The organism is Actinomadura rudentiformis (assembly GCF_008923185.1).
GTDB classification, from domain to species: domain Bacteria; phylum Actinomycetota; class Actinomycetes; order Streptosporangiales; family Streptosporangiaceae; genus Spirillospora; species Spirillospora rudentiformis.
Map to the genome: position 1 here is coordinate 288358 of NZ_WBMT01000007.1, position 112875 is coordinate 401232.

Annotated in this window: 108 protein-coding genes and 1 pseudogene (2 of these 109 cut by a window edge); 49 read left to right on the forward strand and 60 right to left on the reverse strand. The window is 69.6% G+C overall.

Annotated elements, in window-relative coordinates:
* The 4 genes in view from F8566_RS16970 to hcaB are tightly spaced (at most 26 nt apart) and all read left to right on the forward strand, a layout consistent with a single transcriptional unit that may run on beyond the window.
* Window positions 1-326 carry the end of a Rieske 2Fe-2S domain-containing protein gene (locus tag F8566_RS16970; protein WP_151561203.1) on the forward strand. It extends 1036 nt beyond the left edge of the window, so 326 of the gene's 1362 nt are visible here — the last part of the coding sequence; its start codon lies beyond the left edge, outside the window; its stop codon occupies window positions 324-326.
* Window positions 323-871 (forward strand): 3-phenylpropionate/cinnamic acid dioxygenase subunit beta, encoded by a 549-nt coding sequence (locus F8566_RS16975; RefSeq protein ID WP_151561204.1) that lies wholly within the window; start codon window positions 323-325, stop codon window positions 869-871. The genes F8566_RS16970 and F8566_RS16975 overlap by 4 nt, the downstream gene beginning before the upstream one ends.
* A 26-nt stretch (window positions 872-897) precedes the next feature.
* Window positions 898-1089 (forward strand): hypothetical protein, encoded by a 192-nt coding sequence (locus F8566_RS16980; protein WP_151561205.1) that lies wholly within the window; start codon window positions 898-900, stop codon window positions 1087-1089.
* Window positions 1089-1868 carry a 3-(cis-5,6-dihydroxycyclohexa-1,3-dien-1-yl)propanoate dehydrogenase gene (gene hcaB, locus F8566_RS16985; RefSeq protein WP_225993256.1) on the forward strand — a complete coding sequence of 260 codons (780 nt, stop codon included), beginning with the start codon at window positions 1089-1091 and terminating at the stop codon, window positions 1866-1868. Before F8566_RS16980 ends, hcaB begins: the two co-directional genes overlap by 1 nt.
* Window positions 1869-1879: 11 nt before the next feature.
* Here the strand turns inward: hcaB and F8566_RS16990 are convergent, their stop codons facing one another.
* On the reverse strand, window positions 1880-2686 hold the full coding sequence (locus F8566_RS16990) for an IclR family transcriptional regulator (protein WP_192809705.1): 807 nt from the start codon (window positions 2684-2686) through the stop codon (window positions 1880-1882).
* A 117-nt stretch (window positions 2687-2803) separates the two neighbouring features.
* Between F8566_RS16990 and F8566_RS16995 the strand changes: the two genes are divergently transcribed.
* Window positions 2804-4327: an MFS transporter gene (locus F8566_RS16995; protein WP_151561208.1), complete on the forward strand. Its 1524-nt coding sequence runs from the start codon at window positions 2804-2806 to the stop codon at window positions 4325-4327.
* 278 nt (window positions 4328-4605) lie between these two features.
* On the opposite strand, the gene F8566_RS17000 is transcribed toward F8566_RS16995, so the two are convergent.
* Complete coding sequence (locus F8566_RS17000; protein WP_151561209.1) at window positions 4606-4986, reverse strand: hypothetical protein; 381 nt, start codon at window positions 4984-4986, stop codon at window positions 4606-4608.
* Window positions 4983-5186 (reverse strand): hypothetical protein, encoded by a 204-nt coding sequence (locus F8566_RS17005; RefSeq protein WP_151561210.1) that lies wholly within the window; start codon window positions 5184-5186, stop codon window positions 4983-4985. Before F8566_RS17005 ends, F8566_RS17000 begins: the two co-directional genes overlap by 4 nt.
* Window positions 5187-5302: 116 nt before the next feature.
* Between F8566_RS17005 and F8566_RS17010 the strand changes: the two genes are divergently transcribed.
* Window positions 5303-6190 carry a helix-turn-helix domain-containing protein gene (locus tag F8566_RS17010; RefSeq protein WP_151561211.1) on the forward strand — a complete coding sequence of 296 codons (888 nt, stop codon included), beginning with the start codon at window positions 5303-5305 and terminating at the stop codon, window positions 6188-6190.
* Entirely contained in the window at window positions 6187-6393 is a 207-nt protein-coding gene (locus F8566_RS17015) for a DUF397 domain-containing protein (protein WP_318836416.1), read from the forward strand. Before F8566_RS17010 ends, F8566_RS17015 begins: the two co-directional genes overlap by 4 nt.
* A gap of 192 nt (window positions 6394-6585) precedes the next feature.
* Here F8566_RS17015 and F8566_RS17020 read toward each other — a convergent pair whose 3' ends face one another.
* A complete protein-coding gene (locus F8566_RS17020; protein ID WP_151561212.1) occupies window positions 6586-7152 on the reverse strand; it encodes a TetR/AcrR family transcriptional regulator in 567 nt (188 codons plus the stop codon).
* A 140-nt stretch (window positions 7153-7292) separates the two neighbouring features.
* Here F8566_RS17020 and F8566_RS17025 point away from each other — a divergent pair, with 140 nt between their 5' ends.
* A complete protein-coding gene (locus tag F8566_RS17025) occupies window positions 7293-8870 on the forward strand; it encodes a carboxylesterase/lipase family protein (RefSeq protein ID WP_151561213.1) in 1578 nt (525 codons plus the stop codon).
* A gap of 57 nt (window positions 8871-8927) precedes the next feature.
* On the opposite strand, the gene F8566_RS17030 is transcribed toward F8566_RS17025, so the two are convergent.
* Window positions 8928-10142 (reverse strand): acetyl-CoA C-acetyltransferase, encoded by a 1215-nt coding sequence (locus F8566_RS17030; RefSeq protein ID WP_151561214.1) that lies wholly within the window; start codon window positions 10140-10142, stop codon window positions 8928-8930.
* A gap of 160 nt (window positions 10143-10302) precedes the next feature.
* On the opposite strand from F8566_RS17030, the gene F8566_RS17035 reads away from it, so the two are divergent.
* Both F8566_RS17035 and F8566_RS17040 read left to right on the forward strand, forming a co-directional pair.
* Complete coding sequence (locus F8566_RS17035) at window positions 10303-11859, forward strand: 3-hydroxyacyl-CoA dehydrogenase (protein WP_225993257.1); 1557 nt, start codon at window positions 10303-10305, stop codon at window positions 11857-11859.
* An 11-nt stretch (window positions 11860-11870) separates the two neighbouring features.
* Window positions 11871-13037, forward strand: coding sequence for an acyl-CoA dehydrogenase family protein (locus tag F8566_RS17040; protein WP_151561215.1), 1167 nt, complete (start codon window positions 11871-11873; stop codon window positions 13035-13037).
* Between the two features lie 67 nt (window positions 13038-13104).
* Here F8566_RS17040 and F8566_RS17045 read toward each other — a convergent pair whose 3' ends face one another.
* The 3 genes from F8566_RS17045 to F8566_RS17055 all read right to left on the reverse strand — a co-directional run bounded on the left by F8566_RS17045 (window position 13105) and on the right by F8566_RS17055 (window position 16363).
* Window positions 13105-14163, reverse strand: coding sequence for a CU044_5270 family protein (locus F8566_RS17045; protein WP_151561216.1), 1059 nt, complete (start codon window positions 14161-14163; stop codon window positions 13105-13107).
* A 2-nt stretch (window positions 14164-14165) separates the two neighbouring features.
* Complete coding sequence (locus F8566_RS17050; RefSeq protein WP_151561217.1) at window positions 14166-14717, reverse strand: RNA polymerase sigma factor; 552 nt, start codon at window positions 14715-14717, stop codon at window positions 14166-14168.
* A gap of 122 nt (window positions 14718-14839) precedes the next feature.
* A complete protein-coding gene (locus F8566_RS17055) occupies window positions 14840-16363 on the reverse strand; it encodes an MFS transporter (RefSeq protein WP_151561218.1) in 1524 nt (507 codons plus the stop codon).
* Window positions 16364-16471: 108 nt separating this feature from the next.
* On the opposite strand from F8566_RS17055, the gene F8566_RS17060 reads away from it, so the two are divergent.
* Window positions 16472-17197, forward strand: coding sequence for a TetR/AcrR family transcriptional regulator (locus F8566_RS17060; protein WP_192809706.1), 726 nt, complete (start codon window positions 16472-16474; stop codon window positions 17195-17197).
* Between the two features lie 132 nt (window positions 17198-17329).
* On the opposite strand, the gene F8566_RS17065 is transcribed toward F8566_RS17060, so the two are convergent.
* From F8566_RS17065 to F8566_RS17095, 7 genes are all read right to left on the reverse strand, one after another.
* Window positions 17330-18619 (reverse strand): CU044_5270 family protein, encoded by a 1290-nt coding sequence (locus tag F8566_RS17065; RefSeq protein WP_151561220.1) that lies wholly within the window; start codon window positions 18617-18619, stop codon window positions 17330-17332.
* Window positions 18612-19205, reverse strand: coding sequence for an RNA polymerase sigma factor (locus F8566_RS17070; protein ID WP_151561221.1), 594 nt, complete (start codon window positions 19203-19205; stop codon window positions 18612-18614). Before F8566_RS17070 ends, F8566_RS17065 begins: the two co-directional genes overlap by 8 nt.
* A 69-nt stretch (window positions 19206-19274) precedes the next feature.
* Window positions 19275-20384, reverse strand: coding sequence for a hypothetical protein (locus F8566_RS17075; protein ID WP_151561222.1), 1110 nt, complete (start codon window positions 20382-20384; stop codon window positions 19275-19277).
* A complete protein-coding gene (locus F8566_RS17080; RefSeq protein WP_151561223.1) occupies window positions 20381-20992 on the reverse strand; it encodes an RNA polymerase sigma factor in 612 nt (203 codons plus the stop codon). The genes F8566_RS17075 and F8566_RS17080 overlap by 4 nt, the downstream gene beginning before the upstream one ends.
* An 84-nt stretch (window positions 20993-21076) precedes the next feature.
* Complete coding sequence (locus F8566_RS17085) at window positions 21077-22039, reverse strand: CU044_5270 family protein (RefSeq protein ID WP_151561224.1); 963 nt, start codon at window positions 22037-22039, stop codon at window positions 21077-21079.
* A complete protein-coding gene (locus F8566_RS17090) occupies window positions 22036-22644 on the reverse strand; it encodes an RNA polymerase sigma factor (protein ID WP_151561225.1) in 609 nt (202 codons plus the stop codon). Before F8566_RS17090 ends, F8566_RS17085 begins: the two co-directional genes overlap by 4 nt.
* A 174-nt stretch (window positions 22645-22818) precedes the next feature.
* Window positions 22819-26175: a S8 family serine peptidase gene (locus F8566_RS17095; protein ID WP_151561226.1), complete on the reverse strand. Its 3357-nt coding sequence runs from the start codon at window positions 26173-26175 to the stop codon at window positions 22819-22821.
* Between the two features lie 355 nt (window positions 26176-26530).
* On the opposite strand from F8566_RS17095, the gene dnaK reads away from it, so the two are divergent.
* From dnaK to F8566_RS17125, 6 genes are all read left to right on the forward strand, one after another.
* Complete coding sequence (gene dnaK / locus F8566_RS17100) at window positions 26531-28396, forward strand: molecular chaperone DnaK (protein ID WP_151561227.1); 1866 nt, start codon at window positions 26531-26533, stop codon at window positions 28394-28396.
* On the forward strand, window positions 28393-29028 hold the full coding sequence (grpE, locus tag F8566_RS17105; protein WP_151561228.1) for a nucleotide exchange factor GrpE: 636 nt from the start codon (window positions 28393-28395) through the stop codon (window positions 29026-29028). The genes dnaK and grpE overlap by 4 nt, the downstream gene beginning before the upstream one ends.
* A gap of 183 nt (window positions 29029-29211) precedes the next feature.
* Entirely contained in the window at window positions 29212-30384 is a 1173-nt protein-coding gene (dnaJ, locus tag F8566_RS17110; RefSeq protein ID WP_151561229.1) for a molecular chaperone DnaJ, read from the forward strand.
* A gap of 2 nt (window positions 30385-30386) precedes the next feature.
* Window positions 30387-30833, forward strand: a complete 447-nt coding sequence (locus F8566_RS17115; RefSeq protein ID WP_151561230.1) for a heat shock protein transcriptional repressor HspR — start codon at window positions 30387-30389, stop codon at window positions 30831-30833.
* Window positions 30834-30882: 49 nt separating this feature from the next.
* Entirely contained in the window at window positions 30883-33486 is a 2604-nt protein-coding gene (gene clpB / locus F8566_RS17120) for an ATP-dependent chaperone ClpB (RefSeq protein WP_151561231.1), read from the forward strand.
* 345 nt (window positions 33487-33831) lie between these two features.
* Window positions 33832-34023: a hypothetical protein gene (locus F8566_RS17125; protein ID WP_151561232.1), complete on the forward strand. Its 192-nt coding sequence runs from the start codon at window positions 33832-33834 to the stop codon at window positions 34021-34023.
* A gap of 101 nt (window positions 34024-34124) precedes the next feature.
* Here F8566_RS17125 and F8566_RS17130 read toward each other — a convergent pair whose 3' ends face one another.
* Together F8566_RS17130 and F8566_RS17135 are read right to left on the reverse strand one after the other, a co-directional pair.
* Window positions 34125-34307: a hypothetical protein gene (locus F8566_RS17130; protein WP_151561233.1), complete on the reverse strand. Its 183-nt coding sequence runs from the start codon at window positions 34305-34307 to the stop codon at window positions 34125-34127.
* A 141-nt stretch (window positions 34308-34448) separates the two neighbouring features.
* Window positions 34449-35453 (reverse strand): right-handed parallel beta-helix repeat-containing protein, encoded by a 1005-nt coding sequence (locus F8566_RS17135; protein WP_192809707.1) that lies wholly within the window; start codon window positions 35451-35453, stop codon window positions 34449-34451.
* Between the two features lie 174 nt (window positions 35454-35627).
* On the opposite strand from F8566_RS17135, the gene F8566_RS49860 reads away from it, so the two are divergent.
* From F8566_RS49860 to F8566_RS17150, 4 genes are all read left to right on the forward strand, one after another.
* Entirely contained in the window at window positions 35628-35795 is a 168-nt protein-coding gene (locus tag F8566_RS49860; RefSeq protein ID WP_192809708.1) for a hypothetical protein, read from the forward strand.
* Window positions 35796-35923: 128 nt separating this feature from the next.
* Window positions 35924-36124 carry a DUF397 domain-containing protein gene (locus tag F8566_RS17140; RefSeq protein ID WP_151561235.1) on the forward strand — a complete coding sequence of 67 codons (201 nt, stop codon included), beginning with the start codon at window positions 35924-35926 and terminating at the stop codon, window positions 36122-36124.
* 106 nt (window positions 36125-36230) lie between these two features.
* Entirely contained in the window at window positions 36231-37037 is an 807-nt protein-coding gene (locus F8566_RS17145) for an SDR family NAD(P)-dependent oxidoreductase (protein ID WP_151561236.1), read from the forward strand.
* A gap of 186 nt (window positions 37038-37223) precedes the next feature.
* The gene (locus F8566_RS17150) at window positions 37224-37868 is read left to right on the forward strand and encodes a hypothetical protein (protein ID WP_151561237.1); all 645 of its coding nucleotides are present in this window, start codon (window positions 37224-37226) and stop codon (window positions 37866-37868) included.
* On the opposite strand, the gene F8566_RS49865 is transcribed toward F8566_RS17150, so the two are convergent.
* Both F8566_RS49865 and F8566_RS17155 read right to left on the reverse strand, forming a co-directional pair.
* On the reverse strand, window positions 37863-39875 hold the full coding sequence (locus F8566_RS49865; RefSeq protein ID WP_192809721.1) for an ATP-binding protein: 2013 nt from the start codon (window positions 39873-39875) through the stop codon (window positions 37863-37865). The two genes, F8566_RS17150 and F8566_RS49865, sit on opposite strands and share 6 nt — an antisense overlap.
* A 1140-nt stretch (window positions 39876-41015) precedes the next feature.
* Window positions 41016-41684: pseudogene (locus tag F8566_RS17155) on the reverse strand (AfsR/SARP family transcriptional regulator); the annotation flags it as partial.
* A gap of 96 nt (window positions 41685-41780) precedes the next feature.
* Here F8566_RS17155 and F8566_RS17160 point away from each other — a divergent pair.
* Both F8566_RS17160 and F8566_RS17165 read left to right on the forward strand, forming a co-directional pair.
* On the forward strand, window positions 41781-42782 hold the full coding sequence (locus F8566_RS17160; protein WP_151561238.1) for an NADP-dependent oxidoreductase: 1002 nt from the start codon (window positions 41781-41783) through the stop codon (window positions 42780-42782).
* Window positions 42783-42794: 12 nt separating this feature from the next.
* Window positions 42795-43370 carry an NAD(P)H oxidoreductase gene (locus F8566_RS17165; protein ID WP_151561239.1) on the forward strand — a complete coding sequence of 192 codons (576 nt, stop codon included), beginning with the start codon at window positions 42795-42797 and terminating at the stop codon, window positions 43368-43370.
* A 41-nt stretch (window positions 43371-43411) separates the two neighbouring features.
* On the opposite strand, the gene F8566_RS17170 is transcribed toward F8566_RS17165, so the two are convergent.
* Window positions 43412-43798, reverse strand: coding sequence for a nuclear transport factor 2 family protein (locus F8566_RS17170; RefSeq protein WP_225993258.1), 387 nt, complete (start codon window positions 43796-43798; stop codon window positions 43412-43414).
* Window positions 43799-43883: 85 nt separating this feature from the next.
* On the opposite strand from F8566_RS17170, the gene F8566_RS17175 reads away from it, so the two are divergent.
* Both F8566_RS17175 and F8566_RS17180 read left to right on the forward strand, forming a co-directional pair.
* Entirely contained in the window at window positions 43884-44957 is a 1074-nt protein-coding gene (locus F8566_RS17175) for an RNA ligase (ATP) (protein WP_151561240.1), read from the forward strand.
* Between the two features lie 10 nt (window positions 44958-44967).
* Window positions 44968-46347, forward strand: coding sequence for a hypothetical protein (locus F8566_RS17180; RefSeq protein ID WP_151561241.1), 1380 nt, complete (start codon window positions 44968-44970; stop codon window positions 46345-46347).
* Here F8566_RS17180 and F8566_RS49870 read toward each other — a convergent pair.
* The 4 genes from F8566_RS49870 to F8566_RS17195 all read right to left on the reverse strand — a co-directional run bounded on the left by F8566_RS49870 (window position 46340) and on the right by F8566_RS17195 (window position 48121).
* Entirely contained in the window at window positions 46340-46480 is a 141-nt protein-coding gene (locus tag F8566_RS49870; protein ID WP_192809709.1) for a hypothetical protein, read from the reverse strand. The genes F8566_RS17180 and F8566_RS49870 overlap by 8 nt on opposite strands.
* Before the next feature lie 161 nt (window positions 46481-46641).
* A complete protein-coding gene (locus F8566_RS17185; protein ID WP_151561242.1) occupies window positions 46642-46878 on the reverse strand; it encodes a hypothetical protein in 237 nt (78 codons plus the stop codon).
* Between the two features lie 37 nt (window positions 46879-46915).
* A complete protein-coding gene (locus tag F8566_RS17190) occupies window positions 46916-47770 on the reverse strand; it encodes a hypothetical protein (protein WP_225993274.1) in 855 nt (284 codons plus the stop codon).
* A gap of 63 nt (window positions 47771-47833) precedes the next feature.
* A complete protein-coding gene (locus tag F8566_RS17195; protein ID WP_151561243.1) occupies window positions 47834-48121 on the reverse strand; it encodes an ATP-binding protein in 288 nt (95 codons plus the stop codon).
* A gap of 59 nt (window positions 48122-48180) precedes the next feature.
* On the opposite strand from F8566_RS17195, the gene F8566_RS17200 reads away from it, so the two are divergent.
* Both F8566_RS17200 and F8566_RS17205 read left to right on the forward strand, forming a co-directional pair.
* Window positions 48181-49062, forward strand: a complete 882-nt coding sequence (locus F8566_RS17200) for a helix-turn-helix domain-containing protein (protein WP_151561244.1) — start codon at window positions 48181-48183, stop codon at window positions 49060-49062.
* Window positions 49053-49241, forward strand: a complete 189-nt coding sequence (locus tag F8566_RS17205) for a DUF397 domain-containing protein (RefSeq protein WP_151561245.1) — start codon at window positions 49053-49055, stop codon at window positions 49239-49241. Before F8566_RS17200 ends, F8566_RS17205 begins: the two co-directional genes overlap by 10 nt.
* Here F8566_RS17205 and F8566_RS17210 read toward each other — a convergent pair.
* Genes F8566_RS17210 through F8566_RS17225 form a run of 4 tightly spaced genes read right to left on the reverse strand, consistent with a single transcriptional unit; the run spans window position 49238 to window position 51135 of the window.
* Window positions 49238-49735: a hypothetical protein gene (locus F8566_RS17210; RefSeq protein ID WP_151561246.1), complete on the reverse strand. Its 498-nt coding sequence runs from the start codon at window positions 49733-49735 to the stop codon at window positions 49238-49240. The two genes, F8566_RS17205 and F8566_RS17210, sit on opposite strands and share 4 nt — an antisense overlap.
* A 17-nt stretch (window positions 49736-49752) precedes the next feature.
* Window positions 49753-50322, reverse strand: coding sequence for a hypothetical protein (locus tag F8566_RS17215; protein WP_151561247.1), 570 nt, complete (start codon window positions 50320-50322; stop codon window positions 49753-49755).
* Window positions 50315-50809, reverse strand: a complete 495-nt coding sequence (locus F8566_RS17220) for a WXG100-like domain-containing protein (protein WP_151561248.1) — start codon at window positions 50807-50809, stop codon at window positions 50315-50317. Before F8566_RS17220 ends, F8566_RS17215 begins: the two co-directional genes overlap by 8 nt.
* The gene (locus F8566_RS17225) at window positions 50809-51135 is read right to left on the reverse strand and encodes a WXG100 family type VII secretion target (protein ID WP_151561249.1); all 327 of its coding nucleotides are present in this window, start codon (window positions 51133-51135) and stop codon (window positions 50809-50811) included. Before F8566_RS17225 ends, F8566_RS17220 begins: the two co-directional genes overlap by 1 nt.
* A 119-nt stretch (window positions 51136-51254) precedes the next feature.
* On the opposite strand from F8566_RS17225, the gene F8566_RS17230 reads away from it, so the two are divergent.
* The 6 genes from F8566_RS17230 (at window position 51255) to F8566_RS17255 (ending at window position 57578) form a co-directional block, all read left to right on the forward strand.
* On the forward strand, window positions 51255-54407 hold the full coding sequence (locus F8566_RS17230; RefSeq protein WP_151561250.1) for a DUF4132 domain-containing protein: 3153 nt from the start codon (window positions 51255-51257) through the stop codon (window positions 54405-54407).
* A gap of 158 nt (window positions 54408-54565) precedes the next feature.
* Complete coding sequence (locus F8566_RS17235; protein WP_151561251.1) at window positions 54566-55258, forward strand: NUDIX hydrolase; 693 nt, start codon at window positions 54566-54568, stop codon at window positions 55256-55258.
* A 71-nt stretch (window positions 55259-55329) separates the two neighbouring features.
* Window positions 55330-55797 (forward strand): hypothetical protein, encoded by a 468-nt coding sequence (locus tag F8566_RS17240; RefSeq protein ID WP_151561252.1) that lies wholly within the window; start codon window positions 55330-55332, stop codon window positions 55795-55797.
* 79 nt (window positions 55798-55876) lie between these two features.
* Window positions 55877-56152 (forward strand): DUF6401 family natural product biosynthesis protein, encoded by a 276-nt coding sequence (locus tag F8566_RS17245; RefSeq protein ID WP_151561253.1) that lies wholly within the window; start codon window positions 55877-55879, stop codon window positions 56150-56152.
* Between the two features lie 76 nt (window positions 56153-56228).
* Complete coding sequence (hisC, locus tag F8566_RS17250) at window positions 56229-57308, forward strand: histidinol-phosphate transaminase (RefSeq protein WP_151561254.1); 1080 nt, start codon at window positions 56229-56231, stop codon at window positions 57306-57308.
* 15 nt (window positions 57309-57323) lie between these two features.
* Window positions 57324-57578: a thioredoxin family protein gene (locus tag F8566_RS17255; RefSeq protein WP_318836418.1), complete on the forward strand. Its 255-nt coding sequence runs from the start codon at window positions 57324-57326 to the stop codon at window positions 57576-57578.
* A gap of 229 nt (window positions 57579-57807) precedes the next feature.
* Here F8566_RS17255 and F8566_RS17260 read toward each other — a convergent pair whose 3' ends face one another.
* The 3 genes from F8566_RS17260 to murA form a co-directional block, all read right to left on the reverse strand.
* Window positions 57808-58473, reverse strand: a complete 666-nt coding sequence (locus F8566_RS17260; RefSeq protein ID WP_151561256.1) for a hypothetical protein — start codon at window positions 58471-58473, stop codon at window positions 57808-57810.
* Window positions 58474-58585: 112 nt separating this feature from the next.
* Window positions 58586-59833 carry a transcriptional regulator gene (locus F8566_RS17265; protein WP_404800314.1) on the reverse strand — a complete coding sequence of 416 codons (1248 nt, stop codon included), beginning with the start codon at window positions 59831-59833 and terminating at the stop codon, window positions 58586-58588.
* A gap of 792 nt (window positions 59834-60625) precedes the next feature.
* A complete protein-coding gene (gene murA, locus F8566_RS17270) occupies window positions 60626-61912 on the reverse strand; it encodes a UDP-N-acetylglucosamine 1-carboxyvinyltransferase (protein ID WP_151561351.1) in 1287 nt (428 codons plus the stop codon).
* Window positions 61913-62340: 428 nt separating this feature from the next.
* Between murA and F8566_RS17275 the strand changes: the two genes are divergently transcribed.
* The gene (locus tag F8566_RS17275; protein ID WP_151561257.1) at window positions 62341-63399 is read left to right on the forward strand and encodes a suppressor of fused domain protein; all 1059 of its coding nucleotides are present in this window, start codon (window positions 62341-62343) and stop codon (window positions 63397-63399) included.
* A 52-nt stretch (window positions 63400-63451) separates the two neighbouring features.
* Here F8566_RS17275 and F8566_RS17280 read toward each other — a convergent pair whose 3' ends face one another.
* The 6 genes from F8566_RS17280 to purD form a co-directional block, all read right to left on the reverse strand.
* Window positions 63452-64318 carry a phosphoribosylaminoimidazolesuccinocarboxamide synthase gene (locus tag F8566_RS17280; protein WP_151561258.1) on the reverse strand — a complete coding sequence of 289 codons (867 nt, stop codon included), beginning with the start codon at window positions 64316-64318 and terminating at the stop codon, window positions 63452-63454.
* A 7-nt stretch (window positions 64319-64325) separates the two neighbouring features.
* The gene (locus F8566_RS17285; protein ID WP_151561259.1) at window positions 64326-65120 is read right to left on the reverse strand and encodes an MOSC domain-containing protein; all 795 of its coding nucleotides are present in this window, start codon (window positions 65118-65120) and stop codon (window positions 64326-64328) included.
* Between the two features lie 24 nt (window positions 65121-65144).
* Entirely contained in the window at window positions 65145-66455 is a 1311-nt protein-coding gene (gene purB / locus F8566_RS17290) for an adenylosuccinate lyase (RefSeq protein WP_151561260.1), read from the reverse strand.
* 22 nt (window positions 66456-66477) lie between these two features.
* Window positions 66478-67641, reverse strand: a complete 1164-nt coding sequence (locus F8566_RS17295; RefSeq protein ID WP_151561261.1) for a low temperature requirement protein A — start codon at window positions 67639-67641, stop codon at window positions 66478-66480.
* 73 nt (window positions 67642-67714) lie between these two features.
* Window positions 67715-68767, reverse strand: a complete 1053-nt coding sequence (locus tag F8566_RS17300; protein ID WP_151561262.1) for a hypothetical protein — start codon at window positions 68765-68767, stop codon at window positions 67715-67717.
* Between the two features lie 241 nt (window positions 68768-69008).
* Entirely contained in the window at window positions 69009-70253 is a 1245-nt protein-coding gene (gene purD, locus F8566_RS17305) for a phosphoribosylamine--glycine ligase (protein ID WP_151561263.1), read from the reverse strand.
* Between the two features lie 355 nt (window positions 70254-70608).
* On the opposite strand from purD, the gene F8566_RS17310 reads away from it, so the two are divergent.
* Window positions 70609-71775, forward strand: coding sequence for a magnesium and cobalt transport protein CorA (locus F8566_RS17310; RefSeq protein WP_151561264.1), 1167 nt, complete (start codon window positions 70609-70611; stop codon window positions 71773-71775).
* A 57-nt stretch (window positions 71776-71832) separates the two neighbouring features.
* On the opposite strand, the gene F8566_RS17315 is transcribed toward F8566_RS17310, so the two are convergent.
* From F8566_RS17315 to F8566_RS17330, 4 genes are all read right to left on the reverse strand, one after another.
* Window positions 71833-72747 carry a glycerophosphodiester phosphodiesterase family protein gene (locus F8566_RS17315; RefSeq protein WP_151561352.1) on the reverse strand — a complete coding sequence of 305 codons (915 nt, stop codon included), beginning with the start codon at window positions 72745-72747 and terminating at the stop codon, window positions 71833-71835.
* Between the two features lie 75 nt (window positions 72748-72822).
* Window positions 72823-74106: an adenylosuccinate synthase gene (locus F8566_RS17320; RefSeq protein WP_151561265.1), complete on the reverse strand. Its 1284-nt coding sequence runs from the start codon at window positions 74104-74106 to the stop codon at window positions 72823-72825.
* 142 nt (window positions 74107-74248) lie between these two features.
* Complete coding sequence (locus F8566_RS17325; RefSeq protein ID WP_151561266.1) at window positions 74249-74668, reverse strand: DUF3151 domain-containing protein; 420 nt, start codon at window positions 74666-74668, stop codon at window positions 74249-74251.
* Window positions 74669-74693: 25 nt separating this feature from the next.
* Window positions 74694-75236 (reverse strand): GNAT family N-acetyltransferase, encoded by a 543-nt coding sequence (locus tag F8566_RS17330; RefSeq protein WP_225993259.1) that lies wholly within the window; start codon window positions 75234-75236, stop codon window positions 74694-74696.
* 110 nt (window positions 75237-75346) lie between these two features.
* Between F8566_RS17330 and F8566_RS17335 the strand changes: the two genes are divergently transcribed.
* Entirely contained in the window at window positions 75347-75826 is a 480-nt protein-coding gene (locus F8566_RS17335) for a winged helix-turn-helix transcriptional regulator (protein ID WP_151561268.1), read from the forward strand.
* 112 nt (window positions 75827-75938) lie between these two features.
* On the opposite strand, the gene fbaA is transcribed toward F8566_RS17335, so the two are convergent.
* Window positions 75939-76961, reverse strand: a complete 1023-nt coding sequence (fbaA, locus tag F8566_RS17340) for a class II fructose-bisphosphate aldolase (protein ID WP_151561269.1) — start codon at window positions 76959-76961, stop codon at window positions 75939-75941.
* A 300-nt stretch (window positions 76962-77261) separates the two neighbouring features.
* On the opposite strand from fbaA, the gene F8566_RS17345 reads away from it, so the two are divergent.
* Together F8566_RS17345 and F8566_RS17350 are read left to right on the forward strand one after the other, a co-directional pair.
* Window positions 77262-77990, forward strand: a complete 729-nt coding sequence (locus F8566_RS17345; protein ID WP_151561270.1) for a DedA family protein — start codon at window positions 77262-77264, stop codon at window positions 77988-77990.
* Between the two features lie 96 nt (window positions 77991-78086).
* Window positions 78087-78470 (forward strand): RodZ domain-containing protein, encoded by a 384-nt coding sequence (locus tag F8566_RS17350; protein WP_225993260.1) that lies wholly within the window; start codon window positions 78087-78089, stop codon window positions 78468-78470.
* A gap of 132 nt (window positions 78471-78602) precedes the next feature.
* On the opposite strand, the gene pyrE is transcribed toward F8566_RS17350, so the two are convergent.
* Complete coding sequence (pyrE, locus tag F8566_RS17355) at window positions 78603-79139, reverse strand: orotate phosphoribosyltransferase (RefSeq protein WP_151561272.1); 537 nt, start codon at window positions 79137-79139, stop codon at window positions 78603-78605.
* Window positions 79140-79230: 91 nt separating this feature from the next.
* Here pyrE and F8566_RS17360 point away from each other — a divergent pair, with 91 nt between their 5' ends.
* Window positions 79231-79749: a hypothetical protein gene (locus F8566_RS17360; RefSeq protein WP_151561273.1), complete on the forward strand. Its 519-nt coding sequence runs from the start codon at window positions 79231-79233 to the stop codon at window positions 79747-79749.
* 17 nt (window positions 79750-79766) lie between these two features.
* On the opposite strand, the gene F8566_RS17365 is transcribed toward F8566_RS17360, so the two are convergent.
* From F8566_RS17365 to F8566_RS17380, 4 genes are all read right to left on the reverse strand, one after another.
* Window positions 79767-80408, reverse strand: a complete 642-nt coding sequence (locus F8566_RS17365; RefSeq protein ID WP_225993261.1) for a tetratricopeptide repeat protein — start codon at window positions 80406-80408, stop codon at window positions 79767-79769.
* A gap of 75 nt (window positions 80409-80483) precedes the next feature.
* Window positions 80484-82085: an NYN domain-containing protein gene (locus F8566_RS17370; protein WP_151561274.1), complete on the reverse strand. Its 1602-nt coding sequence runs from the start codon at window positions 82083-82085 to the stop codon at window positions 80484-80486.
* 412 nt (window positions 82086-82497) lie between these two features.
* Entirely contained in the window at window positions 82498-84936 is a 2439-nt protein-coding gene (locus F8566_RS17375) for a sigma-70 family RNA polymerase sigma factor (RefSeq protein ID WP_151561275.1), read from the reverse strand.
* Between the two features lie 377 nt (window positions 84937-85313).
* Window positions 85314-86939, reverse strand: a complete 1626-nt coding sequence (locus F8566_RS17380; RefSeq protein WP_151561276.1) for an alkaline phosphatase D family protein — start codon at window positions 86937-86939, stop codon at window positions 85314-85316.
* A gap of 183 nt (window positions 86940-87122) precedes the next feature.
* Between F8566_RS17380 and F8566_RS17385 the strand changes: the two genes are divergently transcribed.
* Window positions 87123-87860: a TetR/AcrR family transcriptional regulator gene (locus F8566_RS17385; protein ID WP_225993262.1), complete on the forward strand. Its 738-nt coding sequence runs from the start codon at window positions 87123-87125 to the stop codon at window positions 87858-87860.
* Between the two features lie 83 nt (window positions 87861-87943).
* Here the strand turns inward: F8566_RS17385 and F8566_RS17390 are convergent, their stop codons facing one another.
* From F8566_RS17390 to F8566_RS17405, 4 genes are all read right to left on the reverse strand, one after another.
* Window positions 87944-89305 carry a flotillin family protein gene (locus F8566_RS17390; protein ID WP_151561278.1) on the reverse strand — a complete coding sequence of 454 codons (1362 nt, stop codon included), beginning with the start codon at window positions 89303-89305 and terminating at the stop codon, window positions 87944-87946.
* Between the two features lie 153 nt (window positions 89306-89458).
* Complete coding sequence (locus F8566_RS17395) at window positions 89459-89662, reverse strand: hypothetical protein (protein WP_151561279.1); 204 nt, start codon at window positions 89660-89662, stop codon at window positions 89459-89461.
* Between the two features lie 175 nt (window positions 89663-89837).
* Window positions 89838-90548, reverse strand: a complete 711-nt coding sequence (locus tag F8566_RS17400) for a hypothetical protein (RefSeq protein ID WP_151561280.1) — start codon at window positions 90546-90548, stop codon at window positions 89838-89840.
* A gap of 105 nt (window positions 90549-90653) precedes the next feature.
* A complete protein-coding gene (locus F8566_RS17405) occupies window positions 90654-91340 on the reverse strand; it encodes a lysophospholipid acyltransferase family protein (RefSeq protein ID WP_151561281.1) in 687 nt (228 codons plus the stop codon).
* A 404-nt stretch (window positions 91341-91744) separates the two neighbouring features.
* On the opposite strand from F8566_RS17405, the gene F8566_RS17410 reads away from it, so the two are divergent.
* The gene (locus F8566_RS17410) at window positions 91745-92098 is read left to right on the forward strand and encodes an STAS domain-containing protein (RefSeq protein WP_151561282.1); all 354 of its coding nucleotides are present in this window, start codon (window positions 91745-91747) and stop codon (window positions 92096-92098) included.
* Between the two features lie 128 nt (window positions 92099-92226).
* Here F8566_RS17410 and F8566_RS17415 read toward each other — a convergent pair whose 3' ends face one another.
* The 6 genes from F8566_RS17415 to F8566_RS17440 all read right to left on the reverse strand — a co-directional run bounded on the left by F8566_RS17415 (window position 92227) and on the right by F8566_RS17440 (window position 100567).
* Entirely contained in the window at window positions 92227-93051 is an 825-nt protein-coding gene (locus F8566_RS17415) for a glutamate ABC transporter substrate-binding protein (protein WP_151561283.1), read from the reverse strand.
* 19 nt (window positions 93052-93070) lie between these two features.
* Window positions 93071-94651, reverse strand: a complete 1581-nt coding sequence (locus F8566_RS17420) for a hypothetical protein (RefSeq protein ID WP_225993263.1) — start codon at window positions 94649-94651, stop codon at window positions 93071-93073.
* Window positions 94652-94664: 13 nt separating this feature from the next.
* Window positions 94665-95072 (reverse strand): FHA domain-containing protein, encoded by a 408-nt coding sequence (locus tag F8566_RS51235; protein ID WP_225993264.1) that lies wholly within the window; start codon window positions 95070-95072, stop codon window positions 94665-94667.
* 554 nt (window positions 95073-95626) lie between these two features.
* Window positions 95627-96967, reverse strand: a complete 1341-nt coding sequence (locus F8566_RS17430) for a VWA domain-containing protein (RefSeq protein ID WP_151561285.1) — start codon at window positions 96965-96967, stop codon at window positions 95627-95629.
* The gene (locus F8566_RS17435) at window positions 96964-98130 is read right to left on the reverse strand and encodes a PP2C family protein-serine/threonine phosphatase (RefSeq protein ID WP_404800311.1); all 1167 of its coding nucleotides are present in this window, start codon (window positions 98128-98130) and stop codon (window positions 96964-96966) included. Before F8566_RS17435 ends, F8566_RS17430 begins: the two co-directional genes overlap by 4 nt.
* A gap of 256 nt (window positions 98131-98386) precedes the next feature.
* Entirely contained in the window at window positions 98387-100567 is a 2181-nt protein-coding gene (locus tag F8566_RS17440; protein ID WP_404800312.1) for a serine/threonine-protein kinase, read from the reverse strand.
* Between F8566_RS17440 and F8566_RS52955 the strand changes: the two genes are divergently transcribed.
* Entirely contained in the window at window positions 100566-100940 is a 375-nt protein-coding gene (locus tag F8566_RS52955) for a hypothetical protein (protein WP_404800313.1), read from the forward strand. The genes F8566_RS17440 and F8566_RS52955 overlap by 2 nt on opposite strands.
* On the opposite strand, the gene F8566_RS17445 is transcribed toward F8566_RS52955, so the two are convergent.
* Window positions 100906-102114, reverse strand: a complete 1209-nt coding sequence (locus F8566_RS17445; protein ID WP_225993265.1) for a hypothetical protein — start codon at window positions 102112-102114, stop codon at window positions 100906-100908. The genes F8566_RS52955 and F8566_RS17445 overlap by 35 nt on opposite strands.
* A 644-nt stretch (window positions 102115-102758) precedes the next feature.
* Here F8566_RS17445 and F8566_RS17450 point away from each other — a divergent pair.
* The 5 genes from F8566_RS17450 (at window position 102759) to F8566_RS17465 (ending at window position 109059) form a co-directional block, all read left to right on the forward strand.
* Window positions 102759-104183, forward strand: a complete 1425-nt coding sequence (locus tag F8566_RS17450; protein ID WP_151561289.1) for a hemolysin family protein — start codon at window positions 102759-102761, stop codon at window positions 104181-104183.
* Window positions 104171-105178 (forward strand): hemolysin family protein, encoded by a 1008-nt coding sequence (locus tag F8566_RS17455; protein WP_151561290.1) that lies wholly within the window; start codon window positions 104171-104173, stop codon window positions 105176-105178. Before F8566_RS17450 ends, F8566_RS17455 begins: the two co-directional genes overlap by 13 nt.
* 74 nt (window positions 105179-105252) lie before the next feature.
* Window positions 105253-105486, forward strand: a complete 234-nt coding sequence (locus F8566_RS51240; protein ID WP_225993279.1) for a cation transporter — start codon at window positions 105253-105255, stop codon at window positions 105484-105486.
* Window positions 105486-105881, forward strand: a complete 396-nt coding sequence (locus tag F8566_RS51245; RefSeq protein ID WP_264159331.1) for a cation diffusion facilitator family transporter — start codon at window positions 105486-105488, stop codon at window positions 105879-105881. Before F8566_RS51240 ends, F8566_RS51245 begins: the two co-directional genes overlap by 1 nt.
* Before the next feature lie 1252 nt (window positions 105882-107133).
* Complete coding sequence (locus F8566_RS17465) at window positions 107134-109059, forward strand: coiled-coil domain-containing protein (RefSeq protein WP_151561291.1); 1926 nt, start codon at window positions 107134-107136, stop codon at window positions 109057-109059.
* A 542-nt stretch (window positions 109060-109601) separates the two neighbouring features.
* Here F8566_RS17465 and F8566_RS17470 read toward each other — a convergent pair.
* On the reverse strand, window positions 109602-109973 hold the full coding sequence (locus F8566_RS17470; protein WP_225993266.1) for a phage holin family protein: 372 nt from the start codon (window positions 109971-109973) through the stop codon (window positions 109602-109604).
* A gap of 100 nt (window positions 109974-110073) precedes the next feature.
* Window positions 110074-110565: a hypothetical protein gene (locus tag F8566_RS17475; RefSeq protein ID WP_192809711.1), complete on the reverse strand. Its 492-nt coding sequence runs from the start codon at window positions 110563-110565 to the stop codon at window positions 110074-110076.
* A gap of 213 nt (window positions 110566-110778) precedes the next feature.
* Here F8566_RS17475 and F8566_RS17480 point away from each other — a divergent pair, with 213 nt between their 5' ends.
* Together F8566_RS17480 and recQ are read left to right on the forward strand one after the other, a co-directional pair.
* Complete coding sequence (locus F8566_RS17480; RefSeq protein WP_151561293.1) at window positions 110779-111456, forward strand: HAD family hydrolase; 678 nt, start codon at window positions 110779-110781, stop codon at window positions 111454-111456.
* A gap of 90 nt (window positions 111457-111546) precedes the next feature.
* Window positions 111547-112875, forward strand: the 5' portion of a protein-coding gene (gene recQ, locus F8566_RS17485) for a DNA helicase RecQ (protein ID WP_264159330.1). The gene runs 666 nt beyond the window's last position; only the first 1329 of its 1995 coding nucleotides appear in the window; the start codon lies at window positions 111547-111549; its stop codon lies off the right edge, out of view.

Consider the following 112875-nt stretch of genomic DNA (forward strand, 5'->3'; position numbering starts at 1 on the left):
AGCCGTTCAAGCGCGACTCCTACAAGGCGTACGTGATGTGCTTCGGCAGCTCGGGCATGTTCGAACAGGACGACGTCGAGAACTGGGTGTCGATCACCGACGTCGCGGCGGGCACCATGGCGCGGCGGCTCAATCTCAACAGCCGGATGGGGTTGACGTCCGCCGGCAAACCGCTCAAGCCGCCGCTCGCGGGCTTCTCCGGCCCCGGCACCGCCTACCAGGGCTTCGGCGAGTTCAACCAGCGGCACTGGTTGTCCATGTGGGGCGACCATCTGCTCAGGCCGCCACCCGTGCACACCTCGGCCGACATGGGGGCCGCGCGATGACCGGCACCACTGAGACGAATACGGCGAACGTGAACGTGCCGCTTCGCTACACCGACCCCGACCATCAGGACGCACACCAGTTCCTCGTCGAGGAGGCGGCGACGCTCGACCGCCAGGACTTCGCTGGCTGGCTGCGCCTGCTGGCCGAGGACATCCGGTACGTGATGCCCGTCAGGGTCACCACCGCTCGCGGCGCGGGCTTCGACTCGCTCGCCGACATGGGCCACTTCGACGAGGACATGTACGCCCTGCGCAAGCGCGTCGAACGGTTCGGCACCCAGCACGCGTGGACGGAGGATCCGCCATCGCGCACCCGGCGCCTGGTCACCAACGTCCGCACGTTCCGCACGGGTCACGGCGAGCTCCGCGTCGAGTCGTACCTCCTGCTCTTCCGCAGCCGCGGCGACACCCGCGACCACGACCTGCTGTCAGCCGGCCGGGCCGACATCCTCCGTCCGGCACCGGACGGCCACCGGCTCGCCCGCCGCGAGATCACCGTCGACGAGTCCGTCCTCCGCACCCAGAACCTGGCCCTGTTCCTATGAACAGGTCTTCTCTGGGCAGAGTTCCCGTGAACGAGCCCATCGTGATCGCCAACGAGTTCGCCGAAGTCCTCGTCGAGAAGGTCGAGACCCGCAACGGCACACGGCTCCGCATCCGTGCGCCGCGCGCGGACCGGGAGATCCTGCTCTGCCCGCTGGAGCTGGAGGCACTCGCCGGGCAGGACCACGATCTCTTTTCCCGGCTCCTGGCCGCCGGCTGATGGGCTGGCTCAACGGCAAACGCGCACTGGTGGTCGGTGCGGGCTCGGGCATCGGCCGCGCCGTCCTCGACGCCTTCGCCGCCGAAGGCGCCCGCACCGCCGCGCTGGAGGTCGACCCGGCCAAGTGCGAACGGCTCGCCTACGAGCTGCCCGACTGCCTGGTCAACCACGGCGACGCCACCAGCCTGCCCCAGACCAGGACGGCGGTCGCGGCGGTGCGCGAGGCGTTCGGCGGGCTGGACGTCCTGGTCAACTGCGTTGGGATCTTCGACTTCTACCGAGGCCTGAACGAGCTGGAGGACGCGACGCTGGACGACGCGTTCGACGAGACGTTCCGCGTCAACGTCAAGAGCCACCTGGTGTCGGTTAAGGCCGCGCTGCCCGACCTGCGGCGATCGCAGGGCTCGGTGGTGCTCACCGTGTCGACGTCGGGCTTCCATCCGGGGCGCGGCGGCGTCCTCTACGTGGCCTCGAAGTTCGCCGTGCGCGGTTGTGTCGTCTCGCTCGCCCATGAACTGGCGCCCGACATACGGGTGAACGGTGTGGCTCCGGGCGGAACGCTCGGCACCGAGCTCACCGGACCCCGCAGTCTCGGCCTCGACGAGCAGCGGCTCGGCGACGCACCCGGGCGCGAAGAGGACCTCAAGAGCCGCACGCCGCTCGCCGTCGCGCTGACCGGCGCGGACCACGCGGGGAGCTACGTGTTCCTCGCCTCCGACCGGGCCCGCGGCATCACCGGGACGATCGTGCACTCCGACGGCGGCGTCGGCGTCCGCTGAACGGGCCGGAATCAGGCGGCGGAACCGAAGCCCACCAGGTGCGCCAGCCGCTCGGCCCCCTCGCCCAGATGTGCGGCCAGGTCCCCGGCGCGTTCCCCGGACAGCCGGGCGACGGGCGCCGAGATCGCCAGCGCGGCGACCGGCCTGCCGTTCGGCCCGAGCACCGCGACCGCCACGGACGCGACACCGTCCTCGCTCTCTTCGTGGTTGACCGCGTGGCCCCGCTCGCGCACCCGGGCCAGCTCGGCCATCAGCTCCGCCGGATCGGTGATGGAGCGCCCGGTCTCCCTGGGCAGCGGCCGCCCGGCCGGGAAGAGCGCGGCGACCTCGGCCTCAGGCAGGGCCGCCAGGATCGCCTTTCCGGACGCCGTGCAGTTGGCCGCGAGCGTGCTGCCGGTACGTGCGGCCACCCGCAGGGATCTGGTGCTCTCCACCGCGTCCAGGTAGCGGACCATCGGCCCTTCGAGTTCGACCAGGTGGACCGTCTCTCCTGCCCAGGCCGCGAGATCTTCCAGCAGCGGCCGGGCGTGCAGCCGGATGTCCATGTTGCGGACGGCCGAGAGCCCGATCTCCACGAGCATGGGCCCCGCCACGTACACCCGTGAGTCCGGCTCCTGCCGTACGAAGCCGTGGTAGGCCAGCATCGCCAGCAGGCGATGCGCGGTCGAGTGCGCAACGCCGAGGAACTCCCGCGCCTCCGACAACCGCACCTTCTCGTTCTCTCTGAACAGCGTCAGCAGCCGTAGGGCGTTGTCGACCGACGCGATCGGGTACGCGGGCCGCGGGCCACCGTCTTTCCGAAGGCCGTCTTTCTGCACACCAGAACAATAGAGCGCCCGTCGTGCGAACGATGTACGCACTTGCGAACCACTATCCTCATGCGTACAGTGTTCGCAACACGGGAACGACGTTCCCACTAAGTGAGGGGTGTTCAAATGAAGGCAGTGGACGGTCGCCACCCACGGCGCTGGTGGATCCTTGTCGTGCTGTGCCTGAGCACGCTGGTGCTGGTGGTCGACAACATGGTCCTGACCGTGGCGATCCCGCCGCTGGCCGAGGACATCGGCGCGACCGCGCAGGACGCCCAGTGGATCCTGGAGTCCTACATCCTGGTCTTCGCCGGACTCCTGCTCACCTCGGGCAGCCTGTCCGACCGCTTCGGCCGCCGCCGGATAATGATCATCGGTCTGGCGCTCTTCGGAGTCGCCTCACTGGCCGCCACCTTCGCGACCAGTCCCGAACAGCTGATCGCGGCCCGGTTCGCCATGGGCATCGGCGGCGCGCTGATCATGCCCAGCACCCTGTCGATCCTGATCACCGTCTTCGACGACGAGGAGCGCCGCAAGGCCATGGCCGTCTGGTCCGCCGTCGCGATGCTCGGCCTGGTCGGCGGCCCCATCCTCGGCGGCGCTCTCATCTCCGCCTTCTGGTGGGGCGCGGTCTTCCTGATCAACGTCCCGATCGCCGCCGCCGCCATCGTCGCCGCCCTCGTCCTCATGCCCGAGTCCAAGGGCCCCTGGCAAAAGCCCGACCCCCTCGGCACCGTCCTCTCTGTGGTCGGCATGACGTCCCTGGTCTGGGCCATCATCGAATACCCCAAGCACGGCTTCACCTCGCCCGTCACCCTCGCCGCGTTCGGCATCGCCGTGGCCTCTCTCACCGCGTTCGTGATCTGGGAGATGCGTACCGACGCGCCGATGGTCCCGCTCACGCTGTTCCGTGACCGCAACTTCTCCGGTGGCAGCCTCTCGCTGACCCTGGTCCAGATCGGCAACGGCGGCCTGCTGCTCGTCCTGACCCAGTACCTGCAGTTCGTCCTCGGCTTCTCGGCCACCAAGGCCGGGCTCGCGTTCATCCCGATGGCCGTCTCGTCGCTGTTCTTCAACGGCCTGGGCGCCGCCCTCGGCAACAAGATCGGCAACCGGGTGCCCGCCGCGGTCGGCATGCTCGGCGTCGCCGCCGGCTTCGGGATGCTGGCCACGCTGTCCGCCGACGACGGCTTCGCCAAGGTCGCCATCGCGCTGCTGGTCTTCGGCGCCGGCGCCGGGCTCGCCCAGCCCGCGATCGTCGCCGCCCTGATGGGCGCCGTTCCCGCCGAGCAGGCCGGCGTCGGCTCCGCCCTCAACGACACCATCCAGCAGGCCGGTGCCGCCCTCGGCATCGCGGTCCTCGGCAGCGTGGTGGCGAGCGCCTACACCGGCTCCATGCCGGACGACGCTCCGGAGGGTGCCCGCCACAACATCAGCGAGGCCCTCGCCCTCGGTGACAGCGGGCTGGCCGGCACTGCCCGCGAGGCCTTCACCACCGCGATGTCCAGCGCCTTCACCATCAGCGCCGCCGGCGTAGTCGCCGCAGCGGTCCTGGCCTTCCTGGTGATGCGCGACAAGAAGAAGACCACCCCGGATGAGACGGCCCCGGCCCCGGCCGAGGAGAAGATCGCCCCGGCCCTGAGCCACTGACCGCCCGCTCCTCCTCCGCAAAACCGCCCCGCCGATCCGATCGGCGGGGCGGTTCCGCGTTCCTCGGACAGGCCCTCCGCCTCACCCGTGACCACACGCGCCATGCCGCTGCGCCCCTGCCCCTGGCCACCCGGGTCACCATGCGGGCGGGCAAGGACGTTGAGCACCCGCACCGACAAGCCCAGGCACTCAACAGGGCAGTCCGCGCGAACCCGGTCATGCCCGCCGCGTCCCGCTCCAGGTCCTCCCGGAGCTGCTCGACCGGCATCCACCGGCCGTCACCTCGACCAGATTCGGGGGAACGGTGCTACCTCACGCGGGATGGGCGCGGCCTTCACCCATGGCTTGAGCAGATGCGCCACCTCACCGGCCGCGTACTCCGGCTCCCGGCACGGCCCGACCCACAAGCCCGCGCTCGTCACGAAGCCCCACTTCGACCACCCCTGGATGACGGTCACGGTCTCACCGACGCACGGCACCTCCGCCAGGAACACTCGAAGCCTCGGTGGGTTCTCCTCGTACTTCCGTACGGTGGTCCAGCCGTCGCCATGCAGAGCGCGGGCAAGCTTGGTCAGATTCCGGCGCGCCCGCCACCGCGCCCCCCACGAGATCGGCGGCGGCACAGCGACCGGAATACGTCGCACCTCCCGCGCCGTCATCGGCCGACCTTCCCCAGCTCGGCGCGCAGCTTCTCCGGAGAGTCTGCGTCGAGCGCGTCGACCTCGCTCACCCGATCGGGTGGCAACGGTCCACGCATCGCCCACCAACGGCGCCGATCGCTGAGCAGGAACCGCCACCCCGGGAAGTCGGCGCGGAGCTGGGCAAGGGCTTGAAGCTCGGTGTGGGAATGCTTGGTCATGACGGAGGAAACCTTCGCGGTTGATGTGACTACCGGAACCGTGTGACCAGGCTCGCCCGATGGAGCTACGCTCCGCTACATAGCAACAACACGCAGGCGCCACCTCGCCCGGCGGGATGCCCTACCAGGATTCGGGCGAGGCCTACTACGGGACACCCTCCATGCCCAACGAGCACGACGGCGGCGGCCTTGCCCGCGACCCACTGATCGAGTTGTTCGCACGCCTGCTCCGTGGTTACCGAGACCACCGCAAGCTCTCGCGGCCGAAACTCGCCGAAGCGTTGGGATGCTCCCCGCAATGGATTGAGAAGCTGGAGAGCGGCGGCCAGAAGCCATCCCTCGACACTGCCCGCGATCTCGACACCTACTACGGGCTGTACGAGGTGTTCCAGGCCATCGCAGAAGCTGTCGAGGACCTCGGAAAGCGCCCACGCACAGACCTACCGCTCGGCTTCGATGTTTTCCAGGTCCTTGAGGCGCAGGCGAACGCGGTCCGGTCATTCTGCGCACAGGTTGTTCCGGGACTGCTGCAAACCGAGGACTACGCACGAGCCCTCATGGGCGCCGGTCAGGTCCGCGCCAAGCTGGAGGATCGTGTAAGGGCCCGGTTGGCCCGACAGAGCATCCTTGCCCGTGACAACCCTCCCCGCATGAGTGTCATTCTGGACGAGTCGGTACTCCGCCGCCCTGTCGGCGGCCCTAAGGTGATGCACGACCAGCTCATCTACTTGCTGGACGTCGCCACTCACGCCGTCAACGTCCAACTTCGCGTCCTGCCGTTCGAGCGGATCAGTTGGGCGAGCACCGATGGATCATTCACCGTCCTCAGCTTCGCGGACGGGCCAGATGTTGCCTACTTCGAAGGCACGGGCGTAGGAGTGGTCCTCCAGGCCCCGGACGAGGTTGCCGACGCGGGGCTACGCTTCGATCTAGTCCTTGGGGAGGCGCTGACACGCGCCGAGTCCATCGACGTGATCACGACAGCTTTGGAGGGCTACACGTGAACCCGGAAATGCCCACCGCCCGGTGGCGCAAGAGCAGCTACAGCGGCGGCCAGGGCGGCGAGTGCGTCGAGGTCGCCAACGTCGCCGCCGTGATCGCTGTGCGGGACTCCAAGGACCCGGCCGGCCCCAAGGTCACGCTCACCGCCTCCGGCTGGTGCGACCTCGCCCGCCGAATCAAGAGCGGCGAGCACGACCTGATCTGACGCAGCGCCCCGACCAGCCCGGCCTGTCTAACCAGGTCAGGCGCTTTCGCCAGCGATCCGGGGATGCGTTCGAAGCCGGTCCCGACCCGGAGGGCATCCCAGAACGCCTGGCGCCGCGAATCTGGCCCAGTCGATGATGAGGGCGGCGGGCCGCCATAGCTCAGCCCGCGCGCGGGTGAGCTGCCGGTGGAGCTACTCCGGGGGCAGATAAGCGCTCAGGGCGCGCAGGCCAGCCAGGATCTCCTCGGCGGTCGGGGCGGACTCGGGGTCGGTGAGGTGCTGCATCATCACACCGCTGACCAGGGCGAGCTGCACCGATCCGAGTGAACGGACGGTCTCTTCGAGCAGTTCCTCCTCCGCCTCACCCGTGACCACACGCGCCATGCCGCTGCGCCCCTGCCCCTGACCCGCGGCCATCTGCGCGCGCAACTCCGGATCCCGTTGCGCCCGCAGCACGGTCTCGAGATTGGCGATCCAGAAAGTCCGGTTGGTCGAGAACGACGCGACCAAGCGCCGCCAGAGAGCGGCGAAGGCCGCCGCGTCCCCGGCCTCCTCGTGCTCGCCGATGAACGCGTCGCCGCCGTCGAGCGCCTGGAAGAGCGCCTCGTTCAACAGCGCCTCCTTCGATCCGAAGTGGTAGCCGATGGCGGCCATGCTCACGCCCGCCGCCGAGGCGAGGTCGCGCACGGTCGTGCGCTCGTAGCCCTTCTCGAACAAGCACTGCTTGGCGGCCTCAAGCAGCTTCTCCCGGTTGCCCATGGCACGACACTACCAACGATCTGGAACGACCGTCTTACGCGGTCGCCTTGTACGTACGTCTTGCGCATTTGCCCAAATCCGGGCTACGGTCCTCCCACTGACAGAGCAAGCCCGGTTGGGAGCAGGAATTGAGTACGAAGATGAGCAAGAAGGCGCGTTGTGCCACCGCAGCCACCGTCGCGGTCGCTGCGACCCTCGGCGGCACGGTCGCGGCGGGTTCCGCCACCGCGGCACCGGCCGACCCCACGCGGGTCACGACCGTTGAGGGCCCGGTGCGGGGCGCGATCTCCGGAGACGTCCGTACGTTCCAGGGCATCCCGTACGCTTCGCCACCGGTCGATGACCTGCGGTGGAAGTCACCGCGCCCGGTCACGCCATGGTCGGCCCCCTTGGACGCGCGGCAGCCGCGCAGCGCCTGTCCGCAACCCTCCGACCAGCCGATCGCCGTGCCCGGGACGAACGGCGAGGACTGCCTGTACCTGAACGTGACGACCCCGGCGAAGGCCGCGAAACGCCTGCCGGTGATCGTGTGGATCCACGGCGGCAGCTTCGTCTACGGCGACGGGGCGACCTACAAGGCCGCCAAGCTGGCGACCAGGGGCAAGGCGGTCGTCGTGACCATCAACTACCGGCTGGGCGCCTTCGGTTTCCTCTCCCACCCGGGCCTGCGCGCACCGGCCAACCTGGGGCTCCAGGACCAGCAGGCGGCGCTCAGGTGGGTGCGGCGCAACGCGGCCGCGTTCGGCGGCGACGCCCGCAATGTGACGATCATGGGCCAGTCGGGCGGCGGGTACAGCGTCTGCGCTCAGCTCGCGTCACCCGGCGCTCGCGGCCTGTTCGCCAAGGCGATCGTCCAGAGCGCGGGATGCGCCGGGAAGGACGGCTCGATGTCGGTGAAGCAGGCGCATGACAACGGCATCGCCACCGCCAAGGCCCTCCGCTGCGATGACGTGGCCGGCGCCGACGCGTGCCTGCGGCGCGCGAAGACGGGCGACCTGGTCAAGGCCACCGCCGCAGGTCACGAGGGCTACCGTCCGGTTGTCGACGGCACGGTCCTGCCACTGGCCCCGGCGCGTGCCCTCGCCACCGGCAGGTTCCACCGGGTGCCGGTGCTGCACGGCTCCACGCACGACGAGATGAGCGGACTGGTCGGTGCCGAGGAGGCGATGACCGGCAAGCCGCTCACTGCCGAGGGCTACGCCGCGAAGGTCGAAAAGGCGTTCGGTGCCGACGCGGCGGCGGTGCTCTCCGAATACCCCGCCGGGAGCCACGGCTCGCCTGGTGCCACGCTCGCGGCAGTGCTCACCGACTCCGAGTGGTCGACCGCCGCCCTCGACACCCAGCGCGCGCTGGCCCGCCACGTGCCGGTGTACGCGTACGACTTCGCCGACGCCGACGCCCCGTACTTCAAGGGCTTCCCCAGGCCGAAGAGCTTCTCCCTCGGCACCGGGCACATGATCGACCTCGCGTACCTCTTCGAGAACGACCTGTTCGAGCCGCTCAACGAGCGCCAAGCCGGGCTCTCGGACACGGTGATCTCCTACTGGAGCCGCTTCGCGCACACCGGGCGGCCCGGCGGGCACGGTACGCCGGCGTGGCAGCGGTTCACGCCGCGCGACGCCTACGTCCAGAAGCTCGCCTCCGGGAAGGACGGCATCGGCCGCACCGACTTCGCCGCCGACCACCACTACACGTTCTGGAAGTCACTCCAGCGATGACAGGGTGACACCCTCGCCGGGCGCGTGGGCTCCTGCCGAACGGCTCCGGCCTAACGGTCAGGAGCCCACGCGCTCGAAGACTGCTGCCAGGCCTTGGCCGCCGCCGATGCACATGGTCTCCAGGCCGTAGCGGGCGCCGCGCCGGTCCATCTCCCGGGTGAGGGTGGCCAGGATCCGGCCGCCGGTCGCGCCGACGGGATGGCCGAGCGAGATGCCGGAGCCGTTGACGTTGGTGCGGTCCCAGTCGGCGTCCTTGAAGCCCCACTCGCGGGTGACGGCGAGCACCTGGGCGGCGAACGCCTCGTTCAGCTCGATCAGGTCGATGTCGGCCAGCGTCAGCCCGGCCGCCTCCAGTGCCTTGGCCGTTGCGGGCACCGGCCCGATGCCCATGGTCCGCGGCGGCACCCCGGCCTGTGCCCACGACACCAGCCGGACGAGAGGGCGCAGGCCCAGCTCGGCGGCCCGTTCCGGTGTCGTCACGACGGCCACCGCGGCGGCGTCGTTCTGTCCGCTGGCGTTGCCCGCTGTGACCGTCGCCTCGGCGTCGGCCTTGCCCATCACCGGCTTCAGCTTGGCCAGACTCTCCACAGTCGTTCCGGGACGCGGGTGCTCGTCGGTGTCCACGACGGTCTCACCCTTGCGGGAGCGGACGGTCACCGGCACGATCTCGTCTGCGAAGCGGCCCTCCTTCTGTGCCGCCACAGCCCGCTCGTGTGACCGTACGGCCAGCTCGTCCTGCTCCAGCCGCCCGATGCCGTACTCGCGGCGGAGGTTCTCGGCGGTCTCCAGCATCCCGCCAGGCACCGGATGGTTGACCCCGCCCGCAGTCACCCGGCCGCGGGCCAGGGCGTCGTGCAGTTCGAGCCCGGCGCCGCGAATGCCCCAGCGCGCCTCGGTCGTGTAGAACGGCGCGGTGCTCATGCTCTCGGTGCCTCCGGCGAGGACGAGCTCGCTGACGCCGGTCTGCACCTGCATGGCCGCGTTCAGCACGGCCTGGAGGCCCGAGCCGCAGCGCCGGTCGACCTGGCTGCCGCCCACCTCGACCGGAAGCCCGGCGTCGAGCGCCGCCACGCGGCCGATCGCGGGCGCGTCGGAGTTCGGGTTGCACTGGCCGAGGATCACCTCGTCGACCGCGTCGCCGGGCAAGTCGGTGCGCGCGAGCACCGCCCTGATCACTGCGGAGGCCAGCTCGACCGGGGGCACGTCCTTGAACACCCCGCCGAAGCGGCCGATCGGGGTGCGCACCGGCTCGCAGATCACCACTTCGCGCATCGTTCGCTCCTCACGCCCTGATGTTTCCTCGCAGGCTACGGTCCCGGACGGCCCGCACTCCCACGGCCCTTCCACTGAGTGGTTGAGTGGCGGGGGCCGGTGACATGGGTCTCGTCGCGGTCTGAATATATTTCTAGAATGAATTTCTAGGATGAAGGGGATGGACATGGAGCAGTGGGCGCGGCAGGTGTCGGCGATCCGGGTCATCGGCACCGGGGTGATGGGGCGCGGCATCGCCCAGCTCGCGGCGGCGGCCGGGATCACCGTGGAACTCTCCGACGCCCGCGCCGAAGCCGTGGACGAGGCGATCTCCTACATCGGCGGGATGTACGACAAGCTCGTCGCCAAGGGGCGTATGAACGAGACCGACGCGGCGGCCGCCAAGACCCGACTGCGTCCTCTCGGCGATCCCCTCGCGCCCGCCGCCGACTGCGATCTGGTGATCGAGGCCGTCCGCGAGGACCTGGAGACCAAGCGGGAGCTCTTCGCCGCCCTGGAGAAGGTCGTCGGCGAGCGGACCGTCCTCGCCACCAACACCAGCTCACTCTTGGTCACCGCGATCGCCACCGCGCTGTCCGACCCGTCCCGCCTGGCCGGACTGCACTTCTTCAACCCGGTCCCGCTGATGCGCCTGGTCGAGGTCATCGCCGGCGCCCGCACGGCCGCCTGGATCCCCGAGGCCCTGACCGACCTCGTGCGGCGGATGGGACACGAGCCCGTGCGCGCTCCCGACACTCCCGGCTTCCTCGTCAACCACGCCGGTCGCGGCCTGCCCACTGAGGCGCTGCAACTGCTCTCCGAGGGCATCGCCGAGCCCGTGGACATCGACCGCATCGCCCGCGACGTCCTGGGCCTCAAGATGGGCCCGTTCGAGCTCATGGACCTGACCGGGCTGGACGTCTCCCATCCCGTCCTGGAGACCGTCTGGTCCGGCTTCCACAACGAGCCGCGTCTCCGCCCGTCCCACATCACCCGCACCCGGATGCAGGCCGGGCTCCTCGGCCGCAAGACCGGCGAAGGCTTCTACACGTACGTGGACGGCGCCAGGCAGGAGCCGCCCGAGCCCACCCCGCCGTCCGCCGAGCCCCGTCCGATCTGGGTGGACGTCGAAACCGACGCAGAGGTGCGCGACCAGCTCAACGCCCTGCTGCTGGCGACCGACGTCACGGTCGAACTCGGCCAGGAGCCGTCCGACGAGGCGATCGTCCTGACCACCCCGTACGGTTCGAGCGTCACGGCGCATGGGGATACCTGGGGCCTGCCGCTGGAACGCACCTTCGGCGTCGACCCGCTGGGCGGCTTCACGTCCCGCCTCACACTCGCCGTCCACCCCGGCGCGGACCCCGCCGCAGGTCGCTCCGCCCTCGCCGCCCTGGCCTCGACCGGACGCCCGGTCACTGTGGTCCGGGACGCTCCCGGCTCGGTGGCCCAGCGGCTTCTCGCCTCGATCGTGAACGTCGCGTGCGGCATCGCCGAGCAGCGCCTGGCCGATCCGCGCGACATCGACACCGCCGTACGGCTCGGGCTCGGATATCCGCGCGGCCCGCTGGAGTGGGGCGACCACGTGGGCCCGGAGATCGTCCAGAGCATTCTGATCGGGCTCCAGGAGGAGACCCACGACCCGCGTTACCGGCCGAGCCAGTGGCTGCTCGAACGCACGGCGGCGGGAGTGCCGCTGACCTCCGTCGGCACGACCCCGGCCGACCTTTACCGCTAAGGACGTACGACATGGACTTGGAACTCAACGAGACCCAGGCCGCCTTCCGGAAGATGGCGGCGGAGTTCGTGGACGCGGAGATCGTGCCGAACGTGCGGGAGTGGGACCGGCGGGAGGAGGTTGACCTCGGGATCGTGCGGCGCCTGGGCGAGCTCGGCTTCCTCGCCCTGGGGATCCCGGAGGAGTACGGCGGCGTCGAGTGCGACATGGTCGGCTACACGACGGTGATCGAGGAGCTCGGACGGGGCGACTCGTCGGTGCGCGGCATCGTGTCGGTGTCTCTCGGGCTGGTGGCCAAGTCGATCGCCACGCACGGCACCGAGGAGCAGAGGCGGGAGTGGTTGCCGCAGCTCACCAGTGGCGAGGCGCTCGGCTGCTTCGCGCTGACCGAGCCGGGCACGGGCTCGGACGCCGGGTCGCTGATCAGCCGGGCACGGCAGGACGGCGCAGACTGGGTGTTGAACGGGCAGAAGATGTTCATCACCAACGGCACGTGGGCGAAGGTCGCGCTGGTGTTCGCCCGGACGAGCGACGACGGCGGTCGCGGGGTCACGGCCTTCCTCGTCCCCACTGACCTGCCCGGCTTCACCGCCAACACCATCCACGGCAAGCTCGGCCTGCGCGGCCAGGCCACCGCCGAGCTCGTCCTCGAAGACGTCCGTGTGCCGGACTCGGCGCGGCTGGGCGAGGTCGGCAAGGGCCTCGGCATCGCGCTCGGCGCGCTCACCAAGGGCCGCATCTCGGTCGCTGCGGGAGCGACCGGCCTCGCGCAGGGCGCGTTGAACGCGGCGGTGAAGTACGCGGGTGAACGTGAGCAGTTCGGCCGCCCGATCGCCGCGTTCCAGCTCGTCCAGGAGTTGCTCGCCGACTCGGCGGTGGAGGTCGAGGCCGCGCGGCTGCTCACCTGGCGGGCCGCGGCGATGGCCGACCGCGGCGCCGGACGCCAGGAACTGGCCACCGCCGCCTCGATGGCGAAGTACCACGCCAGCGAGACGGCGGTGAAGGTGTCCAACAACGCGCTCCAGGTCTTCGGCGGCTACGGCTACACCGACGAGACCCCGGTCGGGAAGTACGTGCGCGACGCCCGCGTGCTCACCCTCTACGAGGGCACCAGCCAGATGCAGAAGCTCATCATCGGCCGGGCGCTGACGGGCATCGACGCACTCGTCCCCCGCTAGGACGCGCTCTTAGGCATGTCCCTCGGCATGCCCTCGACCTGGCCCTAGGCATGCCCTTGGGTGTGCCCTAGCCGACCTTGCCGAGCGGGTAGTTCGGGACCGTGTTCGTCCAGCCGTACGAGAGGGTTACGTGGTAGCCGACGACCTTCGCGGGCTTGCGCACGTACTCGTAGGCGAGCACGCGGCCGGTGGCCGGGTCGATCACCAGCCATTCCTCGTTCCAGGTGGCCTCGCCGACCGGCCGGGCGATCGCGGTGCCCTTACGGCCGAGCGGGTCGGTGACCGTGCCGACCACACGGAGCCCGGGATCGGCCGCCAGCAGCCGGTAGGCGGCGCCGAGCACCTTCGGCGACGCGGGTGTGGTGCTGAGATTCTCCACGTTGCGGAACAGCCACTCCGCCTCGTCGATGCCGCTGCCCTCAACCTTCTTCATATGCTCGAAGAGCTTCCGCAGCGACGCCTTGAGTCCTTCCGGAGTCTCAGGCAGCTTCCGCACGTCCGGTGCCTTGACGGACCCTCCCCAGTCGTCCATCTGGAACGTGCCCCCGCCCGGCACCTTGACCTTCGTCCAGCCGGTCGGCCCCTTGTCGGTGGTCCGCTCGGGCCGCGGCTTGCCGTCGCCCTCCAGGACCTTCGGCCCGCCGTCGGCCGCCGGGCCGAGGTAGCGGCTGCCCAGACTGCGCTGGGCCACCCACGCCTCGCGGCCGGGACCGGCGTCCCACGAACCCAGCTCGGTGGTCTGGTCGTACTCGCTCTTCCCTGTGGTCATGGTGACGCGCTCCCGCGTCAGCGTGTGCCAGTACTTCCCGCTGGCGGGTGGCGCGGCCTGCTCCATCTTGGTCGCCGCCGCGAGCAGCACCGTCTTGGCCGACATGGGGACCGCCGAACGGGACGCATCGGGTGCGCGCGGCGTCGTGCCGGAGGAGACCCCGACCGCGACGGCGGTCACCGCGGCGACCGCGCCCGCCGCCAGCACCGGGACCGCGAACGTCCAGCGCGGCTTGGAGAACCGAGGAACCCGCCTCGGTGACCGCACTTCCCGTTCCAGTCGTGCACGCCCCTCCGCCACCGAACGCTCCGAAGGCCGCTCGTCGAGCAGCGTGCCGATCATCCGCATTTCGTCCATGGCTACAGACCTTCCAGCTCGAGGGTGGCGCGCAGCTTGCGGCGCGCCCGGTTGAGACGGGACCCGACGGTGCCGTACGGGATGCCCAGCGCGTCCGCGACCTCCTGATGGCCGAGTTCGCTCAACGCCACCAGCAGCACGACGTCGCGCTCCTTCGCTGACAGTGCGGCGAGGGCACGGGCCAGCTGCGGCTGGAGACCCTCCGCCGTGACCCACGTGACGACCCGTTCTTCATGGCTGTCAGCAGTGGCGGGACCGGCTCCCGCCTTGGCCAGGGCCTGGTAGCGGCGGGTCTCCGCGCGGCGGTGCTGGGATACGAGCTTCGTCGCGATGCCGAAGAGCCAGGGCCGCAGCGCGCCCTGCTCCGCGTCGAACCGCGCGCGCCGCCGGAAGGCGACGAGGAAGGTCTCGGCGGCGACGTCGTCGGCCGTGTGCGGGCCGAGACGGCCCGCGACATAGCGGTAGATGGCCGTGTAGTGACGGTCGTAGATGGCGGTGAAGCGCTCGGGTTCGCGCAATGAGGCCGTGATGAGCCGCGCGTCGTCGGCGTCCATCACGTGATGCGCCGTCTCGCCATCCGACGGGGGTCTGTCGGATGGCGGTCCGTCGGATGGCGGCGCATCCATCGTGTTGGTCATGGGGGAACCCTCCGGGATCATGTGTCCGGCTGTCACCCCTACTCCGTCGCCGCAGCCGATCTCTTTCGCTCTGAAGGGCCGTGAATTTTCGCGGGATCGTCACGGCGGGCACGGAAGAGGACCAGGGACAGGAGCGCGGCGGCGAGCGTCAACGCGGCGGCGGAGAAGGCTCCGACCGACAAGCCGTGCACGAACGCGTCGCGGGCGGCGTCCGCGAGGGCGGAGTCGCCGAGACCGAGCGCCTCGCCCAGCGAGTGGCGTGCTGCGGCGGGCGCGTCACCGGGCAGTTCGCGGGCGTACGCGGCGGAGATGACGCTGCCGAGCACCGCGACGCCGAGCGCGTTGCCGATCTCCTGTCCCGAGTCGTTCACCGCCGAGCCGACGCCCGCCTCCTCGCGCGGGAGGGCAGCCATGAGCGTGCTGTACGCGGGCGGGGAGCCCATGCCCGCGCCGAGCCCGAGCACCGTGAGGCCGGCCACGATCGCGGCGTAGCCGTCGCCCGGCGCGACCAGGCCGACGAGCCCGAAGCCGATCGCGATCGCGAAGAAGCCCGAGGTGAGGACGGTCCGGCTGCCGAGTCTGGCGTCCAGGCTCGCGCCGAGTCCGTTGCCGGCTCCGGCGGCGATCGCGACCGGCAGCAGGGCGAGCCCGGCCTTGAGCGGCCCGTAGCCGAGGACGAGCTGGAGGAACTGCGTGAGCGCGAAGAGCGTGCCGGCGATCGAGAACGAGAAGACCGCGATCATCAGCGCGGCGCCGCTGAACTCGCGGCGCCGCAGCAGCCGCAGGTCCAGCATCGGCTCGGGATTGCGGGCCTGCCACGCGACGAAGCCGCCGAGCGCCAGCACGGCGACGACCAGGCCGCCCGCCGTCCGGGTGCCGGTCCAGCCGTGTTCCGGGCCGGAGATGACCGCCCAGACGAGCGCGGACATGCCGAGCGTCGACAGCAGCGCGCCGAGCACGTCCGGGCGCCGGCGCGGCCCGCGCGACTCCGGCACCAGGACCAGGAGCCCGATCACGGCCACCACGGCGACGGGCACGTTGACCAGGAAGACCGAGCCCCACCAGAAGCGCTCCAGCAGGAGGCCGCCCAGCGTGGGCCCGGCCGCGACACCGACCATCGAGGTGGCGCCCCAGATCCCGAACGCCTTGGCGCGCTCGTCCGGCGCGAACACCTGGGCCATGATCGACAGCGTTCCCGGCATCAGGAACGCGCCGCCGACGCCCATCAGCGCCCGCATCGCGACGAGCATGCCCGGCCCGCCGGCGAACGCGGCGAGCAGCGAGCCGCCGCCGAACAGGGCGAACCCGATGAGCATCGCCCGCCGCCGGCCGAAGCGGTCGCCGAGGCTCCCGGCGGTGAGCAGCAGGCCCGCGAAGACCAGCGAGTAGGCGTCGATCACCCACTGCACGTCCGAGGTCGTCGCGGGCAGGTCGGCGAGCAGGGACGGGATCGCCACGTTCAGGATCGTGTTGTCCACCACGACCACGAACAGGCTGAGGCACAGCACGCCGAGGATCTGCCAGCGGCGGGGATGCGGGGTGAACGTCTCGGGAGGGGACATCGGCCACTTCTCTCGTACGGTGTTCGAGTTGACTCGCACACTGTACGAGAGAACTCGCACACCGTTCAAGTCCCGGTACACTGTACGAGACCCAGGAGAGGACGGCGCATGGCGAAACGACCGACGTCGGTCTGGACACGTCCGCAGAAGGCACGGCGGGAGCAGCCCACGCTCAGCCGCGACCAGATCGTGGCGGCGACGCTCGAACTCCTCGACGCCGAGGGCCTCGGCGGGCTGAGCATGCGCCGCCTCGGCACGCGGTTGAACGCCGGGGCCACCTCGGTCTACTGGCATGTGACGAACAAGGACGAGCTGCTGGAGCTCGCACTCGACCACGTCATGGCGGAGGTCCGCACGCCCGACCCCGCCGCGCACGGCTGGCGGGCCGCCGTCATCGGATACGCGCGCAGCCTGCGCACGATGATTCACCGGCACCCGTGGACAGTGCCGTTGTTCGGCAGCCGTCCCATGCTCGGCCCGAACGCCGCGCGCGCGATGGACGGACTCCTCGGCGCCTGCGGCCAGGCCGGATTCAGCGCGTACGACCTGGAGTACGCGCAGGCGGTCGTCAACGACTACGTCATCGGCGCGGCGGGCAGCGAGGCGAGCTGGCGCGCCAACCAGGAGGAGTTCAGTACCGAGGACTGGATGGCCTCCATGGGCCCCTACCTCGAAGTGACCGGCGAGCGGCACCCGCGCCTGACCGCCCACCTCCGGGAGGTGTGGGCCAAGGAAAGCGGTGAGGTCATGGACGGCCGGTTCACCTTCGGGCTCGGCTGCCTCCTGGACGGCCTCGAAGCCCGAGCGCAGGACCGCGCCCCCGGAGTCCGTTGACTCCGGGGCCGTTGGCCTGGCGCCGTTGGCCTGGCGCCGTCAGCCCGGGCCGTCGGTCTGGCGCCGTCAGCCCGGGACCGTCGACCTGGGACCGTCGACCTGGGACCGTTGGGCTGGGTCAGAAGGGCTGGGTCAGAAGGGCTGGTCTCCCGGTGGCTTGGGCCGGGTGTCAGTCCACCCGTCGTCCCTGGTGATCCAGTAGTTGATCAGGAACCCGGGCCGTTGCGTGCGGTATTTGCCGCCGGGCTCGGTCAGCACCGTCTGCTCCGAGAGCAGCTCACCGGTCTGGAGATCGAAGATGAGCTCGTCGCGAGAGCCGAAGTCGCCCTTCTCCTCCTCGGGCTCGTTCGTGATCACCGGGTCGGGGAGGCCGGGGGACGGGCGCGGCGGCAGGTCTGCGGTGACCGCGACCCCACGCCGCCCGAGCGGATCGGTCGTCTCACCGACCACGCGCACGCCGGGCTGCTGGACCAGCGCCCGGAGCAACCCTGCCCGCACCTTCGGTGAGATCGGCACGTTCTGCAGGATGGCGGCCACCCGGCCGAGCTTCGCGGCCGGGGTCATCGGCTCAAGGTCCCTCTTCAGCTTTCTGAGCACTTCCGCTCTTTTGGGCCCCACCAGAAGATCGGCTTGGAGGAACAGGGCGGTCAGCTTGGCCGGATCCGCCGAGAGGGCGAGCACCTCCTCGGTGGTGAACCTCGTGCCGGCCCCTTGGAGGAAGAACGACCCGCCGCCGCGCGGATCCGGGTCGTCGATCTTCCACAGCGAGGCCTTCCGCATGTAGGTCTGGAAATGGTCGTTGGACCAGACCCGGAACTTCCCCGGTGACCCCGCGCGCCGCCAGGCCGCCTCGTCCGCCGGCGTCAGCGGCCTGGCAGGCAGCCGGCGCCCGTAGAACGCCGTGCCGTCACCGGCCCTGGCGCCCGACCACTGGAAGAACTCGTCGTGCGCGCCCACGATCGCATAAGGGCCGGTCGGCACACGGATGATGTACGACTGCCCGGTGATCTGGTCGCTGTACCAGTACCTTCCCCTGGTGTCGGGCAGCCGTTCCGACCGTTCCGCCACCGCGAGCAGAAGGTCCCGTGCGGCTTTCGGGCCCGGACCGGCCGCCGGGCGCCGGTCCGGCTCGGCAGGCGCGCCGCCCAGGAGCACGATGCCGGTGACCGCCGCCGCTGCCGCCGCGACCATGCCGACCCCCGCCTGCGCACGCCACCCGAACCGGCGGCGCCGACCCGGCACCGGTGCGGCCGCCGGGCCCACGGTGATCACCTGTACGTCGTCCGCGGCATCGCCTGCGGGTCCGGCGAAGTCGAGGCGGCCCGATCCACCGCCCAGAAGCGCGCGAGCCCGTGCGATCTCGTCCGGTGTGGGCGGCGCCGGCTGTCCGTACGCCTCGCGGACGATCCGCGTCTCATCCATGGTCGTCCTCCAGATCGAGCATCGGGTTGGTCCCGCCCAGCGCCTCGCGCACCTTCTTCCTGGCCCTGCTCAGCCGGGACCCGACCGTCCCGTACGGGATGTCCAGCGCCGCCGCGACCTCCTCGTGGCTGAGCTCGGCGAGCGCGACCAGCAGCAGCACGTCACGGTCACCCTGCGACAACCTGGCGATCGCGTCGGCCAGTGCGCCGCGCAGGCCCTCCGCGCTCACCTGATCGTCGACGCGCTCGGCATGCCCCTCGGCGCGGTCGGCCGCGGTGCCGAGCCGCGCCCGCGCACGGAGGCCGCGTACCTCGCTGCGCTGGTGTTTGCCGATGAGGTTGGTGGCGATCCCGTACAGCCACGTCCGGACGCCCGCCCGCGCCTCGTCGTAGCGGTGGCGCTTGTTGAACGCCTCCAGGAACGTCTGCGAGGCGACGTCATACGCCGCGTCCCGGCCGAGGCGCTTCGCCGCATACCCGTGGATTTCCCGGAAGTACGTGTCGAAGACCTCGCCGAACCCTTCGGGGTCGTGCAGGGACGCCGCCGCGCGTGGCGGCGCGGCGGCGAGGGATTTCCCTGTCGTCATCTGATGCCTTTCCGTGGCACGGGTGGCGGTCACAGCACGTATCACCCGATGCCCGGAATCACTTTCACATCAGTGGTGCGGGCTCTCGTTCGTCCAGCCCGCCTCCAGCACCGCGTGGCGCTCGACCACCGCGCCGGGCTGCACGCCGGGGAAGCGGCCTCCCTTGGTGACGACCACATACTGCTTGCCCAGCACCTGGTACGTCTTCGGATCGATGATGAGCTGAACATCGAAGACGCCGCCCGCGCCGCCGATGGTCGTGCCGCGCCCGACCAGCGCGACCCCGGTTCGGCCGCGCATGTCCCGCACGCCGTCGACCATCGTGATCCCCGGCTGCCCGGCCAGCAGCCGGAACACCGCCGCGCGCACCTTGGGCGAGGCAGCCTCCGTCAGCACGTCATAGCTGCCGAGCAGCCTGTTCGCCGGGTCGATCCGCAACGGCCGGTCGCCCAGCCGCGCCTGCTTCTGCTTTTCCGGGAAGAGCAGTCGCTCCAGTCCGCCGGGCGCGGACGCGAGCTTCTCGCGCTCCATCCACGGCTCGACATCGCACTTGCACAGCCGCTTGCGTTCGGCGCCGGTCGTCCGGAAGGTCTCCCATTCGCCCGGCCCAGAAATCGCCAGCGTGATCGTGCGCGGATCGTCGGCCGTCCTCACGCGGAACTTCCGCGGCGACCCCGCCTTGCGCCACGCCGCCTGGTCGGCGCCGGTCGCCGGGCCGATGCCCAGCGGGCGGTGGTACGCGACGTACGCGTCAGAGATGGAACGCGGAGCCCACTCGTCGCTCTCCGATTTACGGGCGACGACATAGCCGCCGGGCGCCGCGTACACGACCGGCTCAGCGACCGTTCGCGTCCGGTAATAGCGACCCACCTGCTCCCGTTCTGCTTTGGCTGCGGCAGCGAGCAGAATGTTGTTGCCGCCCACCTTGTTTTCCGTGGCCCCGGGCTGTTCTGGCCTAGGCGGCTCCGACCCGCCTCCACCCAACGTCGCCACGGCCAGCGTGACCGCCGCGGCGGCGGCCGTGAGCCCGGCGAGCCCGGCCTGCAACCGCCACGGCCGCCGCTCGCTCCGGCCATCCTCGGCCATGCGTCTGCGGGCGGCCGCCACGACCTGCGCGCTGGGCGCGGGCGGATCGTCGAACAGCGCCCGTACTTCGGTGAGCTCGTTCAGATCGGTCATCGGGTCCTCTCCTCGTCGCGCAGTGGATTGGTCCCGCCAAGTGCCTCGCGCAATTTCCTTCGAGCCCTGTTAAACCGCGAGCACACCGTGCCGAAGGGGACGCCCAGCGCCTGGGCGACCTCCTCGTACGACAACTCGGCCAGCACCACCAGCAGCAGTACGTCGCGCTGCTTGGCGGGCAGGCCCGCGACCGCATCGGCCAGCGGGCCCCTGACCTGTTGTTGTGCGCTCACCCGCGCGGCGACCCGGTCCTCGTGGCCGGTCGCGCCACCGTCGATCGGCAGGCGCGCGAGGGCACGGTACTTCCGCGTCTCGTCGCGCCGGTGCCGGCCGATCAGGTTGGTGGCGATGCCGTACAGCCAGGGCCGGGCGTCGCCGCGGGTCAGGTCGTAGGTCCGGCGTTTGCGGAACGCGGCGTGGAACGTCTCGGCGGCGATGTCGTCGGCGACATGCACGTCGAGGCGGCGCGCCACGTACCGGTGGATCTCCGTGAAGTAGGCGTCGAAGATCGCGCCGAACCGCTCGGGCTCATGCCAGGACCGTTCGATGACCGACGCGTCGTCCACTCCCTCGGGTGAGGGAATGGCGACATCGGGGGGAGCGGTCATGCGTGGCTCCTTCAAGATGAGGCCTCATCCATCGGCGTGGACAGATTTCACCTCTTCTCATCCGATGTCCGCTCCCCACTTCCATCAGGGGGCTTTAGGGATGCTGGGCCGCTCGTTCGTCCAGACGGCCTCCAGGAAGGTCGACCTGTGGAGCTTGCGGGCCTTCGGGAGGACGATGTACTCGGCAAGGAGCATCCCTGCGTTGGGGTCAACCAGGACCCGTCGGCCGCCCTTGTCGAACTGCAACTCCCTCCCCATCCGTCCCTCGCTGTCCCGGACATTGCCGCCGCTCTTGATGCCCGGTCGCGCCGCCAGAGCGCGGAATGCGGCGGCACGGGCCTTGGGCAGCGCGGGCACCTGGGCGAGCAACCCGAGGAGAAAATGGTCCACGAATGACTCACGGTCTCGTTCACCGGCCAGCGGGAAATGCTTCTTGGCAGCCCCTCGTGCCCAGGCGACGACGCCGCTGGGATCGCCGGGGATCCCACGGATCTCCTGGAGAGAGAAGGACTGATCCACGATCGAGAAGGGACGCGGCGACGGGCGCGAAGGCTTCCCCAAACCCGCATTGCCCTTGTACGGGCCCTCCAAGTGACGGCCGCCGCCTTGGTACCGGCCGTCCTTGCCGTACCAGTGGACGTTCAGCTGCCGCATCGTCCCGGTGCCCTTCGTCCAGCTCTCCTGGATGGTGGTCACACGCCAGTACGCACCGTCGGTCAACGGCTTTCGCTCAGCCGCGGCTGCGGCCGCCAGCAGGATCTGCTGCGTCGACATCGTGTCCAGCGCGAGCGCTTGCGGAGTCGAGGCCGAGCGCGTCGGGGTGGGCCCTGGGGTTTCACCGCCCGTCACTGTGACCGCGGTCGCCGCGACAGCCGCCGCCGTGGCCACAGCCGCTAGGGCGAGCGGAATCGTCCAGCGCACTCGCCGGGACGTCTGGCGGCGGCCGGAGATCTCATCGTTCAGGCAAGTGAGAGCGTGGGCGGAGACCTGGGGGGTCGGCGGCGGCGGTTCCTGGAGCAGGTCGCGGACCATCTTCATCTCGTTCATGCGGGCGACTCCTCGGTGGTGAGCGTGGGGTTGACCCCGCCCAGCGCCTCACGAAGTTTTCTCCGAGCCCGGTTCAGCCGCGAGGCCACCGTTCCGTTCTTGAGATCCAGCGCCTGCGCGACCTCGTCGTAACTGAGATCGGCGAGCGCCACCAGCAGCAGCACGTCCCGGTCGCCGGAGGGCAGCCGCGCCAGTGCCCTGGCGAGTTCCTTTCCGACTTCGCCGGCGCTCACCTGGGCGGCGACACGGTCCTCGTGACCGGGGGCGACATGCTCGGCCGGCGTCCTGGCGAGCGCCCGGAAGAAGCGCCGCTCTGACCGCCGGTGCACGGACACCAGGTTGGTGGCGATCCCGTAGAGCCACGGCCGGACGGCGCCCTTGGCGGGATCGAAGCGATCCCGCCTGCGGAACGCCGCGAGGAACGTCTCGGCGGCGAGGTCGTCGGCGGCATCGGTACCGAGCCGCCGCGCGACATATCGATGGATCTCGTCGAAGTACCGGTGGAAGATCTCGGCGAACACCTCGGGCTCATGCCACGACTTCTCGATCACAGCCGCGTCGCCGTCCGGGGCTCTGGCGGCATGCGAGGCGTGGCTCTCGTTCATGTGGGTCCTTCTGTGGGGGGCCGGTCGCCCTGTTCTCATCCGGAACCCTGGCCGTCCTTCACACTGGATCTCTTCCTACACCCGGACAGCACTCGGCCGCGGCTCCCGGGAGGTGTGGGAGGGAGCCGCGGCCGAGGTTTCCGGGTGGGTCAGCGATGGTGGGTCATCGGTGGGTCAGCGGACGTTGTAGGTCCTGATGATCTGCTGGTCGATGGTGCTGCCGCCCGCGTCACCGGCGGCGACGCGGAGCGAGACCGACTGGCCCTTGACCGGAGCCGGGAGCGGTGCCGAGAAACGGCCGCCGCCGAGTGCCTTGACGCCAACGGGCGTCCAGGTCTTGCCGTCGTCGATCGACGTCCAGAACTTCAGGCCGGTGATCTTGGCAGTGCCACTGCCCTTGACGCGTGCGACCGTGAAGACGGCGGGCTTGCCCACCGGCTGGTTGCGCAAGTCGAGGCCGAGGTCGTAGTCCACGGTCAGCAGCGGCAGCCGCTCGGTACCGGTCCCGGCCGGAGCCTTCGAACGGAATGTCCAGTCGGTCGAGGTCCGGGTGGAGACGGGCAGCGCGGCCGAGCTGTCATTCTCGTAGCGGAGCCGGTAGGTCGCGGGCGCCGTCGGGACCGTGAAGCGGGCACCCCGCGCCTCCACCTCGCGGATCTTGCTGTCACCCGCATAGAGGGTCATCTTCCGCTTGGTGGGATCCGGCTCCTGCGGGAGGTCGCAGTCGAATCCGTCGGGGCGGGTCTGCAGGTCGACCAGGACGACGGTCATGACGCCGCGCGACCGGACCGACGCGGGCGGCTCGCAGCCGCTCACCCTCACGGTGGTCGCGGAGTTGGGGCCCGGCCGCATCGGCTGACGGCCCCAGGTCTTGGTGACACGGCTGCCGGGCTTGAGCGGGGAGAACGGCTCCTGGTCGACCCAGCCGTCCAGGAGCCCAGGGGACGCTTCGTCGTTCCACAGGAGCCCACGTCCGGCGGACACGTAGTCGGTGCGAGTGGTGCCCGTGGGAACGTCGCCCTCGCCCTCCTGGAGCAGGACGCCCTCGGGCGTCATGCCATAGCGCTTCTGCCAGTCCGGCCTGGTCGTGCCTCCGTCGAGGGTGGCGAAACGCTGGTCGACACGGGCGAGCCGCGCCTGGACGGCGGGAGTGACGACGAACGTCGGGTCGGCGGGGATCCGGTCGCCCATCGGCTCCAGGAGGTCCCAAACGGTGCCCGGTGCCGTGAGCCGGAACGCGCTGTACGCCTTGAAGGTGCCCTTCGTGACCGCCTCCGTCGGCTGTGCGTACACCTTCTCCGCAGAGCTGAGCGAGTAGACGGAGTCACCCCACAGGCCCTGCCCGTTGCCACGGACGTAGTGCGCGGCGGCCATGGTGGTCTCGGTCGCCTTGCCGGGGACCGTGGCCTTGACCTCCTTGGATCCGGCACCGTCGAGGGTGACGGTGACGTCGCGGTCCACCATGACCTCGGGGTCGCCGACGAGCGCGGCCCTCTGCTTGCCGTCGGTGCTGTCGAAAACCGCGCCCATGACGCTGTAACGGCCGCTCGGCACCCGGAGCTTCGCGGTGCCGTCCGCGTCGGTCTCGGTGACGCTGACGTACTGCGCCACGTCTTCCACGTTGAGAACACCGGTGTAGGCGGAGAACGCGCCCTCCGGGGTGTCCGGCAACGCGGTCGCCTTGACGGTCAGAGTGTGGCTGGGCGGCTCGACGTAGAACGTGACGAGCGTGTGAGGTCCCCCCTTGGCGTCGACCTCCGCCGCGTACAGGCCCGGCTTGTCCTTGAGCTTGGCGACATCGATCTGCAGGGTCGCCGTGGCAGTGCCCTTGGCGGGGACGTCGACCTTGGTCTCCGACAGCGTCGCGGCGCCCTTGACGACACCGTCATTGCGGCGGACGAGCCGCACGGAGAGCGGCAGGCTCGCGGCTTCGCGTCCGGTCCAGCTGACCTTGGAGGTCAACGTTCCGGTCTGCGGGTACGCGGCGGTGCCCAGGTGGACCACGCCCGTCGACGACACCGCGGGTGCGGTGACGGCGGTCCCGGCGTCCAGGCGGCCGGTGCCGCGTTCGAACGCGTCGCCGCCCTTCGCCGGATCGGCCGCGCCGGTCAGCGCCGCCTTGATCTGCCCCGCCTTCCAGTCTGGATGCCGCTGGGCGACAAGGGCTGCGGCACCCGCGACGTGCGGCGTGGCCATGGAGGTGCCAGAGGCGGCGATGTAGCGCTCGTCGACCGGCTCGCCCATCGTCGTGCCCGCCGCGCGCGCGGCGACGATGTCCACGCCCGGTGCGACGATCTCGGGCTTGGCCGCGTACCGGCCTGGGCGCGGTCCCCGCGAGGAGAACTCCGCGAGGGCGTCCTCGCCGTCGACGGCGCCCACGGTCAGCGCCGAGCCGGCAGCGGCCGGAGTCGAGATGTCGGCCAAGCCGCCGGTGTTGCCGGCGGCCACCACGAACAACGAGCCGTGCTCGGCGGTCAGCTTGTCCACGGCCTGCGACACCGGATCGGTGCCGTCGGAGGGCTCGAAGCCGCCCAGGCTCATGTTGACGACCTTGGCGCGCGGGGCGGCCCACTCGGCCCCGGCGATGACGTCGGACAGTTCGCCCTCGCCCTCGTCGTTCAGGACCTTGCCGATCAGGAGGGACGCGTCCGGTGCGACGCCCGTGCGCTCGCCGCCCGCCGCCTTTCCGGTGCCCGCGACCGTGGCGGCGACGTGGGTGCCGTGCCCGTCGCGGTCCGCCACGTCCTCGGCCGTGCTGAAGTTCTTGGTCTCGGCGATGCGCCCGGCCAGGTCCGGGTGCGTGGCGTCGACTCCGGTGTCGAGCACGGCGACGGCGATCCCACGCCCGGTGAATCCCGCTTTCCAGGCGGCCGGCGCCCCGACCTGGGTGAGGTTCCGGTCCAGCTTGGCCGCGCGGATGGTCGGCGAGACGGCCCGCGAGACGGCCGGTGAGGACGAGGTTTTGACCTTCTGGTCCAGCCAGATGTGCCGGATGCCGCTCGACCGGCTTGTCAGGGCCGGGCCCAGCCGCACCCCCTGTCCCTTCGGCTGGCGCACGGCGACCGCCCCGATGCTGGACAGCTCGCGTTCCCGACGGGCACCGAGGGTGCGCACACCCGCGTTCCCCGCCACGATCAGCGGCAGCTCCTTGCTCCGCGCGTCGTCGTACCCCTGCCGGATCAACGTGGTCACGTCGAACAGGCGGGGGTCGAGCACCTTGCCCACCTGCGACGCGACGTCCACTGGCGTCACGACCACGTGCCCGTTCGGACGGTACGAGGTGTGGAACAGCTTGTTGGCCCGTCCCTTGCCCGGCTTCGCCGACACCGTGGGCAGGCGTCCCTTGACGGTGCTGACCTTCACCACGTCACCCGTCACCAGGGTGACCGTCCATGATTTGCCGGCGGGCAGCACGCCCTTCCCGGCCGCAGCGGTCACCGCGGCCTGCGCGGTCGCCATGGGCAGGACCGCCAGGCCACCGCCGGCCAGCGCCGCGCAGAGCGCCACCCGCCCCGCAGTTCGTCGTCTCACCAGACCTCCTCATGATGATCGTCCTGAGGTGATCACCCGAAGCGCCGATCCACTTTCCCGGGCGCCCGGCCTCCTTCCTGAGGGCGAGACGCCTGGGCCGGGGCTCCTCCGGGGTGAGGAAAACGGCCCTGAGAAGGCTGTGGGCGGGAACGGGAATGCCCGGCTCACTCGTCCTGTTAGAGAGAACAGCAGCAAAGTTGAGTCGGGTCGACTCAAGTCATTTGACAAGTCGATCCGTACCGGGCAACCTTGCGAACTGGAGACTCAGCCGGCCGCCCTCCGGGGGCGACGGCGGCCGGGTCACATACCGACGAAACACACCGACGAAGCAGCATCACGACGGAGGACGAGAGACATGGCACGTGCGGTCGGCATCGACCTCGGGACGACCAACTCGGTCGTCGCGATCCTTGAGGGTGGCGAGCCCACCGTCATCGCCAACGCGGAGGGGTCGCGGACCACGCCGTCCGTCGTCGCCTTCGCCAAGAACGGCGAGGTCCTGGTGGGCGAGGTGGCCAAGCGCCAGGCCGTGACCAACGTTGACCGCACCATCCGGTCGGTCAAGCGCGAGATGGGCATGGACTGGAAGACCACCATCGACGGCAAGGACTTCACGCCGCAGCAGATCAGCGCGTTCGTGCTGCAGAAGCTGAAGCGGGACGCCGAGGCCTACCTGGGTGAGACCGTCACCGACGCGGTCGTCACCGTCCCGGCCTACTTCTCCGACCACCAGCGCCAGGCCACCAAGGAGGCCGGCCAGATCGCGGGCCTCAACGTCCTGCGCATCATCAACGAGCCGACGTCCGCGGCGCTGGCCTACCACCTGGAGAAGGAGAACGAGGCCACGATCCTCGTCTTCGACCTCGGTGGCGGCACCTTCGACGTCTCCCTCCTCGAAGTGGGCGACGGCGTGGTCGAGGTCAAGGCGACCAGCGGCGACAACCACCTCGGTGGCGACGACTGGGACCAGAAGGTCGTCGACTGGCTGGTCGAGAAGTTCAAGAACGCCAACGGCGTCGACCTCTCCAAGGACAAGATGGCGCTCCAGCGGCTGCGCGAGGCCGCGGAGAAGGCCAAGATCGAGCTGTCCAGCTCGACCGAGACCCAGATCAACCTGCCCTACATCACGGCGTCGTCAGAGGGCCCGCTGCACCTGGACGAGAAGCTCACCCGCGCCGAGTTCCAGCGGCTCACCACCGACCTGCTCGATCGCACCAAGGCACCGTTCCACAACGTGCTCAAGGACGCCGGCATCACCGTCGACGGGATCGACCAGGTCGTCCTGGTCGGCGGTTCGACCCGCATGCCCGCCGTCTCCGAGCTCGTCAAGGAGCTGACCGGCGGCAAGGAGCCCAACAAGGGCGTCAACCCCGACGAGGTCGTGGCCATCGGCGCCAGCCTCCAGGCGGGCGTGCTCAAGGGCGAGGTCAAGGACGTCCTTCTGCTGGACGTGACCCCGCTGTCGCTGGGCATCGAGACCAAGGGCGGCATCTTCACCAAGATCATCGAGCGGAACACCACGATCCCGACCAAGCGGTCGGAGACGTTCACCACCGCCGATGACAACCAGCCGTCCGTGGAGATCCAGGTCTTCCAGGGCGAGCGCGAGATCGCCGCGTACAACAAGAAGCTCGGCACCTTCCAGCTCACCGGTCTGCCGCCGGCGCCGCGCGGCGTGCCGCAGATCGAGGTCACCTTCGACATCGACGCCAACGGCATCGTCAACGTCAGCGCGAAGGACCAGGGCACCGGCCGCGAGCAGTCGATGGTCATCACGGGTGGCTCGGCGCTGCCCAAGGACGACATCGAGAAGATGATGCGCGAGGCCGAGGAGTACGCCGAGGAGGACCGCAAGCGCAAGGAGGAGGCCGAGGTCCGCAACCAGGCCGACACCCTCGCCTACTCGACCGAGAAGTTCCTGCGGGAGAACGACGAGAAGGTCCCCGAGGAGCTCAAGAAGGAGGTCGGCGACGCGGTCGCCGAGGTCAAGAAGAACCTCGAGGGCACCGACGTCGACGCGATCCGTACCAGCGCCGAGAAGCTGGCCCAGGTGAGCCAGAAGATGGGCGCCGCGATGTACGCGCAGAACCCCGAGGGCGCCGCGGCCGCCGGTGACGCCGGCCCGACCGCGGGCGACCAGGGCGGCGCGCAGGCGCAGGACGACGAGGTCGTCGACGCCGAGATCGTGGACGACGACAAGCCGAAGGACGGTGCCGCGTGACCAACCCTCCCACCGAGGGCGAGGAGCGCGAAGGTCCGGTGATCCGCGACAAGCGGCGCATCGATCCCCAGACCGGCCAGGTCCGGGAGCCGGCGGAACGGCCGGCCCCCGGATCTCCGGGGGGTGGGAGCGCCGCGGCCTCAGCGGGCACCACGACCAGCGAGGAGACAGAGGCCCTCAAGACGCAACTCGACGAGCGCACCCTGGACCTCAAGCGGCTCAAGGCGGAATACGACAACTACCGCAAGCGGGTCGAGCGGGACCGGGTGGCCGTTCGCGAACAGGCCCTCGCCAACGTGCTCAACGAGCTCCTTCCGGTGCTCGACGACATCGGCCGGGCCCGTGACCACGACGAGCTCACCGGCGGCTTCAAGTCGGTGGGCGAGGCGCTGGAGGCGGTGACCGGCAAGCTCGGATTGGAACGCTTCGGCGAGAAGGGCGAGCCCTTCGACCCGGTGGTGCACGAGGCGCTCATGCACGCGTACTCGGCCGACGTGACCGAGACGAGCGTGGTGGACGTGCTCCAGCCCGGTTACCGCATCGGCGAGCGGGTACTGCGACCCGCCCGCGTCGCGGTGGCCGAGCCCGACCCTGACGCTGGCGACGCCGAGAGCGGCGGCGAAGGCGAGTGACCCCGGGTCCGGGTGGTCCCGTTCCTTCCTCCGGGGAACGGGACCACCCGGGCCAGGATCGAGCCGGACGCAGTAATCGAGCCAGACGCAGCAGACGGCTCGACGCGGTAAACGACGAAGACGCTGTAGACGAGAAGACGCTGTAGACGAAGACGCAGTGGCACTAGCAGAAAGCGGGGCGCCGTGAGCACCAAGGACTACCTGGAGAAGGACTACTACAAGGTCCTGGGTGTCTCGAAGTCCGCCTCGCAGGACGAGATCAAGAAGTCCTACCGCAAGCTGGCGCGCAAGTACCACCCGGACGCCAACAAGGGCGACGCCGAGTCCGAGGAGAAGTTCAAGGAGGTCTCCGAGGCCTACGACGTCCTCTCCGACGAGAAGCGCCGCAAGGAGTACGACTCCATGCGGGCCATGCCCGGTGGCTTCCGCGGCCAGCAGGGCGGGGGCTTCGGTTTCGACCTGGGCGACCTCTTCGGGCAGACCGGGACCTCCGGCGGCGCGAGCGGCGCCGGCGAGCGCATCGGGGACATCTTCGGCGGCCTGTTCAACCGCGGCGGCGGGGCCGGGAGCCGTACGGCCGGCACGCGGCGCGCACGGCGGGGTTCGGACGTCGAGACCGACGTGACGCTGTCGTTCGGCCGCTCGATGAACGGCGTGACCGTCCCGATCAAGCTGACCAGCGAGGCCGCCTGCCCGACCTGCCGCGGCACCGGCGCCAAGGCCGGGACCGTGCCGCGGGTGTGCCCCTCCTGTGAGGGCACCGGGCACGAGACGCGCAACCTGGGCAACTTCGGCTTCCAGGAGCCGTGCAGGGAGTGCCGCGGCCGCGGGCTCGTCGTCGACGACCCGTGCACCACGTGCCACGGCAGCGGCCGCGCGACCGGCACCCGGACGATCCAGGCCCGCATCCCGGCGGGCGTCGCCGACGGGCAGAAGATCCGCCTGAAGGGCAAGGGCGCACCCGGCGAGAACGGCGGCCCGGCCGGCGACCTCTACGTGAACATCAAGGTCCTGCCGCACAAGGCGTTCGGCCGCAGCGGCGACAACCTGACCCTGACGGTCCCGGTGACGTTCCCCGAGGCCGCGCTGGGCGCCGAGATCAAGGTGCCCACGTTCCAGGGCCAGCCGGTGACGTTGCGCCTGCCGGAGGGCACGCCCAACGGCCGCACGCTCCGCGTGAAGGGCCGCGGCGCCCCCCGCCGCGACGGCACCAAGGGTGACCTGCTCGTCACGATCGACGTGCAGGTGCCGCAGAAGCTCGACGACACGACCCGCGAGGCGCTGGAGCGGCTGCGCGCCGCCGGTGACGGCGACGATCTGCGCAGCGAGCTGCTCCAGCAGGCCCGAGAGGAGTGATCATGGACCCGTTCGGCGACGACACCCCGGTCTATGTGATCTCGGTGGCGGCGCAGCTGTCCGGCCTCCATCCGCAGACGCTACGGACCTACGACCGGCTCGGCCTGGTCTCTCCCGGCCGCACCGCGGGTCGCGGCCGCCGCTACTCGATGCGCGACATCGTGCAGTTGCGGGAGATCCAGCGGCTCTCCCAGGAGGAGGGCATCAACCTCTCCGGCATCAAGCACATCCTCGAGCTGCAGCGCGACAACATCCATCTCCGCGAGGAGCTGGCCAAGGCGCACGCGGCGCTCGAGGACCTCGCCAACGAGCTCGAGTCGACCCGGGCCGTGGCGGCGCGGCTGGCGCAGCAGCGCCGGCGCGGCGACGTCGCCGAGTCTCCGGGCACCGACCTCGTGCCGATCCGCCACACGGGCGTCGTGATCTGGCACGAACGCCACTCCGACTGACGGCGCCACTCTGACTGACCATCACAGATCACGGGGCGAACGAAGAAACATGGACAACAAGCTGACATTGAAGAGCCGCGAAGCGCTGACGGTGGCGCTCCGCCAGGCCGCGGGCGAGGGCAACCCGCAGGTCGAGCCCCTGCATCTGCTCGCGGCTCTGCTGACCGTTCCGGAGGGCACCACGGTGCCGCTGCTGAAGACCGTCGGCGCCGACCCACAGGCGGTGCGCCGCCGGGCGGAGGAGCAGCTCGCCCAGCTGCCCAAGGCCTCCGGCTCCACCGTTCCCGAGCCACGGCTCTCCGGCCAGCTCCAGCGGGTCATCAACACCGCGCAGCACCGCGCCGAGGAGCTGGAGGACGAGTACGTCTCGACCGAGCATCTTCTGGTCGGCCTGGCCGCCGACGGAGGCCCGGCGGCCGTGCTGCTCAAGGAGTTCGGCGCGACCCCGCAGGCGCTCCTCGACGCGTTCAAGGACGTGCGCGGCAGCGCCAAGGTGACGAGCGAGAGCCCGGAGGACACCTACAAGGCGCTGGAGAAGTACGGCGTCGACCTGACCTCGGCGGCCCGCGACGGCAAGCTCGACCCGGTCATCGGCCGTGACACCGAGATCCGCCGCGTCGTTCAGGTGCTGTCCCGCCGGACGAAGAACAACCCAGTCCTCATCGGCGAGCCCGGCGTCGGCAAGACCGCCGTCGTGGAGGGCCTCGCCCAGCGCATCGTCGCCGGCGACGTGCCCGAGTCGCTGCGCAACAAGCGGCTGGTCGCACTCGACCTCGGCGCGATGGTCGCGGGCGCCAAGTACCGCGGCGAGTTCGAGGAACGCCTCAAGGCCGTGCTCACCGAGATCAAGGAGAGCGACGGCCAGGTCGTCACGTTCATCGACGAGCTGCACACGGTCGTCGGCGCGGGCGCGGCCGAGGGCGCGATGGACGCGGGCAACATGCTCAAGCCGATGCTGGCCCGCGGCGAGCTGCGCATGATCGGTGCGACCACGCTCGACGAGTACCGCGAGCGGATCGAGAAGGACCCGGCGCTGGAGCGCCGCTTCCAGCAGGTCTTCGTGGGCGAGCCGTCGGTCGAGGACACGATCGCGATCCTGCGCGGGCTCAAGGGCCGGTACGAGGCGCACCACAAGGTGCAGATCTCCGACGCCGCGCTCGTCGCCGCGGCGACCCTCTCCGACCGCTACATCACCGCGCGGTTCCTGCCGGACAAGGCGATCGACCTCGTGGACGAGTCGGCGTCCCGGCTCCGCATGGAGATCGACTCGCGGCCGGTGGAGATCGACGAGCTGCAGCGCGCCGTCGACCGGCTCAGGATGGAGGAGCTGACGCTCGCCAAGGAGACCGACGAGGCGTCCAAGCAGCGCCTTGACCGGCTCCGCAAGGACCTCGCCGACCGCCAGGAGCAGCTCAACGCGCTCAACGCCCGGTGGGAGCACGAGAAGGCCGGGCTCAACCGGGTCGGTGAGATCAAGGAGCGCATCGACCAGCTGCGCGGCGAGGCCGAGCGCGCCCAGCGCGACGGCGACCTGGAGACCTCCGCGCGCCTGTCGTACGGGGAGATCCCGGCGCTGGAGAAGCAGCTGGCCGAGGCGTCCGAGCAGGCCGAGACCGACAAGGCCGACGCGATGGTCAAGGAGGAGGTCGGCCCCGACGACATCGCCGACGTGGTCGCCTCCTGGACCGGCATCCCGGCGGGACGCCTGCTGGAGGGCGAGACCGCCAAGCTGCTCCGCATGGAGGACGAGCTCGGCAAGCGCCTCATCGGGCAGCGCGCCGCGGTGAAGACGGTCTCGGACGCGGTGCGCCGCGCCCGCGCGGGCATCTCCGACCCGGACCGCCCCACCGGCTCGTTCCTCTTCCTCGGCCCGACCGGCGTCGGCAAGACCGAGCTGGCCAAGGCCCTGGCGGAGTTCCTGTTCGACGACGAACGGGCCATCACGCGCATCGACATGAGCGAGTACTCCGAGAAGCACTCGGTGGCCCGCCTCGTCGGCGCCCCTCCCGGCTATGTCGGCTACGAGGAGGGCGGCCAGCTCACCGAGGCCGTCCGGCGGCGCCCCTACTCGGCCGTCCTGCTGGACGAGGTGGAGAAGGCGCATCCCGAGGTCTTCGACATCCTGCTCCAGGTGCTGGACGACGGGCGGCTCACCGACGGGCAGGGCCGCACGGTCGACTTCCGCAACACGATCCTGATCCTGACGTCCAACATCGGGTCTCAGTTCCTGGTGGACCCGACGCTGGAGAACGGGGCCAAGCGTGACGCCGTCATGAACGCGGTGCGCAGCTCGTTCAAGCCGGAGTTCCTCAACCGGCTCGACGACGTGATCCTGTTCGACGCGCTGACGACCGACGAGCTGACCCGGATCGTGGATCTGCAGGTCGATCGCCTGGCCGCGCGCCTGGCCGACCGGCAGCTCGAACTGGAGGTCACCGACGCGGCCCGCGAGTGGCTGGCGCTGACCGGCTACGACCCGCTGTACGGGGCGCGCCCGCTGCGCCGTCTCGTGCAGACCGCGATCGGCGACGAGCTCGCCCGGGAGATGCTGGCGGGCGAGGTGCGCGATGGTGACCGGGTGGTCGTGGATCTCGACGAGGCCGCCGACACCCTCACCGTCAACCCTGCCAAGGGCCTGTCCCTGGCCAAGTGAATAAACCGAAAGGCCGCCGCTCCTGTGCTGAGGGTGGCGGCCTTTGCCTGCCCGCAAACTGTTCAAAATGGGGGTTGACGGGTGGGCGACTCCTTTATACAGTCTCCCGCATGGAGTCCTGATTCTCACGGTTGAGCCCAGTCGCCGCCCTCGTGCGGCCCGCTCCCCACGCATCGCTCCCGGCATGTCAGCCCTGGTTCCCTACGTTCGCAGCAGGCACATTCACGTGTCCGCAGCCGACGTGACCTCGTCCTGAACGCTCCGGCGAGCATTCCTCATTCATTTACCGGTCCGCCATGACCGCTTTTTGGCGACCGTTCACAAGTGTGCTCGGAGGTTTGTCTTATGCGTACCCAAAATCAGGATCTCGCCAATATCCTTGCCGCCAAGAACCTGAGCGACAACGGCAAGAAGAAAAGCAAGAAGAAGCAGCAGCGCAACCTCGACCCCAAGACCGCCGCGGCCTTCGCGCGTGGCGGAGCGGGACGCCGGAACGCCCGGCAACTGCCCACGCGGCAGCTCAACCGGGGTCGCTGAGACGACGAACGGGCCCTGGTTCCCAGGAACCAGGGCCCGCTCACGCCCTGCGCATACCCAAGGCGCAACGCCCCGCGCACAGTCGAGACGCGTCGGCTCCTTTACGGCGTCGTGTGCTGTTCGCCGCCCGGGGCGGCGATCCCCTCGAACGGGCTCGCCGGGTGCGGGACGACCGATGCGACCGCGCCCAGCCCGATCAGGAGCGCGGCCACGGCCAGGCGCCGGCGCAGCCTGCCCTGGCCACCCGCCGCTGTCCTGACGGCTTGCACGTCGTGTCGGTTCATCGCCCGTCCCTTCGAAGATCGTCCTGCATCGAAACTACGGAACGGGCACGGACCTCACTATGCGTTCAGCTCCCCAACTCAAGGTAGGGCTAGCCCCACCATGACCTAGGTACGCGTACTCAGGCGCCGACACCCCAGATCTCAACGAGGGGCAGGCCCGTCCTTCACCGAACCGCTGCAACCCGAGGCTGACTTGACGTGCGGGATCGTCTTGGACGAGCCCCCAGGGCGCTTGTAGCCCGAGCGGCCACTGTTGCGGTAGGCGTAGTTGTGCTTGGCGCATCGGCGGTCGCGGGAGAACCACCAGTACGTGACCATCCCGTTCGAGCCCGCGTTCCGGAAGCTGTTTCCCGAGGCGTACACGTAGCTGCTGCCATCGCTCATGCGGATCGGGTCGCCCGAGATCGTGTGGAACGTGTTGTCCTTGACGATGTTGTACGCCCTCTTGCTGCCGGAGCTGCCCACGGCGAAGTAGACGCCGTGCATGTTGCCGTACTTGTCGATGATCTCCCATTGGCCGTCCGGCCGACGCTTCCTGTAGCGCTGCGAGTTCTCCAGCCGCAGGAACGTGTTGCCTGTGACCTTCGCCGACCGGACGTTCTTGAGGTGGACCGCGCCGTAGCCGTTCCTGCCACGGTTCTTCTTCCGCTTGGTGCCGAGGTCGCTGAACGTGGTCTTCTTGACCACGATGCCGCTGAGCGCTCCGCTGCCGCTGGCGAGCACGCCGCCATGCGTGTAGTTCTTGATCTTGCAGCCCTCGACGCTGGACTTCGAGGTCCGCAAGGTGATCGCATAGCCCGAGGCGCCCTTGCCGTCCAGGGTCGCGTTCTTGCACTTCACCGCGAGGCTGGTGGCGGGCAGTTCAGCGCCCGGGTCGATCGAGCCTGAGTAGACGCCCGGGGCGAGCACCATCGTCGCCTTGGACGCCCCCGCGCCCCTCGCTTTCAGCACCCGCACCGCGTCGGCGAGCGTCCGGACGGCGCGGTCCGCGGCGAGACCGGCGCCCGCGGCCGAGGCGGTCGCGGCGCCGGACGGGTTCACGTACACCGTGATCTCGGTCCGCGCGGACGCGGCGGAGGGTACGCCGAGAACGGTGCCGATGGCTGTCGCGCAAGCGAGTGAGGCGGTGACGAGTGTGCGCATCATGCTCCTCTGCAGGAGATTGATCATCTGGGCGGTCCACATTGTTCACCACCGACCGGATCGCGGGGGTGTATCTGGCTACACCCCGGTTTCGGGAGCCTGCTCGCTCGTTCCGCCGATCCACGTTCAGCAGAGTGGACCACGTTCCCGACAGACCCCGACCCACGGAGGAACCCCGTGAAAGCCCTGCTCTGGATCGTGCTCGTCGCCGGCCTCGCCACCAACGCCTTCTTCAGCCTCACCGACGACGGAGCGCTCAAGATCGCGGTGAACGTCACGACGGGTCTGCTCGCGCTATCCGCGATCGCGGGCCTGGTGATGCTCCGCAAGCGAAGCCGCTTGTAGCCGGAGCCCGCCGAGCCCGGAAAAACTCCGGTCCGATCGCCCTGCCCCCGGCATGTCTCTCGCCAGAAAGGCATGTAACGTACTGCGTACATTTGTTCATGGCGCGAGTGACAAACGGTGAGGAATTAATGGACCTGACCGGCGCTGTCTGGCGTAAGAGCAGCTACAGCGGCCCCAACGGCGGTAACTGCGTGGAAGTAGCCCGGCTCCACGGTCTGGTGGCGTTCCGGGACTCCAAGAACGGCCCTGACGGGCCGGTTCTCACTCTCGCCGACGAAGAGTGGCGCACACTGCTGCGGGCCATTCACCGCTCCCGGAAGATTCTCTGATTGAAACTGCAACCACTCTGGATCCAGTGGGGTTCGGCTAATTGAGAGCTCATTAAGAGCTCTCTCCCGTCCACGGGGACGGGACCGTACCTCGCAAGGTGGGAATATGGACCTGCAGCTTTCCGGTCGTGTCGCAATCGTCACCGGTGCGTCCAAGGGGATGGGTCTGGCCATCACCCGCACCCTTCTGGAGGAGGGCGCCCGCGTCGTCGCCGCCTCCCGCAAGAGCAGCCCCGAACTCGACGCGCTGGCCGGGCCTGGCCTGGTCCACGTCGCGGTGGACCTCATGGACCCGGACGCGCCGGGCCGGTTGGTCGAACGGGCGGTGGAGGAGTTCGGCGGGCTGGACATCCTGGTCAACAACGCGGGCGGCCCGCCGCCCGGGGTGTCCCTGCCGCGTTTCGGCTTCCTGACGCCGAATGACGACGACTGGCGGCAGATGTTCGAGTTCAACCTCTTCGCCGTCGTACGCGCGGTCCGCGCCGCCATCCCGGCGATGCTGGAGCGCGGCGGAGGCTCGATCGTGAACATCTCCTCGACCTCCGCCCGGCAACCCGGCACGATGAACTACGACTACACCGCCGCCAAAGCGGGTCTGAACACCCTCACCAAGGGACTGTCCCAGGAGTTCGGCCCGCAGGGCATCCGGGTCAACACGGTCTCCCCCGGCCCGGTGCGCACGGCGTGGTGGACCGAGGAGGGCGGCGCGGCCGACATCCTGGCGGGTGCCACCGGCGCCGACCGCGACGCCGTGATGGACACGATCGCGCCCGAGATGATGAACCTCACCACGGGCCGGCTCGTGGACCCGCAGGAGACCGCCGACGTGGTCGCGCTGCTCGCGTCGCCCCGTTCGGCCAGCACGACCGGTGCGGACCTCGTCGTGGACGGCGGATTCCTCAAGGAGCTCTGACGACCTCTTTGCGTGGGTGAACGATGTCTCTTGCCGAGCAGACGGACACAATCGAGCCTGTAACTCGGGAAGAGCCTGCCACTGGCCCGGAGGGCCGGCGTCCTGGTCGCCAGGGCGCACGCCCCCGGGCCGGGGCAGGGCAAACCGCCTTCCGGCCTGGGCCGTCCCGCCCCTAGGGTGTGCGGCGTGCCGAAAAGCAGACTCGCTCCCGAGGCGGTCAAGGTCGAGATCGAGCCCATCCGGCGCGCACGGCGCCGGGAGCTCAGCCGCCGCGCATGGTCGCGGCTGGGCCGGACGGAACTGATCGTCGCGAGCCCCCTCATCCTGCTCGTGGTCCTCGTGGCGATCGCGCTGACGGTCTACCCGCCGCTGTACGCGCTGTACGGCACGGGCGTGCCAGGCTTGGTGAACGAGGCCGGCGACAAGGGTCCGGCGCCGATGGATGAACGCATCGAAGCCTGGGCAATCTGGATCCCCTGGATGGCGATCCTCGGCTTCATCGTCTGGCGGCAGGTCCGTGCCCGCCTGAGCACGCCGTACCTGGCCGTGGATCCCCGCGGAGTGTGGCCTGTCTTCGGCGGGCGCATCGAGAAAGGACTGGAGTGGCCGCAGATCGCGGCGGTCCTCATCGAGGACGCGAAGGTCGAGCTGTTCCCAGTCGACGCCATCAAGGATTCGGGCCAGCCGACCGTCCTGGACTTTTTCGTGGTCAACGCTCCACCGCCCGCGCCAAGACTGCGCGGAAAGCGCTACGTCATCGAGCTACCCGAGGGTGAGCCGGGAGCTCTCCGAGAGGCCGTCAAACGGTTCGGTCCCGGCAAGCTGCTATAGGCCGTCGCTGACGCCCCGTTCGAACTCAGCTCTGTAGGCCTCGTCCCCCAAGGCCTCACGCACCACCCTGGAAATGCGGTCCACATCTCCTCGTTCGGCCTCGGGCAGGGGAGCGCCGACCGACTCGCGGAGAGCGGTCGCCGCCCCCAGCAACCGGGCCGCCATACCTGGCTCTCCGGCAAGCGAACGCGCCCCGGCAAGGCCTTCGAGGGCGAGCGCGACCGCACGCGGGTCGCCGATCTTGCGGGCGGACGCAAGCCCGTCCAGGTGGAAGGCGAGAGCGGCCTCGGCATCACCACGCTGCTCCGCTGCGAAGCCGAGCTCGGCCAGTACGAGCGCCAGCCCGGGCTCCCCGGCCACACCACGGATCCAGCTGATCCACTTACCCAGGTGCGCCTCGACCTGGTCGAACTTGCCCTGCCGCCGCGCGCTCAGCGCGAGGCCGACCTCGGCGAAGTGTTCGGCCACCTTGTTGGACTGCCCCGCGGCCAGCCGCATCGCCCGTCCATGAAGCTCATCAGCCGCAGCGAAGTCGCCACTGAGCAGCGCGATCCGGCCCAGCCCCGAGAGGCGGAACGAGGCGTCGGTCCAGAGTTCGAGCTCCTCGGCCATGCGCAAGCCCTCACGGTGCAACCCGGCGGCGCGCTCGTAGTCACCCGCGATCTCCGCCAGCTCGGCAAGGGTATTGGTCGCCTTCAACCGGCCCCAAGCATCACCGACCTCACGGAAACCCGCCTCGCTCTCCGCAGCGTCAAGGCGCGCCTGCACAAGATCCCCGCGCGCCCTCCCGACGGTGGCCCGCACGCTCAAGGCCGCCGCCACTCCCCAGCGGTCATCCAGCTCCCGGAACTCCTCAAGCGCCACGCCGACCAGCTCGCTCGTACGGTCGAGATCGTTGAAACCGCGCTGCGCGAACCCCATGAACCATCGGGCCCGAGCACGCAGCACCGGATCGTCGATCTGCTCGTACGCCACCTCGCCCCGTTCAGCACCGTCACTGCCCAGCAGCGCGAGGCCCGCCTGCCAGACCAGAGCCTGTGCCCGCGCCGACCCCGACCCGCCGTCGAGCCCGACCGCCCACTCCAGAGACCGCTGCGCCTCGGTCCACCTGCCGCGCAGGTACCAGTACCAGGCCAGCGCGTTGACCAGCCGCAACGCACTCTCCGCGGTCGTCGCGCCCTCGAACGCGGCGCGCAGCTCGGCGGTCTCCCGGTCGAGCCGTTCGAGCCACTCCCGCTGGCCGGGACCGCGCAACTCGGCACGCTCAGCCAGCTCGGTGTAGAACGCGAGATGCCTGCGCCTGGTCTCCTCGTACTCCCCCGCCTCCCGCAGCCGCTCGACGCAGTACGCCTTGACCGATTCGAGCAGCCGATAACGCGGGCCGTCGGCCACAAGGACGAGCGACCGGTCCACCAGCCGCGGCAGCACATCGAGGACGTCCTCGCCGGTCACCTGCTCCGCCGACGCCAGCGTGAAACTGCCCGCATGAACCGCCAGCCGCCGCAGGACGGCCCGGTCCGGCCCGGTCAGCAGCTCCCAGCTCCAGTCGATCATCGCGCGCAACGTCTGCTGGCGCGGCGGGGCACCACGCCGCCCGGACGTCAGCACGCGGAAGCGATCGTCCAGCCGCCCGGCCAGCTCCTGGACACCCAGCGCCCGCACGCGGGTGGCCGCCAGCTCCAAGGCCAGCGGGATCCCGTCCAGCCGCCGGCAGATCGCCGCCACGACCTCCGCGTTGTCCGGCGTCAGCTCGAATCCGGGCGCGACCGCTGTCGCCCTGGCCACGAAGAGCCGTACAGCGCTGGACTCCGCGAGCGGCGGCACGTTCCACAACGTCTCCCCGTCCACCCCGAGCGGCTCCTGGCTCGTGGCCAGAATGTGCAGCTCAGGCGCCGCCCTAAGGAGCGATTCAGCCAAAGCCGCAACTGCCTCGACCACGTGCTCGCAGTTGTCGAGCACCAACAACAACCTGCGGCCACGCAGAGCGCTCTCCAACTGACCGCTCAAGTCCCCAGCCTCGTCATCGCGGATCCCAAGCGCCGTCGCGACAACATCGGCCGGAGTAGTACCGGACGCAGGCTCAAGCCCGGCGAATTCAACGAGCCAAACCCCATCGGAGAACGCATCGAACGCCGCCCTGGCCGCCTCCAAAGCAAGCCGGGTCTTCCCAACACCTCCTGGCCCAGTAAGCGTGACCAACCGCGCTCCGTCCACCAACCCCCGCACCTGCCGCAGCGCATCCTCCCGCCCGACAAGATCAGTCAATGAGGCAGGCAGGTTCCCCCGCACAAACCCGCCCACCCCAGAAGCAGCGGCGCCACCCAAACGTGAACCGCCGCCTGAATCAGACCCGCGCCCCGAGCCGAACGCGCCGTCCGAACGCGGAGCACCATCCGACCCGAACGCGCCACCCAAGCCCGACACGCCTTCATTGCCGAACAAGCCACCTTCGCGCGAAGCACTACTTGAACCAGAAGCGCCGCCCGAACCGGATGAGCCGCCGGAACCAGAACCGCCATCCGAACGCGAAGCGCCGCCGGAACCAGCGGCGCCGCCGAATCCGGACCCACCGCCGGAACCATGAGCACCACCGGCGGGGGAAGCATCGCCAGAACCGAAAGCGCCACCTACATGCGAAGCACCACCAGAGCCAGAACCGCCACCCGAGCGCGAAGCGCCACCTGAGCCAGAGGGGTCGCCAGGACCGAACGTGCCACCCGAACCGGATGAGCCGCCGGAACCATAGCCGCCAGCTGAATGCGAAGCGCCACCTGAGCCAGAGCCGGAGCCGCCACCCGAGTCAGACACGCCGCTGGAGCCATTTTCGCCGCCGAAACCACCAGATCCGCCGCCTGAACCGGAGCCACCACCTGAACCGGGCGCGTCACCCCGTTCAGACACGCCACCAGAGGCGTGGGGATCGCCGGAACCGCTGGGCCTGCCACCTCGACCAGTCGGGGCGCCCGAAGAAGCGGCACTCCCGGAATCGGACGCGGGGTCAGGGTGGGAAGCCTCGACCCAGCCAGACGCGCCGCCTAGGCGAGGCGCGCGGATCGAGTGAAATGAGGTGAGGGCGGGGTCCTGGCGGAGGATCGCGTCGTGGAGGGCGGCGAGCTCGGGGCTTGGATCCAGGCCTAGCTCGTCGGCCAGCCGTTCGCGCAGGTCGGCGTAGCTCGCGAGCGCTTCGTTCTGCCGCCCGGCCTGGTAGAGAGCCCGCAGATGCACGGCGCGCAGACGTTCGCGGAGTGGATGCCGGGCCACCAGGTCGCCCAGCTCGCCGAGCAGCAGGATGTGCTCGCCCAGCTCCAGCCGTACGTCGGCGTGCTCCTCCAGGACGGCGAGCCGTTCCTCCTCCAGACGTGTCGCTGAGGACCGCGCGAACTCCTCATCGGCGAAGTCCGCGTACGCCGGGCCCCGCCACAACGCCAAGGCGTCGGCCAGCAGGCCCGCCCTGGTGCGGAGATCGTCCGTCGCGCCCGCCTGCTCGATGAGCGCGTGGAAGCGGCCTGCATCCACAGCCTGTGGATCCACGGCCAGCAGATAGCCGGGGGCCTGCGAGACCAGCAGTTCCCGTGCACCCGGCTCGGCCGCCTCCAGAGCACGCCGCAACTGCGACACCCGGGTTTGGAGCGTGTTGATCGGATTGCGCGGCAGCCGATCCACCCACAGGTCGTCGATCAACCGGTCGACCGACGCCGGCCTCCCCTCGTGGGCCAGGAGGTCCGCGAGCAGCGCGCGGACCTTCAGCTCGGGGAGGCGAACGGGCCGCCCGTCGTCGGTCCAGGCGGCGAGCGGACCGAGCACCCCGAATCGCATGAACGCAGGTTAACCGCGACCTACAGCGGACCTACAGGGGACCCGAAGCGCGCATCGGCACAGTGAGGACATCGAACACCCCTCCGAAAGGCACTGATGATGATTTCCCGTGAGATCCGCCTTGCGTCCCGTCCCACCGGCGAGCCCGTTCCGGCCAACTTCGAGCTCACCGAGGTCGAAGTCCCACAGCCGGGCGAGGGCCAGATCCTGGTCCGCAACACCTGGATGTCCGTGGATCCCTACATGCGGGGCCGCATGGACGAGGCCGAGTCGTACATCCCGCCGTTCCAGATCGGCGCGCCCCTGGAGGGCAGTGCCATCGGCGAGGTGGTCGCCTCTGGTGACGCGGGCATTCCGGTCGGCGCGACGGTGTCGCATTTCCTCGGCTGGCGCGAGTACGCCCTGGTGAACGCCGCGGAGGCCGTCGTCATCGACACCGGCGTCGCTCGCCCGCAGGACTACCTGGGGGCGCTCGGGACGACCGGGTTGACCGCCTACCTCGCCGTCACCCAGATCGCTCCGGTGAAAGAAGGCGATGTGGTCTTCGTCTCCGGCGCGGCGGGCGCGGTCGGCAGCGTCGCCGGGCAGCTCGCCCGCAAGTTCGGCGCGGCCAAGGTGATCGGCTCGGCGGGCGGCCCCGAGAAGGGCAAGAAGCTGGTCGAGGACTTCGGCTTCGACGCCGCGATCGACTACCGGACCGGCGATCTCCCCGGCCAGCTGGCCGAACACGCACCCGAAGGCATCGACGTCTATGTGGACAACGTCGGCGGCGACCACCTCGAAGCCGCCATCGAGGCGTTCAAGGTCCACGGTCACGCCGCGCTGGTCGGCATGATCAGCGGTTACAACGCCACCGACCCCGTCCCTGGCCCCCGCAACATCTACAGCGCCGTCACCAAGCGCCTGACCCTGCGCGGAGTCCTGGTCAGCGATCACTTCGACCGTTTCCCCGAATACATCGGGCAGGCGGCGGGCTGGCTCGCCGACGGCACGCTGCACACCGAGGAGACCGTGGTCGAGGGGCTGGAGAACGCCCCTGACGCGTTCTTCGGGGTGCTGCGCGGCGCCAACACCGGCAAGATGCTCGTCCGGCTCTGAAGGAGGAGCCCCATGAAGAACGCTCTGCTGGTCGCCGCCCACCCCCGCCGCGACTCCCTCACCGCCCAGATCACCGAACAGACTCGGGACCGGCTGGTCGCGAGCGGCCACACCGTCGATCTGCTCGACCTCCACGCCGAGGGCTTCGACCCGCGGATGACACTGGAGGACGAGCCCGACTGGACCGACCGCGACAAGGTCTACTCCGCCGAGGTCCGCGAGCACATGCGGCGAATCGACGCGGCCGACGTCATCGTGGTGGTCTTCCCGGTCTGGTGGTACGGGCTCCCGGCCATCCTCAAGGGCTGGATCGACCGGGTCTGGAACTACGGCTTCGCCTATGGCCGCAGCAAGGCGCGCCTAGCCGAGAAGCGCATGTTGTGGCTCGGCTTGGCCGGTGAGTCCGAGGAGTCGTACGCCGAACACGGATTGAACGACCTACTGGCTCGCCAACTCCAGGTCGGAATTTCCAACTACTGCGGCATCAAAGACGTCTCGGTGCGTTTCGTCTACGGAACCATCCCCGACGGCAGCACCCCTACCAATCCCCTGACCACCGCCGACATCACCTTTGCCGAGTTCATCTGAAACATCCTGGCGGCGCCCCGCAAGGGGCGCCGCCACACATATCAACTGAAGAAAAGCGTGCCCGAAGGCTCCTGATGGCCCTCAACCACATGCCAGTAGTCACGCACCTCAGCCACAAGGCCATCCGGCGCAAACCGCACGAACGCACACCCCGCCAAGGTGATCGGCCCCTCAGCCAGCACCCGGAACTCCACCACGGCCCGGTCACCATCCACGATCGGCGTCCCGAACCGCACGTCCGACGCGGGCTCCTCCGCGAAGCTCCCCCGCAGATACTCGATCAACGCAGCCCGCCCCACATGCGGCGGCCGGAACGGCATGGACCGATGAACGCAGTCCTCCGCGTACAGCTCGGCGATCGCGTCCACGTCAGACCGAGCCCACGCCGCCTCCCAAACCCTCGCAAACCGTTCCGCAGCCTCACGCATGTCCACCCCGCCAGAAATCACGTTGCCCAAGCCCCCACGGCGTTGGGACTCTGAACAGAGATCATGTTCACGAGGAAGGCCTGCGATGTCCACGCTGCGGGTCACCGCCGAGCGGCTGACCATCCATCCCCACGACAACGCCGACGCGCTGGAACTGGCCCAGGTCGGCCTCTACCGCGCCGTCGTCGCCAAGGGGCAGTACAAGACGGGCGACTGGGCGCTCTACATCCCTGAGGGCTCCCTTCTCCCGGACGCGCTGATCGAGGAGCTGGGGCTCACCGGCAAGCTCGCGGGATCCGCGAAGAACCGCGTCAAGGCCGTGCGCCTGCGCGGTGAGCTCTCGCAGGGCATCGTCTGCCGCCCTTCCCTCGTGAACGGAACCGACCTTGCCGCCGCCCACGCCGAGGATCGTGACTTCGCCACCGACCTGGGTGTCACGAAATGGGTGCCGCCCATCCCCGTGCACATGGCCGGCGAAATGGTCGCCGCCCCTGACCTCGTGCCGTGGATCGACATCGAGGACGTCAAGCGCTACCCCGCCCTGTTCGAGCCGGGCGAACCCGTCGTCGCCACAGAGAAGATCCACGGCACTGCCTGCGCGTTCACCCTCACCCCCACCGACGCCTACGTCTCGTCCAAGGGCTTCAGCGCCAAGCGCCTGGCGATCAAGCACAACCCGTCCAACCTCTACTGGCGGGCGGTCGAGACCCATGGCGTCCCCGAAGCCGCGGCCCGCATCGCGGACCGCCTGAACGTGGAGCGTGTCGCCGTCTTCGGTGAGGTCTTCGGCCAGGGCGTGCAGGACCTGGCGTACGGAGCGAACGGAAAGGGCGAGCGCCCCGGCTACGCGGTCTTCGACGTCGCCGTCTCCACTGACAGCGGCATCCGCTGGCTCAACCCATCCGAGCTCACCGAGATCCTCACCACCGTCGGCCTCCCATCCGTTCCCGTCCTCTACAGCGGCCCGTACGACACCGACACACTCATGGCCCTCGCCAACGGCCGTGAGACCGTCTCGGGCAAGGACGCGCACCTGCGTGAAGGCCTGGTCGTACGAACGGCGACCGATCGCTACAGCCCGATCACGGGCGGCCGGGCGATCGGCAAGTTCGTGTCGCCCGCATACCTCACCCGCAAGGGCGGCACCGAGTACGAGTGAAGGGCAAGCAGTGGTAGCCGGTTTCCACAGCTTCTTCTGGAAGAACTGCGACCTGGACAAGGAGCTGAATCAGGCCGCCGCAGGTATCGCGCTCGACCACTTCCAGTACTCCGGCGCGTTGACCCGCTTCGGCGGCGAGAGCGTGGTCGAACGGTATGGAGCGGAGGTGCGTTCTGTCGCACGCGCCCTTCTCCGGCAGCCGCCCATGCCGAACGGCGCCAACCACGCAAGCACCCTCAACGCGCTGATGAACATCGCCGAGCCGGAGGACGCCGGCCTGATAGCGGACGCACTGGTGGCCTCCACGAACGTCAACGTGCGCGACGCCGCGTGCACGGCGGCCGGCACCGCACTCGCCAGAAGCGACGTGCCAAGCCCTCGACTACTAGCGACACTGGCCACGCTGGCGTTCGACGAGGCTCTCAACATGGAGGATCGGACCAAGGCTCTCTCCAGCGTGGCCGACGCGGACTGCCCCGAAGCGATCCGCCTCTTGATCCAAGCGACCGAGTCTCCCGCACTGGAAATGCAGGTCACAGCCGCAGTGGGGCTCAGCGTGAATGGCCGTCTATCAGCGCACCGGGAGCTGCTCGAACGCCTCGTCGCGACCTGGCCCGAGGACGCTGGCTATCAGGCAACGATGCTCCGCGAAGAGCTCGCCGGTTTCCACAGCACTCATTGGCACGGCCAGGAGCTGGACGACCCTGAGCTGCGCCTGGCCCACCGGGAGTTGATGTTCCCGTCCAGCCTGGATGCCTACCGCCGCGCGTTCCGTGCCCTTCTCGACAGCGACCACCCCATGGCCGTCGGCGTAGCCCTCGACCACCTGGAAAGCTACGAAGGCCTTCGGAAGGTCCTCGACGACGTCGAGGAGTACCTGCCCGAGGCCTTGGCCCGTGCCCGCGACCTGCTCCGGCGATCCACCTCGGTCTCCGCTCACCTGAGCGCTCTCAACCTCATCGGCGCCGACGGCGAAGCCCAGGACGCCGACCTGATCGCAGGCCTACTAGCCGAGACGCCATCCGAAGACGTCCGCCACAAAGCTCTCTGGGTCGCCGACGGCATCCTCCGCCGCCACCCGAATACCCGACTCATCAACATCGTCAGCCGCCTAGCATCTGATCAACGCCACTCCGGAACGGCACTCCGCGTGCTCAGCGGAGCCCTCGGGCCTGAGGCGAACGCAGCCATCGTCCAAGCACTGCACAACGACGACTTCACCGTCCAATTGAATGCAGCCTGGCAACTGTCACACCCCGACCACATCGACGACCACCGCACCCTCCTCGCCGAAGTCATCGACTCCTGGCCACCAGATATGACCGGCCGCTCAGGTTTCCTCGCCAAGCAGATCCGCAAACGCCTACAGGAACCACGCCCAGTCAACTGAAGAGCTCAGCGGTAGCGCGGACCCTGAGCGCCCGCTTGAGCCACTCCTGAAGCTGGTCGATGTCGCAACACGAGGTGATGCGCTCGCGCTCCGCAGCGCTCACCTCCAGGCCACGGGCTTTGAGAACGGTCAACCAGGCTCGTCGCTCACCTCCAGGCCACGGGCATCCAAGACGGCGAACAAACTCCGCCGCATGCCCTCCGCGAGCTGTTCTTTGCCGAACGGACTGCTGACGATCAAGGGCGAGCGCTTCAAGGTCTCCTCCGGAAGGTGTTTGACCGGCGTCGCGCCCAGTCAGCAGAAAAGGTCGGCGGTCTCGACGGTCGTTTTCGCCTGTTCGATCCACTTTCGAAGTTGATCGACGTCACGGCACGAGGTAATACGTTCGCGCTCCGCGGCACTCACCTGCAGGCCGCGGATGTCCAGCAGGGCCAAGAGGGCTTCCGCGGCCACCTCGCAGCCTTCCTCTATGCCACGGCCGTAGTGTTCCTTGGCGAACGGGGTGCTGACGATCCAGGGCGAGCGTTCCATGGTGTGCTCCACAGCGCATTGCAACCGTCGTGGCCGTTCAGGTGAAGACGTCGGCGGTGGCTTCGACCGTGGCCGCCCGCCTCACCCACTCCTGAAGCTGCTCGACGTCAGAGCATGAAGTGATGCGCTCGCGCTCCGCGGCGCTCACCTCCAGGCCACGGGCATTGAGAACGGTCAACAAGGCTCGTCGCTCGCCCTTCACCTCACCTTCCTCAACGCCACGGCCGTAGTGTTCCTTGGCGAACGGGGTGCTGACGATCCAGGGCGAGGACTTCATGATCTCCTCCAGGAGGCGTTTGACCTGCGGCGTAGCCATGTCGTGAGCGTGTTCGTAGTATCGCTCAGCGTGTTTATTGTTCTCCAGCCCTTTGGCGAACGCCTTGACGACCTTTTCGTCAGGGTCGTGCACCGCGATTCCCAGGGTGGCGAGCTCGGGATGTGCCGCCACCTCGCTGGGGTCGGTGAACACTGGGATCTGTGCAGGGCCGAGGACGAGTGGGTGGCATACGTAGCCAGGCAGCTTGGTGTGGATCGGTTCCGCGTAGCGGGTGGCCACGCCCGCCTTGGGGCAGATCACCAGAAGGCTGACTGGGCGCTGCAGCTTCAACCAGAGAGCCGCCGCGTATCGAGGCAACTGATCCCGTTTGCGCGCATCCCAGACCTGCTGGAACTCAACGATGATCGCATGCATCGGGTCCTGCGGTGGGCCGAGCGCGACGACCTTGTCGGCCTGAAGGTCGGACGAGGGGCGGGTATTGAACGTTCGATCCATCAGACGCGCCGGGACACCGAGCGGTAGCTCAACACCTAGGAGGTCGGTGAGAATCTCGGCAGCGAAGGCGGGGCGGTCGTCAAACAACGTCCCCAGCCCATCATGTCGATTGGAGGGCATGTCGCGCAAAGTTAGCATGCGAATACATATAGTGGCGGATTTATTGATCGGTCTGCGAAGCGACTAGCTCGAACCACACGACTTTGCCTGCACCCTCGGCCAGGTGGACGCCGTGGTCGTGCGCGACCATGAGCAGGCCCCATCCGGACTCCCGGAGCTCGCCCACCGTGCGTGCGGTAGATCGCGGCTCGGATCGTGCACCTCCGCCAGCAGGCGTTCTCCGTCCCGGATGAGCGACAGCCCGAGCTCTGTCGCTGGACGTTTGCGGCCGACGTGGACGACACCGTTGGTCACGAGTTCGGACGTCAGCAGCTCGGCGTTGTCCATCGCCGCCGCGTCCGCGTCGTACACGCCGGACTCCCTCTGGATGACTTCCGAGGCTTCCCAGCCTGAACGCGAACGATTACGGTGTGTGCACGGATCATCACAAGACCAACAACCTTGAAGATCACCGCGCGCTCTTGAAGGTCGTTGAACTCCACCCCCGGGAGAAGCCAATGACCGACCCGTACAGCCCGAAGGCCATCTGGGGACGCGAACTCCGCCACTACCGCGAAAGCGCCGGCTACACGCAGTCCCAGCTCGCCGCTCTGATCAACTTCGCCCCCTCGCTCATCAGCGGCATCGAGAACGGTCACGTCCCGGCCGTACCCGAGTTCGCCGAAGCCTGCGACGAGGTCCTCAACACCGGCGGCGCGCTGACGCGCGGCCTCGATTACCGCAAGTCCAAAACGGAGCGCTACCCGCCCTGGTTCGGCGAGTGGCCCATCATCGAGACCAAGTCGACCATGCTGCGCAACTTCGAGCTTGCTGTGATACCCGGGCTCCTGCAAACCCCGGCGTACGCGAGCGCGTTGCTCAATGGAGATGAAGAAGCGGTGGCCGGACGCCTCGAACGCCAGCAGGTTCTCTCACGCGAAGAGCCGCCCCCACCGAAGCTGCGGTGTGTCGTCGATGAGGGCGCCTTGCACCGCCCTGTCGGAGACGCGAAAGTCATGCAGGAACAACTGCTCCACATCACCGAAAGGGCGGTGACATCCGCTCTCATCAGCGTCCAGGTGCTCCCATACGGCGTCCACACTGGACTCCCCGGATCTTTCTGGATCGCCTCTCTTCGAGGCGGTAAGGGGGAGGTAGCGTACGTGGAGACGGCCCTTCGCGGCCTGATCACCCGAACCTTCGAAGACCTCGAACACCTCACAGACGTCTGGGAATCCATCCGGACTGATTCCCTCCCAGAGCGTGACTCCCTTGATCTGATACGAAGGACGGCGGAAGAGAGATGGACCTGACCGACGCTATCTGGCGCAAGAGCAGCCGTAGCAGCTCGAACGGCGGCGCATGCGTCGAGGCGGCACCGTTGCCCGGGGTTGTTGCTGTGCGTGACTCGAAGGACCCCGATGGACCGGCGCTCGCGTTCAGCCATGATGCCTGGCGCGCGTTCACCGGTCGCCTGAAGAGCGACGGCTAGATCAGGCCGAGTCGCTGAAGCGTCTCCTTGTCCCAGGGGAGGATCGACGTGTCGGTGAAGAGGGCCTGATAGACGCGGACTGTGCCCGGGTCGGCGTTGAAGAGGTTGAGGTTTACCGGCTGCTCCATCTCCTCTCGGGTCAGAAGCTTGAGACCCGCGCTGGAGAGCTTGTTGATGAGCCAGCGTTCCTCTTCGAGCAGACCCGGGACCGTCGCGGTGAGGACGGTGTCCCATGACCTGCCGAGGCGGGCGAACGCCGCGTACGGGCCGACGAGGGAGATAGTGAGAACCCAGCGCCGGCCCTCGCGCTCCAGGCCGTACATGAAGCCGTGGTCGTCGTCCGGGTCGGTGTCGTCCTCGACCTGGAAGACCTGGCCGACCTCTTCCATGAGCGGCGCATACGGGCGCGCTTCCAGACCCGACGCGATGAATCCGAAGTGCGGCTCCGAGAGGGAGCCGTAGGCGCTCTCGATGCGTCGCAGGATCTCATCCACTGTGCGGTGTCCTCTTTCTACTTCGGATGCCCGTGGATCATGCCTTCGTTGTTCATGTGGACCTTGACCTTGTGCTGCGGTTGGCCCTGTGGACTGTAGCCCGTGACATGGCCCGGCCCGTAGTCGTAAACGCGCACTTCAGGTCGCCTGGAGTCGGGAGTCCCCTTGTACCACGCCTCGAACGTGTGGGCGTTCGCGAAACTCTCGTCGCCGTTCCACGTCGAGGTGGGCTTGCCCTGTTTCCGCCGGTTGTCGTACTGCGGCGTGCCCTTGATGTGCCCCTTTTGCTGCTGATCGTTGATGCCCCTCGGGTGTTCGTGGGGCGCGCCCCGGGCTCCTGGAGGTGTCCTGGGCCGGGCGCCGCCTCCCGGGGCGCCCTTGCCCGGTTTGAACATGCCCATGCGCAGCGGCCTTGCGATCGGGCTACGCCCGCCCTTCTTTCCGCCGCCGCCTCCTCCGCCTCGGCGGCGCCTAGCGGCCTGCTGGGCCAGGGTGGTCGTGATGGGGAGGGTGTTATGAACGGCACCGGGCAGGAGAAGGGCGGCGGCCAGGAACGCGGCGGGAATTCGCCGTTTGAGGTCAGTCATTGAGCAACGCCTCGATGGCCTGGTCGATCAGCAGGTCGATGACGGCGCCGGCGATCATCTTGAAGATCGGGATCTCGGCGAGGGAGGCGCCGAAGGTGACCGGGGCGGTGGCTATGGCCTGGGCTATCTGGATCGCCAGCATGATCAGCTGGACGATCACCTGGATCTTCAAAGCCAGCACGACGATCGCGGCCACCATCAGCCCGGCCGCGACCATCAGGCAGCCGTTCGCGGCGCCGGCGAGGTTCTGGGTCGCCGACTCCTCACCGGTCCATTCGGTGCGGAAGGCGTCGAAGTCCGTGCCCTTGTTGTCGGTCCAGATCCGCTGCGCCACGGCATCGGCCTCGGCCACCCCCGACTGGAGCGTCGAGCCGAGCCCCATCCACGCGTTGCCGAGCTCGAACAGCTTGGTCTCGTCCGCCTCGGGCCAGGTGTAACCGAGCATCCCGAGAAGGCCGATCAGCTCGCCCGGCAGCTGCATCCCCATCAGAGGAGCTCGTTGATCTTGTTGACGTACAGCTTGTTCGTGTCTTCCATCTGCACGTAGTTGTCGGCGACCACCCCGAGCGTCTCCGCATGGCCGGTGATCTCGTCGAGGTTCGTGGTGAAGCACTCCATGGCGCCCTCGAACACCGCCGCGTGCGCCGTGCCGATGATCATCCCGATGTCGTCCGCCCCCCAGCAGTCCCCGAGCCCGGTCACCTCGCCCTGGAACGACTGCACGGCCTGCGACAACCGGTCGGCGACCGCGCGGAGTTCCGAGGCGGACGAACGCACATGGTCGGGCGAGACCTCAAAGCCGTTCCCTGTCACCGGCAACCTCCACGTCGAGTCGTGTGCCACGGGCGCCCACAGGCCTCAGACGCCGCCCGGACTCCCAAGGTTCAAACGAGAGCGGGGACTGTCGGACACGCGCTTTACGGTGTGGGGGCATGGACGAGGACACCTTGGTCATCCCGCTGGCGTGGCGGCGGCGGTTGCATCCACGGCGCGGCGGGACGCCGGTGGCGGTCACGCTTGACGCCGGGGCCGGGGCGACGTTGCGGTCCAGGATCGAAGATCAGGCCGACGAGATCGAGGAGTTGCTCGGGAACGCGCAGAGCGACCCCGGGCTCGTGGCGGCGGCCCGGCGTTATCTGGCCGGGGAGGACGATCCGCTCGGGGCGGCGGTGGTCGGGCAGATCGTGTTCCGGCGGGCGGACTGGCGGGACGACCCGTACCCCTCGCTGGTGGACGCCTGGTGCGCGGAGCGCGGTGCCGCCTTCGCCGCGGCGGCGGTCACAGGTATCAGCAAGTCCGAGCCCACCTGGCGCTGGATCGAGATGGGGAAGGTCAGCGAGGCGTGGGTGCGCCTCAGGGACCCCGAAGAGGAGTACGGCCATTGGTGGTCGACGCGGAGCGCCATCCGCCGGATCAGAGCCGTTCTCGCCGTCGCGGATGACGCTGAATACGAACGAGCCGTCGCGCGCCTGGCGGAGTGCCGCGACAACTTCCTCCTGCGCATGGTCACCGCCTACATCGTCCCGACTCGGCAGGACTGGGTGAACGAGTCGCTGGCAGAGCTCGGTGTTCTCCGGCACATGTACGACTGGATGTTGTGGTGTTCCGTTGAGTCCGCTGAGCAACTGCCGCCGCTGGGGCCGCTCAGGGGGGCGGCCACGCAGCCCGACCTGCTGACCACGGCCGTCGAGGGCGTCGGCGCCGCCATGGCGCCGATGCTTGCCCATGCCTACGACACCGCCCACAGGGCCGACGGGAGAAAGCACTCCGTTGAGCTTCTCGCGATCCTCCCCAGCGACGAGGCCTTCCAGGCTCTGATCGATCGCGCCGACAAAGACCGTGTGCGGCCGGCCCTGGTCGCAGCGATGAAACGATTCCCCAAGCGGGCGGCACGTCTACTTGCGGCCGCCGCAGCGGGACAGGGCAAGGCCGCCGCGATCGCCGCCGATCTGGTGGCCCCGGAGGCTGTTTCAACGGGAGTCCCTGAGGCGTCGATGGCCGACCTCCCCAGGGTTCTCGCTGATCCACCCTGGAAGCGGGAGCGCCCCGCCCGCGAGCTGGTCGTGATCAAGGATCTGGCCGTGCCGCACTGCGATGCCGTCACATGGATGCCCGAGGAACGCGAGGCGTGGTCGTCGTCGGACACCCCCGCGGAGTACTGGGCCGGACAGATCGCCGAATTCGAGGCGGGCAAGCTGTCGGACTGGGAGGCGACCATCCTGCTCGCCGACGGACCCGAGGCATCGGTACGGCCGCTGTTCAAAGGCTGGAAGCCACAGAACCTCCCCGCCGTGGAATGGCGCGCCAGGCAGCTGGGGGCCCGTTACGAGCTGGATGCCGTGCCACTTCTGATCGACATCGCCGCCCGCAACCCCGGCGGCAACGGCGAGGCTCTGTTGCCGTTCCTGACCATGGAGATCGCCGCCCTGATGGCGGACTGGGCCCTCCGGCTGAAGTCCGCGCGGCACGTCGCGTTCAGCTGGTTCAAACGCCATCGGATCGCTGCCGCGATGGCGCTGATGCCGGCCGCGCTCGGTCCGGCCGGGCGGCAACGGCAGGCCGCGGAGGCCGCTCTCCTCCACATCGCCGGCCGTGAAGGCGACGAGGCGATCGTGGAGGCCGCCCGCGTCCACGGTGAACGAGCCGCAGCCGCCATCGCGGACCTCATGACGACCGATCCCGTCCCGCTCCGCGTGCCGAAGGTCAGCGAGTGGGCCGATCCGGAGCGCCTCCCGCAGGTGCTGCTCAAGGGCCGTGACCGTGCCCTCCCTGCGGCGGCTGCGCGCCATCTGTTGACCATGCTGGCGCTGTCCGCGCCGGACGCACCGTACGCGGGCATCACCGAGGTCCGTGCGGCCTGCGATCCGGGGTCGCTGGCGGCGTTCTCCTGGGCGATCTTCGAACGGTGGCAGCTGGACGGCGCCCCCGCCAAGGACGGCTGGGCCCTCGGGCAGCTCGGCCTGATCGGCGGGGACGAGGCCGCCCGGCGGCTCACCCCGTTGATCAAGGTGTGGCCCGGGCAGAGCCGCCACAAGAACGCTTCGGCCGGTCTCGACGTGCTCGCCGCGATCGGCTCCGACATCGCGCTGACGCACCTGCACGGCATCGCCCAGAAGCTGAAGTTCAAGGGCCTCAAGCGCCAGGCCCAGGAGAAGATCGACCAGATCGCCGCCGATCGCGGTCTCACTCAGGAGGAGCTCGCCGATCGCCTCGTGCCGGATCTCGGCCTCGGCCCGGACGGCAGCCTCGTGCTGGACTACGGGCCGCGCCGCTTCACGGTGGGCTTCGACGAGCAGCTCAAGCCGTACGTTCGCGACGAGGGAGGCAAGCCTCGCCAGACGCTGCCCAAGCCCGGCGCGAAGGACGACCCCGAGCTGGCGCCCGCCGCGTACAAACGGTTCACGGCGCTCAAGAAGGACGTCCGCGCGGTCGCGACCAGCCAGATCCAGCGGCTGGAGACCGCCATGATCGAACGCAGGGAATGGTCCCTTCCGGACTTCCAGCGTCTCCTGGTGGCCCATCCCCTCCTCCGCCACATCGCCCGCCGCCTGGTCTGGCTGGCCGGCGACGGCACCTCCTTCCGGGTCGCCGAGGACGGCACGTTCGCCGACTCCGCCGACGACACCTGCACGCTTCCGTCCACCGCCTCGGTCCGCATCGCCCATCCCCTCGACCTGTCCGGTTCCCTGGCCACCTGGTCGGAGGTGTTCGCCGACTACGAGATCGCCCAGCCGTTCCCGCAGCTCGGCCGTCCCGTCCATGCCCTCACGCCCGCCGAACGCGAGACCGGCCGCCTTGAGCGCTTCGAGAACGTCCCTGTCCCGTTGGGGCGGCTCCTGGCGCTGGAACGGCGAGGTTGGGAGCACGAAATCCCAGCCGACGCGGGCATCGTCGGCAGCATGTCGCGCCACCTGCCCGGCGGGGCCGAAGTGCAGATCGGCTTCGACACCGCGGTCGCCATCGGCCACCGCGACCCCACTCAGGAGGTCACCATCGCCGTCTCGGTCTCCGGCGACCTCGATCCGATCGTCGCCTCCGAACTCCTCGCCGATCTCACCGCGGTGACGGGTCGTCCAGATGCCTGACGCCACGCCGATCGAACGGCCGTCGGGCCCCCTCCAGAAGCCTGCCCGCCTCATCGACCTCGCCACGGCCGCGTGATCTCCCAAGCCTTGACGGCCCTTGCCGGCGGGCGTGTTCATGCGGAGTGTCGGGCCCATCGGCAGGCGGTAACGTTCATGCCATGCCCGTGCCCCGGCTCGCCGTCGTCGTCGACCTCGTCGTCCTCACCGTGCGGGAGCAGCGGCTCTGCGCGCTGATGTGGCGGCGTGACCGGGCGCCTTACGACGGCTGCTGGTCGCTGCCGGGCGGGTTCATCCAGCTGGAGGAGGACCTTCCGGTCGCCGCGGCCCGGTTGATGGCCGAACGGGCCGGGCTGGCGGACGTACGGATCCATCTGGAGCAGCTCGCCACGTACGGCTATCCGGACCGCGACCCCCGGCAGCGCGTGGTGAGCGTCGCCTACCTGGGCCTAGCGCCCGATCTGCCCGCGTCCAGCCGGGCGCAGGTGCTGTGGTCGGCCGTCGACGAGCTGATCAGCCGCGATCGGGCCGCGTTCGATCATCGCCGGATCCTGTGCGACGGGGTCGAACGGGCGCGGGCCAAGCTGGAGTACACCTCGCTGGCCGCCGCGTTCTGCCCGCCGGAGTTCACCGTGGCGGAGCTCCGCAGGGTGTACGAGATCGTCTGGGGTACACCGCTGGACCCGCGGAACTTCCACCGCAAGGTCACGGGCGCCGAGGGTTTCCTGGTTCCCACAGGGCGCACGACCACCCGTGACGGGGGCCGTCCCGCGCGCCTCTACACGCGGGGGCACGCGGAGCAACTGCGCCCGCCCATGCTCCGTCCCTCGCCCCACGCTGTCTCGACGTTCTGAGGGCCTTAACAATCTCTCGCTGTTACGGTGATCACCGTCTCGTCCCTTCCCCGCGCGAGTGAAGTGATCCCATGCGCAAGGCGCCCCTTGGCGTGCCCGCGTCCCTGCTGGCAGCCCTGCTCGTCCTTCCAGCTGCCCCAGCCCAGGCAGCGCAGGCCTCCGTCGGCGTGCGGCTGGAGCCGCAGCTCGATCTCCGGCACAACGCGCCCGCCCGGCGCCACGCCACGTTCATCAAGGGCTTCGACGCGACGCCGGAGCCGGTGAGGAGGGGCCGCAAGATCACCCTGCGGGGCTGGCTGGCCTACCAGAAGCCGGGTGACCCCCTCCTGTCGCCCGTGGCCAAGCGGACGGTGAAGATCTACTTCCGTGCCGCGAAGACCGGGAAGTGGACGTACGCGGGTAGCGACGTGACCGACAAGAAGGGCTTCTTCAGCCTGAAGGCCACCGCCAAGCGGGACGGGTACTGGAGAGCCTCCTTCGCCGGTGACCGGCGTTTCCTGCGCTCGTTCGGCAGGGACGACCACGTCGACGTCCGCTGAACTGGAACATTAAAGAAATGGCCCCGGCGGACCCGGCAGTCCAGGGGCGTTGCTAGTTTTTTGTCCCATGGATGGCGATATGTCCGAGGAGCTGACCCTTCTCGTGCGCGACATCGGGGACGCCGGAGTGGCCGAAATGGCCGGTGCGCCAGGGCTCGCGGCGGCGGTCGACCAGCATGTGGCCGCCGTCCGCGATCACATCGGTGCGCGGCGGCCACCGCAGGACGCGCTGATGGACTACCTCCACGGCTTCGCGGAGGACGCGTTCCGGCGGGGCTGGTGGCCGGGCAGCACGCGCGACTGGGAGTTCGTGCGCATCGTCGCCGTCTGCTGGATGATGCGCGAGAACGCGTGAGGCATACCGCCTTCACCGCGACCCCGCGCGATCCGTAGGCTTGGCGCATTCCACCCTGTACGACTGGAGGACAACGGTGTCCGAGGCAACCACTCCGCGCTTCCGCTCCGTCCTCGACCGGTTCGTGGCCTACAAGCCCGGCAAGGTCGTGGTGTCGCCGGAGGGCCGCTCCTACAAGCTGTCGTCGAACGAGTCGCCGATCGGCCCGCTGCCCTCGGTCGTGCAGGCGATCAGCGAGGCGGCCCTGACGGTCAACCGCTACCCCGACAACAACTGCACCCTCCTGATCGAGGCCATCAGCACGAAGTTCGGGGTCCCGAGCGATCACATCGCGGTGGGCTGCGGGTCGGTCGGGGTCACCCAGATGTTGCTGGAGGCGGTGGCCGAGCCCGGCGCCGAGGTGATCTACGCCTGGCGCTCGTTCGAGGCGTACCCCCTGCTGGTCTCCCTGTCGGGCGCCACGTCGGTCCAGGTGCCGCTGCGCGACGAGACCCACGACCTGGACGCGATCGCCGCCGCCATCACCGTGAACACCCGGTTGATCTTCATCTGCAACCCCAACAACCCGACCGGCACGATCGTCCGCCGCGCCGAGCTGGAGGCGTTCCTCGACCGCGTCCCGGCCGACTGCCTGGTGGTGCTGGACGAGGCCTACCGCGAGTACGTGCGGGACAAGGACGTGCCCGACGGCCTGGAGCTGTACGGAGACCGCCCCAACCTGGCGATCCTGCGGACCTTCTCCAAGGCCTACGGGCTGGCCGGGCTCCGGATCGGCTTCATGGTCGCGCACCCGGTGGTCGCCGAGGCCGTCCGCAAGACCTACCTCCCGTTCAGCGTGAACGCCGTGGTCCAGGCCGCGGCCATCGCCTCCCTGGCCGCCACCGACGAGCTCCTGACGCGGGTCGAGGACACCGTCAAGGAGCGTGAGCGCGTCCGCGACGCTCTGCTGGCCGACGGCTGGTCCGTCCCGCCGACCGAGGCCAACTTCGTGTGGCTCCGCCTGAACGAGCGGACCATGGAGTTCTCCGCGGCCTGCGACGCCCAGGGCATCAGCGTCCGCCCGTTCGCCGGCGAGGGCGCCCGCGTCTCGATCGGCACCCCCGAGGAGAACGACGCCTTCCTGGCCGTCACCAAGTCCCTCCCCTACCGCAACTGATCCACCGCCAGCGATCTGGTCGACTTCTGGGCGGAGTGGTGCCCGCCCTGCCGGATGATCGCACCGATCCTTGAGGAGATCGAGACCGAATACCGCGGCCGCCTGACGATCGCCAAGCTCAACGGCGACAACCACCCCGGCATCGCCCAGCGATACGGCGTAATGGGCTTCCCCACCCTCAACCTGTACCGCGACGGCCAGGTCGCCCTGCAGATCGTCGGCGCCAGGTCCAAGCGCCACCTGCTCGCCGACCTGGCCCCACACCTCTAGCGCCACACCTCAAGCGCCACACTTCTAGCGACGGAGCGGCTCGAGCGCCGTCATGTAGTCGACGAGGCGCACCCCGATCTCGGATCGGCCGTGCCACCACATCGGTCGGTGCCACCGGTCTGCCGGTAGCCGCGGCATCCGCCGGTGCCGCCGCATCCACCGGTGCCACAGGGTCTGCGGGTAGCTGCCGCATCTGCTGGTTGCCAAGGGATCTGCCGGTGCTAGATGGTCATCCGGTGCTCACCGGGTCGGGTGCGACTGGCGGGTCACTGCTGGTCGGGGGATCGGGTGGGTCGGTCGCCGGGGGTGGGGTGGTCACGCCTGGGTTCGGGGGCGTCGTCGTGGGAGGGTCCGTTGTGGGCGGGGGCGTGGTCGGGGGTTTGGTGGTGCTCGGCGGCGTGGTGGCCGGGCTACGGGTTGTGGATGGCCGCCTGGTCTTGGGGACGGTCTGGACGCGGCCCGGTGTGGTGACGCCCGGCGTAGCCGTACCGGAGGTCCCGGGTGCCACAGGCGACCCGGAGTCGGGCGCGGTGCCGCCGACCTGGGTCTTGCGGCGATTCTTCGGCTCGGCACTCGCGGCGGGCGCGGGGGTCGGGGACAGCTGGAGCAAGGCGGGGAGGCCGTTGGGGAGGGGCTGGTAGCCGACCATCGCGGAGACGGCCACGCCGGAGCCGAGGACCACCACCGCGACTCCCGCGGCGGCGGTGATGCGCGCGCGTTCAGTCTTGAGCCCGCCCTTGGGGTGCCAGGCGGAGATCATGCCCTTGTCCCTCAGGCCTGCCCGAGGGACGTCCAGCTGTTCGTGCCGCGCGTACGCGTCGAACAATGAGTGCGCCCGTTCCGCGATCGCGTCGCCCTTGATCGGTTTCGGGCTCTTCGACCGGCCGCACTTCATCGCGCGGCCGCCGGCTCACAAGTCTCCATGCTTGTCCGACGCGGCACCGAGCGGCCGGGTTTGCCCCGGCCGCTCGATACCTCGCGGAATCTCAGGCCCGCTGCGCAAAGCCTCAGGTGCTGGCCTTGGGCCCCAGCTTTTCGACGATGAGACGGTAGAGCTGGCGTGGCCGGCCGGGCTGCGGCGTGCGGTTGGGCGGGAGGGGCCAGGCGAGGCCCTCCTCGACCAGTGTGCGCAGCAGGCGCCGGGCGGTGCGGGGGGTGACGCCGAGCATCTTTCCAGCGTTCTCCGCGTCCACGATGAGCGGCTGATCCTGGTCGCCCAGCTTGTCGGCCAGGCGGGCAAGGATCTCCAGCCCCTTCGGCTTGGCCTGGGGTTGCGCGCGGGGCGGCGTCCGCGGCGCGGGCACCAGGGCCCGCCCATCGCGGTCGAGAGCGAAGCCCTGGGCGCGCTGCGAGCTCTGCGAGCGGGCCAGCGCGGCCCGGGCGTGGGTCTCGGCCTCGTGCGCCGTCCGGCCCATGCCGATGCCGACCTCGATCGCCAGGCCGAGCTCTTCCCGCACCCGCTCCACGAAGGGCGGCGTGCGGAAACCCTCGGTGGACGCGGTGACCGACCCGCGCGTGGCGATGACCAGGTAGCTGTGGTCGTCCAGCGGCCACACCGACGCGTTCATCCGGTGCGCCTCCTGGAGGAGCACGCGATGCAGCGCCAGTTTGAGCTCGTCCCGCCAGTAACGCGGCGTGACCCGGCGTGGTGTCTCGCGGAGCGTGGGCACGTCGACCAGGACGGTGACGAGCTGCGACTCCTCAAGGCGATGGTGTGCACCCAGGAGCGCGGCGGTCTGCAGCGAGCTGCGGATCGCGGCGCCGGTCGGCCGTACCCGGATGGTGGGCACGCCGGCCATCTCCATGCGTTCGGCGGTGGCGTGGACGCAGGTCATCGCGACCGTCGTCGCCCCGCGCCGCCACAGCCGCTCGTGGAACGCGGCCAGGGTGCCGGGCCCCGCCGCCTCCTCACGCAGATGGACCTGGTCGGTGGCCAGATTGATCTCGGCGTACGCCTCCTCGACCTCGGCTCGGCCGAGCACGTCGATGCTCACCCGGGCCGGATCGAAGCGGTCGTCGAGGGAGGCGCGCAGCAGCGCGCCCTGTAGTGCCGCCCCGTTCAGGGGCACGTAGGTGGCGGGCATCGTGAGCACGCCCGCCTTACGCGCGAAGTCGTACGGCACCGGGCTCGCGAACAGGCACACGTCCACGCCCGAGCCCAGTCGTACGACCTTGTCGGCCGCTTCCTGTTCGTCGCGATATGCGGCGGCCACGAGCCGGCTCGGCACCGGCGTCGGGCCATGGCCCATGAGCATGACCCGTTCCACCAGGTCATGCGGACCCACGACGCCGATCGTCAGGTCGGGGGTCACCGACCCCGTCCTCGCTGCCGTCATCGGCGCCCGCTCGCTTCCCGGTCTGGCCCGCTCACTTCCCGGTCTGCCCTGTGTCGGGGGTCCGGCCCCGGCCATGCGTTCGCGCACGCTCCGCCCAACGGTTGACTCATGGCTTGTCGCCCCTGCCTTCTGACCCAGCACCGCAGTTCCCGTGCGATTCGCCTTCCCGCAGCCCCCGCCCAACCACCCTTTCGTTGGACGAGCTTCGCTCGGCGCCTTCCTATTGGACAGATCGGGTCAGGGCGACGATGTGTGACGCCCAGACGCGAAATCGAATCAAGAGTGCGGCGAAAAAGTAACCTACGCGACCCCTTGGTCAGTAATTTGTCACCATTCGGTCAGTCTTGATTCTGCATCTTCGGTCGTCCGAAGATGAAAAACAAGACCCGAAAACACCGCAGGGGTCCCCCCATGGCGCTGATGCGCACTGAAGAGACCCCTGCGGCGTCCGTTTGGTTTACATGCGGCCCGAAAATCGACCGTCCTGATAGCTCCTGCACGGCAGATGACCGTATCGGCTACGGGTCGAACGTTTGTCCATGATTCGGACTCGCTGTCCGGATAAAGATTGACCGTTTACGGTCAAGTCCGTCACCCGGCCCGTCACCCGATCGGTCAGCTGCTCGTCAAGCAGGTGAGTCAGCCCGCGCGGCCGGCCGTTACGGCAGTCGGTTCGCCGGCCGGTTCGCCGGCCTTTCGCCGGTCGCTGCGTCAGTCGGTTTCGCGGACGATGTCGGCGCCCAGTTGCGAGAGCCGTTCCGCCGTGTGGGCGTGACCGCGGTCGAGGTAGTAGGCCGAGGTGATGGTGGTCTCGCCCTCGGCGGCCAGGCCCGCCAGCACCAGCGCGCTGCCGCAGCGGAGGTCGTGCGCCTCCACCTCCGCGCCGCGCAGCACGTTGGGGCCGTTCACCTTGGCGCGATTGCCGTTGACCTCGATGTCCGCGCCCATCTTGGTGAGCTCCTCGGCCAGCTTGAAGCGGCCGTCGAAGATGCGCTCGTAGATGTAGGACGGGCCGTCGGCCAAGCAGGACAGCGCCATGATCGGCGACTGCAGGTCGGTGGCGAAGCCGGGGTACTCGTCGGTGATGACGTTGATCGGCCGCAGCGGCCGCTCGCGGCGCACCTGCAGGACCGCGCCCTGCTGGTGGAACTCCACACCCATCTGCTCCAGCTTGTCCGCCGCGACGCCGAGATGCTCCAGGGACGCGCCGACCAGGCTGAGCTCGCCACCGGTGATGGCGGCGGCCATGACGAACACACCCGCGTCGATCCGGTCCGGCATCACGGTGTGCTCGATCCCGTTGAGCTCGTCGACGCCCTCAACGGTGATGAAGCCGGTGCCGCCACCGCTGATCCGCGCGCCCATGCGCTGCAGGATCTCGATGTTGTCCAGCACCTCGGGCTCCAGGGCCGCGTTCTTGATCAGCGTGGTGCCGTGCGCCAGCGCGGCGGCCATGATGAGGTTCTCGGTGCCGGTGTGCGAGGGCGTGTCACAGTAAAGCGTGCCGCCGCGCAGCTCGCCGGCCTTGATGTGGATGATGCCGTCGCCGTTGTCGGCGATCTGCTCGGTGACCGTGGCACCCATCCGCTTGAAGCCGTTGTAATGGAAGTCCAGATTGCGGCTGCCCAGATTGCAGCCGCCGACGCCCTCGATCACGGCCTCGCCCAGCCGGTGAAGCAGCGCCGGCACGAAAAGGAACGAGCCCCGGAACCGGGAGGCGATGTCCGCCGGCAGCACCGGGCTGCTGAGCGTCGACGCGTCGATCACGAGTGTGCGCTCCGCCTCGTGCAGCTCCGCCTTGGCCCCGATCGCCTGGGCCAGCTCGACCGCGCGGCGGACGTCCTCGATGATCGGGACGTTGCGCAGGACCGTCCGCCCCTTGGCCGCCATCAGCGAGGCGCCGATCATCGGCAGGACCGCGTTCTTCGCGCCCTGGATGAAGACCGTGCCCTGCAGAGGCCGGCCCCCGCGCACGCGGTAACGAACGTCGTGGCCCATGCTCATGCCGCCTAACTCCTTTAACTGCGGAAAGTGTGTTACCGGTTCAAATGGGACTGCCGACCCGTCCGTTCACTTACGGAACAACGGGGTCACAAGGGCCAGGCACGCCGAACGGTGTCCCTCCATATGAAACGCGCCCCCCAGTAAACCACCGCGCTGGGAGTGAGGTGTCCGCCCAGCACGGTACGTAGCGGCGGTGTAGTCCCTCTTCCCGCCACGTTCACTTGGACTGCGGCCAAGCCCGGAAAGTTCGCGTTCTGCCGCGTCCGGCGTCCAGAACCCGCCGCAGCCGTCGTGCACTCTCGGTCTGTTGTGTCCGAACGCAAGCCGTGTGGCCAGCCTAGACCGCATCACCCCGCCACAAGGTAGGGCTCGTCTCTCATTTACGCCTTATGTCGTTACAGGTGCCTCTAGGGTGATCGTCCATGGGGATCGACGAGACGGACGAGTCGCCTGGCTGGGCGGCGATCGACGCGGCGCTGGCGCGCGTCTACGGCGACGCCGAACCGCACCACTGGGGCACCATCCTCAAGTGGTCACTCGGAGGGCCGGACCCGCTCGACGGGATCAGCGTCTACCCGCGTGACGAGCCCGTCCCGCACTGGCACTACGTCTCGTACGGCATGACCGAGCTGTACGACAAGCACTCCGAGAATCCCGACGAGTCCGGCTGGGGGTTCGAGTTCACCTTCCGGCTCGCCCGGCAGCCGGGCGAGACCACACCGCCGGTGTGGGCCGCGAACCTCCTGCAGAACCTGGGCCGGTACGTCTTCAACAGCGGCAACTGGTTCGAGTCCGGGCATCACATGGACGTCAACGGCCCGATCGCCTCCGACCGCGACGACTCGGCGATCCGCGCGATCGCGTTCATCCTGGATCCCGAGCTCGGCGAGATCGGCACGCCGCACGGGAGCATGCAGTTCCTCCAGATCGTCGGGCTCGCCACCGAGGAGTACGAGGCCGCCCGCCAGTGGCGGACCGAGTCGCTCCTGGAGGTGCTCGCGCCACGGATCCCGCTCTACGTCACCGACATCGATCGTGGCTCGCTGCTCGATGACCCGGAGCTGGCCGCGACCGTCGCTGCGGGGATCGAACGCGACGGTTCGAGCGCCGGCCTGCTGTACGTGACGACGGCCCACTGGGAGTCCGGCTCCGGCGTGACCACTCTCCGCGTGGGGGCACTGCAGGCCACGTCGATCGCCCAGGCTCTGCGCGGCCGCCTGCCCCATGGCAACGAGCTGATCCTCAAGTCCGAGGACAGCATGCTGCGGTTCGCCCCGGGCGACACGTTCACCGTGGCGGAGGCCGAGCCGGGCGTTCTCCACATCGACATACCGCTCGCGACCCTCAATGACTTCACCGCGGCCCTGCGCCCCCAGGCGGGCAGCACGCCGGTCGCCACCCTGCCCGGCCTGGTCGTGGAGGTCGTCCCCACCGCGATGCGCGACGAGTACGGCAACGAGACCGGCGAAGTGATCGGCTGAGCCCTCGTCCCGCAGGCGCTCCTGCCGGGTGCGGGGCGCGCTCTTGCTCGGGTCAGGTGAACGTGCGGCCGGTCAGGCGTTCGTAGGCTTCCACGTACTTGGCGCGGGTACGGTCGACGATCTCCTCGGGCAGTGGCGGCGGCGCCTCGCCCGAGGCGCGGTCCCAGCCCGACTCCGGCGAGGTGAGCCAGTCGCGGACGAACTGCTTGTCGTACGAGGTCTGGACACGGCCGGGTTCCCACTGGTCGGCGGGCCAGAACCGCGACGAGTCCGGGGTGAGCACCTCGTCGGCCAGCACCAGCTCGCCGCCGGCCCGGCGGCCGAGCTCGATCTTGGTGTCGGCGACGATGATCCCGCGGTCCCTGGCCAGCCCGGCGCCCCGCCGGTAGACGGCCAGCGTGACGTCGCGGAGCCGCGCCGCCTGCTCGGGGCCTTCCTGCACTTCGACCTCCGCGTACGTCATCGGCTCGTCGTGCTCGCCGACGTCGGCCTTGGTGCTGGGCGTGAAGATCGGCTCAGGCAGCGCGGAGCCGTCCTGGAGCCCGGCGGGCAGCCCGACCCCGGACACCGAGCCGTGCTCGCGGTACTCCTTGAGCCCGCCGCCGGTCAGATGGCCGCGCGCGACGCACTCGACCTTGACCATGTCCAGCCGTTCCACGACGATCGCCCGCCCCGCCCAGCCGGCCGGCGCGCCTGGTGGCAGGTCGGTGGAGATCACGTGGTTGGGCAGCAGGTCGGCGAGCTGCTCGAACCACCAGAGCGACAGTTGCGTGAGGATCCTGCCCTTGTCCGGGATGGGCGAGTCGAGCACGTAGTCGTACGCCGAGATCGTGTCGCGCGCGACCATCAGCAGGTCGCCCCCGGGCAGCCCGTACAGGTCCCGGACCTTGCCGCTGTGCAGATGCGTGAGCCCGTCCATCAGCCGGTCAGGCCCTTTCCAGGACTTCCACAGGATCGCCGACGGCGAGCGGTCCGGTCGTCCTGGGCACCCCGTTCATGCCGAAGCGGATGCCGCGGTCGATGGTGCGGTACCTCGCCAGCGTCCGCAGCGGTTCGCGGCCGCGTTCGCCGCTCTCCTGGTCGGTGGTGGTGATCACGCATCGGGCGCAGGCCTTGACGAGCTCGATCTCCGTCGCGCCGATCCGCAGCCGCCGGACGGTGTCCTCGCCGAACGCGCCGAGCCCCGACACGACGAGGTTGGGCCGGAACCGGTTCATCGGCAGCGGGACGTCCAGCCGCCCGTTCAGATCGGCGAGCGACTCCGCCGAGATCAGCAGCAGGGGATAGCCGTCCGCGAAGGCGACCTCACCGCCGCCCCTGCTCGTGGCACGGTGGCCGGTGAAGCGGACGAGACGCACCTCGGTGTCCAGCAGCGCGCCGAACCAGTCCGCCGCCTCGTCGCCCTGGTCGACGCCCTGGCACTGCTGCCGGTGCACGGTCACGTCCAGCACCGGACCGTCATCCACAGGCTTGTGGAAAAGCGGCGTGAACGCGAGCGCCGGGTCGGCGACCTCCACGGCCAGCTCCACGCCGTCGTACGACGGGCGCAGCAGCGCCATCCGCGCGTGATCGCGCTGCGACAGGAACCGGCCCTCCGGCGTCGTCAGCATGAACTCGCGGTCGTACGGCAGGCCCTTGGGCGTCAGCTCGGCGGTGCTGAGGCGCGTACCGCCGCCGCTTTTGAGGGGATAGACGTTCAGCTCGGTGAGTACCGCGCCCAAAAAGATCTCCTGTCGGATCGTGACTCAGACGAGCGCCGAGAGTCGGTCGAACATCGAGCCGAGCCGTTCGACGAAGCGCTCCGGGCGGCACACCGCGTCGAGCCGCGCCTCGTCCAGCGCCAGCCCTGCCTCCGCCGCGTGCTTGCGGAGTGTCTCGCGGAACGGCACACCGGTCTGCCAGGTGTCCATCGCGGCCTTCTGCACGAGCGGGTACGCCTCGTCGTCGCGCGACATCCCGGCCTCGACCAGCTCCAGCAGCACCGTCGAGGTGTAGATCAGGCCGCCGGTCGACTCCAGGTTGGCCTTCATCCGGTCGGTGTCCACGACGAGGCCGGACATCAGCCGGTTGGTGAGGTTGAGCATGTAGTCGAGCGCGATCGAGGCGTCCGGCAGCGCGATCCGCTCGGTGGACGAGTGCGAGATGTCGCGCTCGTGCCACAGCGGGATGCCCTCCATGACCGGGACGATCTGCGCGCGGACGATACGGGCCATCCCGGCCAGCCGCTCGGAGATGATCGGGTTCTTCTTGTGCGGCATCGCCGACGAACCCTTCTGGCCCTTGCCGAAGGGCTCCCAGAGCTCGCGGACCTCGGTGCGCTGGCCGTGCCGCACCTCCAGCGCGATGGCCTCCAGGACCGTCGCCATGATCGCCAGGCTGGACACCCATTCGCTGATGCCGTCGCGGATGACCACCTGGGTCGACACGTCGGCGGACCTGAGCCCCAGCCTGCGCGCGACGTGCCGTTCGACCTCGGGATCGATGTTGGAGTACGTGCCGACGGCGCCGGAGATGGCCATGACACCGACCGCCTCGCGGGCCTGGCGGAGCCGGTCGCGGGACCGTGCCATCGCGAACGCGAAGTCGGCGACCCGGTGCCCCCAGACGTCGGGCTCGCCGTGGATGCCGTGCGTACGGCCGACGCGGAGGGTGGCGCGATGCTCCAGCGCGTGGTCACGGAGCGTGGCGACCAGCGCGTCGGCCTTGCCCAGGAGGATGTCGGTCGCCTCGACCAGCTGCAGCGCCAGCGCGGTGTCGAGCAGGTCGGACGAGGTCATGCCGAAGTGCACGTAGCGCGCGGCCTCGCGCGGCTCGGTGTTGTCCGCCCAGGCCGAGAGGAACGCGATCACGTCGTGCTGGGTGACCGCCTCGATCTCGTGCACCGCCTCGGGGGTGGGCGGCGGGGCCTTGCGGACCGGCTCCACCACCTCCGCCGGGATCGTGCCGGCCTCGGCGTGGGCCTCGACCACCAGGGTCTCGACCTGGCACCAAAGCTCGTACTTGTGCGCGTCACTCCAGACGCGTCCCATTTCCGGAAGGGTGTACCGCTCAATCACAACCCGATTGTTCCAGGTGGTCCTAGGTGCTCTCACCAGCGGGTGTCGCCACAGTCGTACGAGTGCGGTGCGTACGCGTGCGGTATTCGAGCAACAGCGCCACCGCGATGACCACGATCAAGGCTGCGAGCTCGGCGGCGGCCACCCAGAGTCCGAGGGGGGCGGCCGCCAGGGAGACGATGGCGGCGGCCAGACGGATACGGGACGGACCGATACGGACGATCCTGCGATAGAGGACGTCGCCCGCGAGGTAGAGCGCGACGCCGCCTGCCAGGGCGACGGCGGGGCCGACGGTAAGGCCCTCCCAGGCATGGCCGACGGCCTTCTTCAGGCCCGCAGCCATCACGATCACTCCGACGATGACGGGAATGTGCGCGTAGAAGTAGCCGAACATCGTCATCTGGGCGCGGCTCGGATCGTCCGCCGCCGCCAGGGACTCCTCCGCTCGCTCATCGTCGTTCACGAAGTACGTCCACCAGATCGCGGCCGCCAGGGCGAGCCCGAGCAGCGCCGCCACGACCAGGTCGGCGTCCAGCTTGACGCCCTCGGCGCCGATGCCGATCGCGATGATCGACTCTCCCAGTGTGACGATGACCAGCAGGCCGTGCCGTTCCACGATGTGCGCGGCCTGAATGATGAAGCGGCCGCCCGGCGCGACGATGTAGGGCTGCACGATGGGCACGATCAGCGCGATCGTCCACAACACGTACACCGCGACACCGTCGAGCAGCCCCGCGACGATGATCAGCACGGCCGCGAGCAGGTTGGCCGGCAGCACGCGCAGGATGTTGGGGTTGCCCTGGGCGAAGAGCGCGACGTGGGCGAGGACGAGCACCAGATAGCCGAGCCCCCACACGACCCCGCCGTCCTTGAACGCGGTCGGGGTGGCCAGGGCGACCATGAAGAAGCCGCCCATGCCCGTCAGGATCAGCAACCTGCGCCGGGCGGAGGACGGGGCCAGCATGTTCGTCAGCCAGGCGTAGCCGCTGTACATCCACCACAGGACGCCGAACATGAGGACCACCTGGAACAGCCCGAGCAGGCTCAGCTCCTTGACGAGCACGCCGGTGAGCTGCGTGACCGCGAAGACGAAGACCAGGTCGAAGAAGAGCTCGAGCGTGGTGACGCGGTAGATCTCCTCTCCCGGAGAAGCGGGGGGAGGGGTCGGCGAAACAGATGACGACATGGCGGCCTCGGACTGCAGGGGGTACGGAAGACCCAGTTGTAATCAAGTAATCATACGCCCGGGCCAGGGCCGTTCAGGCGGTGGCCGGAGCCGCGGGTGAGGCCGACTTCAGCAGATCGTCGGCCCGCTGGTCCAGCGGGCCGGTGAGCAGCTGCTGCCCGTACCCGAGGAGCAGCGCCCCGAAGAGCAGCGTTGGCTGCGAGTTGATTTCAGATGGCCCCGGCAGAAGGCCGGAGCCGAGCGCGACAAGACCGAAGACCGCGATGGCCGGACCGATCGCCACCTTGAGCAGCACGAGCGGGACCGCCAGGGAGTACCGGGTGGGCAGCTCCTGATGGATGCGGAGTGCGCGGGCGGCGGAGAGCGCGGCGCCGATCAGGCCGAGCAGCGCCACCTGGGGCGCGTCGCCGCCGGTGGCCGAACGGTGCAGGCCGGTCGGGCACATGAGGCCGTCGCCTCCCGGGAAGCAGAGCGGCACGGCCTGAGGCCAGTGCACGCCTGCCGCCACGAATCCGCCCACCAGCACAGTGAGGATGAGGAACGTCCCTAGGAGGACGTTGCGGAAGCGACGCACCCGGCCGTTCGCCATGGCCTGCAGAAGGTAGGCGCCTTGCAGCGCGACCCCCAGCAGGTGCCTGTCGCTCTCGGCCACGTCTGATGGCCTGAGGTCGTGTGCGGTGCCGAACCGCCGCTCCACGGCCACCCGGCGGGGATCCTCCGGTGGCAGGTAGGCCCGTACGAGCGCCAGCACCTCCGGGACACGCCCGCACACCTGCTCCGGGGGCTGGATCGCCAGCAGCTGCGTCGAACCGGTGTTGATGTTGAACCAGGCACCGTCGACGGCCCGGCCCGACAGCCAGTCGCGCAGCCGCCGCCGGTTGGCCGCGTAGTAACGGGCGAGGACGACCTGGCGCAGGATCGCGTCATGGCTCACCGCGATGCTCACTGCGGTCTCGTCGGCTTCCCGCGCCCGGGCCACCCCCGTGCCACCGGAATCCCGGGCCGCCCCCGTACCGCCCGGATCCCGGGACGGACGCGCACGACCGGCAGGGCTGAAGCCCAGCGTCCCGGACCGGGCGACCGAACGCTTGGCGTCGGTGAGCACCTCGATGGCGCGCGCCTCCACATATGTCCGCCAAGCCCCAGAGGCTCCGAACCTGCGGTACGCCCACCTCCTCGGCGCCCGCAATGTCCGTCGAAAGAGCCGCCGCTTACGCACCATCGCCGCCCCCGTTGCTGATAGTCGTCATTCGACTATCAGCAGCGAGCGCCACATGCGCCATCGGACGGCCCGAACTATGGCGCCGCAGTGAGTCCTCTACCCCCAGCCGTGCCGAGGGCGGTAACCGCTGGGATGCCTGGAAATGCTAGTGAGATGCCTGGAGGGCGATGTCGGTGCGGTGGTGGGAGCCACGGAGCCTGATCTTGGCCGTCGCCTCGTAGGCGGCGATGCGGGCCGCGGCGACATCCGGTCCCGTGCCCACCACGTTCAGCACACGGCCTCCGGCGGCGACCAGATTGCCCTCGACGTCGCGCTGGGTCCCCGCGTGCAGCACGTACGCGCCGGGCACCTGGGCGGCCTCCTCCAACCCCGTGATCACATCGCCCTTGACCGGCGAGGCCGGGTAGTTCTCGGCGGCGATCACGACCGTCACGGCCGCACCCGGGTGCCAGGAGAGGCGGGCGTCGGGGGAAAGGCCGCCGATGGCGCACGCCTGGAGCAGGCCGCCCAGCGGGGTCGCCAGGCGGTCCAGAACGACCTGGGTCTCCGGGTCGCCGAAGCGCGCGTTGAACTCGACCACCCGCAGGCCCTTGGACGTCAGCGCGAGCCCCGCGTACAGCACGCCCACGTACGGCGTCTCGCGGCGGCGCAGTTCGTCGACCGTCGGCTGGACGACGGTGGCCATCACCTCGTCCACCAGGCCTTCGGGGATCCAGGGCAGCGGCGTGTAGGCGCCCATGCCGCCGGTGTTGGGCCCGGCGTCGTTGTCATAGGCCCGCTTGAAGTCCTGGGCGGGCATCAGCGGCACCGCTTCCTGACCATCGCAGAGCGCGAAGAGCGATACCTCGGGGCCGTCCAGATAGTCCTCGATCACGACCCGTTCGCACGCGGCGGCGTGGTCGAGCGCGGCAGACCGGTCATCGGTGACGACGACACCCTTGCCTGCGGCGAGACCGTCGTCCTTCACCACGTACGGCGGGCCGAACTCGTCGAGCGCCTCGGCGGCCTCATCGGCGTCCTCACAGACCCGGGCGGCGGCGGTCGGCACCTTGGCCGAAGCCATGACCTCCTTGGCGAACGCCTTGGAGCCCTCGATGCGGGCCGCCTCCTTGTCCGGGCCGAAGCACGGGATCCCGGCCGCGCGCAGCGCGTCAGCGACCCCGGCGACCAGGGGCGCCTCTGGGCCGATCACCACGAGCCCGGCACGCAGCCGTCCGGCGAGCTCGACCACCGCCGTCGGATGGGTCGGGTCGAGCGTATGGTTGTCCGCGATCTCCGCCGTGCCGGGGTTTCCGGGCGCGCAGTGAAGCGCGGTGACGGACGGGTCGCGATGCAGGGCGCGGGCGATCGCATGCTCGCGGCCGCCGGATCCAAGGACGAGTACTCGCACGTCGGAGCAGCCTAGTCGGCCGGACGCCGGGACGGTGGCCCGGGCGGGCTTTCGGCGCGCATCGGTGTGATCGGGGCCACCGGCGCGGCTGTCAACGTGAGCGATGTCCACAACGTCAAATATGTCGACTGATAAGCTCGTCAAGGTTGTGGCCTGATGCCCAGGTGTGAAGGGAGGTGGTCGGGATGAGTCCTGGTGATCCTTGCAGTACTGCGGAGCCCCCTCACAGTCCGAGCCGGACTGTCCACCTGACCGCCTCTACTCGGCGTCCGGCCATCGCCTTCGCGCGCTCCCCCCGCTGACAGCGTGGGTTGAGCGCGCAATGCGCGTGTGGCCGGAGGTATAGGAGCACCTCATGGCCATGACTCGAGTCCGCCCTGGCCGGGCGACCAAGTCGCTGTTCAAGACGCGCGGGCGTCCCGCCTCCATGACCGCGGCCGTCGCCCAGCGAGATTCGGCCGTCATCGACTGGGCCGCCTACATCGATGGCCATCGCGTGTCCACCGACACCATCGAGGACGCCGTACGCCTGATCCGCGACGGCCGGCTCAAGCACGCCGACACCGCCGGCCACCGCGGCCTGGCGGCGGAGCTCTCGGGGCGCCGGGGCCCGGCGACCGGGGCGGAGGAGAGCGCCGGCTTCGTGTGGGTCGGCCTGCACGAGCCGTCCGAGACCGAGCTCACCGAGCTGGCGGAGGTCTTCGGGCTGCACGAGCTCGCCGTCGAGGACGCCATCAATGCCCATCAGCGCCCCAAGCTGGAACGCTATGACGACGTGAACTTCCTCGTCATGAAGACGGTCGGCTACGTGCGGCGCGGACCGGACGGCGCCGAGGTCGTCGAGACCGGCGAAGTGATGATCTTCTGTGGCCCCGATTTCGTGGTGACGGTGCGGCACGGCACGCACTGCGCGCTCGGCTGCGTCCGCAACGACCTCGAACAGGACCCGGCGAGGCTCAGCCTGGGCCCGAGCGCGGTGCTGCACGCCGTCGCCGACCGCGTGGTGGACGGCTACGTGAACGTCGCGGACGCCGTGCAGGAGGACATCGACGAGGTAGAGGAGGCCGTGTTCTCCCCCGAGCGCACCGACGAATCGCGTCGGATCTACCAGCTCAAGCGCGAGGTGATCCAGCTCAAGCGGGCGGTCGGGCCGCTGTCGGGGCCGCTGCGCAACCTCACCAACCGCCGGTTCGTCCCGAACGAGATCAAGGAATACCTGCGCGACGTCGAGGACCACCTGACCCGCGTCCGCGAGCAGGTCGAGTCCTATGACGAGCTCCTCAACCCGATCCTGCAGGCGCACATGACCCAGGTGACGGTGGCCGACAACCAGGACATGCGCAAGATCTCCGCCTGGGGCGCGCTCTTCATGGTGCCCACCGCGATCGCCGGGATCTACGGCATGAACTTCGACTTCATGCCCGAGACCCAGTGGGAGTTCGGCTACCCGCTGATCCTCGGCGTCATCGCGACCGCCTGCCTGGCGCTCTACCGGGGTTTCCGCCGCAACGGCTGGCTCTAGGGCAACGGGGCTGGCTCTAGGGCAACGGCTGGCTCTAGGGCTCAGTGGAGGATGGGCTCAGTGGAGGATGGGCTCGGTGATCGGTTGGGGCAACGGGAGCCCGTGTCCCTGGAGCACGGTGCGCAGACGGTCGGGGTAGTCGGTGACGATCGCGTCCACCCCGTACGAGACGAAGCGCGACATGTCGGCGGGCTCGTTCACCGTCCACACCACGACCGGCAATGCCAGCGAGTGCGCAGCGATGACCAGCTCGGGCGTGGTGATCGAACGTTCGGGTGACAGGACCGTCGCGCCGGTGTCCAGAGCGGCGCGCGCCGGGTCGTCCGGGGGCTGCCCCGCGAGCCAGGGCGTGCCGAGGCCGAGCGTCTTGGCCTCGATCAGGGCCACCCGGCCCGCGTCCGGCGCGTACCGCCGCGCCTCGGCGAGCACCCGCCAGTCGAACGCGAGCAGCCGGCTGCGGCCGAGCAGGTCGAACGCGCCCAGCACCTCCGCGACCGCCGCGGCGAAGAACGCCACGTCGGAATCGGGCCAGTCCGGGTCCGTCTTGAGCTCGACCGCGAGCCCGACGTCCGGCACGCGCGACATCAGCGCACACACCTCGGCCAGTGTCGGCAGCGGCGTCGAGTCCAGCGGCAGCTGGGTGAGCACGAACGGATCGTCGTCGGCGACGGGCCGCCGCACCCCGGCGTCCAGGGTCTTGATCTGGTCCAGTGTCAGGTCGCGGATCGCCTTGCCCACGTACGGGTACAGGGGATCGCCGGGCTGGACGGGGCCGGTGTCGGCGACATTGACCGGGGACAGCACCTGGTCGTGGTTGAGAACGACCACGCCGTCCGCCGTCAGGCCCACGTCCAGCTCGACCGCGTCGACGCCGATCTCCATCGCGTGCACGAACCCGGGGAGGGTGTTCTCCGGCCGCAACCCCCGTGCTCCACGATGACCGTGCAGCTCGACCGGCCCCCCGTGCGACATCACGGCAGGAGGCTACAGGGAGTCACCGATCTCCCGGTGGACGATCGGTGAGAACCAGCTGAACGTTGGTGATCGTCAGACGAGGGGACGCAGCTGAAGGGTCTGGTCGCGGCCCGGCCCGACGCCGATGGCCGAGATCCGCGACCCGGACATCTCCTCCAGCGCGCGGACGTAGGCCTGCGCGTTCTTGGGGAGGTCGTCGAACGTCTTGGCGGCGGTGATGTCCTCCTGCCAGCCTTCCAGGTACTCCAGGACGGGCTTGGCGTGGTGGAACTCGGTCTGGGAGGCGGGCATCTCGTCGTGCCGGACGCCGTCGATCTCGTACGCGACGCAGACCGGCACCCGCTCCAGCCCGGACAGGACGTCGAGCTTGGTGAGGAAGTAGTCGGTGATGCCGTTGACCCGGGTGGCATAGCGGGCGATCACCGCGTCGAACCAGCCGCAGCGGCGGTCACGGCCGGTGGTCACGCCGTACTCCCCGCCGGTCTTGCGCAGGAACTCGCCCCACTCGTCGAGGAGCTCGGTGGGGAACGGTCCAGAGCCGACACGGGTGGTGTACGCCTTGAGGATCCCGATGACCCGGGTGATCTTCGTCGGGCCCAGTCCGGAGCCGGCGCACGCCCCGCCCGCCGTGGGGCTCGACGACGTCACGAACGGGTACGTGCCGTGGTCGATGTCGAGGAGCGTGCCCTGAGCGCCCTCCAGCAGCACGACCTTGTCTTCGTCCAGCGCCTTGTTGAGGACGAGCGTCGTGTCGGCCACGAACGGCTTGAGGCGCTCGCCGTACTCCAGGTATTCCTGCACGATCGGCCCGGTGTCGATCCGGCGCCGGTTGTAGACCTTCGTGAGGACCTGGTTCTTCTCGCGCAGGGAGAGGTCGAGCTTCTGGGTGAGGATGTTGGGGTCGAACAGGTCCTGGACCCGGATCCCCATCCGGTTGATCTTGTCGGCGTACGCCGGGCCGATGCCGCGGCCGGTGGTGCCGATCCGCGCCTTGCCCAGATAGCGCTCGGTGACCTTGTCGAGGGCCCGGTGGTGGGGCATGATCAGGTGCGCGTTCGCCGAGATCAGCAGGCGTTCGCAACTGATGCCGCGCTCCTTGAGCCCGTCGATCTCCTGCAGCAGCACGGCCGGGTCGATGACGACCCCGTTGCCGATCACAGGGACGACGTCGTCGGAGAGCACGCCGGACGGCAGCAGGTGGAGCGCGTAGCTCTTGTCGCCGATGACCACGGTGTGGCCGGCGTTGTTGCCCCCCTGGTAGCGGACGACGTAGTCGACATCTCCGCCGAGCAGGTCCGTCGCCTTGCCCTTGCCTTCATCTCCCCATTGGGCTCCGACAAGAACGATGGCCGGCATGCCACTTTTCCTTCCCACGACGAAGGCCCCTGATCGCAAGTGCGAAGGGGCCTCTTGCGATCAAATCGTACCCATAGCCGGGGACCGAAGAAACCGCACGCCGTAATCACACACACATAGGTGACAAGTGAGCCCTTTGGGGTCAGCCTTCGAGGAACTCCGCGGCGGTGGCGCTGCTGTCGCGCAGGAACGTCTTGCAGCGTTCGGCCTCAGCGTCCTCGCCGATGGCTGCCGCGGCCCGTCCCAGCGCGTGCAGGGCGCGCAGGAAGCCCCGGTTGGGCTCGTGCTCCCAGGGAATCGGGCCCTGTCCCTTCCAGCCTGCCCGCCGCAGCATGTCGAGCCCGCGGTGGTAACCGGTGCGCGCGAACGCGTAGGAGTCGATGACGCCGCCCCGGGCGAACGCGCGGTCGGCCAGTTCGGCCCACACGCCCGGGTAGTCCGGATGGCGGGCCGCCACCTCGAACGGGTCGACGCCCTTGTCCAGGGCCTCGCGGGCCTCGGCGTTGTCCGGGAGTTCGGTCGGAGGCGGGCCGCCGAGCAGGTTCTGGGTCATGCCGGTCATCGTAAGTGTGCAGCCCCGGTACGCATCAACCCGGGATCGCTTGAGCCAGCGGGAGTGGCAGCCGGTAATGCACGGATCCGCCGTCTCTGGTGGGCTTGATGGCAGGCCAGCCGGTACGGATGGCGGACATGGCCGTCCGGTTGGCGAGCACCACGTCGGCGTCGAACTCGCTGATGCCGCGCCGTTCGGCGAGTTGGGCCAGGAAGCGGACCATCCGGCCGGCCAGGCCGTGCCCCTGCCAGGGGTCGGTGATCAAAACAGCGATCTCGGCCCGCCAGGGCTCCCTGCGGTCGCGCACGTACTCGGCGACGCCGAGCATCCGGCCGTCCAGCAGCGCCACCATGGCCTCGCGGTCCCAGTGGTCGAGCTGCTGCAGCGCACGCACGTACGCCTCGGGGATCTGTGGCGTTCCCGAGAAGAACCGGGTGTAAAGGCTCTCCGAGGACAGGCGTTCCGACATCTGCCGCAGCGCTTCGGCGTCGCCGATCCCGTACGGGCGGATGCGCACGTCGTGGACGGTCGCCGGCACATCAACGCAAGCGACGCTGCTCACATCGAGTTGCTTCATGAAACCCATTGGACCGTAGATGGTTTTGTGAAGCAACCCAGTAGTGAATCCTGGGCCCGCCCCAAGGTTCATCTTGGGTTGTGTGACACAACTCAGGTACTGTCGAGGACGTGTTGCCCCGCACGTACGAATCCCAGAACTGCTCGATCGCCCGGGCTCTGGAGATCATCGGCGACCGCTGGACGATGCTGGTGATCCGCAGCGCCTTCGAGGGCGTCCGCCGCTTCGACGACTACCAGGACGGGCTCGGCATCGCCCGCAACGTCCTGACCGACCGGCTCACCCGGCTCTGCGACGAGGGCCTGATGCGCCGTGTTCGCTACCAGGAGCGCCCTGAGCGGTACGAGTACCGCCTCACCCGCAAGGGCGTCGAGCTCTGGCCGACCATGATGACCCTGATGTTCTGGGGCGACCGCCACTACGCCCCCGAGGGCCCGCCCCTGGTGATCGCCCACCGCGGCTGTGACGGCGCCCTCACCGACCACCTGACGTGCGACTCGTGCGGCGCCCAACTGGGCCCGCGAGACGTGGAGCCGCGCCCAGGCCCCGGGGCACAAGCGGAGCCCCCGCGAGCCCAAGCCATCACGTAACACGCTCAGGCGCCACCAGAAGCCCGCAGAGCCGTCGTCTGGGCCGGGGGCGGGGCGGGCACGCGGCCGCCGGCTGGGAGCGGCGGCCGCGCCAAAGGTGCCCGCTGTGGGGCTACTTGAGCTTCTTGCCTGCGGAGAGCAGGTTTTCGCAGGCGGTGACGACGCGGGCGGCCATCGCCTCCTCGGCGGCCTTGCCGTAGGAGCGAGGGTCGTACTTCTTCTTGTTGCCGACCTCGCCGTCCACCTTGAGGACGCCGTCGTAGTTGCTGAACATGTGCGCGGCGATCGGGCGGGTGAAGGCGTACTGGGTGTCGGTGTCGATGTTCATCTTGACGACGCCGTACGAGAGGGCCTCGCGGATCTCCTCCAGCGTGGAGCCGGAGCCGCCGTGGAAGACCAGGTCGAACGGCTTGGTCTTGTTGTACTTGGCGCCGACCGCGTCCTGGAGCTCCTTGAGGACCTCGGGGCGGAGCTTGACCGCGCCCGGCTTGTAGACGCCGTGCACGTTGCCGAAGGTCGCCGCCAGGATGTAGCGGCCCTTCTCGCCTAGGCCGACGGCCTCGACGGTGGCCAGGGCGTCGTCGGTGGTGGTGTACAGCTTCTCGTTGATCTCGTTGGCGACGCCGTCCTCCTCGCCGCCGACGACGCCGATCTCCATCTCCATGATCACGCGGGCCTTGGCGCACTCCTCGATCAGCTCCGCGGCGATCTGGAGGTTCTCCTCCAGCGGCACCGCCGAGCCGTCCCACATGTGCGACTGGAACAGCGGCTGCTCGCCGCGGGCGACGCGTTCTTGCGAAATCTTTACGAGCGGTCGCATGAACCCGTCCAGCTTGTCCTTCGGGCAGTGGTCGGTGTGCAGCGCGATGTTGACCGGGTAGCGCTCGGCCACCACACGGGCGAACTCGGCCAGCGCGACCGACCCCACGACCATGTCCTTGACGGGGGCACCGGACAGGTACTCGGCGCCGCCGGTCGACACCTGGATGATCCCGTCGCTTTCCGCCTCGGCGAACCCGCGCAGCGCCGCGTTCAGCGTCTGGCTCGACGTCACATTGATGGCGGGATAGGCGAAACCGTCCTGCTTGGCACGGTCGAGCATCTCCGCGTAGACCTCAGGGGTCGCGATGGGCATTTGATCAGCGTCCTTTCGTACGCGTGGTGCCGCCGGGCATCCGGCCGGGCGGTGTGCTCCCGGATGGCTGCCCGCCGGACATGCTTTCGGACCAGGTCAGGGCTCCAAGGAGCGCAAGGGCCAGGTATGGGATGTCGCCCAGGCCAGTATCTCGAATTTTTCCGAGCGGGCCAGCCGCGGGGCGGAGTCCAGCGCGTCCACCTGGTGTGGATCCGCTGAAGAGTGACGGACGGGCCCAGAGGAGTTCCCGGGGAGTCACTTCTCACGGAAACCTGACGCGCGGACGGGTACGCTCGCGGTGTGGATCTCGCGCTCATTTTTCTCAATATCACCGAGTGGCTGCACCCGACAGCCTGGCTGAAGCTGTTCGGCACCTTCGCAACGATCGGCGTCATCGCGATCATCTTTGCGGAGACCGGACTGCTGTTCGGATGCATCCTGCCCGGGGACTCACTGCTGTTCACGGCGGGGATCCTCACCGCGGTCAGCACGGTCAACGGTCAGGAATTCCAGCCACTGTCGCTGCCCTGGCTGCTGATCGGCGGCCCGATCGCCGCGATCGCCGGCGCGCAGCTCGGCCACTGGCTCGGCGAAAAGTACGGCCGAAAACTCTTCGACCGCCCCGACTCCAAGATCTTCCGTCAGGAGTGGGTGGAGAAGGCGGAGTACTACTTCAACCGCTTCGGCCCGGCCAAGGCCGTCGTCCTGGCCCGCTTCATCCCGATCGTGCGGACGTTCCTCAACCCGCTCGCCGGGATGCTCGGCATGGACCGCCGCAAGTTCTTCCTCTGGAACGTCATCGGCGCGATCGTGTGGACCGACTCGCTCTTCCTGCTGGGGCACTTCCTCGGCGCCAAGGTCCCCGACATCGAGCGCTACATCCTCCCTGGCGTGGCCATCATCCTCGTTCTGTCGGTCATCCCAATCGTCCGGGAGGTCCTGAAGGGCAGGAGCGGTCAAGGCAACGGTCCGAATAAGAATGACTCTGAAGAGTCACGTCCGTCGCTCAGCGGTGACAGTTATCGCTAACCTCCCCATGTGGGACGTCATCGGTCGGACCCTAGGGGTCTCGCGCGCATATTGATCGCGGCCATTGCCGTGGTGCTCGCCTTAGCGCTACTCATCGTGGGCGGCATCTCGTTGGTCAACGCGCTGACGTCCGACTCCAAGCAGCCCGGACCTACCGGAACCGCCAGCGAGAGCACCGGCGGCACCCGGACCGGCAGCGCTCCGTCGAGCCGGCCCCCGAGGTCGGCGACCGCGAGCGCAGGGCCCTCCGTGGTGATCCGTGTGACCGGGTCGCCGACGACCGTGACGGTCACGGTCGCCGGGACGGGCCAGGTGCTGCACACCGGCCTGCTCGACACCGGCGAGGCGCGGCAGTACGACCAGTCGCCGCTGAACGTGGTCGCCGCAGACGCCGGGTCGGTGGAGGTCACGATCTACGGGCAGCTGCAGCCGCGCGGGCAGGTCGGCCAGCGAGGCGAGTGGACCGTGCCGGAACGCTGAGGCAGGCATGAACAAGGGGGCGCCGCCTGGCTTGGGCCAGGCTGGTGCCGCCTGGCCTGATTGCGGCTTGGGCTGGGCGGCGCCACCTGGCCTGGTCGCGGCTCGGTCCGGCTCGGTCCGGCTCGGAGTGGCTCAGTTGAGGCCCAGGTCGGGGACGCTGTAGGGGTGCCGGTATTCCAGCCCCTCGGCGGCGATGCGTTCGGCGGCGCCGCGTTCCAGGATGGTGGCCACGGCGACGACTTCGGCGCCGGCCGCGCGGAGGGCTTCCACGGCGGTGAGCACGGAGCCGCCCGTCGTGGAGGTGTCCTCGACGGCGAGCACGCGGCGTCCGGCCACGTCCGGGCCCTCGATCCGGCGCTGCAGCCCGTGCTGCTTGTCGGCCTTGCGGACCACGAACGCGTCCAGCTTGCGGCCGCGCGCGGCGGCCGCGTGCAACATCGCGGTCGCCACCGGGTCTGCGCCGAGCGTGAGCCCGCCGACGGCGTCGTAGTCGAGGTCGGCCGTCTCGTCCAGCATCACCCGTCCGACCAGCGGCGCGACCGCGCCGTCCAAAGTCACGCGGCGCAGGTCGACGTACCAGGACGCCCGCTTGCCCGACGACAGCACGAAGTCGCCGTGCACGACGGCCTTCTCTTGGATCTCTCTCAGCAGGTCATCACGATCGCTCACATTCAGAACCCTATTCCCGTGCCCGTCTACGGCGTCCCCCGCGGCCCCGGTACGGTGACTGGGCGGATCCGACTGGCAGGAAGGCATTGACGTGACGCCCGGCACGCTCGTCCTGCTGCACGCGCCGTCCAGCTCGGCCACGGCATGGGGAGACCTCCCCGAGATGCTCCGCTCGTACGGGATGGACGTGGTCACGCCGGACGTCGCCGAGAGCGGCACGCGGTACGTGGCGCGGGCGTCCCTGATCATCGCCGCGACGGCCCCGGCATCGCCTCTGGTCCTCGTCGCGTACGGCGCGGCGGGCCCGCTCCTGCCCGCAGTGGCCCTGGCCCAGCGGGCCGCTCACCGCAAGGTCGGCGGATATGTCTTCATCGACGCGGAGCTGCCTCGGCCGCGGCGCGAACATGACCATGACCATGGAGATCCGCCCGCTCCGGTGCCGTCGGACTGGCCCGACGCCCCATGTGGCTATCTGCGTACGAACGGCGCACAGCCGGACGAGCACCATGAGGCCATGCGTGAGGCGACGCTCCGGGGGTGGCCGGTGGTCGAGCAGCGGCCGCCGACGGCGGTGGCCCAGTCCCTCAGCGAGCTGATCGCCACGCTCTAGGCCGTCGTGGGCATGCCCTAGGCGTTCTTGAGGAGATCGTCCAGAAGGGCGTCGTAGTCGTCCTCAGCGCGGCCCAGGTCTATACGGGCGCGGTAACGGAGCCGAAGGAGAGCCTCCAGGCTGTCTTCGGCCAAGGCCACGTCATCAGGGCCAGGTGTGAAGGAGCCAGGGGCGTCGTCGGGGGCCTCACCGGCGACGATGCCGGTGCCGACGGCGCGGTCGCGGAGGGCGAGCACCACGTCCGCACCGGTGGTGGCCCATTCGTGGGCCCCGGTGGTGTCACCCTGGGCATAGAGGACCTCCGCCACCGCCCGGTAGACCTCCGGGTCGCGGGGCGCGTCGGCGCGGATCTCCTCGACCAGCCGGCGGGCCTCGTCGGCCTTGCCCAGCTCGAAGAGCGCGTCGGCGAGGTACGCGCGGGGATCGCCATAGGTCTCGCCGCCGTCCTCGATGGCCTGGCGGTACAGCGTCGCCGCCTGGTCATGATCGCCCGCATGCTGCCACTGCTCACCGGCACGCAGCAGCACATTGGCACGTGACACCCCTCCGGACACCGACTCGGCGAGCTCGGAGAGCCGCCGGGCGGCCGAAATGTGATCGCCCGTGCGCAGGGTGTCGAACTCCAGATCGTCGAGATCGTCTTCCGTCACATGCGTCACGCTTCAACGCTACCCGCCGCTCGGCGGCCGAAGCGGGTGAATCACGGATGATCGTGAATTACCTACGCGTACGCGCTACCGGCGCGACCGTTCGAGGGCGTCCCAGAACCCGCGGCGCAGGGCATGCCGGACTTCGTCGTGGAGGAGAAAATCGATCGGCAGCGAGGAACCTTGGAGCAGGCGTGCCTCCAGGTCGGAGGGCATGCGCGGCTTGCGGGCCAGGACCGCCTCCAGCCAGAGCGCGGGGGCGTCCCGGGCGACGGACTCGCCGAAGTCCTCCCCCTCCTGGTGGGCCGCCTTGACCGCGTCCGACAGCGACGGCGCCGCCTGCTGCTGAACGGGCAGCGGCGAGATCTGCTGGGGCCCGGTGTAGGGGCCGTGCGGCTGGCTGGGCGGTGTGGAGGACGGGGAGCCGTACTGCGGACCCGTGCTCGGAATCTGGCCCGCACCCGGCGCCGAGGGTGACTGCGTCGGCGTCGGCGCGGCATGCATGGAACTCGGCGACTGCGACTGCGGTGGGGCCTGCGGCGGGACGTTCGCGCCCGTCCCGGTGCTGTTGCCGAGGCCAGGGGGCAGACTCGAGCCCAGACCGCTCGAGTTCAAACCGCCTTGGCCTGCGCCGCCTGAGCTCATGCCGCTCGAACCCAAGCCTCCCGAACCCAGGCCGTTGCCCGATCCCAGTCCGTTACCCGATCCCAGTCCGTTGCCTGAACTCAAGCCGTTGCCTGAGCCCAGGCCGTTGCCCGAGCCCAGGCCGTTACCCGAGCTCAGCCCGTTACCTGAACTCAAGCCGTTGCCTGAGCCCAGCCCATTACCGGTGCCCAGGCCACTTCCTGAGCCCAAACCACTGCCTGTGAGCCCGGCGGTCGGATGCGCTCCGGTCGTCTGCGCGCTGCTCGACTGCGAGCTGGACGAGGGGACGCCGGTCGAGTTGGCGTTGGTCGAGTGGCTGCCAGTGGACGAGCCGGCCGAGAGCTGCGGCGGGCCGGTGATCGGCGACGAGGACGGCGGGCCGTTCTGCGGGCCGGCGGCGAGGCTGCCGAGGGCGCCCCCGGCGTGGGTGCCGTGCCCGTTCGACAGCGGGCTCGTCGAGTAGGAGGTGCCGCTGGAGTAGGAGTTGCCGCCGGCCGTGCTGTCGAGGCCGGTCAGCAGGTTGACGAACGGGCGCAGATGGCCGGTGCCGACCTCGATGAGGTCGTCGCACTCCTGGCGCAGCACGCGGGAGATCGTCCAGTTGCCGTCGACGGCCACGTGCACGACGGTCACGCGCACTCCCAGGTCCTGGGCGTCCGAGACGACCTGCGCCAAGTCCTCGTCGCCGCTCACCACGACCGCGTCGGCCAGCGCGCCGTTGCGGGCCAGCGCCATCAGGTCACGGTGGATCTCGGTGTCGACGCCCTCGCGCCGCCCGGGACGGATCCGGCCGAGCCGCAGCTTGAGCCCCGGCAGGTCGGCGAGCGCCTCGTGCTCGGGAGACCGGCGCCCCTCGACCGTCGCCTCGTACCAGTAACAGCGCAGCAGCGGCAGTCCGGTGCGCTCACGCGCGAGGGTGCTCAGCAACTGGAGCAGGCCACCGAAATCCCAGGAGACGGTCTCTCGATGGCGGGTGCCGTGCACCGCCATGGCGCCGTCCGCCAGCAGGTAGCCGGCGTCTACGAACAGCGCGCAGCGATCCATGCGACACCGCCTTTCCTCAACACGGGACCTCTCCGGGTACCCACTCCACGATCAGGGTGGTGAGGGGGACCATCTTCTGGGTGGCCTGCCCTTCATGCTCTCGGGGACGTGGTCCGGCTCTTGACCCCGGGCCTCTATAGCGTAGTGAAGCCTGTTAGTCCCGTAGGCCAATACGGCGATTCGCCACTCTTTCACGAGAGTAAGCCGCGTGTAACCCCTCAGCCCGCGCTCCGGTGTCGCGTTCGGTTTCGGCGCCTTTCCCATGCCGAAGGTCGACACACGACAGCGCGGACGCTACCAGCCGTTCCGGTCTGTCCAGAATGCTTCCTCATGATCTTTACGAGAAGAATCGGTTACCGGGTTCAGCCGTGCCACCCCGTGAAGGGTCGCACATCTTCTCGCTACCAGCGCTTCAGCTCCGCATGGGGGCGGTGACCGTGACGACTCCGGCCAGGTACGCGTCCTGCCGCGTGGTCAGTCTGAGCCTTCTGGCACCATCGAGCCGCGTCGAGAAGTAATCGACATCTATCCCGAAGGTGAGCCCCGCGCCGATGGCACCGTTCGCCGAGCCGTCGGCGACGTTGCCGGGCGAGCGGTCGCCGGCCACCGGAGTCAGTGGGCGGCCGTCAAGGAGCAGGCGGTCTCCCTGGAGCCCGGCGTCGCCCTCCCAGGCCACGAGACCGATCCTGGCCAGCTCCGTCGTGGCGAGCAGACCGTTCACCGGCACGTCCACGCGTTCCGCCGCATGCGGGCCGAGCGACCGTGCGCCGTCGAGCACCATCGCCTGCTGGTAGGGCGCCTTCGGGTGCGCCACGACGACCACCAGACTCCAGCCCGCATAGTGCGATGTGCCCGCCTTGGTCGGAACGTCGGCGCCCCACCATTGGCCGCCGCCGTGCCTGCGCACGAGCCTGGTCACGTCGGCGAACGCTTGGTAGACGCCGAAGTCCGGCATCCGTCCGCGGTCGACCTGCTCGGGCCGTACCTGCCGGTACGCACCACGCGGCGGCCGGAGCTTCGCCGGACCTCCGCGGCCCACACCCGACCAGTAGAGCCCTGCCCAGCGCACCTTGCCGCCGGCAGGCAGCACCAGTTTGGCTGCGCTCGACGCCTTGGTCGCACGTACACGGTCCAGATCGAGCGGCGCCATCTCCCACAGGTCGTTGTCGCGGCGGTGTCCCTGCCTGCGCAGTGCCTTGGCGCAGCCGCGCCCCTCCTTTTCATCGCAGCTGAGCAAGGCGTTGCCCACTTGAACGATCCCCAGGTTGCCGTCGTCCGCGAACCTCGCGGGCATGCCGCCCGCCACCACTCCGTCCGCCGCGCCAGCCCCGGCGCGGACGTCACCTGCCCGCAATCTGACCTGCGGAGGTTCGTTGAACGGAGCGTCCTCGCCGACATCGACGTGCAGGTAGGCCGACGTGGCCGCCCCTGCTCGCAAGGGTTCGTGCGTGCACCGCACCCGGGACGAGATGGGGCGACAGCTCCAACCGTCACCGGGAGCCCGGCGCGGCTTGAAGGCGACCGCGTTGCGGCCGATCGAGCCTCCGGCGTAGGTCACGCCGGGAGGCAGGTCGACATCGGCGATGACGTCGCGGGACCGGCCGTCGCCCGTATTGCTGACCAGCAACGCGATGATGCCGGGGTGCTCTCGCAGGAGAACTCCAACCGTGCCGATGCGTGCCGTGAGCCGGACGGGCGGCACCGGAGGCGGTGGCTGGGGAGCAGGCGACGGAGGCTTGGAGGAAGGTGGGACCGGCGGCAATGGAGGCCGCTCCGGTCCCGCCGCGGAAGGCTTGGACGGCTCGGACGCGGGAGGCTGGGCCGCCGGTGACGGCGTGCGCATCGGCCCGGCCGGTTGCTCATCGGAGACCAGGATGAGACCGGCGACGACGGCGGCGGCCACGGCAGCCGTGCCTCCGGCCATGACGTGCTGCTCCCGCTTGGGCAGATGGCGGAACCATCCGAAGACGCCGCCAGCCGCGGCCCCGCCCTTCGCCAACGCCGCGAGGTAGGCGGTCGCCGCGGTGCCGAGAACGAACGGGCCGAGGGCCTCGCGCAACGTGGTGTTGACATCGGCAAGTTCCAGGTAGATGGCATTGCAGCGGTCACACTCATCAAGGTGGCGCTCAACTGCGCGCGTCTCGCGCTTGCCAAGACCGCCCCGCACGTAGGACCCGAGCTTGTCGAGTGCGGGACGGCACTGGTCGTCCGCGACCTCCGCGCCCACCAACGTCACACCTGCGCCGGCGGCAGTCCTGGATGGAGCGGCGCTCCTGGATGGAGTTGCCAGGTGCATCTGGAGGTACGCCTGGCGCAACCCTTCGCGGGCACGGTAGGCGAGCGCCGCGACCCCGTTCGCCGTGAGACCGAGGAGCGGCGCGATATCGGCGGGCTTGGCGCCCTCGACCTCGGTGTGCCACAGGACGGCCCGCCAGCGTTCGGGGAGCGACTGGTACGCCCGGACGATCATCGACCGTTCGAGGTCCTCCAGGACGGGGTCGCTGAACGGCATGCCCGGGATGTACAGCTCCATCTGGTCGGTCGGCTGCAGCCGCTTCTCGCTGCGATAGCCGTCGTAGATCGTGCGGCGGACCGACGTGAGGAGGTACGGACGGAAACCCGACTGCGGCCCGCCGCCTCGGCGCAGGACGTCAAGAATCTTGGTGAAGGTGTCCTGGACGGCGTCTTCGGCACGGTCGCCTTCAGTGAGGCCACGGGCCAGCCTGCGCGCCGCGCTCAGGTGCCGTTCGTACAACGTGCCGTATGCCGAGGTGTCACCTTCGCGGATGCGTGCGATGAGCACCGCGTCGCTGGGCTCTGTCAGCGCCAAGTCGGACGCGGCTTCACCCACAGGAACCCCTCTTTGCTAGCTCATTGTAATCGCTTGACTACGAGACGTCGCAAAGATGGTTCCGCAACCCGCGTCATGTCCAAACCGATTCGCCGTCATAGGTCTGGGAGGACGCACCACCCGGACAGTCACCAGGAGACCGAGCGGAGTTCGCTGACAGATCCATCCACCATCACCCGGACGACGAATCCCCCCATGAGTCGACGGGTCACCTCGGGCATCCGGATCCCGGCCGCTTAACAGGGGCGTGGCCGGAATCCGGAGCCCCGAAGACGCCATCGGCGCCGCGTCCCCCGGCATAGGGACCGGCGCCGATGGCTCAATTCATCGAGGTCTCAAGCTCCCCGCCGCACGCGTCGAGGTCGCCGCCTCACCCGTCAGCGGATGTCGGTGTGACCCAGCTCGGTGAGGGTGGTCTCAGACGACGGGCTCTCCCACCGCACGTGACAGTCACGGCCCTTGAGCTCGACCGTGCAGATCGCGTTGTCGAACCACGGCCCTTCGGTGCGCTTCCACGACAGCGGCGGCCTGGGCACCTTCGAGAGCTTGGCCAGCAGGCGGAACGGCGCGCCGGTGATCCGCAGGGAGGCGAACTTGTTCGCCATGCGGAACGTGCCGACCAGCGGGTTGCGCAGCGGCGAGCACACGATCTGGGAGATCACCGACTGGGTGTGCGGGGAGGTGACCCGTGCCCGGTACGAGTAGTGGATGTCGCCGGACAGGAACGAGATCGTCGCCGGCGCCTTGCCGCGCTCCCCGTTGCCGACGGCGACCACGTCCCGCGCCACCTCGCGGAACGAGGTGTCGAAGGCGGCCCAGTGCTCCAGATCGGCGCCCTGCCGCAGCTTCTCGCCGAGCCGGGCGGCACGCGGGCCCCAGGCGCCCTCAGCCATCGCCTCGTTCCACGACTCGGCATGGTGGATCGCACGCGGCAGCAGGTACGGCAGCGAACTCGCGATCAGCAGGTGGTCCACGTCCCCCTGGCACTGCTCGTCCAGCCACTGGAACTCACCGTCGTCGAGCATGCCCCGCCGCTCCTCGGTCAGCAGCCGGGAGCAGCGGCTGTCCACGACGATCAGCCGGGAGCCGTTGAGGTCGTGCGAGTAGCTCCAGCGGGCGCTCGCGGGGTCCTTGTCCGCCCGTTCGGCGAACTCGTCAAGGATCTTGCCCGCGTCCCCGCCGTCGGCTGAAGCGGCCCGTACCGCCTCGTAGACCGGGTCGCTCGCGCGCTCCTGGGGCGACAGGTTGCCCAGGTGCTGGTAGATCCAGTACGAGCCGATGCCGCCGGTGATGCGGGCGCGCCACCACGGCTGGGCCCACATCTGCTGCCGCCAGGTGTACGAGGTGTTCCAGTCGTCGCGGATGTCATGGTCGTCGAAGATCGTGAGGGTCGGCACCGTGGACAGGAGCCACCGCACCGCCGGATCCTCGTGCCAGGCCAGCTTGTAGAGGTAGGTGTAGTCCTCGAAGTCGGCGAGCTCCCCGACCGGCGGCTCCTTGGGATCGCGGCGGCTCCGGATGAAGGCCCTCATCTCGTCGCTGAGCTCGTCGGCGTACACCTGGTCGCCGACCATCAGCAGCACGTTCGGCCAGTGCTCGTCCGAATCGCCCTCGGCGAGCCGGTGCGCGTACGCGGCGAGCGCGTCGATCCCGTGCTGGTTCGCCTTGTCCGGCGACCGGCGGCAGGAGCCGAACGAGATCCGCAGCGTCCCGGCCGGATCCAGGGTGCGGATCCGGCTCTGCGGGAACCGTGTCACGTCGTCCGGCCACACGGTCTCACCATCGATCGCCACCGAATACGGGGTGTCCGAGCCGGGTTCGAGTCCGTCGATCTCGACGAGCGCGTAATGGTGGCCGTGCACCGTGAACGTACGGGCGGTGGCGTCGAGGCCGCGTTCCTCGTTGAAGACGCGGACCTCGCTGGGTCGATCGGCCTCCACCCACACCGTCGCCGTCCGATCACCGACGTGACGCAGCAGGGGGCCGAGAACCAAAGCGGTCATACTCCGCATCCTTAGCGGACTGAAAGCCTCCCCGTCCATTCTTTCGAAGGTTCGCCCCTCGTATGTGACCCCGTACCCGACCTCGGCCAGACCCCGCCGGGGCGGCAGGTACAGATGGACGTACGCATGTGCGCACGGTGTGCGCTATGCTGGCGGAGCCAGGGAGAGTCGAGGAGGTCACCCGTGCCAGCTCCCGAAAAGCCGATCCCTTCCGTGTGGACGCGTCCGCGCAAGCAGAAGGAACAACCGGCGCTGAGCCGGGAACGGATCGTCGCCGAGGCGGTCGCGCTCCTGGACGCCGAGGGCATCGACAACCTCAGCATGCGGAGCCTCGGCACCCGGCTCGGCGCCGGGGCCACCTCGCTCTACCGGCATGTCGCCAACAAGGACGAGCTGATCGAACTGGTCGTGGACGAGGTCTACGGCGAGCTTGAGGTGCGGGACGTCGGCGACCCCGCGGAGTGGCGCGCGGCGGCGGCCGACAGCGCTCACAGCCTGCGGTCGATGGCACTGCGGCACCCGTGGGTGGTCTCCGTCCTCGGCCAGGTCGGGCTCGCCTATCTGGGCCCGAACATGATGAGCCTGACCGAGCGCATGCTCGCGATCTTCGAGGCGGCGGGCTTCGACCTGGCCGAGGCCGACCAGGCCATGAGCACGGTGATCTCGTATGTCATCGGCATGGTCACGAGCGAGGCCGCCTACCTTTCGGTGCTTGCCCGCAGCGGCCAGACCGAGCAGGAGTGGGTGGAGAGCCTCCGGCCCGCGGCCGAGGAGGCCACCAAGGACCACCCCCGGCTGAACGAGGGGTACGCCGCCCAGCGTGACAGGGATCCCGCCGAGATCCGCGAGGAGACCTTCAACTACGGCCTCGACCGTGTCCTCGACGGGCTGGAGGTCCGGCTCGGGCACACGAAGGGCTGACAGCCGGGCACGAGTCACGGCCGGCTGCCAGCCCTGATCAGGCGGGCCGCAGGCTGTCGTGCCCGCGGCCCGGACGTGAACGGTCAGGCCTCGGAGGGCTTCTTCACCGTCGGCACGGCGGGGGCCTCCTCGATGGGCTTGGGTGCGGCTCCGTTCGCCCCGTTCGCCCCGTTGGAGCCGTTCATGTTGTTGAGGAGCGTGCGGGCGACGCCCAGGCCGGTGCCGCCGAGGGTGAGGGCCTTGGCGAGCATGTCCTCGATGCCGTCGGCACCGTTCAGGACCACCATGTTGTCGACGTTGCCGAACACCTTCGCGCCGGCCTCGACGATCTGCGGCCACTGCTCGGCGAGCTGCTGCGCGATGACCGCCTCCTGGTTCACGGCCAGCGCCTCGGCGCGGGCCTTGATCGCCTGAGCCTCGGCGAGGCCCTTGCGCTGGATGGCGTCGGCCTGAGCCTCACCGAGCAGGCGGGTGGCCTCGGCCTCCCGCTGTGCCTTCAGTTGGACCTCGGTGGCGGCCGCCTGCGCGTGCGCGATGCGCTCCTCACGATCGGCCTCGGCCAGCTTCACCTGCTCGTACGCGCGGGCGTCGGCGGGCTTGCGGACCTCGCTCTCCAGGCGCTTCTCGGTGCGCTCGGCCTCCAGTTCGGCGTTGCGCGTCTCCTTGAGGATGACCTCCTGGCGGGCCTGCTGGGCGGCCTGCTGGACCTGGCCCTCGTACTCGGCCTTCTTGATCTCGGTGTCCCGGATGACGGCCGCGTTCTCCCGCAGGGCCTCCTGCTCGCGCTTGGTGGCCTCCTGGTCCCGCTCCGCCTCGGCGATGCGGGCGGATGCGGCGATCTTGGCGGCGTGGGGGCGGCCCAGGTTGGTGATGTAGCCGGTCTCGTCGTCGATCTCCTGTATCTGCAGCGAGTCGACCACCAGGCCGAGCTTGTTCATCTCCTCGGCGGCCGAGCTGCGCGTCTCGCCGGTGAGGCGCTCGCGGTTGAGGATCAGGTCCTCGACGGTCAGGTTGCCGATGATCGAACGCAGGTGACCGGTGAACAGCTCGTGGATCGCGCCGTCCATCGAGCCCTGCTGCTCCAGGAACCGGCGGGCGGCATTGGCGATCGAGACGAAGTCGTCACCCACCTTGTAGATGACCACGCCGCGCACCTTGACCGGGATGCCCTGCTGGGTGACGCAGCTGACCTCGAGATTGGCGGCCCGGCTGTCGAGCCGCAGGCGGCGGGCGACCTGGAAGCCCGGCAGCACCGAGGTGCCCTTGCCGGTCACGATCTTGAAGCCGAGGCTGTCCACCCCGTCGATCGGCTTCGACTTGGCCCCGAGACCAGAGATGATCAGCGCCTCGTTCGGCTCGGCCACCCGCCAGACCATCTTGAACAAAATGATGATCAGTACGAGGGCGGCGACGGCGGCTATCGCCACCACGGCGATCAAGGGCATAGGACCTCCTACGGGACCGGGCTGGTGCGATCAGCGACGAACTGCGCGAATCGACGTCGCACAATAGACGCAGAGGCCGTCCTGTCGGTTCGCATCAGAGCACGACAGCCGAATGGCCACCTGAGGCCGCCCCGGAGAATCAGCCCCGGAGAATCAGGCGCCCAGGGCCTGGGCCACGTACACGGTGCGCGGTGGGTGATACTCGACCACCACGACGATGGTGCCGACCATGATCTCGTCGCGGGGATCGACCGGATGGGCGTAGAACGCCTCCACCCCGCCGCGGATCGGGATCATGACCTCGCCGACCAGGCCGGGGCCGATCTTGCCGGTGACCCGGCCCTCCTTGCCGATCAAGCTTTCCCCCGCTCGCTCAAGTGGTCCGTCCGCAGGCCTTCCGCGCCGCCGCCGTGTGGCGTCCGCCGCCCCGCAGGTGAACGGTATCCGTTGGACGCGGCCCCTCGCGACCATGGAGGCCCTTCATGACCATGGAGGTCTGCGCGACACCGGCTGCCTCTCGCGACCACGATCGTCAGGGGAGGATCCGCTGCGCCTGGTCGTACGCCTGGCGGGCCAGGAGCTCGGCGTCGGCGCGGGTGGCGTTCGGGCCGTACAGGCTGACCGTGGCGAGGTAACGGCGGCCGCGCAGCACCACGTACCACGCCCTGGTGTGCGAGCTGCCCGAGACCGTCGTGATCCCGACGGTGCGCGAGCCCTCGCCGATCGTGCCGGGCGGCGTCTCGATCACCTGGTGCTCGGACCACTGCGCCCCGACCCTGGTGCGGAACGTCGCGCATCCGACGGGCACGCGGTTCCTGACGAGACGTTCGGCGGTGTCCGTGGGCATCGCCACCAGCGTCTCCGTCGCGATCTGGCCGCTCCCGCGCGAGAACGTCGCGACCGCAGCCGGAAGGCCCGCGTCCACAGCGCGCAGCGCACCGCTCGCGGCACCGGCGCAACGCGGCTTGTCCAGTCTGGCCTGGCGTTGCAGTTGCGCGGAGTTCTGCACGGCCTTGAGCGCTCCGTACTCCCCGGAGTCGGGTTCGCCGGTGCGCTGGTAACCGGGCACGTCGAGGAGCAGGGCCTGCTCCAGTTGGTCGGAGGTGTAGCCCGTGCCCGCCAGCGCTGCCCGACCGGTCGCCCGTACCGGCTCGAAGCGCTCGCCGTCACCGCCGCTGCAGGCGGACATCGCCGCCGTCGCCGTCAGGATTACCGCGATAGGAAGAACCCTCTGCGCCGCCATGCCGGTGACCCTAGGGGCACTCGGGTGCAAGACGGTGCAGACGACACGCCCTTGGCCCAAGTCAACCCAGACACACCACGATCGGACCGGGAGGGCGGCGGGGTCTCAGCCGGCGGGCGGGGTGGAGGCGTCGGCGCGGTCGTTGTAGACGCCCGTGTACTCCTGGCCGGAGAGCTTCTGGATCGTCTCGACGACCTCGTCGGTGATGGCCCGCCTGGCCTTGGCCGGGGCCAGGTCGCCGTAGTGCGTGAAGTCCATCGGGGGGCCGATCCGCACCGTGGGGCGCGGGCCGAAGAAACGCGGCAGCGAGGCGCCGATCGGCTGGATCTTCTCGGTGCCTTCGAGCCCGACGGGCAGCACGCGCGCGCCGGACGCCAGCACCAGCCAGCCCAGGCCGGTGCGCCCGCGATAGAGCCGGCCGTCCGGGGACCGGGTGCCCTCCGGATAGACGGCGAACGCGCCGCTGTTGTCGAGGATCTCGACCGCCTGCTCCAGCGCGCCCATCGCGGCCCGCTGGGCGCCGCGCTTGACCGGCACGTGCCCGAGGTTGGTCATGAACCAGCGGACGAAGCGCCCCTTGAGGCCGCTGCCGGCGAAGTAGTCGGCCTTGGCGATGTAGGTCACCGGGCGGGGGATGGCCAGCGGGATGATGAAGCTGTCGATGAACGACAGGTGGTTGCTGGCCACGATGATCGGACCGTAGTCCGGGACGTTCTCGCCTCCGATGACCCGGGGGCGGAAAAGCACCCATAGGATCGGACGGACCACGCGGGTCATGAACGTGTAGAACACCCAGCCTCCTGAATTCGGCACCGACACTGTAACGCCCGCGCCGATCCGGGCTCCCTCCGCCATCCTTCTTTTCATCGTGACCGGGTCACCATGAATGGACAACCAGCAGGTCAACAGCGAGGCGGGAAAGATATCTCACAGCAAGAACCGGCCTGGAAACCCCGCCAATACCGGACCTCTGATCCAATACGCTCCGCCATTTCCTACCCTGGAGTAAGTTTCTGGCGCGTAGGTTTTCGAGTGTGCTCGGCCCAACACCGGTCACACCCTGAGGACCTGTACCTGTTCCCCGGAAGCGCTTGGAAAGCGCCGGGGGGTGCGCGATCCTGAGGAGTCACCGGGCAGGGTCGCAGGTCCACTCCTGACTACAGTCCACTCCTGACTAAGGGTGCGAGGTAGACCCCATGGACTTCGACGTACATCTGATGCATCACGACCGCTGCACCCTCGTACGCGTGCAGGGCGAGATCGACGTGGTCTCCCGCCAGCAGTTCGAGAAGGCCATGTTCGATGTGATCGATACCGGCGGGCCGATGGTCGTGGACATGCGCCAGGTCACGTTCTGCGACTCGACCGGCCTGAACGCGATCGTCGCGGCCAACCGCCGGGCCGGGGAGCGCGGCACCGTCATCGCGCTGATCGCGCTGCCCGAACGTGTGGAGCGGGTGTTCCGCATCACCGGCATCGACAAGTTCGTGCCCGTCTACGAGACGCTCGGCGGCGCCCTCAACGCACTCCCCTCCACCGCCAGGCCCTGACAGCGGAACAGCGGACGATGGTCCGGCCCGGTTCCGGGTCGCGACCCGGGTCCCGTCCGGTCGCGGTCCAGTGCGGTCACGGCCCTGTCCGGTCGCGGTGCGGTGCGGTCCGTCCGGGGTGGTTGCGATCAGGTGCAGCCCTCGAACTGGGGGACGCTGGTCGTGATCCGCAGGCCGGACTTGCTGAACCACTTGTCGAGGAACTCCTTGGCCTTGCCCTCCTGGTACATCTGGATGACGGCCCGGTTGACGGCCTCGCAGGCGGCCAGGTCCCCCTTCTTGAGGCCGATGCCGTACTTCTCGTCGGTGAACGGCGAATTGATGATCTTGAGAGGCCGGCCGACGGCGAAGCCCGCCAGGATGAGGTCGTCGGTGGAGATGGCGTCGAGCTGGCCGGCGAGCAGCTTGGTCAGGCATTCGCCGTAGTTCCTGGCCTTGACCGTCGTCGCTGTGATCTTGCGTTCCTCGGTGACGCGTTTCCAGGAGTTGGAGCCCAGCACCTCGCACAGCCGTTTGCCCTTGAGGTCGCGCACGTTCTTGATGGAGGAGTCGTCGGCGCGGACCAGGGTGTCCTGGTGCGGCACGTAGTACGGCCCGCCGAACGTGACCTTGGTCTTGCGCTGGGCGGTGATGGAGTACGTGGCGAAGATCATGTCGACGGCGCCCGTGGCGAGCGCGGCCTCCCGCGCCGACGAGGGCGTCGTGCGGAAGGTGATCCGGCTCGGGGGCACACCGAGCTTGCCCGCGACGTACTTCGCCACGTCCACGTCGAAGCCCTCGTACGTACCGTCGCTCCGTTTGAGGCCGAGACTCGGCTGGTCCTCCTTGACGCCGATCACCAGCGACCGCTTATGCACGATCGAGCCCTGATCGGCCTCACCGCTCAGGCCGCAGCCGGCCAGGCCGGTCGCGGCGACCAGGATCGCGGCGGCGGCGACGCGTGACGTGCGCATGGTCTTCCTCCTGTCAGCGTCAGCGGAATTCGGCCAGCCGGGGGCGGACCCCGACGAGGATCAGCCCGGCGATGACGACGGCCGCCCCCACGGGGATCAGGTTCCAGCCGCCGAGCCCGCCGTCGCCGTCCTTGATGGCCTGGTCGAACGCGTCGCGGTGGGCCGCCGACAGCCGTACCAGCGCCCGGTCGTAGTCGTCGAAGTCCTTGATCGCTCCCGAGTCCCGGCCCATCCGGAGCGTGATCGCCGCGTTCCGGTCGTCGCCGGTGGCGAGCCGCCGCATCGTCTGGTCGTTCTCGATGACTTTCTGGTACGCGCGGAGCGTGTCGTTCAGCGCCGACGTCTCCAGCCCGGGACGAGCGCGGTTGGCCTCGTCCCCGAAGAACCCGAGGAACGCGCCGCGGTCCCTGGCCGGGTCGAAGCCGCGCAGCACCTCCGGCAGGCGCGCGTAGTAGGTCTCCAGGTTGACGGGCTTGCCCTGCGGATCGACGAAGAGCACGGCGAGCGACTTGTCGAGATAGGTCTGCTCGTAGGTGTCGGCCCGGCCGGGGTCGAGGAGGTAGCGGCTCTCGTCGGCGAACGCGCTGTGACTGATCGCCCGGGCGCGCGACAGCGCGAGGATCGAGTCGAACCCGTCCTCCTTGGCCTTCCTGAGATGGCCGGCTTGCGCGGACAGCAGGCCGGTGCTCGCCGCCACGAGCACGAACGCGACCACCGTCGCGAGGGCGAGCGCCGGGTTGACCAACCGCCGGAACCGCCCGGCGACGTAGACCTGGAGGACGAGCAGCGCCGCCAGCAGCAGCGCACCGGTGACCACGACCCACGTACGGCCGGACTCGATGGCCGTGCGCTTGCTCTCGTACGACTGCCGGACCGTGGCACCGCTGTCCAGGGTGAGGTTGTACGCCTTGGGCAGCAGCTCCATCTTCATCAGATCGGTGGCGCGCCGGTAGGTGTCGATGACCTGCTGCGGGAGCTGGCCGGCGGCGTGGTTCGCCTGCCGGTCGAGGAGCATGGCTTCGCCGACGAGCCGCTCGTACCGGCCGAGCCCGTCGAGCACCTCGCGCACGGTCCGCTGCATGTTGACGTTGTCGCCGGCGAGCTGCGCCGCCTGCACCGCCGCCTGCCCGGCCTCGACACGGCGGACCTCGTACCGCCGCAGCGCCTCGTCGTGGCCGATCCCGAGGTCGTGCTGCCGCCCGATCAGCAGGACGTTCGCCACCTGGGCGTCCATGTCGCTGAGCGCGAAGTAGAGCGAGCCGGTGGCCACGACCCGCGGCCCGGCGTCGTGCCCGATCGTCTGCACGCCGTCCCGGGCGTTCCCGATCGCCACGCTGAGCACCGCGAGCAGGGCGGCGACACCGACCAGCGCCACGGCCGCGTACGCGCGGATGCGGCCGGGGATGGTGCCGAGCCACTGCGCGCGCAGGAACGTCTCCACCCGCGCGGCGATCCCCATTGGCCGCCGCAGGTCGGGGGGTTCCCCCGCGATCTCGCGGTCACGCCCGCGTGCGGCCTGGCGGCCGGTGGGCGAGGTGGGCGGCGTCGCCGGGGCGGTCGCGGCATCGGGCCGGGTCTGGCTCTCGGGCTTCGTCGTCATCGGCGGTTCTCTGTCATCGGCGGTTCTCTCCTTCGAGGAACAGCGTGATGGTGGTCCAGGCGCCGACGTGGATCCGGTCGCCGGCGCCGACCGGGACGGGCACGTTGACGGCGATCGGGTCCGTCGCGCCGTTCACCGTCGTGCCGTTCGTCGAGCCCGGATCGACCAGCACCCACGTCCCGTCCGGCTGGGCGAGCAGGACGGCGTGCAGGTGCGAGACCCCCGGGTCCTCGGGCGGCGCCGACAGGTCGATCTCCGGGAAGATCGCTCGTGAGGTGCTCCGGCGGCCGATGCGAACGCGCTCGCCGATCAGCGGGACCCAGCGTTCGGGGCAGTACGGAGGGAACGTGAGCGCGGCTGCCTCCGGCCCGCCCAGAGCCATCATCGTCTCGTAGTACTCCCGGTCTGCGGCGACCAGCACCGACCAGCCCGTGGGGGAGGCGACCCTGTCCGGAGCCCGACCGGCCTCGGCCCCCGCTTGCGCCCTGGATGCAGGGTGTGCACCGGGCCTGGGTTGCGCACCGGGCTCAGGCTGCGCAAGGGGCTCAGATTGCGCACCGGACTCGCGCTGGCTGGCCTTCTGCTGGATCGGCGGAGGCGGAGGCGGAGGCGTCGGCGGAGGGGTTGGAGACACCGGCGGCGGTGAAGGTGACGAAGGTGGTGGCGATTGGGGCTGGAGTGGCGGGGGAGGCGGCGTGAAAGAAGCCAACGGATCTTGCAGTAGCTGAGTGGTCTGGCCAGTCGCCCCAGACTCCGGCAGGGCTGTGCGCGGGAGCGCCTTGTGCTCGAAGTCGTACCCGTCCACCTCGCAGAACCGGCCGTTGCGAGGCGTGCCGCAGTGCGGGCACTCCGCTTCACCGGCGACACCGGACGCGGTCCCGGCGGCAGGAGGCGCGGCCGACATCAGGTCGCCGCAGACGTCGCAGTAGTCGTCGGCGTCCGAGTTGTGTCCGCGTGGACAGACCGGCATCGTGGTCAGCCTCCGCCCCGCTGCTCGCCCGTCGCGGTATCGCCCTGGCGGGTCCGCACCGTTCTGACCGAACGTGTGTCGAGCGACATCTCGTCGGCCTTGGACACGTCCTTCTTGAGGCGCACGGTCCCGGACTCCTGGTCGATGACGTCGACCACGCGGTCGAGCAGCCCGGCGATCTGGTCGTTCCCGACCCGGTTGGCCAGCACCACCGCGCGCCCGAGCCGGGCGGTCGCCGTCTCCTCGTCACCCGTGCGGCGGGCCTCGAGGCCTTCCTGGATCGCGTCGGCGAGCTCCGACTGGCCGGTGTGAATCGCCACGCGGCCGTTGATGCGGGTCGATTTGGCCTCGTCGTCGGTCCATTCGGCCAGCACGTTGCCGGACGCGAGCACCTGCTCCTCCTGCGCCGCGCCACCGGCCGGAACGACGAGCTTCACCCAGGCCGCGCGCATCTGCCGTCCCACGTCCCCGGGTTCCACCTCGACGCACAGGTGGTATTCGCGGTCCTCGGTGCCCCACGCCCCGATCGGATAGTCCGCCGTCTGCTTCCCGGACTGCCGATGCCGTTCGGTCAGGTCCTCGACTGTCGGGGTCATCTGCTTGAGGAACCGCAGGCGGGCGAACTGCGGCGTCCACACCCGCAACATGACGTCGGCGACCTCCTTGCCCATCGCCGCCTGGGTCATCTCCAGGAAGTCGCGTTCCAGATCCTTGGGGTCGGGCACGTCCAGGAAGGTCCCCAGCAACGCCGACGCGATCTTGCGGAGCTCGGCGACCTCCCAGTCCGTTCCCACGCCGCGCGCGTCGCAGACGAAGCTGCCCGCGCAATGCCCCAGCGCCGCGTCGAGCTCCTCTGCCGACTCGTGCTGGTTCTTGCCGTCGGTGAGGAGGATCGCGTGCCGGATCGCGGACCGGTGCTCGGCGAAGAGCCGGTCCGCCATCCTCAACCAGGTCCCGATCGCCGTGCCCCCGGCCGCGTCCAGCTTGGCCACCGCGGCCTGCGCGTCGTGCCTGGTCTTGTCGGTCACCCGCACGAGACGTTCACCCAAGGGATAGATCATGCGCGGCTGGTTGGCCCCGGCGACGACGGCGAAGTGCACGCCGTCGCGGAGCACGTTCAGGGCCGCCTTGGCCGCACGCTTGGCGGCGGCCATCTTCCCGGAGTACGACATGGACCCCGAGGTGTCGATGATGATGATCTCCGCGGCCTCGGCGGTGGACGGCCGGGGCAGGCCGGGCGCGGCGCCGGTGGCCTCGACGGTCACGACGGCGTGCATCTCCCGGCCGCCGTCCGGGAGGTAGGGATTCTGGTCGACTTTGATCGTGAACTCGGGAAGGTCGCTCATGTGAGGGGCTCCCTGGGAGGTTCGGTCGGCGGCCTCGGTGGTCGGTGTCCGGAGGTCGGCGGGTACGAGATCAGCGCGACCGTGACGTTGTCGTGCCCGCCAGCGTCCAGCGCCGCCTGAACGAGCCGCCGCGCGGCCCCGAGGGGATCCCCGCCCGTCTCCCCCAACGCGGTGGCCGCGAGCGCGTCCGGCTCGGGAAGGTGGTTCCACAGCCCGTCGCTGCAGGCCACGACCAGGCCGGGCCCGCCCGGCTCGAAGGTCGTGACGTGCGGCTCGACCGACGCCACGTCGGCTCCCAGCCAGCCGGTCAGGAGGGGCGCCCGCGGGTCGGCGAACGCGACGTCCTCGGTCAGTTCGCCACGCGCCACCATCTGGACGGCCCATGAGTCGTCCAACGTGAGCAATGTGGGCGGGCGCGCGGGAGTCGATCCGTTCAACGTGCCGTCTGAGGTGCCGTTCGACGTGCTGTTAGAGGTCCCTTTGGACGTGCCGCTCGGTGTGCCGTCCGGTGTGCTTCGCCTGCTCACGCCGTTTCCATTGCGTGTGGTGCTCGCTTCGTTTGTCAGCCAGTAGGCGCGGCTGTCACCGACCCAGCCGACGGTGACGGTGTCCGCCCCGACGACGAGCGAGACGTACGTGCAAGCAGGGGAATTCTGATCGGAGCCCGGGAGCCCAGCCACCGCGCGGGCGGATCGGGTCAGGGCCGCGCGCGTCGCGTTCTCCGGATCCGCGCCCAGGGACAACCGCCGGACGAGCGTGGCGATGCCGGTGTCGGCGGCGATCTGCGCCGCCTCCTCGGAGCCCGGCGCGGACGCCACGCCGTCGCACACGACCGCGCAGACGAGCCGTTCGGTGGGCGTTCTGTCCTGCGGCATCGAACCTCGCGCCGCCAGCCGTCCGCCTGATGCCGGAACGGGCTGGGGGAGTGCCAGGCAGGCGAGGGCGATGGCATCCTCGTTCCGGCTCCGCCGCAGGCCACGGTCACTGATCCCGGCAGCCGAGCCGTCGGGGGTCGGATGGGGCGTGACCGTCCCGTCCCGGGCGACGGTGAGCTCGATGCGCTCGCGGTCGCTGGGCTGGCGCAGCCCGCAACCGCCGCAGTAACCGTCCGCGTCGACCGCCGCGGCGCCGCAGTCCGCGCAGGTCTGCTTGGCGCCGCCCACGGCTGGCCTCCTGCGCCCGGCACCCGCGACCACGAGATCACTCGGCCGCCCGCAGGCCTCGCAGAACCGGTCGCCCACGTTCAGTCGCTCGCCGCAGTCCTGGCAGACGGCACCGGCTGCGCGCGCCTGCGACGCACCCGCCCGCGACGCAGCTGCCTGCGAGGCACGTGTCCGCGACGCATCCGCCTGCGAGGCGCGCGCATGCGCTGCGCGGCTCTCATCGCCGCCTTCGGGTCGCCCGGTGCCCGCACTCATCTCAGAACAGCGTCCTCGGCCGTACAGAATTGGCCCGTTTGACTAGCTCGTGGCGGTCGTCGTGCCCCTCGGCCAACTTGGCCAGCAGGCGGTACGTCGCCTCCAGCTTCTGGCGCAGCGTGGCCTCTGCAAGCGGGGCCCCGAGCAACTCCGTCTGGTTCATGCCCGCCCGGCCCTTGCCGGCCCGCACCCAGCCGAGGCCCGCCTCCAGCACCTCGGCGGCGAATCTCGCGTAACGCTCGGTGTCCAGCCGCAGCGTCTCCAGCCGCCGCCCGGCCTCCACCAATTCGTCGCCGCCGAGCTCACTCGTTCCCCTGCCGCGCACCGCGGTCGCGACAGCGGCGAGCTGAGCAGTCAGGTAGTGGCTCGAAATCGGCGGAACCGAGTCGAGCACCTGCTCGGCCCCGGCCCGGTCGCCGGCGGCGAGCCGTACGCGGGCCAGCCCGAACGCGGCGCTCACGTACGTGGGATCCGTACGCCAGACGAGCTCGTAGTAGTGGCCGGCCGTCTCAGCGGCGGCCTTGCACTCGTTGGCGAACGCGAGGGCGAGCTTGGGTGCCGTCTCCCCCGGCATCAGGTCGTACAGACGGTTGAACGTCCTGATCGCCTCGTCGAACCGCCGCCCGGCCAGGGCACCGACGCCGCGGTACCAGTCCACTCGCCAGTCGTCGGGATTGTCGTCGGCGATGCCATCGAGCATGCGGGTGGCGTCGTCGAGTTCGCCGAGCTCGATCCGTACCCGGGCCAGCGCCAGCGTGACCTCCAGCGATGGCACGGACGGGGTGGCCAGCGCGGCCGCCAGCTCGGCGGGATCGCGCGCGGTCAGGCCCGTCAGGAAGCCGGCCGCCGGGTCCGCGCTGTCGACGAGCGGCACGGGCAACGCCGCAGCCGCCGCCCTCGGATCCAGAGGCGCCAGCACCCGTCCGGCTCCGTTGAGCCCCTGTGGTCCTTTGGGGGCTTGTGGTCCTTTGGGGGCCTGTGGTTCTTTGAGGCCCTGTGATCCTTGGCCCGCCGGAGTGCCGGCGGCCGTTGCGGCCACGGCGGATCGGGCGTCTCCGGGGAGTTCGAGGGAGAACGAGTCGGCGGCCATCGAGTCGATGATCTCCGTGCCGGCCACCGACTGTTCGGGGCCGAAGACCGACGAGGGGGCCGGGCGAGGCTGTCCGTCCTCGGTGGCGAGGACTTCGCGGAGGACACCGGTGAGCTGCTCGGCCATCTCCGCGGCGCTCTGGAAGCGACCGGCGGGATCGGGGTGGGTCGCCCGGCGGAGGAGACGGTGGAACGACTCGTGCCGTTGGAAGATCGGTACTTCGTGACGGGGCGGCAGGCTGCGCAGGTGACGGCCGGTGTAGCCGCGGAAGGGGAAGCTGAGGACCGCCAGAGTGCGCCCGACCGTGTAGAGGTCGGAGGTGACCGAGGGACCCCGGTCGGCGATCTCCGGAGCCTGGTAGCCGGGCGTGCCGAAGATCGGGCTGTTGACGTCGAACGCGCGGCGGACACCGCCCAGGTCGATCAGCTTGAGCTGCTCTTCGGACTGGATGGCGTTGTCCGGCTTGAAGTCGCAGTAGAGCAGCCCCACACCGTGCAGGTAACCGAGCGCCCGCAGCACCTCCAGGCCGTACGCGATGACCTGGCCGAGGGGGAGCGCCGCGTCCTCGCCCTCCTCGTGGCGGCGGCGGACCAGGATGTCCTTGAGCGACTGGCCGCCCACGTACTCCATGACGATGTAGCCGGTGCCACCGTGCTGCACGAAGTTGTAGATCTTGACGATGTTGGGGTGCTCGACCTCGGCGAGAAAGGCGCGTTCGGCGGTGGCGGCGGCCAGCGAATCGGCGTCGCCGGTGTCGAGCAGGCCCTTGAGCACCACCCAGCGGGCACTGACGTTGTGGTCGCGGGCGAGGTAGATCCAGCCGAGGCCGCCGTGCGCGAGGCAGCCGAGCACCTCGTACTGCCCGCCGATCAGCTCGCCCTTCTGGAGCTTGGGCGTGAACGAGAACGGATGGCCGCAACTCCGGCAGAAGCCCTCCGTACGGCCGGGACGCCCGTCGCGGCCACGGCCGACCGGCTCGTCGCAGCGGCTGCAGAAGCGGCGGCTCTCCGGCACCTCCGGGTTGTCCATGACCGCCGAGGCCGGGTCCCGGTACGGGACGGGCGGCACCTCGACCAGCCCGGCTCCGAGCATGCCGCGCCTGGACGAGCCGCTGGATCCGGTGCTCCGCGTCGCCCAGGACGCCCCCGTCCGCCCAGAGGAGCCAGACGAGCCGGAGGAGCCGGAGGCGCTGCTGCCCGAGGAGCCACTGGGATCCGGCGATGACCAGTCGGGGATCACCGAGCCCGCCGCCACCGAATACGGCTTGGGTGCGGCCGCCATCGTGGGGGCATGGGCCACCGACGGCGTGGGAACTTCGGAGGGGTTCGCGGGCGGTGGCGTCGGCAGGGGGGCCATCCCGCAGACGTCGCAGAAGCCGTCCTCGCCTACCGTCCCGCTGCAACCGGGCTGGTTACATGGCGTCGTGGTCATCAGGCCCTCCGCGTTTCGCTCTCGCACGCCTTGATCGCCCGCTGGTATTCCGCCACCGCGGTGGTCGCCCGCCGCAGGTCGCAGGGCGCCGTCCAAAGAAGTTCGCGGGCCTCCCCGTACAGTCGCGTGAGCAACTCGTCCTCGGCGAAACCGAGCCGCGCGGCCTTGGCCCGGTAGGCCTCCAGCCGTCCCCGAAGCTCGCCTCGCCGGTCGAGCAGTCCGGTACTCAGACGCAGGCCGTCCCGAGCCTGTTCCAATGCCGCGCCCGCAGCACGATCGAGCTCGCCGGCGCGTTCGGCGAGCTCGATCCAGCGGCAGGACTCTCGGAGGGCGTCAAGGGCCGCCAGGCGGTCACGCAGGGCGGCGCCGGTCTCCGGAGGCTCCGGAAGCACCGCGCCCTCGATCTTGAGCAGGGCGGTCCGCCGGGCCTCGCGCGCGTCCCGTTCGGCCGCCTCGACGTGCGTGATCGCCTCTTCGAGCCGGGCGGCGTGCGCCTCGTACCCATCGCGGATCCGCGCCACGTTCGCCAACCCGGCTCGCAGCGCGTCAAGCCCCTCGCGTACCCGGTCGAGCCGCCCGGTGTCGGCCTGCCCATCGCGTACCAGCGACAGCGGATCGGTGCGCACGAGGCGGCCGAGAGCCGTCAGCTCCCGCCCCAGCCGGTCGAGCTCGACGTGCCGGACGTCCTCCAGCGACTGGACGAGGCGCGCGGTGTCGCGCCAGCTCTCCTCGGCCTCCTCCAGCGGTACGAGCAGCGCCGACCATGCGGCGTCAGCGGCTGCGATCACGCCGGCGGCCTTGTCGTAGGCGTCGGCCATCAAAGTGACCGTCTCGTCGAGCGTGAGCCGTTCTTTTTCTGGACCGAGGAGCGTGCGCTTCTCCAAGGGGATCTCGCCGGGAAGCTCGACCGAGGGACCGGACAGCAACCGGGTCAGCTCGACCAGGGAGTCATGATCGGGCCGGCGGCCGAGCCGGGCATGGAGCGCCGCCGCGGTTTCGAGCGTCCGGCTGTACTCATCGAAGAGCTGCCACAACAACGCGAGCCGGTCGCGCGCCCCGGCCCACCGGTGCCAGGTCTCGCCCGCCAGCCGGGCACCCGTGAGCAGCCGGTACCCGTGATGGTCGTCCACGGCGAGCAAAGCGGCCAAGATCCGGTCCTTCTCCTCGCGGAGGCCGTCCAGGGCGTGCTCGATCCCCTCCCGACTCATGGGCGCGGCCGCCCCGGCCCCGCTCTCACTCACCTTGGCCCCGTGTTCGCTCTTCCCATGTCCCCGCAGCCGTCACCCCGTGTCCGTCGCGGCCCATCCCGGTCGCCCACCATGGACATGGCCGAACTGCCGGGAGTCGCGATCCATCCCAGAATCAGACGTACGCCCTGTGAACAGTGTGATCGGTGACACTTTCCCCGACAAGACCGCCGATCGACCATGCCCAGGACGATCACATCCCCGCACACGGCCACCATCGGCCACCCACCCCCGCAAGCAAACCGGGTACCACCTGCCTCAAGAACCGCAATGTCAGCCAGGCCACCCGAGGTGGACGTACGGGCGAAGCAACAAGGCGTGCGGGCGGACGTTGAGGGGGCGGGCGGATGAGATCTGGCGCGTGGATGTTGAGGGGGCGGGTGGGCGTCCGATCGGTGTGATCGGGGGTGAACTGAGGGTCGTCGAACCGGTCCGTTCCGCCTGACCAGGGGCTTCGGAGTGCGACATGAGGCGATGATCACGCGGGGGACCCTTGTGCTCTGGGAACGTCCTGGTGTGAGGTGACGTTGCCCCAGATGAAAGTTGTCGATCGAGAGGAGTTGAGAGTCCGCAGTGCCGGACCCTAGTCATAGACCCGGTGCCCCATGCTGACCGCGGCACTCGGCGTGCTCGCCGTCGTCCTTCTTACGGCGGCGACCGGATATTTCGTGGCCCAGGAATTCGCCTTCGTCGCCGCCGACCGCTCACGGCTGGCTCAGGCCGCCGAGCAGGGCGACACCGCTTCGCACCGGGCGCTCAAGGTGATCGGCCGGCTGTCGTTCATGTTGTCGGGCGCCCAGCTCGGCATCACGATGACCACGCTCGTCGTCGGCTTCATCGCCAAACCCGCGCTGGCCGAGCTGATCGAACCCCTCCTCGACGTGGCCGGCGTGCCTGTCGGTGCGACGGGTGCGATCGCGCTCGCCACCGGCTTCGTGCTCGCCACCCTGATCCAGATGGTCCTGGGCGAGCTGTTCCCCAAGAACTTGGCGCTGGCGCGGGCTGAGTGGCTCGCCCGCGTCCTCGCGCCGTCCACCCTGATCTACCTGGCGGTGGCCGGCCCGGTGATCCGGCTGTTCGACCGTTCGGCCGAACGGCTGCTGCGGGCGGTCGGCGTCGAGCCGGTCGAGGAGCTCCACAACGGCGCCACCCTGGAGGACCTCGGCGAGATCATCGGCCGTTCCCACAACGCCGGCCACCTGCCCGCCGACCTGTCGGGCCTGCTGGAACGCGCGCTGTCGTTCGGCGACCTGACGGCCGACGCGGTGATGGTGCCGCGGCCGCAGGTCCGCACGGTCCACGGCGACGCGGCGGTCCGCGACCTGGTGGCGCTGATCCGCGAGACCGGCCACACCACGTACCCGGTGTACGGCCAGGAGGTCGACGACGTCATCGGCGTCGCCGGGGTCCGGGAGGTCGCCGACGACACCCTGGACCAGGACTCCCCGGTCCGCGGGTTCGCGCGGCCCGCGCTGCTGGTGCCCGGCAGCCAGCCGCTGTACGGGGTGATCGAGCAGATGCGCGACTCCGGCGAGGAGTTCGCATGCGTGGTCGACGAGTACGGCGGCCTGGCCGGGATCCTCACGTTCGAGGACATCGCCGAGGAGCTCGTCGGCGAGATCACCGACGAGGTCGACGCCCGCGACGCCGTGCCGTGCACCGAGGCCGACGGCTCCTGGCTGCTGGACGCGAGCCTGCGGATCGACGAGGTCAGCCGCATGACCCGGCTGCCCCTCCCCGAGAGCGACGCGTACGACACCCTCGCGGGACTCGTCATGGCCGAGCTCCGCCGCCTTCCGGCACCGGGCGACCGGCTGATCGTCGGCTTCGACCCCGGCTCCGGCGAGCCGGGCCAGGTCGAGCTGGAAGTGGTCAGCCTCGCCCGCCGGGTCGCCAGCCAGGTCCGCCTGCGCGCCATCGCGACCGGCGACTCCCCCGAGCTGCCCACCTGCGACTCCCCCGCCGGTGCGGTCCCAGAGCCCGCCGTCGTGTCCGTCGCCGCAGGCCAGGAGGTCTCATGGACCCGATGACCACGCTGCTGGTGACGGTGCTGCTGCTCGTCGGCAACGGCTTCTTCGTCGCGGCCGAGTTCGCGCTGGTGGCGGCCAACCGCCCGCAGCTCGAACGGGCGGCTGCGCGCGGCAGCAGGCCCGCGCTGGCCGCGGTCGCCGGGGTCAAGGAGCTGTCCCTGATGCTGGCGGGCGCGCAGTTCGGCATCACCATGTGCTCGCTCGGCCTGGCCATCGTCACCGAACCGGCCTTCGAGCACCTCCTCGAACCGCCCCTGCACGCCATCGGCATGCCGGAGGCGGGCACCAAGGCCGTCGCGCTGACCACCGCGCTCGCCGTGATCACGTTCCTGCACATGGTCGTCGGGGAGATGGCGCCCAAGTCGTGGGCCATCACACACCCCGAACGTTCGGCGTTGATCCTGGCCCTGCCGTTCCGGGCGTTCGCCAAGATCTCCCGGCCCGTGTTGTCCGCGCTCAACACCATGACGAACGGTCTGCTCCGGCTCGTGGGGGTCACGCCGCGCGACGAGCTGGACAGCCACGCCGACGCGCAGGGGCTCAACCACCTCCTGGGCGAGTCCCGCCGCCTCGGCCTGATCGGGCGGCACGACCACGAGCTGCTCCGGCGGGCCATTTCGGCACGCGAGATAACGGTCGATCATCTCGTCGTCCCGGCCAGCTCGGTGACGACGATCGACGCCGACGCCACCGCGGCCCAGGTCCGCCGGACGGCGACCGCACGCGGGCACAGCCGCCTGGTGGTCCGCGACGCGAACGGCGGGGTGGTCGGCATCGTGCACGTCCGCGCCGCCATCAGCAGTGACCGCCGGGCGCTGGAGCTGGCCACACCGGCCCCAGCGCTCACCCCGGGCACCACCGTGCTGGACGCGGTCACCCGCCTCCGCCGAGCCCGCGCGCAGCTCGCAGTGGTCACCGACGCGACCGGCGACTTCGCCGGCATCGTCACCCTCGACGACCTGCTCGCGGAGCTCCTCGCCACCAATCCGCACTAGCACATCGCTGGCGACTGCCTGAGCAGCGCTTTTGTCGAGATGCTGCAAGTCGATCCTTGCGCCATCGTGGCCCTATGAGATGGACGCACTCGCAGCGTCCGGCCATGGAACCCAGCGCCGAGGGCATGCGGGCCCTGTGGATCTCGTTTGCCGGTCTGGGCGCCACCACGGTCATCCAAGCCGTGGTGGTGGCCCTGTCCGGCTCCGTCGAGCTCCTGGGCGACACGCTCCACAACGCGGCGGACGCGCTGACGGCCTTGCCCCTCGCCGTCGCGTTCCTCCTGGCGAAGCGACCGCCGCCGCCCTGATCGGGTTCACCGGCAACGACCTGGTCGCCCGCTACCGCATCCGGGTCGGCCGCAAGATCGGCTCAGCGGCCCTGGTCGCCGACGGCCTCCACGCCCGTACCGACGGCTTCACCTCACTGGCCGTGCTCCTGAGCGCCGGCGGCATGGCCCTGGGCTGGACGTGGGCAGACCCGATCACCGGCCTCCTCATCACAGCGGCGATCCTCCTGGTCCTACGCCAAGCCGCCCGCGAGGTCGACCCCCGTTCAACTCTCGTGGAGGCCCACCAGGTGGCCGTGGAGGCCGAACACACCCTCATGCACGCCCTGCCCCGCCTGTCAGCCGCGCTCGTGCACCCCGACCCCCAGCCCCTCGATGGCATAGATCACCATGCCGCCCTGGCCGGACACCGATGATCCATGACCTGTGAGACGTTAGTCCTGGGTAGGAATGGAGACGACGGCCACGAGCCGAACAAGAACGGGGATGGCCGCGGTGCAACATCCGGGAGACACGGGCGACGAGCCCCAGACAGAGCCGACGAACGAGCCTCGGCCGAAACTGACTGCCCGTTCAGGCCGAGCGGACACAGTCGACCTGGTGCTCCCACCATCCCCGCTGGACAAGACCAAGCCGCTCCCCGCCCTGGGCGAACAAGACAACCCCACAGGGAAGCCAGCCACGCCCGGCGCAAGCGCCCCTGAAGAGCCGAGCATGTCCGGCGCAAGCGAACCCAGCCCGGCCGAGCCAGACACGGGTGAGCCCGAAGCGGACCCAGACTTCCGCATCGCAAGCGCGACCGAACCGGGCGCAAGCGAACAAAACATAGAAGATCCGGACGTAAGCACCCCCGCAGCTACGCCAGGCACCAGCCTGCCCAGCACCCACGCCTCGGGAGCGAACGAGCCACCCTCGCCTGAGGCGAGCACCGACGACCCCAACTCCAGCGCGCCCGGCCCTGCCGCGGACCTGCCCGTCCCCGGCGAGCCCAGTCCCCCGGAGCCATACACAGCCAAGCCCAGCGCGTCCGGCGCAAGCATGGCCGGTCCCAGCGCGAGCGCCCCCGAGGCAGGCGAACAGGGCACAGGCGAACACGTCCCAGGCCAGCCCATCGCCAGCACGGAAGAGCCCGACCCCGCTCTGCCCACGCCTGAGCCCAGCGCAAGCGCCCCCGACGACGCGAGTGGACCTAACGCAGACGAGCCGGACGTAACCGCCCCCGCGACTACGCCAGACACCAGCATGGCCGGTCCCAGCACGAGCGACCCCGAGGCAGGCGACACCAGCGCTGACGTGCCAGGCGAGGACATCCCTTATGCGGACATCCCAAGCGCGGAGGAGACCGACACAGACAGCCCCAGCACGGACGAGTCCGCCGCGGATACACCTGGCGCGGACGCCTCCAGCTTGAGCGAGTCTGACGCGGGCACGCCTGGGGCAGACATCCCCATAGCGAGCGAGCCAAGCAAAGACGTCTCCGACACCGGTGCGCTTGGTGAGGGTGGGGATTCGACTCTGGCGTTTTCGGCTGCCGAGGGGCCGCTGGAGGAGTTGGTCGATGAGGTGTACGTGCCCCTGATCGGGGTTTATGAGGAGTTGGAGGGTCGGCTTCGGGAGAGGTCGACACGCGGGGGCAGGCCGGTCGGATGGGTGGCGCATCTTGAGGCGATGCGTTCGTTCCGGGAGGCGCGGGTCAGCGGGGACTGGGAGGAACTGGCTCGGTTCCTCCTAGAAGGCCAGGCAGGAGAGCACACGCGTCTGATCGAGGTCGGTGACGACGAGGCCGAGGTGGCGGCGGCACGGGAGGCCGTCTTGGAAGGCGGCGCGAAGGTCTTGCTCCTCGCGCCGACCGTTGAGTTGGCCGATCGGGTCGCGCAGGCCGTCGGCGACGTGGTGTTCGTGCTGGAGGTCGACGAGGCCGCGCCTGTTCAGGCGAATGTCGGTACGGTCATCGACGTCGAGCCGCCGACGAACCCGGAGGCTGAGCCCGCACCGGCTGGGATCATCCCGGGTGCCGTGGTCAAGGCGGCCGGGGAGGCCTGGCGCAAAGCTTGGCGAGCCGAAGCCAAACAGCTTCAGCGGGAGCTTCTCTGGCTTGAGCAGTGGCCGCGTGACGCCGAGGTTCTCAACAAGGTCAAGGCGGCGTACGAACGGCTCGGTCAAGAGGTGAAGGCCGAGCTGGAACGCTTGGAGCAGGAGCTCAACGATCTTCGTACGGAGGCCACGCTCGCGGAGCAGGCCATCGCCGACGTCCACGAGGAGCGTGACCGGCTCGCCGCCGAGGAGCAACGGCTGGTCGAGGAGACGGCCGGGCCACGCGCCGAGGCCGAACGGCTCCAAGCTCTGGCGGACGCGGCGGCGGCCGAGGCCGGGGAGCACACTCGTATCGCCGACGAGGCGTACGCACGCTGCGTCGCGCTCGATCAGGAGGCCGCCCGCTGTCAGACGGAGCTCCAGGAGGCGCGCCAGGCCGAGGCGTCGCTTGTCCAGGAGCTGACCAAGGCGCAGGGGGAGTTGCCCCAGGCGACCGAGGAGGCGGAACGACTTAACAACGCCGCGACGGACGCGGAGGCGGAATGGCACGCCCGCTACTACCGCCTCAAGTCGGCAGAGTCCGCTCTCGCAGCGCAGCGCCGCAAACTGACGCTCGGCCAGCGCCTCCACGTCTCGGCCCCGCCAGCCAAGCTGGAGGAACTGCGGATCGACGTAAAGACGCAGACCCGCGAAGCTGAGAATGCGTCCATCCGCGCGCGGCAGGCACACGAGGCGGCGGAACGGGCGGTGACGCATCACGCGGGCCTGGTCAGGTTCATCTCGGAGGGTGGCTCCGGCCTGGCGGCGGCTCGGGCCGCGCAGGAGCGGCTGACCGCGGACCTCGCCCGTCTCGCCGCGGAACGGGAGTCCGCCACCGCCGCACACCGGGAGCAGGCGCGCCAGGCGGCGGAGTCGGTCGACATCGCCACGCAGGCGAGCATGGCGGCCCGGCAGGCTCAGCAGGTAGCCCGGCAGGCCGAGGAACAACTGGCCGTCGCGTACCGCGCACACCGGGACGCCGTGACGGCGGCCGAAGAGGCCGAGGCACGGGCCGAATCGTTGGCGCAGCAGGCCGCCGCAGCCGCTACCGGGCTTGAACGACGCCGTGCCGAGTCGGAAAGAGAGCTCGAAGCCCTCCGTGCGGAAATCGACACCGCGGCCGAGGCCGAGGCCCGTTCCCAGGCGAATGTGAGGCAGATCTGTGGCACGGAGTCGATCGCGGCACACCAGAGCAAGGCGATGGCGCGGATCGAGGAGCTCTCCGGTTATCTGGAAGCCACCGAACTCTCCGGTCAGCTGCTCCTCGAAATGGCCGGTCTGGTCTGCGGCACCCCCGAGACGATCGGCGCCTCACCGGTGGTCACGACGCAGTACGACACGCTGGTGGTCGTCGGCGCCGGCAGGCTGAACGATGCGGATCTTCTCGTCGGTGCCGTCCACGCGCGTAACCGGGTTCTGATCGGCGTCCCGGGCCAGAAGCCGCCTGAGTACGCGGAGTACGCCGATTTCGGAGACACCGAGCGGCTAACGCAGAGCCCGTTCGAACGGGCCATCAGCTAACCCCGGTGTCAGCAGCCTCTCACCGAGGCCAGCAGACTGCGCTTGGCCGGCATGGCCCACACTGCAGCCCGCCGGGCTGCACTGATGCCAACAGCCACGCCCCGACGCCAGCAGTTCCCCATGCCGACGCCGATGTAGCAGAGCCCCTCTGGTACAGGCCGGGCCCGCCGGTGTAGGCCGGGCCCCGCTGATGCAGGCCGGGCCCCGCCGATGTGGGCCGCGCCCCGCCCATGTAGGCCGCACCCCGCGATGCAGGCCGCACCCCGCTGGTACAGGCCGGGCCCCCCGCTGATGGGGGCCCGGAGCCCGCTGGTACAGGCGGGCCCGCCGATGGAGACCAGGCCCTACCGGTGTAGGCCAGGCGCCGCTGATGCCACTAGGCGCTCGGCTGATGCCAGCAGCGGCCCGCTGTGACAACATCGCCCCCGCTTTTGAGTGCAGGGCCGCACTGCTGTTAGCAGGTGGGCTCCGCTGATGGCGGCAGATCCACGCCTGTGCCGTTGGGCCTATGCCGATGTACGCAGGGCCCCGCGGCCACGGGGTCAGTCGTCGTTCAGGAGCAGGTTGAGGATCCAGCCGACGACGCCCACCACGATCGCGCCCCAGAACGCGGGCCAGAAGCCGTTGACGTGGAAGGGGAGTTCGAGGCGTTCGGCCAGGTTGCTTGCGAGCAACAGCAGCAGGGCGTTCACGACGAGCCCGATCAGACCCAACGTGAGCACGTAGAACGCGCAGCCGAGGGTCTTGACGATCGGCTTGATGACGACGTTGATCAGACCGAAGATCACTGCGACGCCGACCAGGGTGGCCGCGCGCCGCAGATCGGTGTCCCCGGTGACCGAGATGCCGTCGACCAGGAGGGTGGCTACCCAGAGCGCCGCCGCGGTGATGGCTGTCTTGAGGAGTATCCGCACACCACGATCATGCGTCGGGGCCGGGCGCCGTCCCATCGCTCTGGGTGACGATATCTCCCCGGCCGATCTCATCTCAGAGAACGACCGGGCGCCGACGGGATCAGTCGTTGCGTTCGAAGAACGAGGAGTTGGCGGTGACCTGGGAACGGTTGGCAGGGGCGGCGGTGGGCGCAGCGGCAGGGGCGGCGGCAGCCGGGTTCGGTCCGCGGCTGGGGGCACCTCGGCGCTGGGCAGCGGCGTCCGGACGCTGGGGACGAGGGGCGCCGCCAGCCTGGCGGATGCGGGCAAGCTCTCGCTGCAGCTCGCGCTTCTCCAGTTCCAGGGTCGTCAGCGACTCCTCGTGTTCCTCGCGCAGGTAGCGGAGGTCTCGGCGGGCACGGATCATCCGGCCCATCCCCACGAACGTGAACACCAGGCCCAGAACGAAGACGACGGCCAAGGCCGCGCCCGCGAAGAACACCTGCCAGACGTTCGTCACGCCAGGCACCGTCTCGCCGAAGACGACCAGTTCGGCCGGGTCGGCGTTCTCCATCGCGATGCCGACGGCGAAAACAGCGGCGGCGACGGCCAGGACCAGTCCAAGGAACACCATGGGCAGTCTCCTCTCCAGTGCTCCGGAGGCGGGGGTCGGAGCGCCACCACCATGCCAGACCTTTGCACCGTTTTGCCTTACTTGCCAGATATCTGCAGGTCGGCGGGGATTCATCCGGAAGCGGCATGGAGGTTGCGCCCGGTTTCGCCGGGGTAGTGATCGTGGCCAGGGGCGCGGAACACCCGGGTAGCCGCCGCCCGACCTGGAGGAACCATGTCCGTGCAGGCCGTCATGTTCGATCTGGATGGCGTCCTGGTCGACACCGAGCCGGTCTGGGAGGAGGTCCGCCGCGGCTTCGTCGCCGATCACGGTGGCCGCTGGCTCCCCGACACTCAGGACCGCCTGATGGGCATGAGCACCGAGGAGTGGGCGGCCTACCTCGCCACCGACCTCGTCGAGGGCCTCACCGCCGAAGAGGTCGCGTACGAGGTGGTCGACCGCATGAGCCGGCGGTACGCCGAGGACCTCCCGTTGATGCCGGGCGCGGTCGAGGCCGTACGCAGGCTCGCGGAGCACTATCCCCTGGGCTTGAACAGCTCGTCTCCGCGTGCCCTGATCGACCTGGTGCTCGGACGGCTCGGTGTGGACGGCCTGTTCCGCGCGACCGTCTCGACCGAGGAGGTCGACCGGGGCAAACCCGAGCCCGACGGTTACCTCGCCGCCGCCGCACGCGCGGACGTCCCGCCGACAGAGTGCGTGGCGATCGAGGATTCCAGCAACGGCCTCCGTTCGGCGTACGCGGCGGGCATGCGGGTGATCGCCGTCCCGCACCCGCGCTACCCGCCCGCCGCAGATGCCTTGGCCTTGGCCTCGTATGTTGCCGAGGACCTCAACGCCGTGACCGCGGATCTCGTCGTCAAGGTCGGCGCAGCCCCACGTCCCGACGCATGACGTACGACGCGGGGGCCGGCGTGGTTGGCCAGCTGCCGGTGGTTCCGCGATCGGCAAATCGCGGGCTTGAGAAGTCATTAGGATGAACCGGTGGCTTCCCCCGAGAGCGGACCCGATGTGAACGAGGCGTACGCACTGCCCGAGGAGCCGCCGCCGGACCCCTGGTTCGAGGATGATCTGCCTCCGGACGACTTCGACTACCAGGTGCCGGAGCAGGCGGGCGGGCACGCCTCGGCGGAGCTTCCGCCCCTCGCCGGACAGGCCCCCGGTACGGCGCTTGAGGCGTTGCAGCGCATCTTCGGGTACGACTCGTTCCGCGACGGCCAGCAGGAGATCATCGATCACGTCGTCGATGGCAACGACGCCCTGGTGCTGATGCCGACCGGCGGCGGGAAGTCGCTGTGCTACCAGATCCCCGCGCTCGTGCGTAAGGGCGTCGGAATCGTCATCTCCCCGCTCATCGCGCTCATGCAGGACCAGGTGGACGCGTTGCAGGCGCTGGGCGTCCGCGCCGGATTCCTCAACTCCACGCAGGATCTCGACGAGCGGCGCGTGGTGGAGGCGCAATTCGCGTCAGGCGACCTCGACCTGCTCTATCTCGCTCCCGAACGGCTGCGGGTGGAGTCGACCCTTCGCCTGCTCGAACGCGGCACCATCGCGCTCTTCGCAATCGACGAGGCGCACTGCGTCTCGCAGTGGGGCCACGACTTCCGCCCCGACTATCTGATGCTGTCCGAGCTGCACAAGCGGTGGCCGGACATCCCACGCATCGCGTTGACGGCGACGGCGACGCAGGAGACGCGCGCCGACATCGCCCGGCGGCTCGATCTGGAGGACGCGCGGCATTTCGTCGCGAGCTTCGACCGGCCCAACATCCAGTACCGCATCGAGCCGAAGACCGACCCCAAGCGCCAGCTCCTGCATCTCATCCGGAACGAGCACGACGGGGATGCGGGCATCGTCTACTGCCTGTCCCGTAACTCGGTCGAGAAGACCGCGGAATGGCTCGTGCAGAACGGCGTTGAGGCCGTCCCCTATCACGCTGGCCTGGACGCGCCCACGCGTGCCGCCAACCAGTCGCGGTTCTTGCGTGAGGACGGTCTGGTGGTGGTGGCGACCATCGCGTTCGGCATGGGCATCGACAAGCCTGACGTACGCTTCGTGGCACATCTCGACCTGCCCAAGTCGGTCGAGGGTTACTACCAGGAGACCGGTCGAGCCGGACGTGACGGCCTGCCGTCTACGGCATGGCTGGCGTACGGGCTGCAGGACGTCGTCAACCTGCGCAAGCTCATCGACACCTCGGAAGGTGACGACGCGCATAGGCGCCGGTTGAGCATGCACCTCGACGCCATGCTCGCGCTGTGCGAGACGGTGGAGTGCCGTCGCGTACAACTGCTCAACTACTTCGGCCAGTCC

Excerpts from the sequence above, each read along its gene's own strand:
- F8566_RS16975 (WP_151561204.1), top strand. The coding sequence starts at position 323 with ATGACCGGCACCACTGAGACGAATACGGCGAACGTGAACGTGCCGCTT.
- hcaB (WP_225993256.1), top strand. The coding sequence starts at position 1,089 with ATGGGCTGGCTCAACGGCAAACGCGCACTGGTGGTCGGTGCGGGCTCG.
- F8566_RS16995 (WP_151561208.1), top strand. The coding sequence starts at position 2,804 with ATGAAGGCAGTGGACGGTCGCCACCCACGGCGCTGGTGGATCCTTGTC.
- F8566_RS17000 (WP_151561209.1), bottom strand. The coding sequence starts at position 4,986 with ATGACGGCGCGGGAGGTGCGACGTATTCCGGTCGCTGTGCCGCCGCCG.
- F8566_RS17005 (WP_151561210.1), bottom strand. The coding sequence starts at position 5,186 with ATGACCAAGCATTCCCACACCGAGCTTCAAGCCCTTGCCCAGCTCCGC.
- F8566_RS17010 (WP_151561211.1), top strand. The coding sequence starts at position 5,303 with ATGCCCTACCAGGATTCGGGCGAGGCCTACTACGGGACACCCTCCATG.
- F8566_RS17020 (WP_151561212.1), bottom strand. The coding sequence starts at position 7,152 with ATGGGCAACCGGGAGAAGCTGCTTGAGGCCGCCAAGCAGTGCTTGTTC.
- F8566_RS17025 (WP_151561213.1), top strand. The coding sequence starts at position 7,293 with ATGAGCAAGAAGGCGCGTTGTGCCACCGCAGCCACCGTCGCGGTCGCT.
- F8566_RS17030 (WP_151561214.1), bottom strand. The coding sequence starts at position 10,142 with ATGCGCGAAGTGGTGATCTGCGAGCCGGTGCGCACCCCGATCGGCCGC.
- F8566_RS17035 (WP_225993257.1), top strand. The coding sequence starts at position 10,303 with ATGGACATGGAGCAGTGGGCGCGGCAGGTGTCGGCGATCCGGGTCATC.
- F8566_RS17040 (WP_151561215.1), top strand. The coding sequence starts at position 11,871 with ATGGACTTGGAACTCAACGAGACCCAGGCCGCCTTCCGGAAGATGGCG.
- F8566_RS17045 (WP_151561216.1), bottom strand. The coding sequence starts at position 14,163 with ATGGACGAAATGCGGATGATCGGCACGCTGCTCGACGAGCGGCCTTCG.
- F8566_RS17050 (WP_151561217.1), bottom strand. The coding sequence starts at position 14,717 with ATGGACGCCGACGACGCGCGGCTCATCACGGCCTCATTGCGCGAACCC.
- F8566_RS17055 (WP_151561218.1), bottom strand. The coding sequence starts at position 16,363 with ATGTCCCCTCCCGAGACGTTCACCCCGCATCCCCGCCGCTGGCAGATC.
- F8566_RS17060 (WP_192809706.1), top strand. The coding sequence starts at position 16,472 with ATGGCGAAACGACCGACGTCGGTCTGGACACGTCCGCAGAAGGCACGG.
- F8566_RS17065 (WP_151561220.1), bottom strand. The coding sequence starts at position 18,619 with ATGGATGAGACGCGGATCGTCCGCGAGGCGTACGGACAGCCGGCGCCG.
- F8566_RS17070 (WP_151561221.1), bottom strand. The coding sequence starts at position 19,205 with ATGACGACAGGGAAATCCCTCGCCGCCGCGCCGCCACGCGCGGCGGCG.
- F8566_RS17075 (WP_151561222.1), bottom strand. The coding sequence starts at position 20,384 with ATGACCGATCTGAACGAGCTCACCGAAGTACGGGCGCTGTTCGACGAT.
- F8566_RS17080 (WP_151561223.1), bottom strand. The coding sequence starts at position 20,992 with ATGACCGCTCCCCCCGATGTCGCCATTCCCTCACCCGAGGGAGTGGAC.
- F8566_RS17085 (WP_151561224.1), bottom strand. The coding sequence starts at position 22,039 with ATGAACGAGATGAAGATGGTCCGCGACCTGCTCCAGGAACCGCCGCCG.
- F8566_RS17090 (WP_151561225.1), bottom strand. The coding sequence starts at position 22,644 with ATGAACGAGAGCCACGCCTCGCATGCCGCCAGAGCCCCGGACGGCGAC.
- dnaK (WP_151561227.1), top strand. The coding sequence starts at position 26,531 with ATGGCACGTGCGGTCGGCATCGACCTCGGGACGACCAACTCGGTCGTC.
- F8566_RS17115 (WP_151561230.1), top strand. The coding sequence starts at position 30,387 with ATGGACCCGTTCGGCGACGACACCCCGGTCTATGTGATCTCGGTGGCG.
- clpB (WP_151561231.1), top strand. The coding sequence starts at position 30,883 with ATGGACAACAAGCTGACATTGAAGAGCCGCGAAGCGCTGACGGTGGCG.
- F8566_RS17125 (WP_151561232.1), top strand. The coding sequence starts at position 33,832 with ATGCGTACCCAAAATCAGGATCTCGCCAATATCCTTGCCGCCAAGAAC.
- F8566_RS17130 (WP_151561233.1), bottom strand. The coding sequence starts at position 34,307 with ATGAACCGACACGACGTGCAAGCCGTCAGGACAGCGGCGGGTGGCCAG.
- F8566_RS17135 (WP_192809707.1), bottom strand. The coding sequence starts at position 35,453 with ATGATGCGCACACTCGTCACCGCCTCACTCGCTTGCGCGACAGCCATC.
- F8566_RS17140 (WP_151561235.1), top strand. The coding sequence starts at position 35,924 with ATGGACCTGACCGGCGCTGTCTGGCGTAAGAGCAGCTACAGCGGCCCC.
- F8566_RS17145 (WP_151561236.1), top strand. The coding sequence starts at position 36,231 with ATGGACCTGCAGCTTTCCGGTCGTGTCGCAATCGTCACCGGTGCGTCC.
- F8566_RS17160 (WP_151561238.1), top strand. The coding sequence starts at position 41,781 with ATGATGATTTCCCGTGAGATCCGCCTTGCGTCCCGTCCCACCGGCGAG.
- F8566_RS17165 (WP_151561239.1), top strand. The coding sequence starts at position 42,795 with ATGAAGAACGCTCTGCTGGTCGCCGCCCACCCCCGCCGCGACTCCCTC.
- F8566_RS17170 (WP_225993258.1), bottom strand. The coding sequence starts at position 43,798 with ATGCGTGAGGCTGCGGAACGGTTTGCGAGGGTTTGGGAGGCGGCGTGG.
- F8566_RS17175 (WP_151561240.1), top strand. The coding sequence starts at position 43,884 with ATGTCCACGCTGCGGGTCACCGCCGAGCGGCTGACCATCCATCCCCAC.
- F8566_RS17185 (WP_151561242.1), bottom strand. The coding sequence starts at position 46,878 with ATGGAACGCTCGCCCTGGATCGTCAGCACCCCGTTCGCCAAGGAACAC.
- F8566_RS17190 (WP_225993274.1), bottom strand. The coding sequence starts at position 47,770 with ATGCCCTCCAATCGACATGATGGGCTGGGGACGTTGTTTGACGACCGC.
- F8566_RS17205 (WP_151561245.1), top strand. The coding sequence starts at position 49,053 with ATGGACCTGACCGACGCTATCTGGCGCAAGAGCAGCCGTAGCAGCTCG.
- F8566_RS17215 (WP_151561247.1), bottom strand. The coding sequence starts at position 50,322 with ATGACTGACCTCAAACGGCGAATTCCCGCCGCGTTCCTGGCCGCCGCC.
- F8566_RS17220 (WP_151561248.1), bottom strand. The coding sequence starts at position 50,809 with ATGGGGATGCAGCTGCCGGGCGAGCTGATCGGCCTTCTCGGGATGCTC.
- F8566_RS17230 (WP_151561250.1), top strand. The coding sequence starts at position 51,255 with ATGGACGAGGACACCTTGGTCATCCCGCTGGCGTGGCGGCGGCGGTTG.
- F8566_RS17235 (WP_151561251.1), top strand. The coding sequence starts at position 54,566 with ATGCCCGTGCCCCGGCTCGCCGTCGTCGTCGACCTCGTCGTCCTCACC.
- F8566_RS17240 (WP_151561252.1), top strand. The coding sequence starts at position 55,330 with ATGCGCAAGGCGCCCCTTGGCGTGCCCGCGTCCCTGCTGGCAGCCCTG.
- F8566_RS17245 (WP_151561253.1), top strand. The coding sequence starts at position 55,877 with ATGTCCGAGGAGCTGACCCTTCTCGTGCGCGACATCGGGGACGCCGGA.
- F8566_RS17260 (WP_151561256.1), bottom strand. The coding sequence starts at position 58,473 with ATGAAGTGCGGCCGGTCGAAGAGCCCGAAACCGATCAAGGGCGACGCG.
- F8566_RS17265 (WP_404800314.1), bottom strand. The coding sequence starts at position 59,833 with ATGCTCATGGGCCATGGCCCGACGCCGGTGCCGAGCCGGCTCGTGGCC.
- murA (WP_151561351.1), bottom strand. The coding sequence starts at position 61,912 with ATGGGCCACGACGTTCGTTACCGCGTGCGCGGGGGCCGGCCTCTGCAG.
- F8566_RS17275 (WP_151561257.1), top strand. The coding sequence starts at position 62,341 with ATGGGGATCGACGAGACGGACGAGTCGCCTGGCTGGGCGGCGATCGAC.
- F8566_RS17280 (WP_151561258.1), bottom strand. The coding sequence starts at position 64,318 with ATGGACGGGCTCACGCATCTGCACAGCGGCAAGGTCCGGGACCTGTAC.
- F8566_RS17295 (WP_151561261.1), bottom strand. The coding sequence starts at position 67,641 with ATGTCGTCATCTGTTTCGCCGACCCCTCCCCCCGCTTCTCCGGGAGAG.
- F8566_RS17310 (WP_151561264.1), top strand. The coding sequence starts at position 70,609 with ATGGCCATGACTCGAGTCCGCCCTGGCCGGGCGACCAAGTCGCTGTTC.
- F8566_RS17315 (WP_151561352.1), bottom strand. The coding sequence starts at position 72,747 with ATGTCGCACGGGGGGCCGGTCGAGCTGCACGGTCATCGTGGAGCACGG.
- F8566_RS17320 (WP_151561265.1), bottom strand. The coding sequence starts at position 74,106 with ATGCCGGCCATCGTTCTTGTCGGAGCCCAATGGGGAGATGAAGGCAAG.
- F8566_RS17325 (WP_151561266.1), bottom strand. The coding sequence starts at position 74,668 with ATGACCGGCATGACCCAGAACCTGCTCGGCGGCCCGCCTCCGACCGAA.
- F8566_RS17330 (WP_225993259.1), bottom strand. The coding sequence starts at position 75,236 with ATGAAGCAACTCGATGTGAGCAGCGTCGCTTGCGTTGATGTGCCGGCG.
- fbaA (WP_151561269.1), bottom strand. The coding sequence starts at position 76,961 with ATGCCCATCGCGACCCCTGAGGTCTACGCGGAGATGCTCGACCGTGCC.
- F8566_RS17370 (WP_151561274.1), bottom strand. The coding sequence starts at position 82,085 with ATGGATCGCTGCGCGCTGTTCGTAGACGCCGGCTACCTGCTGGCGGAC.
- F8566_RS17380 (WP_151561276.1), bottom strand. The coding sequence starts at position 86,939 with ATGACCGCTTTGGTTCTCGGCCCCCTGCTGCGTCACGTCGGTGATCGG.
- F8566_RS17390 (WP_151561278.1), bottom strand. The coding sequence starts at position 89,305 with ATGCCCTTGATCGCCGTGGTGGCGATAGCCGCCGTCGCCGCCCTCGTA.
- F8566_RS17400 (WP_151561280.1), bottom strand. The coding sequence starts at position 90,548 with ATGGCGGCGCAGAGGGTTCTTCCTATCGCGGTAATCCTGACGGCGACG.
- F8566_RS17410 (WP_151561282.1), top strand. The coding sequence starts at position 91,745 with ATGGACTTCGACGTACATCTGATGCATCACGACCGCTGCACCCTCGTA.
- F8566_RS17415 (WP_151561283.1), bottom strand. The coding sequence starts at position 93,051 with ATGCGCACGTCACGCGTCGCCGCCGCCGCGATCCTGGTCGCCGCGACC.
- F8566_RS17420 (WP_225993263.1), bottom strand. The coding sequence starts at position 94,651 with ATGACGACGAAGCCCGAGAGCCAGACCCGGCCCGATGCCGCGACCGCC.
- F8566_RS17430 (WP_151561285.1), bottom strand. The coding sequence starts at position 96,967 with ATGAGCGACCTTCCCGAGTTCACGATCAAAGTCGACCAGAATCCCTAC.
- F8566_RS52955 (WP_404800313.1), top strand. The coding sequence starts at position 100,566 with ATGCCGCGCCTGGACGAGCCGCTGGATCCGGTGCTCCGCGTCGCCCAG.
- F8566_RS17440 (WP_404800312.1), bottom strand. The coding sequence starts at position 100,567 with ATGCTCGGAGCCGGGCTGGTCGAGGTGCCGCCCGTCCCGTACCGGGAC.
- F8566_RS17445 (WP_225993265.1), bottom strand. The coding sequence starts at position 102,114 with ATGAGTCGGGAGGGGATCGAGCACGCCCTGGACGGCCTCCGCGAGGAG.
- F8566_RS17450 (WP_151561289.1), top strand. The coding sequence starts at position 102,759 with ATGCTGACCGCGGCACTCGGCGTGCTCGCCGTCGTCCTTCTTACGGCG.
- F8566_RS17455 (WP_151561290.1), top strand. The coding sequence starts at position 104,171 with ATGGACCCGATGACCACGCTGCTGGTGACGGTGCTGCTGCTCGTCGGC.
- F8566_RS51240 (WP_225993279.1), top strand. The coding sequence starts at position 105,253 with ATGAGATGGACGCACTCGCAGCGTCCGGCCATGGAACCCAGCGCCGAG.
- F8566_RS17465 (WP_151561291.1), top strand. The coding sequence starts at position 107,134 with ATGCGTTCGTTCCGGGAGGCGCGGGTCAGCGGGGACTGGGAGGAACTG.
- F8566_RS17475 (WP_192809711.1), bottom strand. The coding sequence starts at position 110,565 with ATGGTGTTCCTTGGACTGGTCCTGGCCGTCGCCGCCGCTGTTTTCGCC.
- F8566_RS17480 (WP_151561293.1), top strand. The coding sequence starts at position 110,779 with ATGTCCGTGCAGGCCGTCATGTTCGATCTGGATGGCGTCCTGGTCGAC.